The following is a 115,343-nucleotide window of genomic DNA, read 5'->3' as shown; positions in this document are numbered from 1 at the left end:
AGGCGTCGTTAGCGGTACTGGAGCGCCATACCGTGGCTAGCGCCCTGGAAGCGGTTAAAAACGCCGACAGCAGCGGATGGGATCCGCTCCCCGATCTCATTGCCCAGTATCAAAAAACGTCATAACGTTTTCCTGATGCGAAAAAAAACCGCCTTCACTGTGAAGGCGGTTTTTTATTATCAGCAACATCCCTACGCGGGCAGCACGTCCCTTTCCTCTTTTTTGCCGCGCGTGACGAACTTACGCAGCGTCACGTAGAACACCGGCGTCAGGAACAGACCAAACAGCGTCACCCCCAACATACCGGAGAATACCGTGATCCCGGTGACGCCGCGTACTTCCGCACCCGCGCCGTGGCCGAGGATCAGCGGAATGGTCCCGGCAATAAAGGCGATGGAGGTCATCACAATCGGGCGTAAACGCAGGCGGCACGCCTCCAGCGCGGCCTCCATGATGCCTTTGCCCTGAATTTCCAGCTCGCGGGCAAATTCCACGATAAGAATGGCGTTTTTACAGGCCAGCCCCATCAGCACCACCAGCCCTACCTGCACGAAGACGTTGTTATCGCCCCCGGTCAGCCAGACGCCAAACAGCGCGGAAAGCATCGTCATCGGCACGATGAGGATCACCGCCAGCGGCAGCGTCCAGCTTTCATACAGCGCCGCCAGGACAAGGAACGCCAGCAGCACCGCGACCGGGAAGACGATCAGCGCCGTGTTGCCCTGGGTGGCCTGCTGGAAGCTCAGATCCGTCCATTCAATGTTCATCCCGTTCGGCAGGATCTGCTTAGACATCGCGTCCAGCTGCGTCATCGCCTGTGCAGATGAGAGCACGCGCGGGTCGGCATCGCCAATCAGGTCCGCCGCCGGGTAGCCGTTGTAACGGATCACCGGATCGGGCCCGTAGGTGGTCGTGATGTTCACCATACTGCCAATCGGCACCATTTCGCCCTGGCTGTTGCGGGTACGCAGATTCGCAATATCTTCCACGCTGTCGCGGAACTGCCCGTCAGCCTGCGCCATCACGCGCCAGGTTCGTCCGAACTGGTTGAAGTCATTGACGTACGACGAGCCCAGATAGGTTTGCAGCGTCCCGAAAAGATCGGTCAGCGACACGCCCTGCGCTTTCGCCTTGTCGCGGTCAACCTGGACGTCCAGCTGCGGCACGTTAGCCTGGTAGGTTGAGATCGGGAAATGCATCCCCGGCGTCTGCATGATTGCACCGGACATGGTGTTCACCGCGTTTTGCAGCGCGCCATAGCCCAGACCACCGCGATCCTGAATGTACAGGGAATAGCCCGACCCCTGACCCAGCCCTAAAATCGGCGGCGGCAGAATAGAGAAGCCAAAGCCCTGCTGGATTTGCGCGATTTTCGCGTTAATTTCCGCGTTAATTTCCGCCGCGGAATGTTTACGCTGGTCGAACGGCTTCAGGCCGAAGAAGACCGTCCCGGTATTCGGCGTATTGGTGAACTGCAGCGCATTTAGCCCCGGAAACGCGACCGCATAATCCACGCCTTCGGTATTCATCCCGATTTCGCTCATTTTGCGGATCACCGCATCGGTGCGGGCCAGCGAGGAGCCTTCCGGCATTTTCACGCCGCCGATCAGGTAAAGCTTGTCCTGCGTCGGAATAAACCCGCCGGGTACCGCTTTAAACATGACGCCTGCGGCACAAAGCAGCAGCAGATAAACCACGAATACCGCGCCGCGTCGTCCCAGCGTTTTGCCCACCAGCCCCTGATAGCCGTTTGAGCTGCGGAGGAAAAAGCGGTTAAACGGACGGAAAATCCAGCCGAACAGACGGTCGATAAGCCGGGTCGGGAAATCTTTCGGCGCGCCGTGGGGCTTTAACAGCAGTGCCGCCAGCGCCGGAGAGAGCGTCAGCGAGTTAATCGCTGAAATCACCGTCGATATCGCGATCGTCACCGCAAACTGCTTGTAGAACTGGCCGGTAACGCCCGACAGAAACGCCATCGGCACAAACACCGCGCACAGCACCAGCGCAATCGCGATAATCGGCCCGGACACTTCACGCATCGCCTGGTGCGCGGCCGCAAGCGGCGCAAGCCCCTCTTCGATATTTCGCTCAACGTTTTCCACCACCACGATGGCGTCATCCACCACGATACCGATGGCGAGCACCAAGCCGAACAGGCTGAGGGTATTCAGCGAGAAGCCCAGCAGGTAGAGAATGCTGAAAGTACCCACCACCGACACCGGCACCGCGATCAGCGGAATGATCGACGCGCGCCAGGTTTGCAGGAACAGAATCACCACCAGCACGACCAGCACCACGGCTTCCAGCAGCGTTTGCACCACCGCACGGATCGAATCACGCACGAAGACCGTCGGATCGTAAGGTGCCGCCCACTTCATGTCCGCCGGGAAGCGCGTCGACAGTTCGTCCATTTTCGCGCGCACCGCGTTAGACAGATCGATGGCGTTCGCCCCCGGCGACTGGAAGATACCAATCCCGACCGCGTCTTTATTGTTCAGCTGGGAACGCAGGGCATAGCTCCCGGAGCCCATTTCAATCCGCGCCACGTCGCGCAGGCGGACGACCGTACCATCCTGCGTTGTTTTCAGGACAATATTGCCAAACTCTTCTTCGGTATGCAGGCGCCCCTGGGCGTTAATGGAGATCAGGAAGTCGCTCTCTTTCGGCAGCGGCTCGGCGCCAAGCTGACCGGCGGAGACCTGTACGTTTTGCTCCTGCATCGCCGTGACCACGTCCGAGGCGGTCAGCCCGCGCGCCGCCACTTTATTAGGGTCCAGCCAGACGCGCATCGCGTACTCACCGGAGCCGAAAATCTGGATCTGGCCGACGCCGGGCAGGCGCGCCAGCTCATCCTTCACCTTCAGCGTGGCGTAGTTGCGCATATACAGCGAATCGTACTTACCGTTTGGCGAAAACAGATGCACCACCAGCGTCAGCGTGGGCGACTGCTTCTGGGTGGTAATGCCCAGACGCCGCACGTCCTCCGGCAGACGCGCTTCGGCCTGCGCGACGCGGTTCTGCACCTGAACCTGCGCCTGATCCGGGTCAGTCCCCGGACGGAAGGTCACGGTGGTCACCAGCACGCCGTCCGAGCCCGCGACGGATTTCATGTACATCATGTTCTCAACGCCGTTGATCGCCTCTTCCAGCGGCGTCGCCACGGTCTCGGCAATCACTTTCGGGTTGGCGCCCGGGTACTCGGCGCGCACCTGCACGCTTGGCGGCACGACGTCAGGGTATTCGCTCACCGGCAGCAGCGGGATGGCGATTAACCCTGTGATAAAAATCAGAATCGATAGGACGGCAGCAAAGATCGGCCTGTCGATAAAAAAGCGGGAAAAGTCCATGGGTTGGATTCTCAGGTCAAGGGATCAGTTGAGGGCGGCGCTGGCGGTCATGGCAACGGTTTTGGCGTTTACCGGCATACCCGGCATAAACACTTTCTGTAAACCCTCGACGATGACTTTGTCGCCAGGGTTCAGCCCCTGCCGCACGATGCGTAAACCGTCTGCCAGACGACCCGGCGTAATGTCGCGACGTTGCGCTTTCCCCTCTTTATCCACGATATAGACGTATTTACGATCCTGATCGGTCAGCACCGCCTTGTCGTCGATAAGCGTAGCTTTGAACTCCGCGCTGCCCGGCAGGCGTACGCGGGCAAACAGTCCCGGCGTGAACTGACGCTGTGAGTTATCCAGCAGCGCGCGCATGCGGATGGTCCCGGTGCTCGGCGTGAGCTGGTTATCCAGGAAATCCACTTTGCCCTGATGGGGATAGCCCTCCTCGCCCGTCAGGCCAATCTCAACCGGCAGCGCCGTGTGATTGCTGGACGCCCCCTGCCCGCTGCGGGCCAGGTTTTGATAGTGAAGGTAGGTTGACTCGTCCACGTCAAAGTAGACGTACACCGTCTTCTGCGAGACCAGCGTGGTGAGGACGCTGGCGGTATCGCCCGCAGTCACCAGGTTGCCGCTGGTGATCAGCGCCCGGCTGGCGCGACCATCGATAGGCGCGGTCACTTTGGTGAAGTCCAGGTTGAGCTGGGCTGCGTCAACCGCCGCCTGCGCGGCGCGAATGTCGGCCTGCGCCTGAACGGCAGCCGAGCGACGCTGCTCCCACTCTTCACGGGAGACAACGTTGGTATTGACCAGCTTATCGGTACGGTTAGCCTCACTTTGCGCGAGGCTGGCCTGCGTTTTGGCCCTCGCCAGGTTCGCCTGCGCCTGTTCCAGCGCGGCGCGATAGGTACGGTCATCAATGGTGAACAGCACCTCGCCCTTCTTCACTTCCTGGCCGTCGGTGTAATTCACCTTATCAATGTAGCCGGACACGCGCGGGCGCAGCTGAACGCTCTCCACCGCTTCAATCCGGCCGTTAAAGCTATCCCACTGGCTAATCGATTTCACCACCACGTCAGCGGCACTCACGGCAGGCGCAGGTGGCGCGGCATTTTGCGCGACGCTGTTATCGCATCCGACGAGCAGCACGGAGAGCAACATGGCCCCCAGCGCGCTCAGATGAGAATTACCCCAGGTTTTTTGCAGGCTCATTATTTTTATTCCGATAATTGTCGCCACCGGGCAAGACGCAGCAGGAGGCACCGCGCCACTTCCTTTGTCCGGGGGCTGTCTTAAGGCCATTTGTGTCGTTCATCGCCACAAAACTGTAACAGTTGCGAATACACTATTCGCGGCGATTGTAGGAAGGCGCTTAACTAAGTGCAAGAATAATTGTTGCACTTTATGTGCTATTTGAGTGGATGTGAAAAGACCCGTTTCGGTCAGGGATTTAAATGCAACAATAAAACTTGCAATTACTGCAAAAACGCGCCACCTTTAAATGCAACAGACAAAGATACTTTTTCATCCGCTGCGTGGGGGTAACCAGATGAACACTGGCGCATTTATGCATGATTTACTCGACTGGATCGACAACAACCTGGATAGCCGTCTGGACATTGAGTCCGTCGCCAAGCGTTCCGGCTACTCAAAATGGCACCTCCAGCGCCTGTTCAAAGAGCATACGGGCTATCCCCTCGCAGGGTATATTCGCGCGCAAAAGCTGCAAAAATCGGTTGAGCGCTTAACCAGCAGCGATGAACCGATTCTGAACGTGGCGATAGCACTTGGCTTTGACTCCCAGCAGTCTTTCAACCGCAGCTTTAAGCGTCAGTATGGTCAGGCGCCTGGGGCATGGCGGCGGAGCATGGGTGGCCCGGAAACGCAGCAGCTACGCTAGCAATGAAATTGTCACGGATGACATCCTCCCTGCTTGCGTCCCAGGCAATACCCACCTCCCAGCTGATTGACTCCCCCGTTAGCGGAATAATCGCCAGCTCCGGCGGCGCGATATGCGTCACGCTGGTGGGCAAAATGGCCACGCCGATACCCGCAACCACCATCGCGACGATAGTTTGGATATCGTCAGTCAGCTGAGTCGAAGAGATGAAAAGACCGTTGTCATGCAGGAAGCGGTCAATCTGCGCGTTTAAACCCCGCCCTCGCTCATCATACAGCCGCAACAGAGGGCGTTTCGTGAGCCACTTTGCAGCAGACATTGCTGGCGACGCGGCGGGCGTAACCAGAACCAGCCGATCGGTAAATAACGGCAGGTATTCAAGCGCCACGGGGGGAGGAACCCTGACAAAACCGACCTGTAGCTCATCATTTTGCAATCGCTCATACTGCTGGAAGGAAGGCAGATCCGTCAATGACATCTCTACTTCCGGATAGTCTCGACGAAAGTCAGCGATACAGCGTGGCGCCAGATAAAAGCTTGAGAGTCCGAACCCGACGGCGATATGCCCCTCCACGCCTTTTGATACCCGCTCAGCATGCTGCATAAATTGCCGGGTCTGCCTGACCACTTTTTCAGCCTCTGGCAGCAAACGCCTGCCGCTGGCCGTCAGTATTGCGCCGTGACGACCTCGTGAAAAAAGCGACATCTTCACCAGGGATTCGAGGAGATTAATCTGTTTGGTCAATGCCGGCTGCGAGATAAACAGCGCCCGCGCCGCATCGGCATAATTTCCTTTTTCAGCCAGTATCAAAAAGGCCTTTAGCAACCGGGTGTTCATTTTTACATTCCAGATGGTTATCGAATTAGGAAATGATTTGATTATACAGTTATCGGCAATCGTTATGTAATTCAGTCTCGATGACAACCGGAGACGCAACATGAACGAACTGACATCCTTAAAGGCGGCAACCGTACAGTTTCAGCATCAGGCCAGTAACAAAAAATACAATCTCCTGATAATGGAGAAATTTATTGAACAGGCGGCGCTTGAGCAGGTGAACATTCTCACTTTCCCTGAAATGTGCATCACCGGTTACTGGCATGTCCCTAAGCTCAGTGCTGCGGAGGTGTCTGCGCTGGCAGAGCCGGTTGCCGACAGCCCTTCCCTGACGCTAATACGCTCCCTGGCGATAAAACATCAAATGCTGATTGGCGCCGGGCTTATTGAACGCGCCGACGATGGCCGCTTCTACAATGCGTATGTTGCCTGTATGCCGGATGGCTCAATGCATACGCATCGTAAACTCCATGCATTTGAACATCCGGCCATCAGCAGCGGGGACAGCTTTACCGTCTTTGATACGCCGTGGGGCGTGAAGGTCGGTATCCTGATTTGCTGGGACAATAATCTTGTCGAAAACGTGCGCGCGACGGCGCTGCTGGGTGCCGATATTCTTCTCGCACCGCATCAAACTGGCGGTACCGACTCCCGCAGCCCTCACGGGATGAAGCCTATTCCGCTGGCGCTTTGGGAAGAGCGGGAAGCGCGCAAGGAAGAAATTACCGCGGCATTCAAAGGGCCAGGCGGTCGGGAATGGCTAATGCGCTGGCTGCCTGCTCGCGCGCATGACAACGGGTTATTTCTTCTCTTCAGCAACGGTGTCGGTGCCGATGATGACGAAGTGCGCACAGGCAATGCGATGATCCTCGACCCCTATGGCAGGATCGTGAATGAGACCTGGGCGGCTGAAGATGCGATGGTGAGCGCTGAGCTGGATTTAAGCCTGCTTGCTATGAGCACCGGACGCCGCTGGATCCATGGTCGCCGCCCTGATTTATACCAGATACTGACGCAGCCGCAGGGCTATGAACGTGACGCGATCAGCGCACGCTTTTCGAATGAGCCCCCTGCCCGCTAAAATGTGAGCAATTTTTAGCTGCAACATTAATCCGGAACTGTTATACTGTATATAATTACAGTATGAGGTGCGCATAATGGCTGTTGAAACAAAATTTGTTGTCGTTAGAAAAGGTGAAGAGAAAATGACATTTGCCAGTAAGAAAGAGGCTGACGCTCACGACAAGCTGCTCGATATGGCAGACGCGTTCACCGACTGGCTGTTGCAAAGCGGAATGCAGATGGATGAAACGCAGGCTGAAAATCTTGGCCTGTATCTCGCCGAGCAGAAAGAGACCGTGCAGCATATTCTGCGCACCAGCAAGCTTCCCGAGCTCAACGCTCCAACTGCTGCGGATAAAACAGAATCCGATGCGGCTGACACGAAAAAAATCAGGGCTGTGAAAGCGGCCTGATCGTCAGAACATCATCACCGATCCGGAAGCCGTAAGCAGACATATGCTTGCGGCTTTTTTAGCCAGAACATGAAAAGCGTAAAGGAGATGACGTGCGGCAAGCAATGAAGGAAAAAATCATCAGGATCTGTGATTCAAAAATCGCCTCTAAGGGAAGCGATGTTGGGCTTTCGTTTTATGCTTTTTTTGCTAATAAAAACGACGATCCTGAACTGCTTATGGAAGTGGCACACTGGTGGATTATGGAGATGAAACTGGACCATTTTGAAAAGGCTGAAAAGATCAGGAACCTTGTTTCAGCCCTCTAACACGCTAAAGCGGGATGGCCGGTAGCATTGCGGGATTTCATCGCTCTGACCGTCGCATAACTCCTCTGAGAGCAGTCTGCCAATGGTCGCTGCGCACGTAACGGCTGGGTGCAATAGAGGCGACGTAAACCTGGTTTAGTCAGTTATTTAAAAGCACATTACACTCTGAAGACACGAATGTTCAGTACTCTTAACTCTAACGTTATCAGTAGTTTTATAGTGCTTCCAATTACCCGATGTACCCAAGTCGTTTTCTGCGATGACCACCGATGTGATGACAGACAAATGAGAAATATCGGCTCACAGTAAGTATTTTAGTCATCATACATAGACAAATATCACGTAGAGAAAATATCCTGGTAATATTTAACCGTTCATTTTTAATGAATATATCCCGCGAGGGGATGATTACCCTCTTTATCCTGCCAATAACTGGATTATCGAAGCTGGAACAATCCGCAATCTTATTGCTTAAATCGCTAACAGATCCTTGTGAACTGCGGATAAATCTTAAGTTTCATGTGGCTTAGGCGTCTTTAATCCTTTATCGTATAAAGCATCAAAACAATTTTTAAGGGTATGTATCATGTCGACTAAAAGTTGGCCTGGTAGCCCCATTCAGCAGGATCTGTCCTACACCGGGTTGCTCCATCAATAAACATAGCCTGAGTATTATATTCTCATTGGAGACGGAATTTTATGAGCCTAAAGATATCTGTCAGTGTCGCCCATAAGCTGGGATTCACCTCACATCAAAATGCAGTTCCTCTGTTACGCGAACTGGTACTACATAACGAATCTGATCAAATGTACCAGGACTTAACATTGCATTTGCAGACAACACCTGCAGTGCTGGAAGCAAAACAGTGGAAAATTGATCGCTTGCTTCCTCATTCCACACTCGATATCCGTGATCGCGATATTAAGCTTGATGCAAAATGGCTGGCTGAGTTGACTGAAAGCGTGGTGTGCGAAATTACATTGTGTTTACGTCAGGGAGAGGATGAACTTTTTACAGTTAATTATCCGCTTGAAGCCCTGGCAAAAAATGAATGGGGCGGCGATGCGATGGTTGAATTGTTGCCATCTTTCATTACGCCTAACGACCCTGCGATTGATCGTCTGCTCAAAGCCACATCAGATGTACTTCGTAGCGCAGGGAAAAGAGAAGCCCTGGATGGTTACGAAAGCAAATCCAGAACTCGGGTCTGGGAGATAGCCTCCGCCCTGTGGACTGCCATTTGTAACATGAATATCAGTTATGCGCTTCCCCCTGCCAGCTTCGAACACAACGGCCAGAAGATTCGAACACCCGGAACCATCGTTGAAGCAAGGATTGCCACGTGTTTGGATACCACACTCCTATTTGCATCCGCTCTAGAACAACTCGGCCTAAACCCACTGGTCTTGTTAACGGAAGGTCATGCTTTTGTCGGCCTGTGGTTACAACCGCAAGAGTTTGCGCAACTTGTTACCGAAGATGTCTCAGCCGTACGTAAACGAATCGATTTAAAAGAGATGGTCGTATTTGAAACGACACTGGCAACACAAGCGCACCCAGCATCATTTACTCAAGCTTCCGTAGAGGCTTTACAGCATCTGACAGAAAAAAAATTCTACGCCGCCATTGATGTACGCCGCGCACGAATGCAAAAAATTCGCCCATTAGCACTGGGAACATTAGGTGCGACTGGTCAGAGTGAGGATACGGAACAGATTATTTCTCATGGATTTGAAGATGCGCCGCAGCTACCTTCATTTGATATTGAGCTCGACATCGCAGATGAAAAAGGTGTAACAAGCCGACTGGTCCAATGGCAACGAAAATTGTTAGATTTAACAACCCGGAACCGCCTATTACATTTGCCGGAAAGCGCTAAAGGCATCCGATTATTATGTGCTAACCCCGGGATGCTTGAAGATAAACTTGCGGAAGGTAAGCGTCTGCGTATTGTTTCTTTGCCAAATCTCGAAACGGGCGGTCGAGACGCAGAATTATACCAGCAACAGACGCATGAGAACTTACGTGATGAGTATGCACAAAATGCGCTGGAACGTGGCGAAGTTGTCTCCTCTCTTGAAAAAGAACGCCTGGAATCTTCTCTAATTGATCTCTATCGCAAATCCAAAAGTGACCTCGAAGAAGGCGGTGCCAATACACTGTTCCTGGCGGTCGGTTTCCTTAAATGGAAAAAGGCTGCCGATGACCCTAAAAGTTATTTCGCTCCACTCATTCTTCTGCCCATTCAGTTGGATCGGAAAAGTGCGCTCTCTGGCGTGACGATGCGTTTGCTGGAAGAAGAACCTCGCTTCAATCTGACTCTACTCGAGCTACTGCGAAACGATTTCGCGCTAACAATCAACGGGCTAGATGGCGAGTTACCAACCGATGAAAGCGGTATAGATGTTGATGGTATATGGAATGTTATACGCCGCGCAGTCCGTGATATTCCAGGCTTTGAGGTCACTCGCGATGTCGTGATCGGTACCTTTTCATTCGCCAAATATCTAATGTGGAAGGATCTCGTCGACCGCACACCGCAACTGATGGAAAGCCCGCTGGTTAAATACCTGGTTGAGCGTGGGCAGGAAAATGCCACGTTGGAAAAGAGCGGTGAAATCATAGATGTCGATGAACTGGATAACGAAATAGGAACACAGGAGCTTTTTTTGCCATTACCTGCAGACTCCTCGCAAGTTGCAGCAGTAGTGGCGTCCGCAAAAGGTCGCGACTTTGTGCTTGACGGACCGCCCGGGACAGGCAAGTCGCAAACTATAGCCAATATGATTGCGCACAACCTTGCACTGGGCAGACGTGTGCTGTTTGTGGCTGAAAAAAAAGCCGCTCTGGATGTCGTTTACCGCAGGTTGGAGGCACAAGGATTAGGTGAGTTTTGCCTAGAGTTACACTCCAGTAAAACCTCGAAAATGGATTTTCTAAAGCAACTTGAACGCGCGTGGGATGTGAGAGACGTGCTGACCACCCAAGAATGGGATGAGGAAGCAAGCAAGTTGCAAACTCTTCGTGACAAACTTAATGACGTTGTTCGTTTGCTTCATAAACGTTGGTCTAATGGTTTAACGCTACATTATGCAATGGGTCGAGTCATAAAAGATGCCAGTGCAGCGACACCGCGATTTACATGGCCAGCTGATACGCTGCATACAGCAGAACAAATGGAATATTTCCGGCTGATAGCCAGACGCCTAGAGCTTAACCGTGCTGCTTTTCAACAACACGGTGAACATTTTGCCGCTATTGCACAAACAGACTGGACGAACGGATGGCAGTCATCACTTATTGTCAGCGCGAAAGCACTACCTGGAAAAATAGAAGACCTGGAGCATGCGGCTGATACGCTACTCGAGACAAGTGGAATTGAATTGGATAGCAAAGAGCCAGCAAAACTGGCACAACTGCTCGCTTTTTGTGAACTCCTGACCAAAGCCAGTGGAATCGATCTCAGTTTTATGTTCACTCCCGATGCGGCAACTCGCATTCAGGCAGGCCATACTGCAATCGCTCTGCTTCAGGAGATAACAAACATCAAAGAACAGTTGTCAGTTAACTATCCTGCAGATAGCTGGCAGCACATCAATGTGCCGCAAATCCGTCAAGCACTAACACAAGCGGGTAAAAAATTCTGGTTCTTTGCCAACAGCGCGCGCAAAAAAGTTATACAGGGAGTAATGCAGCAACATGCTCTCAGTTCAGCACCGGATTTGGCTGCCGATTTACCTGTTATTGATCTGCTACAGCCGTTGTCACAACGACTATCTGCGATAAGTAGCGAGACGGCAACCCTCCCGGGCTGGAACAGTCTGGAAACAGATTGCGAAAACTTAGCAACGACACTGACACTTGCAGAAGAGATCCGCAACAAACTCGGCACATTAGCGTCCTCACCACAACAACTTGCACGGATTCGCAATGCCGTTAAAACCCTAGTTATTGATGGCAATGATTTGCTGGGGGCGACCGGTATAGTTGCGAATTCTTGCCAGAGCCTCCGTACTGCACTTATCGGGTTTAGCGAAGCCAAAACAACCTTCTGTGGCCTGATAAAAACGCAAGAAGAAAATCCATCGATCCCCACATTGCGGAACTGTGCGCAAAACATAATACAGAATTCATCCGCACTGAAAGCATGGAGTGACTGGAGTCGCGTGCGAGAGGAAGCTATTTCACAGGGGATGATGCCCATGCTGGATGAGCTTGCTAGCCTTGATACCTCAGAAACAAGTGCCTTAGAGATTTTCGAAACAGCCTACTGTCGCTGGTTCGCCTCCTGGGTCATTGATGCGGAACCACTACTCCATAATTTTGTTCCTGCCGAACATATGAGTGATATTGAGGCCTATCGCCAGCATACCGATCGACTGGCAAAGCTAACAGTTCGTTATATTCGAGCTCGTCTGTGCGGCGTAATCCCCGCAAAAAATGAAATAGCCAAACAGGGAGGTTTTGCCTTACTGAAACATGAATTACAAAAATCTCGTCGTCATAAGCCTGTACGGCAAATGGCCGCAGAGATGGGTGATGCAATGTCTAAACTAGCACCTTGCATGCTTATGAGCCCTCTTTCCGTAGCTCAATTTTTGCCTTCCAGCCAAGCTTTGTTTGATCTAGTAATCTTTGATGAAGCATCACAGATTTCCCCTTGGGACGCCATTGGCGCAATGGCTCGTGGTAAACAAGTTGTCGTGGCTGGCGATCCACGTCAGATGCCGCCAACCAGTTTCTTCAATCGAGGGGCAAGTGATGTCGACGATGATGTGGAAGAGGATATGGAAAGCATTTTGGATGAATGCCTTGCCGCCGGGTTATACAATCATAGTCTGAGTTGGCACTACCGTAGTCGGCATGAAAGTTTGATCACCTTCTCTAACCATCGTTATTATGATGGCAACCTGATCACCTTCCCTGCGTCAGAAACACGACAGAGTGCTGTTCAGTGGTGCAAGGTCGCAGGCGTTTATTCGAAAGGTAAAGGTCGTCACAATCAAGCCGAAGCCGAAGCCATTGTCGCAGAGACCGTAAAACGTCTAACTGATAAAAAATTTGTTGCTTCAGGTAAGTCAATTGGCATTATTACCTTGAACACTGAACAACAAAAGCTGATCAATGACTTGCTGGATAGAGCCCGTCAGCAACATCCAGCAATCGAGCCCTTCTTTCAGCAAGAGCTTGATGAACCCGTGGTGGTTAAAAACCTTGAGACAGTTCAGGGCGATGAGCGTGATCTAATTATGCTCGGTATAGGGTTCGGCCCTACCGAACCCGGTGCCAATACGATGTCTATGAGTTTTGGTCCACTCAATCGTGAAGGAGGCTGGCGACGCCTGAATGTTGCCGTCACGCGTGCGCGCCAGGAGATGATGGTATTTACCTCATTTGACTCTTCGATGATCGATCTCAATCGAACCAGCGCACGTGCTGTCGCCGACCTTAAGCATTTCATAGAATTTGCTCAAAGGGGCCCGGTAGCATTGGCGCAGGCTGTTCGTGGATCGGTTGGCGGCTATGACTCACCTTTTGAAGAAGCTGTTGCTAATGGCCTGAGAAGGAAAGGCTGGCATGTTGTTCCGCAAATAGGCGTATCCCGTTTCCGTATTGACCTGGGGATCGTTCATCCGGATAAACCGGGTGATTACCTGGTCGGCGTTGAATGTGACGGTGCCACCTATCATAGTGCTGCAACAGCCCGCGATCGTGATAAAGTTCGCAGCGCTATTCTGCAAGGCTTGGGATGGAAATTATTACGCCTATGGTCAACGGAGTGGTGGATTGATAAAGAAGGTGCGCTTGAGCGACTTGATTCGGCCATTCGCAATCTGCTTGAGGATTCCAGAGCTACTGATGCAATGCGCGCAGATGAAGCAGAACAATCTGCTGATATTAACGTTGAAAGAACTGCGGTTGCAGAGTCGGATGATCTCCCCTTAACTACCTTCAAAATGCAAGGTGCCAACGATGGAGAGATCTCCGCTTCTGTAGAAGTGATAAAGCAACCGAGCAAAGAGCCTGAAGACGACGATAGCGCAGAGACCGCTGTGCCAGAGCTCAAATACGCCTCATCATCGACCCTGGAAATTACCCTGCTCGCTCAGGGCGCTAAATACATCGTTAATGACCTGCAAGAATGGAACAACAGAGTTGATGCCGAACGCTTCTACATCGGTGGATATGACGAAACGCTGAGAGGACTCATCGACTCAGTGGTGAAAGCTGAATCTCCACTGCTGGAAACGACTTTGGTACAGCGCATTGCACGCGTACACGGTTTCAATCGTGCTGGCAGACTAATTCGGGAAAGAGTGATGGAGTTGGTGGATCAGCACTATCATGTTGCGACAGATCATTTTGGTGAAAATTTTGTATGGCAGTCAACAACTCAGCAGGCAGACTGGAATACGTTCCGTTTGCCTGCGACAGAAAATGATATTCGCCAGATTGATGCCATCCCTGCTGAAGAGTTACGCGCATTGGTGTTGAGTATTAAAGGTGAGAACCAAATTGCAGAGATCTCCCGATCGTTGGGCATTAAGCGGCTAACAAGCCAGGCACGACAAAAACTGGAGTCATTACTGTAGGTCAGACAGGCTATTCCTGGGTTATCGACAGGAATAGCCTCTATTCTTTTTTTCAGTCCTTTGTTTTTCCCCACTAGCGCAAATTTAACCGCCTTGGTCTGGATGCGATGAATATTCGAAAAAAAATGGAACAAATAGCAGCATCCAATATCCGGTTCATTTCCGATGCTCGGAGATATGGATTTAACCAGCTTTGCCGTTGTCCCATTATCCAGGGATTCGTGACGCCGCTAGCAGCCCCTCACTGATTCATACCCGGCTACGCTAGTGGCCTTTAACAAGTTTTTAAAGAATCGCGAACTTCCGCTCCTCGCTCATAGCAGACCTAACGTTATCTGCCCCCTCAACTTTCCCATAACGCCCCGCCATAAAACCTGGTAGCTATACAAACACACCAGACTGTTATGTTAATACGCGTTACCCACTACAACGAGGAATCGAGCATGCCCCCACATCCGCTACGCCAGATCATTGAATCCTGTGACCATGCCATCACCACCAAAAACTATGACGCGCTGATGGAGTATTACGCCGAAGACGCGGCTCTGGTGGTCAAGCCAGGCATGACGGTTAAAGGCAAAGAGAACATCCGCAGCGCGTTTATTGCCATCTCTGATTATTTTCAGGATCAGCTGATCGTCGAACAAGGGGAGATGCAGGTGATCGAAGGTGGCGGTAATGCCCTCGTTATCATGGAAACCGTTCTGCGTTTTCCTGATGGCCAGGGTGGAATAACGGAAATGTCGCGCCGCGCGACCTATGTTTTTCGACAGGAAAGCGACGGTCGCTGGCTTTGTACCATCGACAACTCTTACGTACGTCGCTTCTGGATACCGGAAACCGATCGCGTTAATCACACTTTCAAAGGGGCGCTGCCGCCCCTCCACGCCTGCGCCCTTAATGTGTAGTGATGCGCGGCTCCTTCACAAACTCAGCCAGCAGCCACACCATATCGTGCAGCAGGCCTGTTAGTTCCTTCGCTATGTGAGCGTGCAGCATTCCCCCCATCACCGCCTGTGTCAGCGCCAGAACGTAGTCCACCTGAGTCAGGGTGTCCTGCCAGCAGTCCGGCACACAGGAGTTGATTTTCTCACCCATGATCAACTGTTCAATCAGGTATGGCGGAAGATCGGCATCGCAGAGCTCACGCAGCTTGCGCAGGGTCTGAAGGAGACGCTCGCACAGCGCAGTGCGGCTCGCGACATCATCGATTTCGACCAGCACGCTCACCAGCGCGGCGCAGTTGTCGGCGACGACAAACAGATCGGCATCAGCCGGAAGCGGCCGGGAGATAAGTTGCAGAATGACGTTTTCGTCAGATGGAAGATAAGTCAGGGTTGGGATAGTAGCCATACAAGGCATCCTTCTATATGCAATTCATTTAACCACCCAGTGAGTTCCTACGCTCGGGGGGTAGCGCTGACAGAGGTAGGAATACCGCCCATATAGAAAAACGGCCAGCCTTACGGCTGCTCCGCCAGCGCCACCGTTATTGTAACGAGATCGGCACTGCTGCGACATACGTAATGTCACTATATGGTTGACGGGTTCCTACGCCCGATTGCGGATGTGCCGCAACGCAGGCACTTTACGACCGCGACCCGTTGAGGAAAAGACATAACGCTGAATTTCATAAGGTTACTTTGCGGTTTGCGAGGCGCCTTCCAGAAACGTTTACCGGGGCCAGACAGAGCACGCCCCACCAAATTTTGCCCCAACCTTCCCCGTGCAACTGGTGTATTGTTTTTAGACAATTCATTCCTCTAAAGGACACCTGCGCAATGATCACCATCCTCGGCAAAACCACCTCCATCAACGTGCGTAAAGTACTCTGGACCTGCGAAGAAGCAGGCCTCGCGTATCAACAGGAAGATTACGGCAGTGGTTTTGCCTCAACGGAAACGGATGCCTTCCGTGCCCTGAACCCCAACGCCATGGTGCCGGTGCTGATCGATGATGATTTCGTGCTATGGGAGTCCAACGCCATCTGCCGCTATCTGGCGCGCAAGGCCGGACGTCACGACCTGCTGCCCGCAGAACCGCAGGCCTGCGCCAACGTTGAACGCTGGATGGACTGGCAGGCAACCGAATTCAATAATGCCTGGCGCTATGTTTTCCCGGCGCTGGGGCGTAAAAACCCCGACTTTAACGACCCTGAGCGCATTGCGGCGGGAATAAAAGAGTGGAACCACTGCATCACCATTCTGGAAAACCAGCTGCAGCGCACCGGCGCCTTTGCGGCATGCGAGACGTTTACCCTCGCGGACGTGGTGCTTGGGCTGTCGGTGAATCGCTGGAAGATGACGCCGTTTGATAAGCCAGACGTGCCCGCCATTGAGGCGTGGTTCGAGCGTCTTAACCAGCGCCCGGCGTTTTTGCGTCACGGCAATAACGGCATGGTGTAAAGTCTTCACGCCCCTGGCTTGAGCAAGGATATTTTATTTAATTACTTAACCCTGAAAGCCGTCAGAGGGAATAATAATTAAGCCATATCCTGGACAGCCCGTTGCACCGCTTTGCTAGCCTGACTATTCAGGCAAAGCTCAACCCGGAGGTATTCTTGCTGATTAGACTCAAGAAAGAACGAACGCATAAGGAGGATCGCCGGCTTGCTCTCTGGCTGGCGACCTCGGCAGGTTTGCTGAATGCCATCGCCCTCGGGGCATTCGGTTTTTTCCCCTCACACATGACCGGCAACACCTCACAGTTATCCAGCGAAGTCTCTTCCACTGACCTGAGCGATATCATTTTTTTCGGCTCGATTATTCTCTCCTTTGTCGCAGGCGCCATTCTTGCCCGCATGATTGTAATATGGGGCATTATCCATAACGTCAGGCTGGTTTTTTGCCAGATCCTGTTTGTCGAGGGGATATTGCTGACCGGCGTCTCCTTCTACGAGATGTATTTTCATGCCCTCACCAGCAACCGCGAGATTATTCTTTTCCTGTGCGGCCTGATGGGCATTCACAACTCCACCTCCACGCAGCTTTCCGGTGGACGGGTGAGATCGACGCACATTACCGGCACGCTAACGGACGCGGGGATATCCCTGGCCTCCGTACTGGTGGCGATGATGCGCAGGGATTACTCCAAAGATACGGCGGCGCAAAAAAGTCAGCTGAAAACCCACTTAACCACCCTGTTTTCGTTTATTACGGGCGGTATCGCGGGGCTGCTGCTTTTCCGATGGATTGGCTTTAACGCCATGCTAGCGCTTGGGCTGATGCTCGCCGTAGTCGCTATCGTTTCAATTATCACCGTCTCGACGCGGGTTAGACGGGTTCGCGCTACCGTCTGAGCGTTGCAGCTGCCCCAGCAGGCGCTGCATGTTGTCGTCGCAGGAGATCCCCTCCGGCCGGTTGGTGATACTCGCGACCAGCGTCAGCAATTCCCTGCGGTTTTCCTCAAGCTGCTTTTGCATCGCTTCTATTTCGGCAATACGCGTCTTCAGGGACTGGATCAGTCCCTCATGATCCCAGCGTTGTTGCGGCTGCGGCAGAAAGCGGCGTATTTGCTCGAGTGAGAACCCGGTACGTTGCGCGCTGTCGATGATGTTCAGCAGCGCTGCCGTCTCTTGAGAATACGACCGGTAGCCGTTCCCCTGCCTGACAGGGCGCGGCAGTAAACCTTCCGCCTCATAAAACCGAATACGCGACGGGGAAATACCCGTCATTTTCGACAGCTCGCCAATTTTCATTTCATCTGCTCTTACGCCTTGACCTTAAAGTTAACTTTAAGCTTAAACTTTTTATACGGTCAACCGGATCGTCATTTCATCAGGGAGCTCATATGCAAACTATTCTGGGTGCCAGCGGGCAAATCGCCCGTGAACTGACCCGCGAATTAAAACGCGCCTATACCGACGATATCAGGCTGGTCAGCCGCCATCCGCAGAAAGTCAACGCCAGCGATAGCACGGTTGCAGCCGATCTCCTGGATGCGCAGCAGACGCAAGTGGCGGTTAAAGGCAGCGACACGGTCTATTTTACCGCCGGTCTGCCGCCTGATTCCGCGCTGTGGGAGCGTCAGTTCCCAACCATGCTGGACAATGCCCTGGAGGCCACGCGAAAGGCTGGCGCAAGATTCGTCTATTTTGACAATACTTACATGTACCCCCAGAGCGACGTGCCACAAACTGAAGAGACGCGCTTTGCGCCCCGGGGACGGAAAGGCAACGTGCGTGCGCTGATGGCCAACCGGGTGCTTGCCGAAATGCAGCGGGGCGACATTCCCGTCCTCATCGGTCGGGCCCCGGAGTTTTACGGGCCTGAGAGAACGCAGAGCTTCACGAATACGCTCATTATCGACAGGCTGAAGCAGCACAAACGTCCGCGCGTTCCGGTACGTGACGATACGCTTCGCACCCTCATCTGGACGCCGGATGCCAGCCGCGCGCTCGCCCTGCTGGGCAATACGCCTGAGGCCTACGGGCAAACGTGGCATTTGCCCTGCTGCGACGAAAGGCTGACGTATCAACAGCTTGTTACTCTCGCCTGCGATATCTTCGGCCAGAAGGCGGACTACGCCGTGCTGGGCGAGCTGGCCTTCGCCGCGACGGCGCTGTTTTCGCAGGGCGCGCGCGAAATGCGGGAGCTGTTGCCCAGATACGACGTTGATAACCTGTTTGATTCGACGAAGTTTAAGCGGCATTTTCCCGACTTTCCCGTCACTTCATACCGGCACGGTCTTGAAAACATCTGGCGGGAATGGAGATCAAAAGCGCACAAAACAGCGTAAATGCACTGCCGCACCGACAGAGGTGCGGCCATTACTCGTGACAACGTCACTTTCACTTCTCGTCTTTAGGACTATTCTGCCTCTTCCTCAATCAGCCCTTACGCCATAAGGCTTAACCCGAGGTTGTCACTGTTTTCATAGGGTTACTGATTTTACCCCTTCGCTGGAACCCTTCCCAAACGCTTGCTATAGGTGAAATACCCCTGCCGAAACATGGCATAACAACAGGCAACCGGTGGTTGCTATAACGCATGCGCACAGGGAGACACACCGCAATGCACCCATTACTCAAACGTTCGCTGCTGTTTGTCGGCGCCATTATTGTGGTCCTCGCCCTCCTCGTCTGGGGTATCGGGATGGAGACGATAAAGGCGCGTCAGGTTGACCTGATCTATCTCGGACAACAGCATATGATTCTGGTTTTCTCGTCGATGTTTTTTGCCCTGCTGGTGGGTATTCCAGCCGGTATTCTGCTGAGCCGCCCGGCAGCGCGGGGTATCGCCGAATATGTGATGCAACTCTTCAACGTCGGCAACACGCTGCCGCCGCTGGCCGTTCTGGCGCTGGCGATGGTGGTGATTGGCATTGGCGATACGCCCGCCATCATCGCCCTGTTCCTCGCCTCGCTGCTGCCGATCGTGCGTAACACCTATGCCGGGCTGTGCTCGGTCCCGCCGTCGCTGCTGGAAGCAGCAAACGGCATCGGGATGACCAAATGGCAGCGTCTGCGTCAGGTCGAGCTGCCTGCCGCCTGGCCGGTCATGCTCTCGGGGATCCGCATCGCCACCGCTATTAACGTCGGTACCGCGCCGCTGGCGTTCCTGATTGGCGCCAGCAGCTACGGCGAGCTGATTTTCCCCGGCATTTATCTGAACGATTTCCCGACCCTGATCCTCGGCGCGGCGGCCACCGCCCTGTTCGCCCTGATCCTCGATACCCTGCTGGCGGTGCTGGGTCGCGTGATGAGTCCACATCTCGCTCGATAACAATAACAAGGAGCTTCTATGAGACTGTTTTCCGGCCTGACGGCGCTGTGTGCCGCGGCGCTGTTCACCAGCCAGGCGATGGCGGCCCCGCTGATTCTGGCGACCAAGAGCTTTACCGAGCAGCACATTCTCTCGGCGATGACCGTGCAGTACCTGCAAAAGAAAGGATTCCAGGTTCAGCCGCAAACCAATATCGCCACGGTGATTTCCCGTAACGCGATGATCAACAAGCAGATTGATATGACCTGGGAGTACACCGGCACGTCGCTGATCATCTTTAACCACATCAACAAGCGCATGTCGCCAGAGGAGTCCTGGGAGACGGTGAAACGCCTGGACGCGAAGCACGGTCTGGTCTGGCTCAAGCCCGCCGATATGAACAACACCTATGCTTTCGCCATGCAGCGCAAGCGCGCCGAGGCGGAACACATCAATACCATGTCGGAGATGGTGGCGAAGATTGAGCAGATCCGTAAAACCAACCCGGACAAGAACTGGCTGCTGGGCTTAGACCTGGAGTTTGCCGGGCGCAGCGACGGCATGAAGCCACTTCAGGCGGCCTATAAGATGGAGCTGGACCGCCCGCAGATCCGTCAGATGGACCCCGGCCTGGTCTATAACGCGGTGCGCGACGGCTTCGTTGACGCCGGGCTGATTTATACCACCGATGGTCGCGTGAAGGGCTTCGACCTCAAGGTGCTGGAGGACGACAAAGGCTTTTTCCCGAGCTATGCGGTCACCCCGGTGGTGCGTAAGGACACGCTGGAGGCTAACCCCGGTCTGGAAGAGGCGCTCAACACCCTCTCGGCCCAGCTCAACAACGACGTTATCACCGAGCTGAACAAAAAGGTGGATATCGACCATCAGTCACCGCAGCAGGTCGCCCGCGATTTCCTGCGTAGCAAACAGCTGCTGTAGGAGGCGCTATGGAGACGATTCACTACATTCTGGACAACTGGGATTACCTCTTAACCCTGACGCTGCAGCACCTGTGGCTGGTGGCGCTGGCCGTAGGCTTAGCCATCATCATCGGCGTACCGCTGGGCATTCTGATTGTCCGCCACAGGTGGCTGGCAACGCCGGTGCTGGGGATAGCCACCATCGTGCTGACCATTCCGTCTATCGCCCTGTTTGGCCTGATGATCCCGCTGTTTTCGCTGATCGGTCAGGGGATTGGTGCCCTGCCCGCGATCACGGCGGTGTTTCTCTACTCGCTGCTGCCGATTGTGCGTAACACCCATACGGCGCTCGACAGCCTGCCGCCGGGCCTGCGTGAAGCCGGGCGCGGCATCGGCATGACCTTCTGGCAGCGCCTGCGCTGGGTCGAAATCCCGATGGCGCTGCCGGTGATTTTCGGCGGCATCCGCACCGCCGTGGTGATGAACATCGCCGTGATGGCGATTGCCGCGGTGATCGGCGCGGGCGGCCTGGGCCTGCTGCTGCTCAACGGCATCGGCGGAAGCGATATTCGCATGTTGATTGCGGGCGCGCTGATGATTTGTCTTTTAGCGATTGTGCTCGACTGGCTGCTGCACCGTCTGCAGGTGGTTCTGACTCCAAAGGGGATTCGATAATGATAAAACTGGAAAACCTCACCAAACAATTTTCACAGAAGCACGGCCAGACCTTTAAGGCCGTGGACAACGTCAACCTCAACGTGCCCGAAGGGGAAATGTGCGTCCTGCTCGGCCCATCCGGCTGCGGGAAGACCACCACCCTGAAGATGATTAACCGCCTCATTACCCCAAGCAGCGGGACGATCCTGATCAACGGTGAAGACACCAGTGGGATGGACACCGTCACCCTGCGCCGCAACATTGGCTACGTGATCCAGCAGATTGGCCTGTTCCCGAACATGACCATCGAAGAGAACATTACCGTCGTGCCGCGCATGCTGGGCTGGGATAAAGCGCGATGTAAAACCCGCGCCGAAGAGCTGATGGATATGGTAGCGATGGATCCACATAAGTTCCTGAATCGCTACCCGCGCGAGATGTCCGGCGGCCAGCAGCAGCGCATCGGCGTGATCCGCGCCCTGGCGGCCGATCCTCCGGTACTGCTGATGGATGAACCTTTCGGCGCAGTGGACCCGATCAACCGCGAGGTGATCCAGAACCAGTTCCTGGAGATGCAGCGCAAGCTGAAAAAAACCGTCATGCTGGTGAGCCACGATATCGACGAAGCCCTGAAGCTCGGCGACCGTATCGCGGTATTCCGTCAGGGGAAAATCGTGCAGTGCGCCAGTCCGGATGAACTGCTGGCGAAACCGGCGAACGAGTTTGTCGGCTCGTTTGTAGGTCAGGACCGCACCCTGAAGCGCCTGCTGCTGGTCTCGGCGGGCGACGTCACCGACCAGCAGCCGACCATTACGGTGCGGGGCTCTACGCCGCTCCCTGAAGCCTTTGCGACCATGGATGATAATGATATTCGCGCGATTACCGTAGTTGACGAGCACGGCAAGCCGCTGGGCTTTGTGAAGCGTCGCGAAGCACGTAACGCCAGCGGGACCTGCGCCGACATCCTGCATCCGTTCCGCATGACCGGCAAAGCGGAAGACAACCTGCGCGTGGTGCTGTCACGCCTGTATGAGAGCAACACCAGCTGGATGCCGATCGTGGATGAGGACGGGCGCTACAACGGCGAGATTTCTCAGGACTATATTGCCGAGTACCTGAGTTCAGGGCGTACGCGCCGGGCGCTGAATATTCATAGCGACAGTTAACCTTTCAGGCCGGGCATTGCCCGGCTTTTTCGCACGCATACCTTTTGCTAACCCCGCGATTTGCCGCCACAATATTGTATCTTTCCCGTTGACTCGCGACCCATGCAACGTCTTCATACGTACCCCGACATCCGCGCGATGTTTCGCCGACTGCTGATTGCCACCGTCACCGGCGTGCTGGCCGCGCTGGCCGTGGCGGTGTTCCGCCACAGCATGTACCTGCTGGAGTGGCTGCTTCTCAGCAACGACAGCGGCAGCCTGGTGAATGCCGCCGCGTCGCTCTCCCCCTGGCGGCGCGCGCTGACGCCAGCGCTGGGTGGTCTGGCGGCCGGGCTGCTGCTCTGGGGATGGCAGCGTCTGACCGCGCAGCGGCCTCATGCCCCCACCGACTACATGGAAGCGCTGGAGACCGGTGACGGCCAGTTTGACTACGGCGCCAGCCTGGTTAAATCCCTCGCCTCACTGCTGGTCGTTGCCAGCGGAAGCGCCATCGGGCGTGAAGGGGCGATGATCCTGCTTGCCGCCCTCGCCGCCTCCCTTTTCGCCCGGCGCTTTACGCCCAAATCCGAGTGGAAATTATGGATAGCCTGCGGTGCCGCCGCCGGGATGGCCAGCGCTTACCATGCTCCCTTAGCCGGAAGCCTGTTCATTGCGGAGATTCTGTTTGGCACCCTGATGCTGGCCTCGCTCGGGCCCGTGGTTATCGCAGCGGTGGTGGCGCTTCTCACCACGCAGCTTCTGGCGCCGGGTACCGGCACGCTCTACGCGGTCCATCTGAGCGGTATCCTCACCGCTACCGATTATGCCCTGCTGGTCGCGATGGGGCTGGTGGCGGGTCTCTGTGGGCCGCTGCTGATGTGGCTGATGGCGTTCAGCCACGGTCTTTTCCTGCGCCTCAAGCTTTCGCCACCGTGGCAATTAGCGCTGGGCGGTGCGATCGTCGGGCTGCTGTCTCTTCTGACGCCGAAGGTGTGGGGGAATGGCTACAGCGTGGTTCAGGCTTTTCTGCTCGCGCCGCCGCTGCTGTCGGTGATTGCCGGGGTGTTTATCTGCAAACTGCTGGCGGTACTGGCGAGCAGCGGATCGGGCGCGCCGGGCGGGGTGTTTACGCCCACGCTGTTTGTCGGTATGGCAACGGGGATGCTGTTCGCGCAGCTGTTCGCGCTGTGGCTACCGGGTTCTGAAACGGCGATTCTGCTGGGGCTGGCAGGAATGGCAACCCTACTTGCCGCCACCACGCATGCGCCCATTATGTCGGCGCTGATGGTCTGTGAAATGACCGGGCAGTATTTTTTACTGCCCGGCCTGCTGGTCGCCTGCGTGCTGGCGTCCGTATTGTCGCGGACGTTACGCCACGACTCTGTCTACGGTCAACACGCCACCGAGGGCAGAGAGATCGATGTACTGCGCTAGCTCGCGCTGCTCGGCGCGTGGCAGATAAGGCAGCTCGCCCACCAGCGGTCCGGGCAGTTTGGTGCTCAGCACGTCGATGATCTCCGCGTAGTGCGCCAGGCCCGGGTTGATGCGGTTTGCTACCCAGCCAACCAGCGGCAGGCCGTCATTGGCAATCGCCTGCGCCGTCAGCAGCGCGTGGTTGATGCACCCTTCCTGGATACCCACCACCATCACCACCGGAAGCTGCTCCTGCACAACCCATTCAGACAGCGGGCGCAAATCATTCATCAGGCTGCGCCAGCCGCCCGTCCCTTCAACCACGACGTGATCCACCTTCTCGCTCAGGTTCGCCAGGCCGTCGGACAACAGGGGATAATTAATCAGGCCGCTGTGCGCTACGCTGCTCTCCTCTTCGCTTAACGCAATGGGATTGACCGCGTGATAGGGCAACTCCAGTGACGAGACGCTTTGCAGCACCAGGGCGTCTTTATTGCGCAATCCCTCTGGCGTCTCTTTACTCCCTTTTGCGACCGGTTTGTACCCTGCCACGCGTTTACCGCTTGCTGCCAGCGCCTGCAGCAATGCGCGGGATACGACGGTCTTGCCGACAGAGGTATCTGTACCAGTAACAAAGAAACGCTTAAGCATGACTCACTCCACCTCTTGGGTATGCTTCGAAAATATAAACCAGGTAAATAATTCAGTGGAGGAAGTCTACGGGATGCATGCGCTACCCGGCTTGAGATAGCGCAATTTTTCTTACATCTGCGGAAAAGAGTTAACCCTGTAACAGGCGGATCAACAGCGAGCCGTTATACATGGCATCTTTGACCAGCGCCGCGCCAGCCATCGTACCCTGGTTGGAAAACTGGGTGCTTTCTACCGCAATGTTCCGGCTGTAGGCAGGAAGCGACTGCTGCTGAATACAGGCCGTAATCGCCGGGAAGAGGATCTCCGCCGCCTGACTGAGCGGTGAGCCAATGAGGATTTTTTGCGGGTTGAAGAGGTTCACCATTATCGCCAGAATGCGGCCAACGTTATTCCCCACCCCGGTAATGATGTCCTTCGCCAGCAGATCCCCCTGGCGCGCGGCGGCGCAGAGTGAATCCACCGTTAAGGGTTGTCCGTGCAGCGAGGAGCTCATGGACTGGCTGAGCCTGACCTGCGCCAGCTCCAGCACGCTTTCCACGCTGGCAATGGTCTCCAGACAGCCGTGGTTGCCGCAGTAGCAGCGCTTACCGTACGGGTCGACCTGGGTGTGGCCAATTTCCACCAGGCTGCTGCTTCCGGCGTGGAGAAGACGTCCGTCGGTAATCACGCCCGCCCCGACGTTATGGTCGATGACCACCTGAATCACATCCCGCGCGCCGCGGGACGCGCCGAACAGCGCCTCCGCCATCGTCCAGGCGCTGATGTCATGCTGAATATAGACCGGCACGCCGGTATGGTTTTTCAGCACCTCGCCCAGCGGCATCTCTTTGACATCGTCGTAAAACGGCATGCGGTGAACAATACCATTTTCGGTATCAATAATGCCCGGCATGGTGATGGCAATCGCCGTTAAGCGTTCAAGCCGCTGCTGATGGCGAATAAAGAAGCGATCGATGTGCGAGACAATCGCGTCGAGGAGCGGTTCCTCCGCGTTGAGCGGCAGTTCAAGGCGGTCTTCCACCACCAGCTTGCTGCTCAGATCGCGCAGCGCAAGGAAGATCTCGCCGCGGCTGATGCGCAGCGACAGGTAGTGCCATGCTTCCGTCTCAACCACCAGCCCGACTGCCGGACGGCCACGGCTGCCCGGCTCCTGAATTTCCGTCTCCTGAACCAGGTGCGCTTCCAGCATCTCGCGGACAATCTTGGTGATACTGGCAGGTGCCAGTTGTGCCAGGCGCGAAAGATCGATACGCGAAACCGGACCAAGCTGATCGATCAGGCGATACACCGCGCCAGCGTTGGTCTGCTTAATCTGATCGATATGCCCTGGCTGACTATCAGCAACCACCTCGTACTCCCTTATTTTCGAGCTTCGAAATAAACTGTTTGCTATGGTGAAGCACTTGCATGGCTGCCGTCAAATATTTACTTAGCCATGTGATTTACCGCACATTTTTGCCCCCTTTTCCCGGAAAATGCCGCCCGGCAGAGGCGCTTATTAACTGCTGCTTGAAGCGCTGTGCGGCATGGCTCTGCTCGCGGTGTTTTGACCAGACCAGCCACATTTCGGAAACGGCATCCTCTTCGGCAATGGTCACCCAGCGCATTTCGCGCAACTGGACCCGTTTAAAGGAGGCCGGAAGAATAGACACGCCCAGCCCGGCGGCGACCAGACCGATAATGGTCATCGCTTCCCCGACTTCCTGGGTGATGACCGGGGCCAGATCGTAGCGGCGCATCAGCCCCAGGATATCGTCATACAGACCCGTTCCAACCTGCGGGTCAAAAAAGACAAACGGCTCTTTTGCCAGCTCTGCCAGCGAAACCGCCGGACGCGACGCCAGCGGGTGATCGTGTGGGATCATTGCCATCAGCGGCTCGCGCAGGATCACCTCCCACGCCAGCGTATCCGGCAGCTGGGTGTTACGCATCAGTCCCAGATCCAGGGAACCTTCATTCAGCGGCGCAATCTGCTCGCGGGTGTTGATTTCGCGCGTCTGAATATGAACATCCGGGAAATGGCGGCGGAATGACGACAGCGTTTCCGAGACGGCGCTGATAAACGGTGCCGACGAGGTAAACCCGATCCGCAGCTCTCCGGCTTCCCCGAGATAGAGCCGTTCTGCCCGGGCGGCGGCGTCCTCGACCATGCTCAGAATTTGTCGGCTGTCGTTCAGGAACTGCTTGCCCGCCGCCGTCAGGCTCACGCTGCGGTTGGTACGGGCCAGAAGGCGCGCCCCAACCTGCTGCTCCAGGATCTGAATCTGCTGGCTTAACGGGGGCTGAGAGATATTCAGCCGTGCCGCCGCGCGGCCAAAATGCAGCTCTTCGGCGACGGCGACAAAGTAGCGGAGGTGACGCAGCTCGATATTCATATTTTTAAAGTATCATTTGAGATTATTAATATATTAGACAGAATATTTACATTTTCCTACCCTGAAGAGGTGGTCATACCCGTCACCAGAAATCACGGGGATGTTTAAGCAAGGAAACTGTGTGAGTCGTACAACAACTATTGATATCGATCCGGCCAGAGATATCAATGATTTACCTGCAGCATCGCAGCCGGTCCAGTTCATTAAACGTGGTACCCCCCCATTTATGCGCGTCACGCTGGCGCTCTTTTCTGCCGGTCTGGCCACCTTCGCCCTGCTCTATTGCGTTCAGCCGATCCTGCCCGTCCTCTCGCATGAATTTGGCGTATCGCCTGCCAGCAGCAGCGTTTCACTCTCTATTTCTACCGGCATGCTGGCGATTGGCCTGCTCTTTACCGGGCCGCTGTCCGACGCCATTGGCCGTAAACAGGTGATGGTGACCGCGCTGATGCTGGCCTCGGTCTGCACGTTACTCTCGACCATGATGACCAGCTGGCACGGTATTCTGGTGATGCGCGCGCTGATTGGGCTATCGCTCAGCGGCGTGGCGGCGGTCGGGATGACCTATCTCAGCGAGGAGATTCACCCAAGCTTTGTTGCCTTCTCTATGGGGCTTTACATCAGCGGGAACTCGATTGGCGGAATGAGCGGACGCCTGCTGAGCGGGGTCTTTACGGACTTCTTTAGCTGGCGTATTGCGCTGGCGGTCATCGGGTGTTTTGCGCTGGCATCAGCCCTGATGTTCTGGAAAATTCTGCCGGAATCGCGCCATTTCCGCCCGACCTCTTTGCGCCCAAAAACGCTGTTTATCAACTTCCGCCTGCACTGGCGTGACAAAGGGCTGCCACGCCTGTTTCTGGTCGGCTTCCTGCTGATGGGCTCTTTCGTTACGCTGTTTAACTATATTGGCTATCGCCTGATGCTCTCTCCGTGGCACCTGAGCCAGGCGGTGGTCGGCCTGCTTTCCGTGGCGTACCTGACCGGCACCTGGAGCTCGCCGAAGGCCGGGGCGATGACCGCACGCTATGGCCGCGGCCCGGTCATGCTGTTCTTCACTGCGGTGATGCTGGTCGGCCTGCTGCTGACGCTCTTCTCCTCCCTGTGGCTGATTTTTGCCGGCATGCTGCTCTTCTCCGCGGGGTTCTTCGCCGCTCACTCGGTCGCCAGCAGCTGGATTGGTCCGCGCGCGCGTCGCGCCAAAGGTCAGGCATCGTCTCTTTATCTGTTTAGCTATTACCTGGGGTCCAGCATCGCCGGGACGCTCGGCGGCGTGTTCTGGCATAACTACGGCTGGAACGGCGTGGGCGGGTTTATCGCGCTGATGCTGTGCGCGGCGCTGCTGGTGGGAGCGAGTCTTCATAAACGTCTGAGATAGTAGGGGACTGATGCCCGGTAAGACGAGCGATCCCGAAAAACGGCACCAGCGTACTGGTGCCGTTTCACGTTCAGGAATCCCAGGCCTGCTCTATCTTACCGGCTTCAAACTGCGGAGGCGGTTTTCGGAAACGGCGCGTTAGCCATGTCAGGTAAAGGATCCCCAGTGCCGCCCAGATGAGGCCAAGCGTCAGGGACGTCGCTTCGAGGTTTATCCACAGCACGCCGACCGTAACGGCACCAATGAGCGGCAGCAGGAGATAGTGGAACCGATCTTTCCACGTTTTGTTCATCCCCTTACGCCGCCAGAAATGGTTGTACACCGAGAGATTAACAAACGTAAACGCCACCAGCGCGCCGAAGTTGATCAGCGCCGTCGCGGTCACGAGATCAAAGTACAGAGCCGACAGCGCCACTATCCCAACCATAATGACGTTCAGAGCCGGCGTACGCCATTTCGGATGCACGTAGCCAAACACGCGCTCCGGAAAGACGTTGTCACGCCCCATCACATACAGTAAGCGTGAGACGCTGGCGTGCGAGGCCAGGCCTGAAGCGAGCGTATTCACAAACGTGGTACACAGAAACACCGACTGGAAGAGCTTGCCGCCAACGTATAGCGCAATTTCCGGCAGCGCGGCGTCCGGATTCTTGAAGCGCGCGATCGACGGGAAAAAGAGCTGCATGAAAAATGAGGCAACAATGAATATCAGCCCGCCATACAGTGCGGTCAGGAAAATGGCTTTGGGAATAACCCGCGCTGCGTTTGGCGTCTCTTCCGACAGCGTGGTGACCGCGTCAAAGCCGAGGAAAGAGAAGCAGACGATAGTCGCGCCGGTAATAATCGGGATCAGGTGCGCGTTCTCGCTGATAAACGGCTGGAGCGACCAGACGGTGCCGACGCCCTCCCCCTTGTGCAGGCCATGCACCACGAGAATGACAAACACCACCATGATGGCGACCTGCACCAGCACAAACAGGGTGTTAAAGTTGGCGACCAGATTCACACTCTTCAGGTTCGCCAGCGTCAGGATCGTCACAAACCCCACCACCCAGACCCACGGCGGGACTTCAGGGAACAACGCGGAAAGGTAGATCTTCGCCAGCAGCACGTTAATCATCGGCAGGAAGAGATAGTCCAGCAGCGATGACCAGCCGACCATAAAGCCTAAGTGGGGGCCGATCGATTTCTGCGTGTAGGTGTACGCAGAGCCCGCTTCCGGGAACTGCCGTACCAGTTTGCCGTAGCTGATGGCGGTAAACATGACGCCAGCCAGCGCCAGGAGATACGAGGCGGGCACGTGGCCGTTGCTGATACCGGACACAATGCCGAAGGTATCAAACACGGTCATGGGGGTGAGATAAGCCAGCCCCATCATGACCACCTGCCAGAGCTTGAGGGAACTGCGTAGCCGGGTTCTTCCGGCCATGCGCGGCGAGTCAAGAGAGGTGTTAGTCGCCATAAACCGTCCCCCCCATGCTTACCGTGGTTTGCAATCGCGCTGTCCTTAACGCAAACCTGCTTAGCAAAGGGGGAAGTTGTAAAGAACACACGCGATCGTACCAGCGCACCGTCTCTGGCTCGCACTCACAGCAGGCGCCTGACTGGCCCCCTTCGCCCTGCGGATAGTTGAACATCTGCATCATTTCCTACCTCGTCACACAGTGTCGTTAAGAAAATCCCTGTGCCGCCTGCGCTCCATAACGCGACTCCCGGGAGATAGCTGGCGTGCCAGCAAACAGTTAGGCCAGGCTCCGCGCAGGCCGTTTGGTGATACGTATGAGATGAAACAAAGCGGCCCCTTACCGGGGCACGTTATCAGGCGTTTTTCAGCATCCACTCAATTTCAGTTTCGGTAATCAGGCGTTCAAACTGCAGTAATTCATCGTTTTTGCAGGCGTGATAGACGTGGCAGAAACGTTCGCCCAGCCGCTCGCGCAGGCTATCGTTTTGCATAAATTCCCACAGCGCATCGCTCTGACGAATCGGGAACGGCAGTCCGTCCTGCTCCAGACCATTGCCTTCCACTTCTTCCTGCAGGGGTAAATCGTTATCCAGCCCATGTAGAATGCCGGCAAAAATCGCCGCCATCACCAGATACGGATTCGCGTCGGCTCCCGCCACCCGGTACTCAACCCGATGGTTATGGCGATCGCCGCAGGGGATACGCAGGGCAACGGTGCGATTATTGTGTCCCCATGACGCCTGCGTCGGCACGTACATTCCCGGCTGGAAACGGCGGTAGGAGTTGACGTTCGGTGCCAGCAGCGCCATGGACGCCGGCATCAGATCGATCATCCCGGCCAGCGCGCGTTTCAGCAGCGCGGAATCCTCGCCGCTGGCGTCTGCGAGCACGTTTTCGCCTCGGTTGTTTTGCATGCTGATGTGGATATGCATCCCGCTGCCCGCATGCTCTTCATACGGCTTTGCCATAAACGTGGCGTGCATCTTATGTTTTTCCGCCATCTGCCTGACGAGACGTTTTAGCGCCAGCGCATCGTCGCAGGCATCGAGCACGTTTTCCGTATGGTGCAGGTTAATCTCAAACTGGCCCGGGGAGGCCTCGGCCACTGCCCCGTCGGCGGGGATCAGCTGCAGCTGCGCCAGCTCGTCAATATCGTTCAGCACGTCAGCAAAGTGGTTCAGGTTATCAACCGAGTAGACCTGACTCTGCGTGTTACGCACGTCGGTGCCCGGCGCACAGGGTGGCTGCAGATAGCCGTCGGCATCGCGTTTACGGTCAAGTAAATAGAACTCCAGCTCTACCGCTACCACGGGGAACAGACCGCGCTGGCGCAGCTGCTGCCAGAGTCGGTTGAGTACGTTCCGCGGCTCAACGTCAAAGGGAGCGCCATCTTCATCGACCATGGTGAGCTGCACCTGACCAATGTATTCCGGGTCGGCGGCGGACGGTGTCAGGGTGCCCGGTACCGGCACGCAGATGCAGTCCGGCTCGCCGAGCTCCTGCCCCAGTCCCGCCTCTTCCACGACGTTACCCAAAATGTCCATGGCGAAAACCGATGCCGGGAAATAGCAGCCTTTTTCAAGTTTGCTCAGTCCGGCAACCGGGATGCGTTTGCCGCGAAAACAGCCGTTCAGGTCGGTCAGGAGGACGTCAATAAACTGGGTGTCAGGATACTTTTCTAAATAGCGCTTCACTTCCTGCGTAAAGGCGCTGCCCCGCCTCTCATCCGTGTGCTGCACAAAGTTCTCAACTTCTACGATATTGGTTTCCATGATTTACCACCGTTTTTGGGTTTTGCGTTCGCTGCTCAGGACTGTCAAATATAATGTCCACCCTATCGAATCTGTATGCAAACAAATTGTTTGTCAAATGTTAAATTAAGTTTGCAAAAGGCAGATCCCGTTGCTAGATTGAGAAAATATTGAACGAAAAGGCCGTTTCAGAGGTGAGAATGGCCTAAATTTAGTCCACTTTGTGAGGGCGATCATGGAAAATATAATGAACAAGCCAGTTATTGGCGTGGTGATGTGCAGAAACAGGCTTAAGGGTCATGAGACCCAGACCCTGCAAGAAAAGTACCTGAATGCCGTTATTAACGCAGGGGGCTTACCTATTGCCTTACCGCATGCGCTGGCAGAGCCAGAGCTAATGAACGCTCTGCTGCCAACCCTGGACGGGATTTACCTGCCGGGCAGCCCAAGTAACGTGCAGCCGCACCTTTATGGTGAAAACGGCGATGAGCCTAACGCCGATCCCGGGCGAGATCTTCTGAGTATGGCGCTGATTGCCGCCGCGCTCGAAAGGCGCATCCCCATTTTCGCCATCTGCCGGGGGCTGCAGGAACTGGTTGTTGCGACGGGAGGAACGCTGTATCGCCGCCTGTTCGAGCAGAACGACCTGCTTGAACACCGGGAGGATGCTGAACTGCCGGTTGAGCTACAATACGCCCCTTCTCATGAAGTTCAGGTTCAGGAAGGAGGACTGCTGTCTCAAATAATACCAGGCTGTAACAAATTTTGGGTAAACTCGTTACACGGGCAAGGCGCACGAACGTTAGGACCACGGCTCCGCGTGGAGGCCCGCTCGACGGACGGACTGGTCGAAGCGGTTAGCGTTCATGACCACCCTTTTGCCCTCGGCGTGCAATGGCACCCCGAATGGAACAGCAGCGAGTACGCCCTGTCACGCATGTTGTTTGAAGGTTTTATCACCGCCTGTCAAAGCCACGTTGCCGAGAAGCAACGGCTTTGACCACTATCGTAAAGGAAATGCAACTATGAGCGATGACGGACTGGCGCCAGGGAAACGTCTGTCAGAGATCCGCCAGCAGCTGGGTCTCTCGCAGCGGCGTGCCGCCGAACTGTCTGGGTTAACACACAGTGCCATCAGCACCATTGAGCAGGATAAAGTCAGTCCTGCCATCAGTACGCTGCAAAAGTTACTGAAAGTCTATGGGCTGTCGCTCTCGGAATTCTTTTCGGAACCGGAAAAACCTGATGAACCGCAGGTGGTTATTAATCAGGAAGACCTTATCGAAATAGGCAGTCAGGGGGTTTCGATGAAGCTGGTTCATAACGGAAATCCGAACCGTACGCTGGCGATGATTTTTGAAACTTACCAGCCTGGAACCACGACCGGAGAGAGGATCAAACATCAGGGTGAGGAGATCGGTACGATACTGGAAGGTGAAATAGTGCTGACTATTAATGGCCAGCCTTATCACCTGGTTGCGGGGCAGAGCTATGCCATCAATACCGGCATACCGCACAGCTTCAGCAACACCTCGGCAGGCATCTGCCGCATTATCAGTGCCCACACCCCCACCACGTTCTAATTACCACTCGGTCCCGGCGTAAGCGCGCTTACGCCGGGAAATATAAAAACGATCGATGTCGGCATTCAACGGGTTAATTCCCGGGATGCCTCACGGCTTCGTATTGCCTGAAACGGCCATGCCTTTATTTATCTGATTGCGAAAGAAAGGAGTGAATATGCATTTTAAGCACCTGACTTACTGGCAGGATAAAGCAAAAAACAGCGCCATTGAGGCCCGGTTATTTATTAACGGTGCCTATTGTGACGCCGCCGATAATGCCACGTTTGAAACCGTCAATCCCGCTACCCAAAAGACGCTGGCGAACGTGGCCCGGGGCAAGCAGGCGGACGTGGACCGTGCGGTTCAGACCGCGCGTGAGGTATTTGAGCGCGGTGACTGGTCACAGGCGTCTCCGGCGCAGCGCAAGGCCGTGCTAAATAGGCTCGCCGATCTGATGGAACGCCATAGCGAAGAGCTGGCGTTACTGGAAACGCTGGACACCGGTAAACCCATCCGCCACAGCCTGCGCGACGATATTCCCGGCGCGGCTCGCGCTATTCGCTGGTACGCCGAAGCGGCGGATAAAGTCTACGGCGAAGTGGCGCCTACGGGTCCGGGCGAGCTGGCGATGATCGTGCGCGAGCCCATCGGGGTTGTTGCGGCCATCGTCCCCTGGAACTTCCCGCTGCTGCTGGCCTGCTGGAAGCTGGGCCCGGCGCTGATCGTGGGCAACAGCGTGGTACTGAAACCGTCGGAGAAATCGCCGCTCTCCGCCCTGCGGCTGGCCGGGCTGGCGAAAGAGGCGGGCCTGCCGGACGGCGTGCTGAATGTGATAAGCGGTTACGGCCATGAAGCGGGCCAGGCGCTGGCGCTGCATCCGGAGGTTGAGGTGCTGACGTTTACCGGCTCTACCCATACCGGCAAGCAGCTGTTGAAGGACGCGGGTGAAAGCAACATGAAGCGCGTCTGGCTGGAGGCAGGCGGCAAGAGCGCCAACATTATCTTTGCCGACTGTCCGGACCTGGACAAGGCCGTGAGCGCGACCGCCGCCGGGATTTTTTATAACCAGGGACAAGTCTGTATCGCCGGTACCCGCCTGCTGCTCGAAGACAGCATCGCCGATGCGTTCCTGGCAGAGCTGAAAGCGCAGGCCCGTCACTGGCAGCCGGGCGATCCGCTCGACCCCGACAGCACGATGGGCATGCTCATCGACGCTGCACACGCCGATACCGTCCACACGTTTATTCGCGAGGGAACCCGGAAAGGCTCGCTGCTGCTGGACGGGCGGGAACAATCATGGCCTTCCGCAGTCGGTCCAACCATTTTTGTCGACCTCGAGCCCGACTCCCCGCTGTGCCGGGAAGAGATTTTCGGGCCGGTGCTGGTCGTTACCCGATTTAAAACCGAAGAGGAAGCCTTAACGCTGGCCAACGACAGTGAATACGGGCTTGGCGCGGCGGTATGGACCCGCGATCTCTCCCGCGCGCACCGCATGAGCCGGCGCCTGAAAGCAGGCTCGGTCTTCGTCAATAACTATAACGACGGCGATATGACCGTCCCCTTTGGCGGCTATAAGCAGAGCGGCAACGGTCGCGATAAGTCCCTGCACGCGCTGGAAAAATTTACCGAACTGAAAACCATCTGGATTGCCCTGGAGCCTCAATCATGACCGAACATACCACCAGCTACTACGCGGCCAGCGCGAACGCTTACGAACCTTTCCCGACGCTTAACGAGTCGATCAGCTGTGACGTGTGCGTGGTGGGCGGCGGCTATACCGGCCTCTCCTCCGCGCTGCACCTCGCCGAGATGGGCTACGACGTGGTGCTCCTTGAAGGGGCGCGCATCGGCTTCGGCGCCAGCGGACGCAACGGCGGCCAGCTGGTTAACTCCTACAGCCGCGATATCGACGTGATCGAGAAAAACTACGGGCCCGATGCCGCCAGAATGCTCGGGAGCATGATGTTTGAAGGCGGGGAAATCATCCGGGAGCGTATCCAGCGCTATCAGATCCAGTGCGACTATCGTCCCGGCGGGCTGTTTGTGGCGCTAAACCACAAGCAGCTGGAGACGCTGGAGGAGCAAAAAGCCAACTGGGAACGCTACGGCAACACGCAGCTGGAGCTGCTGGACGCCAGCGCCATCCGCCGGGAGGTCGACAGCGAACGCTATACCGGCGCGCTGCTGGACCGCAGCGGTGGGCATATTCATCCGCTGAACCTGGCGATCGGCGAAGCGGACGCCATTCGCCTGAACGGTGGCCGGGTGTATGAGCAGTCCCCGGTGACCGCCATTCAGCACACCAGCCCGGCCGTGGTGAGCACGCAGCATGGCCAGGTGACGGCCCGCTACGTGATCGTCGCCGGGAATGCCTATCTGGGCAATAAGATCGAACCGGAACTGGCAAAACGCAGCATGCCCTGCGGCACCCAGGTGGTGACCACCGCCCCGCTGCCTGAAGAGGTCGTCCGCACGCTGATCCCCAATAACTACTGCGTGGAAGATTGTAACTACCTGCTGGATTACTACCGTCTCACCGCCGACAACCGCCTGCTGTACGGTGGTGGCGTCGTCTATGGCGCGCGCGATCCGGACGATGTCGAGCGCCTGGTGATGCCAAAGCTGCTCAAGACCTTCCCTCAGCTGGCAGGCGTCAAAATCGACTACCGCTGGACGGGCAACTTCCTGCTGACCCTGTCGCGTATGCCGCAGTTTGGTCGTCTGGATAAAAACATCTATTACATGCAGGGCTACAGCGGCCACGGCGTGACCTGCACCCACCTGGCCGGACGGCTGATCTCGGAACTGTTGCGCGGTGACGCTGAGCGCTTTGATGCGTTTGCCAACCTTCCGCACTACCCCTTCCCGGGCGGCCGCAGCCTGCGGATTCCATTCACGGCGATGGGCGCGGCGTACTACAGCCTGCGCGATCGTCTTGGCGTATGATCGTTTCGACAAAAGGGTATCTGACATGAGTAACCAGGAATTTCATCAGCGCAGACTTTCTGCCACCCCGCGCGGCGTAGGCGTAATGTGTGATTTCTTTGCCCGCTCGGCGGAGAATGCCACGCTTACCGACGTGGAAGGCAACGACTATATTGATTTCGCCGCCGGGATCGCGGTACTGAATACCGGCCATCGTCATCCTGAACTGGTGGCTGCCGTAGAAAAACAGCTTCACCAGTTCACCCACACGGCCTACCAGATTGTGCCGTATGAAAGCTACGTTTCATTGGCCGAAAAACTTAACGAGCTGGCCCCGGTGCAGAGCCCGGCCAAAACGGCGTTCTTCACAACGGGCGCGGAAGCGGTGGAAAATGCCATTAAAATCGCCCGGGCCCACACCGGCAGACCGGGTGTGATAGCCTTCGGGGGAGGCTTTCACGGCCGAACCTATATGACCATGGCGTTAACCGGCAAGGTCGCACCTTACAAGCTGGGATTTGGCCCCTTCCCGGGGTCGGTTTATCACGTGCCGTATCCCTCCGAGCTGCACGGCATCACGACGCAGGATGCCATCACGGCGATAGAACGCCTGTTCAAAGCAGATATTGAGGCGAAACAGGTGGCGGCGATTATTTTTGAACCCATCCAGGGTGAAGGCGGATTCAACGTCGCCCCGCCAGAACTGGTGGCCGCCATCCGCCGCATCTGTGATGAGCACGGGATTGTGATGATTGCCGACGAAGTGCAGAGCGGCTTCGCCCGTACGGGTAAGCTGTTTGCGATGGAACACTACGCGGACAAACCCGACCTGATGACGATGGCTAAAAGCCTGGCAGGCGGAATGCCGCTGTCCGGCGTGGTGGGTCGCGCCGACATCATGGACGCGCCGGCGCCCGGCGGCCTGGGGGGAACCTATGCCGGCAACCCGCTTGCGGTGGCCGCCGCGCACGCGGTGCTGAAGATTATCGACAACGAGTCGCTGTGCGCACGCGCCCGTCAGCTGGGCGATCGGCTGAAAGCCACGCTGGAGGAGATTCAGGGCACCTTCCCTGCACTCGTGGCGATAAGGGGAAGAGGATCGATGATCGCGGCGGAGTTTTTTGATCCCGAGAGCCGTGAACCTTCAGCCGCCATCGCGCAGGCGATCCAGCAAAAGGCGCTCGCTCAGGGCCTGCTGTTGTTGATCTGCGGCCAGTACGGCAACGTGATCCGCTTCCTTTATCCGCTGACCATTCCGGATGCCCAGTTCACCCAGGCACTGGCGATCCTGCAACAGATTATGCGCGATAAGGCCTGAGTGCCCACCGAAAACCGTCTCCCGGAATTCCGGCGACGGTTTCAACGGAGGAAATCGGCACAGATTTCCTCCGTGTGGGAAATGTTGGGGAATTGGGTCCGTTTCATTGTATGCTCCCTGAAACACATCCCTGGCATGAGGAAATAAGAATTGCAAAAAATATCAGCCTATCAGTCACTTGTGAAAATCTTCCAGCGTCTCTCCCGCTTCTCGCACCTCTCCTCCATCGCCAGCTGGGACATGTTCACCATGATGCCGCCAGGCGGCAGCGCCGCGCGCGGCGAGGCGCTGGCGGAGATGAGCGTCCTGCAGCACCAGATCCTGACCGATAAAAAAGTCGGTGACCTGTTAGCGGCAGCGGCAGGAGAAGATCTGAATGACGTCGAGCAGGCCAACCTGCGCGAAATGACGCGCCACTACCAGCAGGCGACCCTGCTGCCCGAATCGCTGGTGGAAGCCAAATCGCTGGCGGGCAATAAATGTGAACACGCCTGGCGTACCCAGCGTCCCGCCAACGACTGGCAGGGCTTTTCCGCCAACCTGAAAGAGGTGGTCAAACTCAGCCGCGAAGAGGCTCGCCTGCGGGCGGAAGCCAAAGGCTGTACGCCTTACGACGCGCTGCTGGATATTTTTGAACCCGACATGACCAGCGCTCGTCTGGACGTTCTGTTCGGCGATATGAAGTCCTGGCTACCGGACCTGCTGGCAAACGTGGTGGAAAAACAGGCTCAGCGCTCGTTCGTTCCCCCTCAGGGCCCCTTCCCGACGGCAACACAGCGTGAACTGGGCCTGGAAGCCATGAAGATGCTCGGCTTCGATTTTAACAGCGGTCGCCTCGACGTAAGCGCGCACCCGTTCTGCGGCGGCGTACCGGAGGACGTGCGCATCACCACGCGCTATGACGAGGATGAGCTGCTTAGCGCGCTGTTTGGCGTGATCCACGAAACCGGACACGCGCGCTACGAACAAAACCTGCCGCGCGCGTGGGCAGGACAGCCGATTGCGCTGGCCCGCTCAACCGCGATCCATGAATCACAGAGCCTGTTCTTTGAGATGCAGCTGGGACGCAGTGAAGCCTTCCTCAAGCATCTTCTCCCTGCGGTGCATGCCCGCTTTGGCAGCCAGGCGGCGTTCAGCGAAGAGAACTTTATCGCCTGGAACCAGCGCGTGAAGCCGGGCTATATCCGCGTCGATGCGGACGAAGTGAGCTACCCGGCGCACGTGGTGCTGCGCTATGAGATTGAGCGGTCGCTGATCAACGGCGAGATCGAAGTGGACGATATCCCTGCCCTGTGGGACGAGAAAATGCAGGCCTGGCTCGGGTTATCCACCAAAGACAACTACCGCAACGGCTGTATGCAGGATATTCACTGGACTGACGGCGGTTTTGGCTACTTCCCGTCGTATACGCTGGGGGCCATGTATGCCGCGCAGCTGTTCCATGCCGCGAAAACGGCGCTTCCGGGTCTGCAGGCCTCCATCGCTGAGGGCGATTTTTCTGCACTCTTTGAGTGGCTGCGTCAGAACATCTGGCAGCACGGCAGTCGCTTCAGCACGTCGCAGTTAATTACCCAGGCGACGGGCGAGGATCTGAACATCCGTTACTTCCGCGAACATCTGACCTCGCGCTATTTGTAATCTGTTTGGCCGGAGGTGAGGGACCTCCAGTAAATTTTTTAAGCAGAAGCGATAACCTTGTTTCAGAACGACTAAAGGCTTTCAGCGATGCCCTGGTCCGGCTGTAAATCGCTGAGGCGTTTGCCTTCCGGCCGGGGCGAGGCGCATGGATGCGCCGAGAGGGCGGGCTTTACAGGGATGTTACCTCCGCCCGTCCCCGATAAGCCGGAAGGAATACGCCGAGGGCACCGCGAAGCGGCGATTTACCGCCGGGAGCCAGGGTTGCCAGGGTGGTGGCGACTGAGCCACCCTGGCACGTTCACAGGCCATGTCGTTAAAGAGTAGCAAGGAATATAAAGTGAACGGAATGACCACCAGAGCCGTATGTTCCCCCTCACCCCAGCCCTCTCCCTCAAGGGAGAGGGGGTCGTCTGTGCAGGCATTATTTTATAGGGAACACCGGCAATGTACATATGGTTACACGCCGATACCAATCACTCACGGAAACCTCGAATTTACAGGGATATAGTTATTTCAACGGCCCCGCAGTGGGGTTAAATGAAAAACCAAATTCGAGGGTATGAGAATGAATAAAGTATTAGCTCTGGTTGTTGCCGCTGCTATGGGTCTGTCTTCTGCTGCATTTGCTGCTGACACTACCGCAACTGCTGCACCGGCTGCCGCACCTGCTGCAACCACCACCGCTGCCCCAGCAAAAGCGGTTCACCATAAGAAACATCACAAAGCTGCAGCGAAAAAAGAAGCCGCTGCACCTGCAACCGCAGCACCAACCGAGCAGAAAGCTCAGGCTGCCAAAAAGCACCACCACAAAAAAGCCGCTAAACCGGCTGTAGAGCAAAAAGCTCAGGCTGCTAAAAAGCATCACCACAAAAAAGCCGCTAAACCGGCTGTAGAGCAGAAAGCTCAGGCTGCTAAAAAGCATCACAAAAAAGCAGTAAAACACGAAGCTGCTAAACCAGCTGCACAGCCAGCTGCGTAAGAGTACAAGCTAAACCGTGCCCTTCGGGGCACGTTGGTAAACCGGCGCCGAACCGGAACAGGTTCCGCGCCGTTTTTTTTATCCGGAGGGCGTATGCTGCGACGCTATCGGTTTGAGCTGATTCTGATCCTGCTTATTTTATGCGCGCTCATCGCCAGCCATTTTTATCTTTCCTGATTGTAGCACGCTGATTTTGCTCCCACTTTAGCGCTGTCCCGTCTATAGTATTTTCATAGGGTTCACTTTTAATAATCATAATTACCCCCACCAGAGTGTGATATGCGTAAATCTGTTGTGTTGTTACTGGGAACGTTTGGTCTTTTTTCTGGATTTTCACATGCGGATGATGGCGGTGATGACACCATTAGCGCGAAAGAGCTAAAGACGCTTTTTTTCGGTCATGACGATCGCACGCGCGTCGCCGATCCCACTCAGGCTCCCTGGGATGCTATAGGTCAACTGGAAACCGCCAGCGGTAACTTATGTACTGCGACGTTGATCACCCCACAGCTTGCCCTGACGGCAGGCCATTGTCTGTTAACGCCGCCAAACGGCAAGCCGGATAAAGCGGTTGCCCTGCGGTTTGTGTCGCAAAAAGGGACCTGGCGCTATGAAATCCACGGCATTGAAGGTCGGGTTGATCCCTCTCTTGGCAAACGCTTGAAACCGGATGGTGACGGCTGGATCGTGCCGCCGGGGGCTGCCTCATGGGACTTTGGCCTGATCGTTTTACGCTACCCGCCTTCAGGCATTACGCCACTGCCGTTATTTGAGGGCGACAAAGCCGCACTCACCGCCGCGCTGAAAGCCACTGACCGGAAGGTGACGCAATCGGGCTATCCTGTCGATCATCTGGATACGCTTTATACGCATACCGACTGTATTGTGACGGGCTGGGCGCAAACCAGCGTGCTCTCCCATCAGTGCGATACGTTACCGGGCGATAGCGGCTCACCGCTGATGCTGAAAACAGATAACGGCTGGCAGCTGATCGGTGTGCAGAGCTCTGCCCCGGCGGCGAAAGATCGCTGGCGCGCCGATAACCGGGCCTTGTCCGTGACCGGTTTTCGCGACAAGCTGGAAGCGCTGGCGCAGCAGTAAATCAGCAGCGTCTGACCTTACGTAACGCTCTGATTGACTCAATCGGCATCGGCTGGCTGAACCAAAAACCCTGCAGTTGATCGCAGCCAGCCAGCCGCAGCAGTTTCATTTGCTTCTCGGTTTCCACCCCTTCTGCCACCACCGCCATGCCCAGCGCATTGGCAATCCGCACCGTGCCGCTCACCAGCGCGGCCGCCTGTTCATCGTGGTCCACCAGCCCGGCCAGGGATTTATCGATCTTGATGGTGTCGAAGTTAAAACGCCGCAAATAGCCAATGCTGGAATAGCCGGTACCAAAATCATCCAGCGCCACCGCGGTGCCCAGCGCTTTAAGATTGGCTATCGCCATGCGGGCACGCTCCGGGTTTTCCAGCACGTAGGACTCCGTGACCTCAAGCTGCAGTCGGTGGGCCGGGAAACGGGTGGTCTCCAGCACGCTGGCCACTTTTTCTTCAAAGGCGGGATCGCGAAATTGCGCGGGGGAGATATTTACGGAGAGCTTTAAGTCGCCGTGCGGCTGCAGATCCTGGCAGGCCCGCTGCAACACAAACTGGCCCAGCTTGTAAATCAGACCGCTGGTCTCCGCGATGGTGATAAAAATATCCGGCCCAAGCGGCCCGTCCGGACGACGCGGCCAGCGGACCAGCGCCTCGACGCTGCTCATTGTCTGGCTGTGGGCGTCAATAATCGGCTGATACCAGACCTCAAACTCATCGCGTGCCAGACCGTCACGAATCTGATTTTCAATCGCCAGCTTGCGTTCCCGGACGCTGTTCAACTCCGCATCATAGTGGGTAATACGCCCTTTCCCGCTCATTTTGGCGTGATACATGGCAATATCGGCGCGGCGAAACAGTTCTGAGCTGTTGCATTCAGTCAGGGTTCCGCTGGCGATACCGATACTGGCCCCGATATGGATGGTGCGTTCCCCCAGTTGAACCGGGGTGGTGAGAAAATCCAGCACCGAAACGGCAAAGGCGGTAGCCTGCACCTCTGCATCATCACCGCCGATGGTCATGGCAAATTCATCCCCGCCCATCCGCGCCAGCATCCCGCCCGGCGGCACGCGTTCACTCAGCGTTTTCGCAATCGCCACGATGAGATCGTCCCCCACGCTGTGACCATAGATATCATTCACATCCTTAAAACCATCGAGATCGATAAACACCACGCTTTTGACGTCGGTATCACCGCGTAAACGCACCCGATCCAGCGCCTCGATGAGCGCACGCCGGTTAGGCAAGTGGCTTAGCCAGTCCGTTCTGGCAACCAGACGCGCCTGGCTTTCCCCTCGCGCAAGCTTGTACAGCCCCACGCTGCTCACCAGAATAAAGAGCAGGATGAGGGCCGACGCCAGCACCACAATCTGCCTGATATCAGAAGATGCCGCCTGGGCGGCCTGCGCCCCCGGAAGCCGCGCCTGCCAGTTAAGATAGCCCAGCAGCTCCCCAGCCGAACTGCGCAGCGGCATACTCAGCTCGTTAATTTTTTCCGGCGTAAAGTGAAGGTTATCGATCTGAAAGGTTGCTCCCAGGTCGGATAAGATTCTGGCGTTCAGATGACGGGTGATCACCAGATAGCGGCGTGTTCCGTCGGTAACCTGTAATCTTCCGACCATCGGGCGAATCAATCCAATGCCCACAAAAGCGACGCCGCTGCGTGTTTTGCTGATCCCGGCATAGATATTTTTATCGCTTGATAAGTCGCGCGCGTGCTGAGCAATAAGGGCTTTCAGCCCCTTACCAAAAAAATCGAGATTCGTCTCCTGAAAGGGCTGACTTTTAAACGATCCCCAGATGACATTGAAATGCTCATCCAGCACGAAGGTCCCGTCATAGAGGTTATTGATTTTAAAGCCAGCACCCCAGGTGTTATACAACCAGTCCGTATCGAGCGTGGGACGGTAGGCCTCCCGCACCGCATCGTCCCAGACGGCGTTATCCAGCACCAGCGAGGAGACGCGATTAACCGAGGTCTGAATAGCCCCCTGCACGGAAAGCGCCGTACGGTGTTCATCAATTTCGTTGGTTTTGGTGCTGATAAGATGCAGGGAAAGATAGAGCAGTGCGACGATGGAGATGATTAAGCCGATCCCCGCCATGAAGACCATGGCAAACAACGTTCTCGCATTGGGAATATTGCGCCAGCTTAATGTGCGATACATCAGCCATCCTCTTCATGTTTTGCTTTTCTAAGCGTAATACAGGCAGCGAATTTCGCTGCCTGTAAATCATGGTTTGAGGTCTGTCAGGCGAGTTTTATCATGATCATGCCGGCAAGCAGCAAGATGAGCCCCATCCAGCCCTTGTTATTTAAACGCTGGCCGAAGAGCACCCAGCCTGCGGCCAGCGTGGCGGCGATACCAAAACCACCCCACAGCGCATAGGCCACCGAAAGATCGATCCCTTTTACCGCCTGGGACAGGGCGCTGAACGCCCCGAGAACCGCGGCAATCGACATCAGGCCGTAGAGTTTACGGCGAAAACCATCAGAGAATTTCAGCAGAACGTTCGCCAGGATTTCCAGCACAATGGCGAGCCCCAGCCAGGCCGCATGAACCCATTCAAACTGTTGCATGGTTCTGCTCCTTCTGCTGTTTGCCAGGTTTTCGGGTACCGGATTTAATCAGCACAATACCCGCGACCAGCGTCGTTAACCCGGCGACCTTCATTGGTGTTAATGTTTCGTCAAATATCAGCACGCTGAAAAGCGTAATCAACAAAATACCGATTCCTTCCCACAGTGCATACGCGACGCCCAGCGCAATTTTTTTCACCGCAAACGAGAGGAAAATATAAGAAAGCGAAATCATCACCAGCATCAAAATAAAACCGGTGTTGCCATCGCTGATGCTTGCCCACTTCATAGACAGCGTGCCGGTAATTTCAGCGATAATTGCCAGCGCTAATAGGATCCAGTAAAACATGTTTTTCTCCTGCTTGAGAATATAATCCATCGTGGCCCGCTGCGTGCAGCAAACCAAAAAATACGAATTGAAATCAGACAGCTAAGCGCTTAGCGCCAGCTCAGGCAGAAGAGATGACTATAGTGCGGTGCGCCAGTGTTGCTCACCAGAAAGCAGGCAGAAGGAGGTGGAGTATACAGCGGTATTGTTTGAAGAGTACGTCCTGAACATATTGTCCATAAAATTACAATTATCCGCGTTGTTGCTTCTCGTCTTTGCGGATGAAAATTGTCCTCGGTAGTTAAACACACCAAATTTGTACCATAAGCCAGGATTTTACTCAAAGTCTTTGCAATTCTTTACCCATCCCGTTTGATTTTGGTTAGTTTATTGCAATGCCGTTCACCTTTATTATAAATAAAAAGATTTTTCCGGAGTCACCATGGCTAAACCCATCATTACCCTGAACGGGTTAAAAATTGTCATCATGCTGGGCATGCTGGTGATCATATTGACAGGCGTTCGTTTTGCCGCCGACATTATTGTGCCTTTTATTCTGTCCCTGTTTGTTGCAGTGATCCTTAATCCACTGGTACAGCGCATGACGCGGCTACGCATTCCGCGCGTGCTGGCCATCACGCTGCTTATCAGCATCATTATTGTGGCGATGGTCTTGCTGGTGGCGTATCTGGGGACCTCGCTAAACGAACTGGCGCGAACGCTGCCAAAATACCGCTCTTCGCTGGCGATACCGCTGCTGCAGCTTGAACCCTGGCTGCAGCGCGCGGGTATCGAAGTCTCGGTTGAGGAACTCCTGAAATATATCGACCCCAATGCGGCCATGACGATCGTTACCAGCCTGCTGGCACAGCTTTCCAATGCCATGACATCCATTTTCCTGCTGTTTTTAACGGTGGTGTTCATGCTGCTGGAGGTACCGCAGCTGCCGGCAAAACTGCAGCAGATGATGGTCCGTCCGGTTGAAGGGATGGGGGCGATTCAACGCGCGCTGGACAGCGTCTCCCGCTATCTGGTGCTGAAAACCGCCATTAGTCTGGTCACGGGCGGTGTCGTCTGGGTGATGCTTCTGGCGCTGGACGTTCGCTTTGCGTTTGTCTGGGGGTTGCTGGCATTTGCGCTTAACTACATTCCCAACATCGGCTCCGTGCTGGCGGCGATCCCCCCTATCCTTCAGGTGCTGGTTTTCAGCGGGCTTTATGACGCGCTGATCCTGCTGGCCGGATACCTGGTCATCAATCTGGTGTTCGGTAATATTCTTGAGCCACGCATGATGGGGCGAGGGCTGGGACTTTCCACGCTGGTGGTCTTTTTGTCCCTGATATTCTGGGGCTGGCTGCTCGGGCCCGTTGGGATGCTGCTCTCCGTCCCGCTGACCATCATCGTCAAGATTGGCCTGGAACAGACGGCGGGCGGGCAAAGTATCGCCGTGCTGCTGAGCGATATGAGCCATCAGTAGCGTTCAGTCCGCCATCGACAGGAGGGGCTTGCGGGTCCTTCCACCTTCGCGATACGTACCGATCGCTCTCTGCCATTCCGCCAGTGGATACACCGTGACGTCGCTGTACCCACTGTTGGGCAAATTAAGCCAGATGCGGTCAAACTCGGCGCGCCACGCCTCAGCGCTGAGCGCATCCAGACCGTTTCGGATATGGAACCACGCCACGCGCGGCACGGGCCGTTGCTGTCTGAAGGTTTGCCCGGAGAGTAGGCCGTAGCAAACAAACATGCCCTGCTCGGGCATCACGCTGAGGATCGCTTCCGCAAGCGGCCCGCCGGTGGCATCGTAGACGATATCGCTGCGGGCGGCGACGGTGCCAATTCTGTTTGCGTCATGCTGCGCGACGGGAATGATGCCCATCGCCTCCAGCCGTTCAGCATGCACGGCAGAACGGTGAATGCCATACACCGCTTCCGCCCCCGCCTGACGCGCCCACTGCCCCAGCAGGATGGCGCAATCCGACCCGGCAGCCGTGAGCAGCACCCGCTTTCCACGAGGCGGGTAGCGGGTCAGCATCATCTGCGCCGCCAGCGGGTTGATGTAGGCCCGCGCGGCCAGGTGCGAGTCGACAACGTCCGGAATGGGTATCGCATACTCTGCCGGGCAATCAACATAGCGCTGCCAGGTGCCCTGACCGCGCAGCGGCAGGACGCGCTTACCCACCAGATGCTTAAACGAGGCGGGCGCCTCGGTGACAACGCCGACACCTTCATACCCCGCGACGGCAGGTAACGGGGTTCTGTGACGGTAGGCGCCGGTAATGGGAATGAGATCGGACGCGTTCACCGGAGAAAACAGCATTCGCACGCGGAGATGACCCGGTGTAAGCGCCCCCAGCGGCGCGGTTTCAGGTTGCAGAACGGTTTCTGGCTCGCCAAAACGGCGATACCAGAGGGCCAGGTTTTCCATTACGATCTCACGGCTGCTAGCGGAACTACTCGCGCCAGCCCATTGCCGGTGCGACATGTTTGAGAATAGACTCAATCACGTGCGCATTATAATCCACACCCAGTTGGTTCGGTACGGTCAGTAAAAGCGTGTCCGCCTCGGCAATCGCCTCGTCCTTTTTCAGCTGTTCAACCAGCTTGTCCGGCTCCGCGGCATAGCTGCGCCCGAAGATGGCGCGCGTTTTCTCATCAAGATACCCCACGCTATCGCTGTCGTTGCGGCTGGCACCGAAATACATCCGGTCGCGGTCGTCCATCAGCGCAAAAATACTGCGGCTGACCGACACCCGCGGCTCGCGCGTATGCCCTGCCTCTTTCCAGGCCTGACGGTAAGCCCGAATCTGTTTTGCCTGCTGAATATGGAACGGCTCACCGGTTTCATCGTCCTTCAGGGTTGAGCTTTGCAGGTTCATTCCCAGCGTTGCCGCCCATACGGCCGTCGCATTTGAACCGGCGCCCCACCAGATACGCTCGCGCAGCCCTTCAGAATACGGCTCCAGGCGCAGCAGCCCCGGCGGATTCGGGAACATTGGCTGCGGGTTCGGTTTGGCAAACCCTTCCCCGCGCAGCACCTCAAGCAGCACCTCGGTATGACGACGCGCCATATCCGACTCGTTTTCCCCTTCCTGCGGGACATAGCCGAAATGACGCCAGCCATCGATGACCTGCTCCGGCGAGCCACGGCTGATGCCAAGCTGCAGGCGACCGCCGGAAATCAGATCCGCCGCGCCCGCATCTTCGGCCATGTACATCGGATTTTCATAGCGCATATCGATCACGCCGGTACCGATTTCGATGGTCTTCGTTTTTGCGCCAATGGCGGCCAGCAGAGGGAACGGCGAGCTAAGCTGTCGGGCAAAGTGGTGCACGCGGAAATACGCGCCGTCTGCCCCCAGCTCTTCAGCCGCCACGGCTAAATCGATGGACTGCAGCAGCGTGTCTGCCGCCGAGCGCGTGCCGGACTGCGGTGAAGGCGTCCAGTGACCAAAGGATAAAAACCCGATCTTTTTCATAACCATGTGTCCTGATAATGCGTTGCGTTCTGTCCACTTTACGCATTACCCGGTAAGAATAAATGCCGTTTATTTAACGGAATGATTCAAATAAATTGACAGAATTGAGCGGGGCGTCATTACGCGCCATAATGGGATATAATATCCCCCACTTTTTTCATGGCAGGTAAAACCGGCAATGGCTCTAATCCCTAAAAACTACGCGCGGCTGGAAAGCGGTTATCGCGAAAAAGCATTAAAAATCTATCCATGGGTGTGTGGACGCTGCTCGCGCGAGTTTGTCTATTCCAATCTGCGTGAACTCACGGTTCACCATATCGATCACGACCATACCAATAACCCGGAAGATGGCAGCAACTGGGAGCTGTTGTGCCTGTTTTGCCACGATCACGAGCATTCGAAATACACCGAAGCGGATCAGTACGGCACCACCGTGGTCGCAGGGGAAGACGCGCAAAAAGACGTGGGCGTCGCCACGTTTAACCCGTTTGCCGATTTAAAAGCGATGATGGATAAGAAGAAGTAATCCTCTTCCCCTCGCTCACATCGTGCTCTGCGAATTTAAAATGTCCAGGTGATAGCGGCGGTTGCAGACCCCTCGTTGCGCCGCATCACGATCGGGCTGTTATTCGCACGATCGCTAAGCCAGGTATAGTCCGCGCTCAGGACCGTCCCCCAGTGAGCATCGAACTGATGGCTCCAGGTCAGGCTGGTATCGACGCCATAAAATCCACCCGGCGCTGAATAGCGGCGATATCCAGTGCGGCGACTCTGCTGCTCGCTGACCCCATACCACGTATTCAGATAACGGCTGTCGCCAAACAGGGCCGCAGACTGCAAGGCGACCGTGTCCTGGTTATTTTGTAAAGGGATTAGCGTCACGGAGGCCTGATAGCTTACCCCCTGGCTGTCCGTTAACGGCAGCGTCGCTTTGCCTTCCATACTCAGCCATGGCTCGGTCTGCCAGCCTACGGCAAGGCCGGTATTCAGGGTGGCATCAATGTCCCCCATCCCTTTCAGATTGTTTGCCCCCTCACGCCAGCCAGAATTTTTCTCAGCCCTTCCAAAGTCGTAGCCCAGCGTGTGTTCGAAATACCAACCGCTGTCATTTTGCAGGTCATATCCCACCCCTTTTTGCGCATCAATAAAGAAAGCGCCTTTACGACCCTGCAGCACCGGAACCACCTGCCACACCTGCTTGTCTGAGCCTGAGTAACGCGGGGCATACTGCCCTCCCAGCCCGACGGTTAAGGAATCGGACGCGGTGCCATCATCCGCCTGCACGCCAGACGTCACGACCATCAGAAGCGGGACGGACATATACAGGACTTTTTTTATCGCTATCATACTGCTCTCCATACAGACGCTGGCGTCTCCTGATTCAGGGGCGACCACACAATGTTGGCGCAGTATGATTTGGCTGAATCAATGAATCGTCGGGATAGTGTTAAGAAATGGTCAAGGTGAACGGATGTTGTCCAGAAGAGTGCTGATTATTGAAGATGACGCCGATGCGGCTGGCGTGCTCGAAGCCTATTTACGGCGTGAAAATTACGACGTGACCATTACCGGGGACGGTCTTTCCGGCCTGGATATGGCGCAGCGGTGGAAGCCCGACCTCATTCTGCTGGACGTAATGCTGCCGGGGCTTAACGGCACCGAGGTGCTGGCGGGCCTGCGTCGTAAAAGCGATGTGCCGGTGATTATGGTTACGGCCATGGGGGATACTCCCGATCGCATTGGCGCCCTGCGTTACGGTGCCGATGATTACGTTGTGAAGCCTTATCATCCGGGCGAAGTGGTGGCGCGGGTGCAGGCGGTGCTGCGGCGCAGCAGTAAAAAAGAGACAGACGAAGCGATCCTTCGCTGGCAAACGCTGGAGGTGGATGTCGCCGCCATTGTGGCGAGCGTGGATAACGGCGACGACGCCCCCGTGATGCTCGATCTTACGCCAACGGAATTCTCGCTTCTGGCAACGCTGCTGCGTTCTCCTGCGCACCCGTTCTCCCGCCAGTATTTACTGGAACACTGCTTGCCGGAAAGCGAGGCGCTGGAGCGCGTGGTGGACACCCATATTTATAACCTGCGTAAAAAACTCGAAGCGGCGGGTATTTCCGGCGTGCTGATCAACGTTCGCGGCGTGGGTTACAGGTTCAGACAGCCATGATAAAAAACCGACACGCCTCTCTGTGGCGCTGGATTTGCGCACGCATTTTAGCGCTGGCCATCGGCAGCGTGATCGTCATTGCCACCTGCATGTGGTTGCGCTATGCGGTACAAAACTACTGGATCATGGGCAAGATGCCGCCAGCGGTCCGGCAGGAGTTTCTTACGCTCAGCCAGAACCCGCAGGCCAATCCGGCCCGCTTCCACACGATTGTGGACACATGGTGGGGCCTGAGCTATTCCACGCCGTCTATCGCCTCAGCCGACTGGGTCACGGTAGCCCTGCTGGTGCTGGTAATGATCCCGTTTATTGTGGTAATGGGGCTAAAACACGCCCGCCCGCTGGCGCTACAGTTCAGCCGACTTCGCGATGCGGCAAAGGATGTCGCCGAAGGTCAGTTTGGCCGTCAGGCAGAGCTGATCAAAGATGCACCGGCAGAAATGGTCAGCTTTGCGACCGACTTTAACTCTATGACGGGACAACTTGCCCGCTATGAGAAAGAGCTCCGCGCCTCGCACGTCGCGATGGCGCATGAGCTGCGCTCGCCCCTGACGGCCGCCATCGGGCGTCTGCAGGGCATGTTAGACGGCGTGTTTGATGCCAGCCCGGCGCAGCTGGGCATGGTGATGAAACAGCTCCAGCACCTCAACCGCCTCACCGATGAACTCCACCTTCTCTCTTTGGCAGACGCGGGTAACCTTGTGCTGGAGGACCAGCCGTTCTGTCTGGATGAGCTGATTCAGGAGCGGGCTGCCTGGATCATGCCCCAGGCGGATGCGCATCATTTCAGGATAACGCTGCGTAACCCGCACACCAGCCCCTTCCGGGGCGATGCGTTCCGTATGGGGCAGGTCGTTACCATCCTCATGGAAAATGCGCTACGTTACGGACGCGAAGGCGGTCACCTTGAGGTGGCACTGCATTACGCCAGCGGGCATTACATCCTCGAATTCACCGATGACGGGCCGGGCGTGTCGCCCCAGTTCTTACCGGAAATGTTTAAACGCTTTAGCCGCGAGGAGCAGTCCCGCGCGCGGCATTCCGGCGGCAGCGGCCTTGGTTTGTCCATTGCCCGGGCGATTTGCCAGGCGCATGGGGGTGAGATTAGCGCGTCATTACCGGAAACCGGCGGCCTCGCGGTGCGCATTTTGTTGCCCTGGCATCCCTCCGATAATGAAAATCGCCACTCTTGATAAAGCCTTGACAGAACATCGAATCTTTCTCGACGTAGCGCGCATTTAATAACGCCATTCCCTTTATGGAGCGGCGTTATGTCAGACGAATTTTTTCTCTCCCTCCGCCACTGCCTGCATCATTTGTACGGCGTGGCGCGCACCCTTTCCTGGCTGCATTTTCTTCCCCTGGCCCTGCTTGCGCTGGCGATTTTTCCGCTGACCGGCTGCGGTGATAAACACGAAAATAAGCCCAACCCTGTGCGAACGGTACGCTACGTCGTCGTTGGCACCACTCAAACCCTTCCCGCGCTGGAAAGAACCGGTGAGATCCATGCCCACGATGAAACGACCCTGAGCTTTCGTACCGGGGGCCGGATGCTGACGCGTAGCGTCGATATTGGTGACAGGGTCACCGCCGGACAGCTGCTGGCCACGCTTGACAATACGACCGGGCAAAACCAGCTCGACGGCGCTGAGGCCGATTATGAAGGCGCCAAAGCCTCAGCGCAGGTCGCCGCGCTTAACGTCAGTCGCATGCAAAAGCTCATGCCAACGGGTGCGATAGCCCGCACGCAGCTCGACAGCGCCCGTGCGGACTGGCTTGTCGCCCGCGCGCGCTTAAAAAGCAGCGAGGCCGCGTGGCGAAATGCCCGCGAAAGCCTCGGCTGGACGCGCCTGAACGCGCCACAAGCGGGCGTCATTACGGCCGTGAACGCCTCTGCGGGACAGGTTGTCAGCGACGGTCAGTCCGTGCTGACGCTGGCAACCGGGGAAGTCCGCGACGTGGTGTTTGATATTGCCGCGCCCGATACGATCCCGCCTCTGGATAAGGCGGTTTTGCAGGTTTCCCTGCTCAGCGCACCGTCGGTACAGGCGTCTGCCCTACTGCGGGATATCACCCCGCAGGCCGATCCTCAGACCCGCACCTGGCGCGCCAGGGCCACCCTGCAAAACCCGCCGGCGGCCATGGCGCTGGGTGCCAGCGTTACCGTCACGTTGCCATCGTCAGCCCCGCACGGGTACACCCTTCCCGCGTCCGCGCTGACCCGAGCCGGCGACAAACCGGCGGTTTTTGTGATTACCCCGCAGTCGCGGGCGCAACTACGCGTGGTGGTGCCCGCCAGCTATACGGCCACCTCTGTCATGATTGCCTCCGGCCTTGAGCCCGGCGACAGGGTGATTACAGCGGGCGTGAGCACATTACGATCCGGCGAGCCGGTGATTGCCGAAGAGGTTCAGCCATGAACACAGGATCGGAAACCAAATTTAACCTCTCCGCCTGGGCGTTGAAGAACCAGCAGACGGTCAGCTTTTTCATGCTGCTGGTGATTGCGATGGGCGTGTTCTGCTATGAAAAGCTGCCGCGTAACGAAGATCCGGCATTCACCATTAAAACGGCCGTCGTCTCCGCGCAGTGGCCGGGAGCATCCGTGGCGAATACCACCCGACTGCTGACCGATACGCTTGAAAAAAAGCTGCAGGAAACGCCCTGGCTGGACTATCTCGAAAGTGAAACCCGGGCCGGACGCACCGTTATCCACGTCAACCTCCGTGACGATACGCCCCCGCAAAGCGTGCCCGATATCTGGTATCAGGTTCGCAAAAAAATGCAGGACATCGCGCCGTCCCTGCCCGAAGGGGTGCAGGGTCCTGCCGTGGATGACGAGTTTGACGACACGTTCGGCACAATTTACGCCTTTATTCCCGATGGTTTCACCCTGCGGGAGGTGCGGGTTCGCGCAGAGACAATACGGCGCGAGCTGATGTCCCTGCCGGATATGGGTAAAACCACCCTGCTGGGCGAACAGCAGGAGCAGTGGGTTCTCGCCTTTTCTCCGGCGCGCCTGGCCGGTATGGGGCTGGATATTCAGGCGGTCGCCGACGCCCTCCGGGCGCAAAACGCCGTTGTCCCGGCAGGAACGATGCGTACCGGGCAGGAGAACATGGCGATAAAGGTCAGCGGTGCGCTCACGACCGAAGAGAGTTTACGCGCCGTCACGCTGCACGTTAACAATCGCTATATCCCGCTAACCGACATTGCCACCGTCACCCGGGAAATCGCCGAGCCACCGGCCCCGGCCTACCGGGTGAACGGCAAACCGGCTATCGGGCTGGCGGTCTCGATGGCGCCAACGGGCAATATGCTGCGTTTCGGTGCTGCGCTGAACGCAAAAATGGCGACCCTCAGCGCCGGGCTGCCGCACGGTATCGAGATGGTGAAAGTCGCCGATCAGTCAGCGGTGGTGAGTGATGCGGTAAGCGGGTTTATCCGGGTGCTTATCGAAGCCGTTGTTATCGTGCTGGCGGTCTCATTTGTCTCGCTGGGTTTACGGGCCGGACTGGTGGTGGCGACGGCCATCCCGCTGGTGCTCGCCATGACGTTTGCCGGCATGATGCTCGCAGGCATCGGCCTTCAGCGTATCTCGCTCGGGGCGCTGATCATTGCCCTGGGCCTGCTGGTGGATGACGCCATGATCGCCGTCGAAACGATGGTCTCCCGGCTGGAAGCCGGGGATTCCCGTCGGCATGCGGCCACCCATGCATTCAAAACGACGGCCTTCCCGATGCTCACCGGTACCCTGGTGATGATTGCTGGCTTTATTCCCGTTGGTTTTGCGGCCTCCAGCGCCGGTGAATACTGCTTTTCCCTGTTTGCGGTGGTGCTCATCGCCCTGCTCTGTTCCTGGGCTGTCGCGATCCTGTTTTCGCCGTTGACGGGTACGTGGCTGCTGCCGGAAAAAGTCAGACATCACGCGGCGGGACCGGGAAGGATCGCGCGCGGGTACGGACGGCTTTTACGCCTGGCGCTCCGCCACCGGCTCTCCACCGTGCTGATTGCGCTTGCCGCGCTGGGGTTGTCAGCGTACGGCACGACGTTTATGCAGGGCGAGTTTTTCCCCGCCTCGGACCGGCCTGAGCTGCTGGTCAGCCTGACGCTTCCGGCCAACGCGTCGCAGGCGGAAACGTTAAGAGAGGTGGAAAAGCTGGAAAAGGCGTTGGTCGGCAACGGCAACATCGATCGCTACTCGACCTACGTCGGGTCGGGCGCCATCCGTTTTTACCTGCCGATGGACGTGCTGCTGGAAAATGAGAATATCGCCCAGATGGTTGTGGTGGCTAAAGACCTTGAGGCGCGGGATCGTCTGCATGCGCAGCTGAACAGGCTCCTGGCGACACAATTTAGCGACATCATCACGCGCGTGTCGCCCCTTGAGCTGGGGCCCCCCGTCGGCTGGCCTATCAAATACCGGGTGAGCGGGCCTGATTATCTGCAGGTCCGGGCGTTTGCGAATCGTCTCACGGACGCGATTGGGCAGTCCCCGTTCTCACGCGACGTTAACCAGACGGCCGGAGAGCCGGAGAGGGTCATCACCCTTAAGGTGAATCAGACGGCGGCCAGGGCGGCGGGAATATCGTCAGAAAATCTCGCCCGCACGCTGAATACCGTCTGGTCCGGCAGCGTTGTCACGTCCATCAGAGATAATGACCGCCTTGTCGACGTGGTGCTCAGGGCCGAGGACAGCGCGCGCCAGAGCACCGCCACCCTCTCCTCACTCACGATTCAGGGGAATGACGGTAAAAAAATTCCGCTCAGCGCCGTCGCGACGCCGGTCTGGGGCGTGGACGATCCGGTTATCTGGCGTCGCCAGCGCGTGCCCTTTATCACGGTGCAAACGGATCTTGCCCCGGGGCTGAAGGCTGAAGCGGTATCCGCGGCGCTGCGTCCGGCGGTCGATAAACTGCGCGCGAACCTGCCGGCAGGTTACAGCATTGAAGAAGGCGGCGCGGTTGCCGAATCGGATAAGGGGAACAGCTCCGTCTTTACCGTTCTTCCGGTAACGCTGGTCATCATGCTGTTGCTGCTGATGCTTCAGCTGCGGCGATATTCCCGGATGCTGCTGGCCCTCCTGATGGCCCCGTTTGGTTTACCGGGGATCGTGCTGGCTATGCTGCCCGGCGGAACGCCGATGGGGTTTGTCGCGCTGCTGGGCGTTATCGCCCTGGCGGGGATGATCGTGCGGAACGCGGTGATATTGATTAGCGAGGTTGACAGCAATCTTGCTCAGGGGATGACAAACGATGCCGCGATTATGGCGGCTGCGGAACACCGGGCCAGACCCATCTGTCTGACCGCCTGTGCCGCCATTCTGGGCATGATCCCCATTTCTCACCAGGTCTTCTGGGGTCCAATGGCCTATGCCATCATCGGCGGGCTGCTGGTTGCGACGCTGGTGACGCTGACCGTGTTACCCGCGTCGTTTAGCCTGCTGTTACAGTGGGGCGCTCAGCGCAAAGCCACAGAAGATGAACTGCGCTGAGGCTCCACCGTTTCCCGGCTGATTACGCGGCGGTCAACGCAAAACGGTCTTTCAGGACATGGCGGATTTCATCCTCCGCCAGCTGCCGCGCTTCAGTGCCGTTCGCCGTGATGGTTTTCAGCATATCGCCCAGTAAAATCTGACGTCCTTCCGGGCTGTGCTGCACCACCACCCGCTTCTGCACAAAGATCGCATCCGGGTGCGTGGAGTTAAGGTAGTTGGCCGGGACGAAATCAATCCATTCCTGAGGCGTGAGATCAAAGCCGTATTGCCTGGCCCACTCTCCCTCCACCTTCGCCTCAAGCAGATATTCGCCCTCCGCACTGCGGCTTAGCCGAAACGTGTCGAAATCCTGCGTGATATCCACATCAAGCGTGTCCAGCGCCATCGGCGCACGAATGCCGTAGCTGCCGAACCCGAGGTCGCAAAGCCACTGTCGGCTCTCCACCTCGGCAATCAACGCCATATGGGTTTTCGGCCGCCGCGCGGGGTAGAACATCGGACGCGCCGCCACGAAACGGTAAGGAATACCGAGTGCCTCCAGCGCCATGGCGAAAAGCCCGTTCACCTCATAGCAGTAGCCGCCGCGCCCTTTCTTTAACACCTTATCGGCAATGTCGTCTGGTGCCAGCGAGACAATTTTACCCGCCTGCACGTCCAGATTTTCAAAGGGAACGGAAAAGAGCTGATGACGCATCAGCGCATGCAGGGTGGACGTGTCGGCCGCCGCCGGTCCGGTGTAGTTTATGCGTTTGAAATACGAGGAAATGTCGAAATTATCGCTGTGCATAATGCCTCCTTGTCCTGAACATGCCGGACACTATAGATGGCGCGCATCATTGGCTGTATAGTCAGTTTTATCGAAAATTAGCCTGAACAGATACCCATGTCTGCCCCGTCCCAGTCGTCCCCACACTATCGCCGAATTGCCGAGATGCTGCGCCTCACGCTGACGTCTGGCGCGCTGCGCACCGGTGACAGGATGATCTCCGCGCGTAAACTGGCCGAGCGCGAGCACGTTAGCCTTCCGACGGCGCTGGAGGCCCTTCGCTGCCTCGAGGCTGAAGGGCTGATCGTTGCGCGCCCGCGTTCAGGTTACTACATCCGCCAGACCAGCCTGTCACCGCGCGTGGAGCCCGCGCGCTCCTCACCCGGTCCGGTCCCCGTCACCCTATCCGCCGTGGCCCGGTCGCTGTTCAGCAGTGCAGAAGCCCGGCTGATCCCGCTGGGCGCCGCCCTGCCCGATCCCGCGTGGCTGCCAGGAGACGCGCTGCAGCGGGCGTTGCACTCCGCGGGCCGTCGTCTGGACGCGCATGGACAGAGCTACAGCCTGCCCCCGGGAAGAGCAGACCTACGAAGTAAGATTGCCGCGCGCTCTGCGCAATGGGGAGCCCGGTTCAGCGCGGACGATCTCATTATCACCTCGGGCGCGACGCAGGCGCTGCGCCTGGCACTTCGGGCCGTGTGTCAGCCAGGTGATGTGGTGGCAATTGAGCAGCCCGCCTACTTTGGCACGCTCCTGCTGCTGGAGGATTTAGGCCTGAAGGCCTTAGCGATCCCCACCGACCCTGTGGAAGGCCTGCTGCTGGAACCGCTGGCTGACGCCATTCGCTGCCATCGCCCCGCTGCCGTCCTGGCCTCACCCACCGTGCAAAACCCGTTGGGTGCCAGCATGCCCGTCGCACGCAAGCAGGAACTGGTTGCCCTGCTTGAAGAGGCAGAAATTCCGTTGATTGAGGACGATGTTTACGGAGATCTGGTCGGTGAGGGGCAACGTCCTCCGGCCTGCAAGGCGTTCGACCAGAGCGGGAATGTGATTTACTGCAGCTCCCTGTCTAAAACGCTTGCGCCGGGGTGGCGAATCGGCTGGATTGCCGCCGGACGCTATTACACGCAGGTCTTGCAGGCCCGCATGGCCGGAGACTGGGCAGGTGCACCGCTGCTGGAAGCCGCGACGAGCGAGATGCTGGCAAGCGGCGACTACGACCGTCACCTGCGGCGGCTAAAGCGGCGGATCGCAGAGGGAATAGCCGCCGTCGTGGCGCAGGTCGGGGCGAGCTTTCCGCCTGGTACCCGCGTAAACGTGCCCGCAGCCGGCTTTTTGTTGTGGGTAGAACTGCCTCAGCAGATCAACGCCCTGGAGGTGCATCGTCGCGCGCTGGCGCTGGGTATTGGCGTCAGCCCCGGCCCCCTGTTTTCTCCTGGCGCAGAACTCACGCACTTTCTGCGGCTAAACTGCGCAAACGAACCGACGCCCCGCCTGCTCAATGACGTAGGGCAGATTGGGGCCCTATGCCATGAACTGGCCGTTTTCACACCAGACTCTCCAGCCACTCGGTAAATACCCGCACTTTGCGGGAGAGGTGACGGTGTGGGTAGAGCAGTGACAGCTTGCGGTCCGGCGAGCGATAGGCTGGCAGGACCTCAACCAGCAGGCCGCGGTCAATGTAAGGCTGGAGAAAGAGATTCATCCCCTGCATTAACCCCAGCCCGGCCAGGCCTGCCGCGATGTAGGCCTCGGAGTTATCCACCACAAGCTTACCGGGTAAAGTCATCTCCGCGACGCCTTCTGGCGTGGTAAACGTCCACGGATGAATATGTCTGCTGCTGGTATTAATCCAGTTGATGGCCTGATGTTTGCGTAAATCATCCGGCGTTTCTGGCGTACCGTGTTTTGCCAGCCAGGCCGGGCTGGCGCAGGTCGTGATTTTGATGTTCCCGATTTTACGCGCGATATAATCGCCGTCGTCCAGCTCTCCCACCCGCAGCACGCAGTCCAGACCATCCCGCAGCATATCCCGACGGCGGTCAGAGCTGCTCAGAATGATGTCGATCTCAGGATGCTGACGATAAAAATCAGGCAGATTGGGTATCACCCGCAGCGTGGCAAAAGAGACCGGCATATCCACACGCAGCTGACCGTGTATTGCCCGGTCCGTACCAAACGACTCCAGTAATTCGTCCGCCTGCGCCAGCAGGGGTTTACTCTGGCGATAGAACGCCTCCCCATCCGGCGTCAGGCTAATCCGACGCGTTGTGCGCTGCAGGAGCCGCGTGCCGCTGTGTTGCTCCAGAAGCTGTAACGCTTTGGTGACTGCAGGGCGATGGACCTGCAGATTCTCCGCCGCCTGGGTAAGACTACCTGACTCGACAATTTCAATAAAAATTCGAATAGATTCAAAGAGATTTATTTGCATAAAGGATTTCAAACCGCGAACGGGATATTGTTATTGATTTTATAACAGTGATGAATCTTTTGGGCTATTTTTCCTAACAATATTGCACCCTACACTCTCCTCCATTCAAACGTAAGGGAGAGTCTGCTATGAAAAATAACCGTATCTGTCAGATCCTGGGTATCGAAAAGCCTGTTATTCAGGGGCCGTTATCCTGGCTTACCGATGCCCGTTTAGTTGCCGCGGTCAGCAATGCCGGCGGGCTCGGCGTGCTGGGACCCAATGCAGGCTTAACCGCCGACACCGCGGTCTCCACGCCGGAAGCGACAGCCGAAAAAATGCGCGAAGAAATTCGTAAAACCAAACGGCTGACCGAAAAACCGTTTGGCGTGAACCTGATCCCCACCGCCGTTAATGACGTCTGGACTGGACCAATTCTTAAGGTGGTAAAAGAGGAAGGCGTCAGGGCCGTGGTATATACAGGCTATGGGGAAGGCAGCATTATTCCCTCGCTGTTCAGTGAGTTAAAAGAGGCAGGGATCGCTATTATCTACCGCGACATCAATCCCACGCCGGAAAACACCCGTCTCGCAGAAGATCTGGGGGCAGACATTATCGTCGCCACCGGTTTTGATGAAGGCGGAACGTTACCCGCAACGGCGCTTGGCACCTTTTCCATCGTGCCGCTGATTGCCGATGCCGTGAAGCACATCCCGGTGATGGCCGCGGGCGGTATTACCGATAATCGCACCGCCAGAGCGGCGCATGCGTTAGGTGCGGAAGGCGTGTTTGCCGGATCGGTCTTTATCAGTACCGAAGAAAGCCGCGTGCCGCAGGGGGTCAAAGAGAAAATTGTTGCCGCCAACGGCCTGGACTTACTCCTTTTTCGCACCGTGCCCCATTACTACCGCGCGCTTCCCGGCAAGCTGGCGGAAAAACTGGCATCGATGGATAAAGCAGGCGCAAGCAACGACGCGCTGGGCAAGGCGATGGGAGGATTACGGGGCCTGCGTCTGGGCATGCTGGAAAATAACACCGATGAAGGCTATATCGCGCTCGGCACGGGGATTGGGAACATCCGCAGCGTGAAAAGCGTGGCCGAGATCGTCAATCTGTTAGCGGTTGAGTAAGCCCTCGGCGTCCTGACGGTTATCAGGACGCCATCTGTTCTCAGGGAATAATCCGCGCGGCTCTCAGCTGCGCAAACAGGCGGAAAAACATCTCATCGGTCGCCTGCATTTGCGTAAAGCCCGCCCTGCGCAGCTTGCTCCCGTCACCGAACATGTCGTAATCCCAGCTAAAGACAAAATCGGCAAACCGCCCGTCGCTTAGCTGCAAAATATCCGCTTCCACCAGCCGCTCTTCGGCAAGCTCGCGCCATACGCCGCGATAGTCGTTAAACAGCTGATGAAATGACAACCTCACCGGCGGCGCAGAGTCCAGTTCAAACCAGCGTACGATGCGCGGCCACAGCTCGCTCCAGCGCCAGATATCGCCATTGTTTACGTTGAAGGCCTGATTCTGTGCCGCAGGTGACGTGGCGGCCCACAGCGTTGTCTCGGCCAGCAGCCCGGCGTCGGTATGGTCAACAATGCTGTGCCAGGTCTGTTCTGAACCGGGAAAACGCAGCGGTAAACCCAGCGCCTTACACAGGGAGGCGTACAGAGCGATGCTCAGCGCAAGGTTCATGGCATTGCCCGGCACCGCACTCCCCACCACGCCCGGCCTGATGGCATTCCAGTGCCAGCCTTTCCCCCGCTGAAACTGGCTGAGCCACGTGAGCTGCGCGGCGTTAAATTCGGCACCCGCTACGCCGGGATCGCTTTCCCGCGCCGGGGTTTTAAACGGCCCCAGATGCGCACCGTAGACTTTGTAGCCCTGCATCAGGCTTACCGTCTGCAGCGGTGCCGCTGTTTCGAGGGTGCTGACCAGGTTACGCAGCATGGTGACGTTCGGCTCAACCATGTCTGCCCAGTTCGCCGCGTTCGCCCAGGCGCTGTAAAAGATGTGGGTGACTCCGTTCAGGGCGTGCAGCGCCCGTGCAGTGTCCTGCGCATCCAGTAAATCGACGTTCACCACGGGGATGCCGTCAGGATGAGACGCGGCATGGCGGCTAAGGCCGATCACCTCCCACTGATGGTGCAGGAGCGTATTGACCAGCTGTCTGCCGACAATGCCGCTGGCGCCCGCGACCAGGGCGACGTTGTGTTGCTGCATCTTATTCATGATGTTTCTCCGGAAAGGGTGACAGACGCAGTGTGATATATTATTTTTTCTGGAGATATCCCATGAAACTGATGGCACTTATAAGCAGAATCATTAAATGAATAACAAGCTCAATGCCATTTCTACCTTTCTGCGCGTCGCTGAAGCGGGCTCGTTTTCAGCGGCCGCCCGTCAGACCGGTATTAAGCAGTCCGCCGTCAGTCAACAGATCGCGGCGCTTGAGGAATCACTGGGTGTGGTACTGCTGCACCGTACGACGCGTAAGATGAAGCTGACCGAACAGGGTGAACGTTACCGGCGTGATATGCAGCTTGTGCTGGACGCCATGGGGGAAGCGGAGAGGCGTTTACATCCTGTCGATCATAGCGTTCAGGGGCGCGTCCATGTCCAGTTACCGAGCGGCCTGGGGCAGATTTTTTTGCCGCATCTGCTGGCGCTGCAGCGTCTGCATCCCGAGCTGCAGCTGATGCTTTCCCTGGATGACCGCCTTGCCGATCTGGTGACGGAGGGCGTGGATGTCGCGATACGGCTGAGCAGTGAGCCCCCGCAGGCGCATGCGGCGCGCGTGCTGGGGCGTATTGAAACCAGGCTGTTTGCCGCCCCCGGCTTTCAGGCGGTACGCGCCGTCAGCGAGCTGGCGACGCTGCCACACGTGCGGTTCAGCGGCATTCCGCTGGGTGCTCCCCTGCGCCTGATGTCTGACGAGGAGACGGTCGAGGTCAACGTGAATACTGTTTTCCGTGCCAACACCAGCGACGCGCTGCTGCAGGCGCTTGAGTCCGGCATTGGTATCGGCGGCATGCAGCAGCCGCTCGTGACACGCGCGCTGCAAACCGGCACGCTGGTACCGGTGCTGACCGACTGGCGGTTACCCGATCGCTTCCTCTATGCCGTCTATCCTGACGCCCGCTTTATTCCGCAGCGCGTCAGAAAGGTCGTCAGCGTGATTGAGCATTTACTGCCTGAAATAATAAAGAAAAACTGATTGTTTCCGCCGTAAATGACGTGCATTTTTTAATCGCAAAGAATAGAGTGTTTTTACCGTATTCCCTCTTTCTGGAGCACGTATGCCGGATTACCGTTTTTTCCAAAAAGGCCCGAACCTCATTGCGATTGAGAGCGCAAACACCGATGCGGCCGCTCAGCTCATCGCTCAGGGGTTTGAAAAACAGTTTGAGGAGATCGGCGCTGCGGATGAAAAAGAGGCACTTACCCGCCTTGCGGATATCCGTAAAAATAATGAGATCGATCGCCATAACTTCCTGTCCGGAGCGGGCGAAATGCCGCTGATCGGCGTGCTGGCGGCTGCGGCAACCTGGTTGATGCAAAAGAAATAACGCAACCATCCTCTACCTCGCCACCGGCAAATCGGCGTACCGCGTCGTATAGGCCGGTGACAACATCTCACGCTTCATCGCCCACGGTTTCTCAATCCCCTGCCCGGCGAACCATATCTTCCCTTTGCCGGAGTGATTTACGCTGTCGATCATCTCCATCAGCGCCGCGCTGTTGGCGCGCAGACGATTATCGTCAAACAAATTAAGCTGGGCGACGCCGCTGCTGAAAAAGTCCGCCAGCATGACCCCGGCCTTCATATAGCGATACCCGTCGAGCCATATCCGCCCCAGCCCCTCCGTGGCGGCGCGGATGATATCGCGCGAGTCATTGGTGGGCGTCATCAGGGTGACAGAAGCCTGATTGCCGTAATAAATTTCGTTGTCAGCGTGCGGGCTGGTGCGCACAAACACGCTGATAAAACGACAGTATTGATGCTCGCCGCGCAGTTTCTCTGCGGCGCGCTCCGCGTAGGCGCAAATCGCCTGATGCATCTCTTCGTATTGGGTAATGCGGTGTCCAAACGAACGGCTACAGATGATTTGCTGCTTCGTGGGGGTGTACTCTTCCAGGTCAAGGCAGGGCTCGCCGCGAAGCTCGCGCGCAGTGCGTTCCAGTACCACGTTGAAATGTTTGCGAATGACCCACGAGGAGGCCTCCGCCAGCTCCAGCGCCGTGGTAATCCCCATTGCGTTCAGTTTTTTCGTGATGCGCCGCCCTACCCCCCACACCTCCTCTACCGGCACCTTTGCCAGCAGTTTACGCTGCCGCTCCCGGCCTGAGAGATCGACCACGCCGCCGGTGCCAGCCCATCGCTTCGCCGCATAGTTGGCCAGCTTCGCCAGCGTTTTTGTCGGGGCAATACCGACGCCAACGGTTAAGCCCGTATTTTTATAGACCTGCGTGCGCATCTGGTGTCCGAACGCTTCCAGTGCAAGGCAGTTACCGATCCCTGAAACGTTCACGAACGCCTCGTCGATCGAGTAAATTTCTATGGCCGGAGCGAGATCCGTCAGCGTCTGCATCACCCGACTGCTGAGATCGGCATACAACGCATAGTTCGAACTAAAGACGTAAACCCGCGACGGATAGCCCTTCTCTTTGAATTTAAAATAGGGCTCCCCCATTTTTATGCCGAACTGCTTTGCCTCCGGCGACAGTGAAATAATGCAGCCGTCGTTATTGGACACCACCACGATGGGCTTCCCCTGCAGATCGGGGCGAAATACCTTCTCGCAGGAGGCATAGAAGCTATTCACATCAACCAGCGCGAACATGTTTATGCGTTTTAAGCGTGTGGGTGACGACGCCGAAGATCTGCAGCTCCTCTTCGGACTGAAAGGTAATCGGCTGATAGCGGGCATTATGCGGCAGAAGTCTCAGAACCGGGCGGGTCTGTAGCTCTTTCACCGTAAACTCACCGGCGACCGACGCCACGACGATGTCCCCATGTTCGGCATTTAACGAACGATCGACCACCAGCAGATCGCCGTCACCGATCCCCGCGCCAATCATGGAGTCTCCACTCACCTTGATAAAATAGGTCGCACTGGGGTGTCTCACTGCCAGCCGGTTAAGATCGAGACGATCTTCCACATAGTCCTGCGCCGGACTGGGGAAGCCACAGGCTACACGCTCTGCAAACAACGGTAATTCAATAGATTGGTTTGGATGATAAGAAAAGAGAGTGTCCATAATGCCTTTCTCGCCAGGTACTGTATATAAATACAGTATTACGGATTATGGCCAGGGATCAAGGTCATTTCCGGAGGCGAACCCAAACGCGTTGAAGTGTCAGAAGATTTAAAACGCGCAAAGCCCGGAAGCGCCCTTCCGGCTTTGCGCCTGTGACGATCAGTCCATCAGCGTATTCAATGTTTCCAGTGCGTCAGGCGGCAGCTGCAGTTCCCCCGCCGCGAGGTTTTGCCGCAGATGCGCCACGGAAGAGGTGCCCGGGATCAGCAGGATATTTGGGGAACGCTGCAGCAGCCATGCCAGCGCAACCTGCATTGGCGTTGCGCCCAGCGAGTCGGCGACAGCCTGCAGCCCGGAAGATTGCAGTGGCGTAAAGCCGCCCAGCGGGAAGAACGGTACATACGCAATCCCCTGCTGCGCCAGCAGATCCACCAGCGCGTCGTCACCCCGGTTCACAATGTTGTACATGTTCTGCACGCACACCACCGGCACCAGCTTCCGGGCTTCCGCGACCTGGGTGGCCGTGACGTTGCTCAGGCCAATATGACGCACCAGCCCCTGCTGCTGTAATTCGGCCAGGGTGGAAAGCGGTTCAGCAATCGATCCTTCCGCCGGCCCGTGTGCGCTAAACATGATCCGCAGATTCACCACGTCCAGCACGTCCAGCTGCAGATTACGCAGGTTGTCATGCACCGCCTGCGTCAGTTCCTGCGCGGAAAAGGCCGGCAGCCAGGCGCCTTTGTCATCGCGACGGGCGCCGATCTTGGTGACAAGCGTCAGATCGTCCCGGTACGGGTGAAGCGCCTCGCGGATCAGCTGGTTAGTGACATGAGGGCCGTAAAAATCACTGGTATCAATGTGGTTCACCCCCGCCGCCACCGCTTCGCGCAGCACGTCCAGCGCGGCCTGCTTATCCTTCGGCGGCCCAAAGACGCCAGGCCCGGCCAGCTGCATCGCACCGTAGCCCAGCCGTTTCACCGTCCGCGTCCCGAGCGCGTACGTCCCGCTTTTATCAATGCTGCTCATGTTGACCTTCCTCATAAAAATGATCCGGATTTACAACAGGTTCCCTCAGGGAGCCCTTAGTTAAGCGCGAGTTAAATTAAAGTTTAAATTCTATACGACGATAGTATTGGTGTACCTCTGCATCCTTTCTAACGGACGACCGCTATGCTGAAAAATCTGCACGTGATTACCGGTATTATCTTTGCCCTCACCATATTCTGTCTGCTGCAAGTTGTCACGGGAGGGTTGTTCTACTCTGCCGTCAGTAACGATCGCCATAACTTCCAGAATTCCGGCGTGCTCAATGCCCAGCAGGAAAGCCTGAGCGACAGCGTGAACACGCTGGTGAAAACGCGCGTCACCGTCACCCGCGTGGCGATCCGCTATCTGAAAAACCAGCGTGACCCGGCTTCCCTGGCGGCGATCAATAAGCTGCTTGGCACCGCAGGCGACTCGCTGGCAAAAGCCGAAGCCTATAACAAAGAGTGGCAGAAACTGCCGCAGGTTAAGGGCCAGGAGGCGGCATTGACCGACGAGATGCAGAAATCCTGGAACCAGATGCACGAAGTGATGCGCTTATCGATTGAGTATCTGCGTGCCGACAACTATCAGGCCTATGGGGATCTGGACGCGCAGCAGGCGCAGGACGACATGGAAGCGGTCTATAACCGCTGGCGCGCCGAAAACAACACCCTGCTGAAGGCCGCAACCGAAGAGAACCAGAGCAGCTTCACGCAGATGCAGTGGACCCTGGCGGCAATTCTGCTGGCCGTTATCGCGGTACTGGTGGTCATCTGGCAGGGTTTACAGCACCTGCTGTTAAAACCACTCCACTCCATTATGAACCATATTCGCGCCATTGCAGGGGGCGACCTGACGCAGGATATCGCTATCTCGGGCCGCAATGAGATGGGTCAACTGGCCGCGGGCCTGCATGAGATGCAGCAGTCGCTGGTAACCACCGTCAGCGCCGTGCGCGGAAGCACCGATTCCATCTACACCGGCGCAGGCGAAATTGCCGCAGGAAGCAACGATCTGTCCGCCCGCACCGAGCAGCAGGCCGCCTCGCTCGAAGAGACCGCCGCCAGCATGGAAGAGCTGACCGCGACGGTTAAACAGAACTCCGATAACGCCCGTCAGGCCACGCTGCTGGCGAAAAACGCCTCTGAAACGGCCGCGCGCGGCGGTCACGTCGTGGATAACGTGGTTCGCACCATGAACGAAATCGCCGACAGTTCGCAGCAAATTGCGCATATTACCAGCGTGATTGACAGCATTGCGTTCCAGACCAACATTCTGGCGCTTAACGCTGCGGTGGAAGCGGCACGCGCCGGGGAACAGGGGCGTGGCTTTGCGGTTGTCGCGGGCGAGGTCCGTACGCTGGCGAGCCGCAGCGCGCAGGCAGCGAAAGAGATCAAAGGACTTATCGAGAACTCCGTCAGCCGCGTGAATACCGGCTCTGAGCAGGTGAGCGAGGCGGGCACCACCATGAAGGAAATTGTCGCTGCCGTCACCCGCGTGACCGATATCATGGGTGAGATTTCCTCTGCCTCTGACGAGCAGAGCCGCGGTATTGAGCAGGTGAGCCTGGCCGTTTCGCAGATGGACAGCGTGACGCAGCAAAACGCCGCGCTGGTGCAGGAGTCCGCCACGGCGGCTGCGGCACTGGAAGATCAGTCCGAGCAGCTGCGCCAGGCGGTAGCGGCGTTTCGTCTGAACGGCAAAGAAAAAGCGGTCGCTCCACGCCCGGCCAATCTGAAAACGCCACAGCTGCTGCGCCCGGCAACGACAACCCCCTCCACCGACAGCAACTGGGAAACGTTCTGAGTCTCAGGCGGGCGAGAATATCGCCCGCTAGCGGCTGCGCTTGGCGTGCCGCTCCCAGTTTTCCTGTTTTGCTTCATCGGATTTTCGCAGCGAGACATAGCATGCCCCGCTGCCGCCGTGATGCGGCAGCGCCACGCAGAAGGCCTGCACTTCCTCGAACTCGGTCAACCAGCGCGCCAGGTAGCTGCGCACCACATTCGGATGCGAGTTCTGCTCCCGCCCTTTCCCGTGAATAATAATCAGGTTACGTAACCCGTCACGTCTGGCCTGGCAGATAAAAGAAAACAGCATCTGACGGCAGCGTTCGGCAGGCTGACGCAGGAGGTTTAAGCTGGCCTGGCGGGCATATTTACCCGAGCGCAGCTTATCGATAACGCCCTGCTGCACCCCTTCGCGCTGGAACGCCAGCGGTTCTTCCAGGGGAAGAAGGTCAAGAAAATCGAGCGTCAGGAAGTTATCCAGCTGTTCATTATCCACCTCCTCGCGCACCCGGGTATTGCGGCTGGGCTGCCAGTGAATATCCGGGCCACGCTTCAGCGGCTGGACATCTTCCATGGCGTCAAGAAAAAAGGATTTGTCGTCAGGGTTCATGGATATCCTCCGGCTACAGCTGAGGACGGTACTATACCTGCGCCCGAGACAGGCCTCAATCACCGTTACAGGCCGTCGTGCGCAACAAATATTAACCTGATGAATATATATAGTATTTATAAAATAAACTTAAATATGACTTAACTAAAATTTCAGCAAAGATGAAATAAGTGATTTGTGTTAAATTTTCGTAAAATCAAACACTCAATATCCTTTCATTTTGCGGGAAAGGTGTTATACCTAAATATACCTGCTTCATGGATATAATACTCAGGATTGGCGAAAGGACGCACTGCTGTGTGTACTGGAGGGTCTGTCAGATGTCGGACAGACCCTGTTTTTTATGGTCGGCTTTTCACGCCACGACTATTTTCCTCGCTTCCCTTCTGAACTGTGTAATTAATGATTCGGCAAGGGGCGTCTGACGTGAATCACGGCGCTGAATTAAATAATATGCTGCTTTTGGAAGCGACTCGACAACCGGCAGCATGACCAGGCGGTGCGCCAGCAGGGGGTCACACCCTAGCTCCTGCGGCAATATGCTTAGAAAATCACTTTGCGCAACCAGGCTAATACAGGAGGAAAAGGTTTCACAGACCACACCAATTCGCGGTATTTGCGAGCGATCGCTAAATACCTCTTCTAATTGCTTGTAATAGCTTCCCCGCGGCGTCGGCATTGTCCAGTTATAATGCAGAAGTTCATTAATCGACGTTGCTCCCGTCGCCGGATGCCCTTCCCGACAAAATACCGCAAACGGTTTTTCGAAGAGTTTTTCAAACGTAAATTCCTGGTCGTAAGGCCCCTGATAATAGGTATTGATGGTGAAATCCAGTTCGCCCTGGCGTAATTCATTGATCATCGATACCAGCTGCCCTTCCATAATCCGCACCTTGACCTGCGGATGCTGCGCGTGAAAGCGGGTAATGACGGCGGGCATCAGGCTGCGTGAAACGCTGGCCCCCATCCCGATGTTGATCTGCCCGGCCAGCTCCCCCTGCCGCTGACGAATGTCATCCTGCGCCGCGCGCAGCTCTTCCAGGATCAACCTGGCGCGCTGGTAAAAACCCTCACCGCATTCGGTCAACGCGACGCCCTTACTCCTGCGCACGAAAAGCTGCGCCGCCATGCCCTCCTCCAGCTCTTTGATGGATTTGGTCAGCGCCGGCTGGGAAAGATTCAGCGTTCTGCTGGCACCGCGAATGCTGCCCTGACGCGCGACTTCAACAAACGCCCGGATTTGATGAAATTTAATCTGGAATGTCATAGCCCGACCGATAACCGTTGTTTATCAGAGTAAAGAAACTGTCATCTACTTTAATGGAAAGGGATGTGCGAGGGTAATTCCTGAACGGTTAAAACTGTGAAAAATCGGTTAGTGATAAGTAAAAACTATCACATCGTGAAGCAGTTCACATATTTTAATGATGACAGGAACAGATATGGACACACTGGCACAGTACATCCAGACGTTAACCCCGCAGCTGAGCGCGTGGCGTCGTGATTTTCACCATTTCGCGGAATCCGGCTGGGTAGAGTTTCGTACCGCCGCGAAAGTCGCGGAAATCCTGGACTCGCTGGGTTACGAACTGGCGATGGGTCGCGACGTGGTCGATGCCGAAAGCCGGATGGGGCTGCCCGATACCGCTACCCTGGCGCATGAGTTTGCCCGCGCGCGGGCGCAGGGCGCGCCTGAGAAATGGCTGGCGCCGTTTGAAGGCGGCTTTACCGGCATTGTGGCGACCCTCAATACCGGCCGCCCTGGCCCAACCCTGGCGTTTCGCGTCGACATGGACGCCCTTGATTTAAGCGAAGCGCTCGACGACAGCCATCGTCCGTTCCGCGACGGGTTTGCCTCCTGCAACGCGGGAATGATGCACGCCTGCGCGCACGACGGCCACACCACCATTGGTCTGGGGCTGGCGCAGGTGCTTAAGCAGAATGAAGCCCGGCTGAACGGCACCATCAAGCTGATCTTCCAGCCCGCCGAAGAAGGTACGCGCGGCGCGCGCGCCATGGTTGCCGCCGGGGCGCTGGACGACGTGGACTATTTCACGGCTATCCATATTGGTACTGGCGTGCCTGCCGGAACGGTGATCTGCGGCAGCGATAACTTTATGGCCACCACCAAGTTCGACGTGAGCTTCACCGGCGTGGCCGCACACGCGGGCGGTAAGCCGGAGGACGGTCGTAACGCCCTGCTCGCCGCCGCGCAGGCCGCCCTCGCCCTGCACAGCATCGCCCCGCACAGCGAAGGTGCCTCCCGGGTAAACGTCGGCGTGATGCAGGCGGGCAGCGGACGCAACGTGGTGCCCGCGAATGCGCTGATTAAGGTTGAAACCCGCGGTGAAAGCGAAGCGATTAATCAGTATGTCTTTGAACGCGCGCAGGCGGTGATTACCGGCGCGGCGGCGCTCTACGGCGTGAGCGCCGAGGTGCGCCTGATGGGGGCAGCCACCTCCAGCGCACCGACGCCGGCCTGGGTGGATTATCTGCGCGAGCAGGCGAGTCAGGTTTCCGGGGTTGTTCACGCCATCAATAAGGTGAAGGCGCCAGCAGGCTCCGAAGACGCCACGCTGATGATGGCCCGCGTGCAGCAGAACGGCGGTATGGCGTCCTATATGGTGTTTGGCACGGAGTTGAGCGCCGGACATCACAACGAAAAATTCGACTTCGATGAGCAGGTCATGCCTGTCGCCATCGAAACGCTGGCGCGAACTGCGCTCAATTTCCCGTGGACGCGAGGTGTGTAATGCAGGAGAACTACGCTTTTATTGCCGATGCGATCGACACGCGATGTCGGACGTTAACCGATATTGCCGACGCGATTTGGGATCGTCCCGAGACCCGCTTTGAAGAGTTCTGGTCCGCCGAACGGCTGGCCAGCGAGCTGGAAGCAGAAGGCTTCACGCTGATCCGCGAGGCAGGCGGCATCCCCAACGCGTTTATCGCCAGCTTCGGCAGCGGGAAACCGGTTATCGCCCTGCTGGGCGAGTACGACGCGCTGGCCGGGTTAAGCCAGCAGGCACACTGCGCGACCGCGCAGACTGCCACGCCGGGAGCCAACGGCCATGGCTGCGGGCATAACCTCTTAGGCACCGCGGCGCTTGCGGGCGCAGTGGCGGTGAAAAGCTGGCTGGAGCAGCACGGCGGCAGCGGAACGGTGCGTTTTTACGGCTGTCCCGGCGAAGAAGGCGGCTCCGGGAAAACCTTTATGGTGCGCGAAGGGCTGTTTGATGACGTCGATGCCGCCGTCACCTGGCACCCGGAAGCCTTTGCCGGGATGTTTAACGTCAGCACGCTGGCGAATATTCAGGCCGCCTGGCGTTTTCACGGCGTGGCGGCACATGCGGCCAACTCCCCTCATCTGGGACGCAGCGCGCTGGACGCCGTGACGCTGATGACCACCGGCACCAACTTCCTTAACGAACACATTATCGAGAAAGCACGCGTCCATTACGCCATTACCGATACCGGCGGGATTTCGCCCAACGTGGTGCAGGCGCAGGCCGAGGTGCTATACCTGATCCGCGCCCCGGAGATGGCGGATGCGCAGCAGATCTACGAGCGCATCGAGAAAATCGCCCAGGGCGCGGCGCTGATGACCGAAACCACCGTCGAATGCCGCTTTGATAAAGCCTGCTCCAGCTATCTGCCGAACCGCACGCTTGAGGCGGCGATGTATCGCGCCCTGCAGCACTACGGCACGCCGGAGTGGACCGACGAGGAGCGCGAGTTTGCCCGCAAGATCCGCGCCACGCTGACGCCGAACGATCTGCAAAACAGCCTGAAAAATATTGCCGCCACGGGTGGCGAAGCGGGTAAAGCCTTTGCCCGTCGTCATCAGGCGACGCTGCTGGTGGATGAAGTCGCGCCCTACGCTATTACCGACAACGTGCTGGCGGGCTCAACGGACGTGGGCGACGTCAGCTGGAAAATGCCGGTCGCCCAGTGCTTCAGCCCCTGCTTTACCGTCGGCACGCCGCTGCACACCTGGCAGCTGGTGTCCCAGGGGCGTACTTCCATTGCTCACAAAGGCATGCTGCTGGCCGGAAAAGTGATGGGTGCGACCGCGCTCAATCTGCTGCTGGACGCAGCGCTGCTGAACAAATGCCGTGAAGAGTTCGAACAACAATTACAAGAAAAACCGTACGCGTGTCCGATCCCACAGGGCGTGACACCGTCACCTTTAAAATAAAAAAACACAACAACACAACACTCCCGAGGAACGCCCATGAGTATGTCATCCATACCTTCGCATTCCCCATCCGGTAAGCTCTATGGCTGGGTTGAAAGGATCGGCAATAAAGTGCCGCACCCTTTCCTGCTGTTTATCTATCTGATCGTGATTTTGATGGTCGCCACCGCCGTGCTCTCCGCCTTTGACGTGAGCGTGCGCAGCCCGGCTGACGGCAGCCTGGTGGCGGTGAAAAACCTGCTCAGCGTTGACGGACTGCACTGGTTTTTACCTAACGTCATCAAAAACTTCAGCGGTTTCGCCCCGCTGGGCGCCATTCTGGCGCTTGTGCTGGGTGCCGGGCTGGCAGAACGCGTTGGCCTGCTGCCCGCATTAATGGTGAAGATGGCTTCCCACGTCAGCGCGCGGTACGCGAGCTACATGGTGCTGTTTATCGCCTTCTTCAGCCATATCTCCTCCGACGCCGCGCTGGTGATCATGCCGCCGATGGGAGCGCTGATTTTCCTCGCCGTCGGTCGTCATCCCGTGGCGGGCCTGCTGTCGGCGATTGCGGGGGTGGGCTGCGGATTCACCGCTAACCTGCTTATCGTCACCACCGACGTGTTGCTCTCGGGCATCAGCACGGAGGCGGCAAAGACCATTGATGCGGCTATGCACGTCAGCGTGATCGACAACTGGTACTTTATGGCAAGCTCGGTCATTGTCCTGACGATTGTCGGCGGGCTGATTACCGATAAGATCGTCGAGCCGCGCCTGGGCAAATGGGAAGGCCGTAGCGATGAAAAGCTGGAGACCCTGAGCAAAGAGCAGCGCTTCGGCCTGCGCGTGGCTGGCGTGGTCTCGCTGGCCTTTATCGCGCTGGTGGCGCTGATGGTGGTCCCGGAAAACGGCATATTGCGCGATCCGGTTAAACATACGGTCCTGCCGTCACCGTTTATTCAGGGCATTGTGCCGCTGATTATCCTCTTCTTCTTTGTCGTTTCGCTCGCCTACGGTATCGCTACCGGCAAAATCCGCCGTCAGGGCGATTTGCCGCAGCTGATGATCGAGCCGATGAAGGAGATGGCGGGCTTTATCGTGATGGTGTTCCCGCTGGCGCAGTTTGTGGCGATGTTTAACTGGAGCAACATGGGCAAGTTTATGGCCGTGGGCCTGACCGACGCGCTGGAGGCTGCCGGATTAAGCGGCGTACCGGCGTTTGTCGGCCTGGCGCTGCTGTCATCCCTGCTGTGCATGTTTATCGCCAGCGGCTCCGCCATCTGGTCGATTCTGGCCCCGATCTTCGTACCGATGTTTATGATGCTGGGGTTCCACCCGGCTTTCGCGCAGATCCTGTTCCGCATCGCGGACTCTTCGGTTATTCCGCTGGCGCCGGTTTCGCCGTTTGTTCCGTTGTTTTTAGGCTTCCTGCAGCGCTATAAACCCGAGGCCAAACTGGGTACCTACTATTCGCTGGTTTTACCCTACCCGCTTATCTTTTTAGGGGTATGGCTGGTGATGCTGGTGGCATGGTATCTTGTCGGCCTGCCGATTGGACCGGGGATTTACCCGAGGCTGAACTAAAGGAATGAGGATGCTGAGATTACTCGAAGACAAGATTGCGACGCCGCTCGGCCCGCTGTGGGTGATCGCGGACGAGCAGTTCTGCCTGCGCGCCGTCGAATGGGAAGAGCACAGCGACCGCATGGAAGAACTGCTTGCGATTCACTACCGCTCACAGGGATATGAACGTATCCGCGCCACCAATCCGGGCGGGCTGAGCGACAAGCTTGCAGCGTACTTCGAAGGCGATCTCAGCATCATCGATACTCTGCCGACCGCCACGGCAGGCACTCCTTTTCAGCGCGAAGTGTGGCAGGCGCTACGTTCGATTCCATGCGGGCAGGTCATGCATTACGGCCAGCTTGCGGAGCAGCTAGGCCGCGCAGGGGCCGCACGCGCAGTAGGCGCCGCGAACGGCTCTAATCCGGTCAGCATCGTGGTGCCCTGCCATCGCGTTATTGGCCGCAACGGTACCCTGACCGGCTATGCCGGTGGCGTGCAGCGAAAAGAGTGGTTACTGCGTCACGAAGGGTATCTTTTGCTCTAGTTCCCAGGCTTTTTGTGCTTAATTTTCTACCGGTTAGGCTAAAAATCCATAATCAAGCTGTGGAATTTCAAGAAGATGGCGACGCATTGTCGTCTCTTGTCCTTATTGAGGGTTTGTCAGGCTTACGTACTTACCAAAAAGATGTTAAAATTGACCAATATCAATTAAGGCTTGAGCAAACCTATGATCCCGGAAAAGCGAATTATACGACGCATTCAGTCTGGCGGTTGTGCTATCCATTGCCAGGATTGCAGCATCAGCCAGCTCTGTATCCCGTTTACCCTGAATGAGCATGAACTCGATCAGCTTGATAATATCATCGAGCGCAAAAAGCCTATTCAGAAAGGGCAGACGCTGTTTAAAGCGGGAGACGAACTGAAATCGCTCTATGCTATCCGTTCTGGCACCATCAAGAGCTACACCATCACCGAGCAGGGTGATGAGCAGATCACCGGCTTCCATCTGGCGGGCGACCTGGTGGGCTTTGATGCCATCGGCACGGGCCATCACCCGAGCTTTGCTCAGGCACTCGAAACCTCGATGGTTTGCGAAATCCCGTTTGAAACCCTGGACGATCTCTCCGGTAAGATGCCTAACCTGCGTCAGCAGATGATGCGTCTGATGAGCGGTGAGATCAAAGGCGATCAGGACATGATCCTGCTGCTTTCCAAAAAGAATGCAGAAGAGCGCCTGGCCGCGTTTATCTACAACCTCTCCCGCCGCTTCGCCGAGCGTGGCTTCTCGCCGCGTGAATTCCGTCTGACGATGACGCGTGGCGATATCGGTAACTACCTGGGTCTGACCGTGGAAACCATCAGCCGTCTGCTGGGTCGTTTCCAGAAGAGCGGGATGCTGGCCGTTAAAGGTAAATACATCACTATCGAAAACGGTGAAGCGCTGGCCGTTCTTGCCGGGCACGCCCGCAACGTGGCATAACTTTCCACCTGTTGATGACCAGACTGATAAATTCTTGTGATTTATTGGTCTGGTATAATCACTTTCGTTTCAAGATATTTTCACCGTAGTACGTCCCCACACAGCGCCCGAAAGGTTCTCGTTGAGGTTATGAATTGAGAGAAAGTTTGTTTTTCGTTTCAGTCGTGATCGCCTCAGTGACCTTTATCTTCATCTGGATCATGCTTGTCGGCCCAATGAAGGGGGAGGAAAAAACCTACGTTCAGGACTCCACGACCTTTGCGATAGCGGTGATGGTGCTGCTGTTTATTGCGTTTATCGCGGTGACGACCACAGTGCTTTTCCTCTGATAAATTTTCATGAATTATTGATCTGGCAAAACCTCCCCTCTGTTTCATTCAGGATATATAGGTTACTCTTTTAATTACAGACTGTGGTGACAGTAGTAAGGAGACCTGTATGGCCAAGTATCAAAACATGCTGGTAGCTATCGATCCGAATCAGGACGATCAGCCGGCATTACGACGTGCTGTGTATTTACATCAACGGATTGGTGGCAAAATCAAAGCGTTTTTGCCGATCTATGACTTCTCGTATGAGATGACCACCCTTCTGTCGCCTGACGAGCGCACCGCTATGCGTCAGGGCGTCATCAGCCAGCGTACCGCGTGGATCCGTGAACAGGCGAAGTATTACCTGGAAGCGGGTGTGCCCATTGATATTAAAGTGGTCTGGCATAACCGACCTTTCGAAGCCATCATCCAGGAGATTGTCGCCGGTGGGCACGACCTGCTGCTGAAGATGGCGCACCAGCACGACAAGCTGGAATCCGTGATCTTCACCCCGACCGACTGGCACTTGCTGCGTAAATGCCCTTGCCCGGTCTGGATGGTGAAAGACCAGCCGTGGCCTGAAGGCGGAAAAGCCGTTGTGGCGGTAAACCTCGCGAGCGAAGAGGATTACCACAATTCGCTGAACGAGAAGCTGGTGAAGGAGACCCTCCAGCTTGCCGATCAGGTGAATCATACCGAAGTGCATCTGGTGGGCGCCTATCCGGTCACCCCGATTAACATTGCCATTGAGCTGCCTGAATTTGACCCGAGCGTGTACAACGACGCGATCCGCGGTCAGCACCTGCTGGCCATGAAAGCGCTGCGCCAGAAATTCAGCATTGATGAGAAAATGACCCACGTGGAAAAAGGACTGCCTGAAGAGGTGATCCCGGACCTGGCGGAACACCTGCAGGCGGGGATTGTGGTGCTGGGCACCATTGGCCGGACCGGTATTTCTGCCGCCTTCCTCGGCAATACCGCCGAACAGGTAATCGACCATCTGCGCTGCGACCTGCTGGTCATTAAGCCGGATGAGTACCAGACGCCGGTTGAGCTGGACGATCCGGAAGACGATTAACCAGCAAGATGAAAAAAAACCGTCGGGGAACCGGCGGTTTTTTTTTGCCGGGTGGCGGCTTCGCCTTACCCGGCCTACGGGTTTGGTAGGCCCGGTAAGCTTGCACCACCGGGCTTTACCCTGTCAGAGTGATTTCAGAATCGCATCCACGCTGGCTTTGGCATCGCCAAACAGCATGTGGGTGTTCTCTTTGAAGAACAGCGGGTTCTGAACCCCGGCATAGCCGGTATTCATGGAGCGTTTAAACACAATCACGTTCTGCGCCTTCCACACTTCCAGAACCGGCATACCGGCGATTGGGCTACCAGGATCGTCCTGTGCAGCAGGGTTAACGGTATCGTTGGCGCCAATGACCAGCACGGTGTCGGTGTCGGCGAAATCATCGTTGATCTCGTCCATTTCCAGCACGATGTCGTAAGGCACTTTCGCTTCCGCCAGCAGCACGTTCATATGGCCAGGCAAACGCCCTGCCACCGGGTGAATACCAAAGCGAACCTTAATACCCCGCGCGCGCAGCTTCTCGGTGATTTCCGCAACCGGATACTGCGCCTGCGCCACCGCCATGCCGTAGCCCGGAGTGATGATCACGGAATGCGAGTTTTTCAGCATGTCTGCAGTATCTTCCGCAGAAATTTCACGGTGTTCCCCCACTTCTTCATCCGCACTGGAAGAAGACCCATCGGTCCCGAAACCACCGGCGATAACGCTGATGAACGAACGGTTCATCGCCTTACACATGATGTAAGACAGGATCGCACCGGAAGAACCCACCAGCGCACCGGTGACGATCAGCAGGTCGTTGCTCAGCATAAAGCCTGCCGCCGCTGCCGCCCAACCGGAGTAGGAGTTCAGCATCGAGACAACCACCGGCATATCCGCACCGCCGATGGACGCCACCAGGTGCCAGCCGAACGCCAGCGCGATGATGGTCATCACCAGCAACGCCAGCACCTGCAGACCGACGCTTTCGGTACGCACGAAGACCACCAGCAGTACAAACGACACGACCAGCGCCGCCAGGTTCAGCTTATGACGGTTTGGCAGCATCAGCGGTTTAGAGGAGATCTTCCCGCGCAGTTTGCCGAACGCGACAATAGAACCGGTGAAGGTCACCGCACCGATGAAGATACCGAGGAACACTTCCGTCAGGTGGATGTTCACCAGAATCGGTTCCAGGCCCGGTTCGTGATACAGGTAGCTGTTGAAGCCCACCAGCACCGCCGCCAGACCCACGAAGCTGTGCAGAATAGCGACCAGCTCCGGCATCTCGGTCATTTCAACGCGTTTCGCGAGGCGAATACCAATCGCGCCGCCGATGATCATCGCTACCAGGATCCACGCCACGTTGCCGGTATCCGGCCCGAAGATGGTGGCAATCAGCGCAATCGCCATCCCGGCGATACCAAAGTTATTCCCCTGCTGAGACGTTTCGTGTTTGGAAAGCCCCGCCAGACTGAAAATAAACAGGATTGCAGCAACAATGTATGCGGCTGTCACTAATCCTCCAGACATATGCTACCCCTTAGCCTTTACGAAACATTTTCAGCATGCGCTGAGTCACGGTGAAACCACCGAAAATATTGATACTGGCGATCAGCACCGCGATAAAGCTCAGGAAGCTGATCCAGCCGCCGTGACCAATCTGCAGTAACGCCCCCACTACGATGATCCCGGAGATGGCGTTGGTTACCGACATCAGCGGCGTGTGCAGCGCATGGGAGACGTTCCACACCACGTAGTAGCCTACGACGCAGGAGAGCGCGAAGACGGTAAAGTGGCCGAGGAACTCTTTCGGCGCGACGTCAGCCAGCCAGCCGAACAGAATAATCACCAGCGCCATGATCGCGTATTTACGCCACGGAGAAGCCGGTTTGGCGGGCTCTTTAGGCGCGGGCGCCGCTTTCGCTGCCGCCTGAGGCTGAGCAGAAACCTGAATAGGCGGCGCAGGCCAGGTAATTTCACCTTCACGGACCACGGTGACGCCGCGCACCACCACATCGTCAAAATCGACGGTGATGTTGCCGTCTTTCTCTTTGCAAAGCAGCTTCAGCAGGTTGACGAGGTTCGTGCCGTACAGCTGAGAAGACTGCGTTGGCAGACGGCCCGGCAGATCGGTATAGCCGATCACCTTCACGCCGTTCGCGGTCGTGGTCACCTGATTCGGTACGGTATATTCACAGTTACCGCCGTTTTGGGCGGCCAGGTCGACAATCACGCTGCCCGATTTCATGGAGTCAACCATCTCACGGGTAATCAGCTTCGGTGCCGGTTTACCGGGGATAAGCGCGGTGGTGACAATAATGTCGACATCTTTCGCCTGGGCAGCGAAGAGTTCCATTTCGGCTTTGATAAAGGCTTCGGACATCACCTTCGCGTAACCGTCGCCGCTGCCTGCCTCTTCCTTAAAGTCCAGCTCAAGGAATTCGGCCCCCATACTCTGAACCTGTTCCTTTACTTCAGGACGGGTGTCAAAGGCGCGTACGATAGCGCCCAGGCTGTTTGCCGCACCGATGGCGGCAAGGCCCGCTACGCCCGCACCAATCACCATCACTTTCGCCGGAGGGACTTTACCCGCGGCGGTGATTTGACCTGTAAAGAAGCGACCAAATTCGTGGGCCGCTTCAACAATGGCGCGGTAGCCGGCAATGTTTGCCATGGAGCTTAAGGCATCCAGCGACTGCGCGCGCGAAATGCGCGGCACGGAGTCCATCGCCATCACGGTCACGCCACGGGCCGCCAGCTTCTCCATCAGCTCCGGGTTTTGCGCAGGCCAGATGAAGCTCACCAGGGTCGTCCCCGGATTCAGCAGCGCAATTTCACTCTCTTCCGGTGCGTTGACCTTCAGAATTACCGGCGACTGCCAGACGTCAGCACCGTCGACCACTTCTGCGCCAGCCTGGATAAAGGCCTCGTCATCGAAACTCGCCAGTTTGCCTGCGCCGCTTTCGACCGCGACCGTAAAACCCAGTTTAAGCAGTTGCTCCACCGTTTTCGGTGTTGCCGCTACGCGGGTTTCATTGGCTAACCGTTCTTTTGGTACCCCAATACGCATAGTTTTCCCTTCCATCGGTTTTTGATGATGGTTTATCGATAAATGCCCGCGGTTTGTATCAATTTTCGCCATCGCGCGAGCGATGAGATATGATTAACCCCGGAAAATAAAACAGTAACAAACTGTCTATAACCTACTGAAAATAGCGCCCGTGATCTACCGCCAGAAAACACTATTTCTTACTTTATCTGTGAAAAATAAGCGATCGGCGTCACTGACAGTGATATTTACCTTAAATTCATCGCCAGAACCGATAAATCGCGCAAACGAAGCGGTAAAAACATGATATAGCGCCATAAGAGAACAACTTGTTAACATTAAATTAACTTGTAAAAGTCATATGCTTTATCAGTTTTACTTGTCAAACGCGTGTTTTTTCAACATATCACTAAATGTTATCGAATAAGGTGATTCAGTAAGCACGGGCAGTGAAAAATGGCGCAGACAGCGACGGGTTTTAAATGCAATAATCGGGACCGTCTCAAATTAACAACAATACCAGTACATGGTTTGCGCAAGGCGAAGGATCATTTTTATGAAGCTTAAGAACACACTCCTGGCGTCCGCACTTCTTTCCGCGACCGCCCTGTCTGCGAATGCTGCAACAGAGTTAACGCCGGAGCAAGCGGCAGCGTTAAAACCTTTTGACCATACGGTCATTGTGGGTCGTTATAATTCTATTGGCGACGCCGTCGCCGCGGCATCAAAAGCTGCTGATAAAAACGGGGCTGCCTCGTTTTATGTCGTTGACCAGTCCGATTACGGCAACAGCGGTAACCAGCGCGTGACCATTGCGCTGTTCAAAGACAATGCGCCAAAAGCTGACGCACCGAAAAACCGCGTGATCAACGGTGTTGTTGAACTGCCGAAAGATCAGGCGATTGAGCTGGAACCTTACGACACCGTCACCGTTCAGGGCTTCTATCGCAGCCAGCCTGAAGTGAACGATGCCATCACCAAAGCCGCGAAAGAGAAAGGGGCCTACTCGTTCTTCATCGTGCGTCAGGTCGATGCTAACCAGGGTGGCAACCAGCGTATTACCGCGTTCATCTATAAAAAAGATGCGAAAAAACGTGTTCTGCAGAGCCCGGATGCCATCCCGGCGAATTCAGAAGCAGGTCGCGCGGCAATAGCAAAAGGCGGCGAAGAAGCGAAGAAAGTTGAAATTCCAGGCGTAGCAACGACGGCTGCCCCAAGCGCTGAAGTGGGCCGTTTCTTCGAAACGCAGTCCACGAAAGGTGGCCGCTATTCCGTTACGCTGCCGGACGGTACCAAAATTGAAGAGCTGAACAACGCCACTGCAGCGCAGATGGTGCCGTTCGACAGCATCAAGTTTACCGGCAACTACGGCAACATGACGGAAGTTTCTTACCAGGTCGCGAAGCGTGCGGCTAAGAAAGGGGCGAAGTACTACCACATCACCCGCCAGTGGCAGGAACGTGGTAATAACGTGACCATCAGCGCCGATCTGTACAAGTAACAAAATCGTTTAAGAAAGGCGGCGCAATGCCGCCTTTTTTGTTACTTTTTTTGAATTTCTGCCACACGTCATTGCATGCTTTCGTTACACTCCGTAAAATCCCGCGCCTTAGTGTGATCCACCATTTTTATGCGCCTGAGCGAAATAATTATTCTGGATTTTGACCTTTCATAACAGGAAGCCAATGGAAAAGAAACTTGGCCTGAGTGCTCTGACTGCACTCGTTTTAAGCTCAATGCTGGGTGCAGGCGTATTCAGTTTGCCGCAAAATATGGCGGCCGTCGCGAGCCCTTCCGCGCTCATCATTGGCTGGGGCATTACCGGTGTCGGAATACTGCTGCTGGCCTTCGCCATGCTGCTCCTCACCCGCATTCGCCCGGACCTGGACGGCGGCATTTTCACCTATGCACGTGAAGGTTTCGGCGAGCTGATTGGCTTCTGTTCCGCATGGGGATACTGGCTGTGTGCCGTTATCGCCAACGTCTCCTATCTGGTGATCGTCTTCTCGGCGCTCAGTTTCTTTACCGATACGCCAGAGCTGCGTCTCTTTGGCGACGGGAATACCTGGCAGTCTATTGTGGGCGCCTCGGTGCTGCTGTGGTTCGTCCACTGGCTGGTATTACGCGGCGTACAAACGGCCGCCAGCATCAATCTGGTGGCGACGCTGGCGAAACTGGTTCCGCTCGGCCTGTTTATTGTTCTGGCCTTTATTGCGTTCCGTATGGACGTATTCAAGCTCGATTTCAGCGGCGTTGCGCTGGGCGTTCCCGTCTGGGAGCAGGTGAAAAACACGATGCTGATTACCCTGTGGGTGTTCATCGGTGTGGAAGGTGCGGTCGTGGTTTCTGCCCGTGCACGGAATAAACGCGATGTGGGCCGCGCCACGCTGCTGGCCGTACTGGCCGCGCTCGGGGTCTATCTGCTGGTGACGTTGCTGTCGCTGGGCGTGGTGGCGCGTCCTGAGCTGGCGGAAATGCGTAACCCGTCAATGGCAGGCCTGATGGTGAAAATGCTCGGTCCCTGGGGCGATGTGGTGATTGCCGCAGGACTGATCGTCTCCGTCTGCGGCGCTTACCTGAGCTGGACCATCATGGCGGCTGAAGTGCCGTTCCTGGCCGCGACGCACAAGGCGTTTCCACGCCTGTTCGCCCGTCAAAACAAAAACAGCGCGCCGTCGGCGTCACTCTGGCTGACCAACATCAGCGTTCAGGTCTGCCTGGTGCTGATCTGGCTCACAGGTTCAGACTATAACACGCTGCTGACCATCGCCTCGGAGATGATTCTGGTACCCTATTTCTTAGTGGGTGCGTATCTGTTAAAAATTGCCACACGCCCGGCGCATTATGTCGTGGGTGTCGGAGCCTGTATTTACGGCCTGTGGTTGTTGTATGCTTCCGGACCTATGCATCTGCTGCTGTCGGTAGTGCTGTACGCACCGGGTCTGCTGGTGTTTATCTACGCCCGCCGCACGCATCAGCTGGAGCATGCGCTGAAACGCCGTGAGATGGCATTAATTGGACTGCTACTGGTTGCTGCCCTGCCGGCAACCTGGATGTTAATGGGATAGCATCGCCTTTCCCATTGTTGAACTGTAAAGGAGAATACGATGGGAAATGCACCGCTTCGCCCAATACTGATTACCGGTGGAGGCCGCCGTATCGGCCTCGCTCTTGCCCATCACTTTCTCAACCTTCGCCATCCTGTCATTGTCAGCTACCGTACGGAATACCCGTCGATTGAAGGGTTACGCAAAGCCGGAGCGGTCTGCATTCAGGCTGATTTTTCAACCGATGAAGGCATTCTGGCTTTCGCGGAAGAGGTGAAGTCCACCACGACGGGGCTGCGCGCCGTGATCCATAACGCCAGCGCATGGCGTGCCGAAAAACCCGGTACGTCACTCAGCGAAACGCTCTCCGCCATGTTGCAGATCCACGTTAATACCCCTTATCTGCTCAACCACGCCCTGCAGGATCTGCTGCGCGGCCATGGGCATGCTGCGGGCGACATCATTCACTTCACTGATTATGTGGTGGAGCGCGGAAGCGACAAGCACATCGCCTACGCGGCCAGCAAAGCCGCGCTGGATAATATGACGCGCTCGTTTGCCCGCAAGCTTGCGCCCGAGGTGAAGGTGAACGCCATCGCCCCGGCGATGATTTTGTTTAACGAAAACGATGATGCGGAGTATCGCCAGCAGGCGCTGAATAAGTCGCTTATGAAAATCGCTCCTGGCGAGAAAGAGGTCATCGACCTCGTGGATTACCTGCTCACCAGCTGCTATGTCACCGGCAGAACCTTTGCCGTGGACGGCGGCCGCCCGCTGCGCTAGTGAAAACGAATAACAACCAGAATTACGGAACCGGCGTTAATTTTGAAAGATTAATGGAAGGTTAAGGTTCCGCGGTGTATGTTGGCTTTTTTCACGAAAACAGACGCTGTATGAATAAGATTGTTTATGTTGAAGACGAACCCGAAGTCGGGCAGTTGATCGCCGCCTATCTGGGTAAACATGATATGGACGTCATTGTTGAACCTCGCGGCGATCGTGCCGAAGAGGTGGTCGTCCGTGAAAACCCCGATCTGGTGCTGCTGGATATCATGTTGCCAGGCAAAGACGGCATGACGCTCTGCCGTGACCTGCGCGCCAGGTGGGAGGGCCCTATCGTCCTGCTCACCTCGCTGGACAGCGATATGAACCATATCTTGTCGCTGGAGATGGGTGCCAATGACTACATTCTGAAAACCACACCGCCTGCCGTCCTGCTTGCACGTCTGCGCCTCCATTTGCGCCAGCACGCCAGCATCGAACGCGAAGCGCCCGCGGCGTCTCTGACGCCGCACAAAGCGATGCGCTTCGGTACGCTGTCTATTGACCCCATTAACCGCCAGGTGCTGCTCTCTGGCGAGCTTATCGCCCTCTCCACCGCAGATTTTGACCTGCTGTGGGAGCTGGCAACGCACGCCGGGCAAATCATGGACCGCGACGCGCTGCTGAAAAATCTGCGTGGCGTGAGCTATGACGGAATGGACCGCAGCGTTGACGTGGCGATTTCGCGTCTGCGCAAAAAGCTGCAGGATAACGCTACAGAGCCCTACCGCATTAAAACCGTGCGTAATAAGGGTTACCTGTTTGCCCCCCACGCCTGGGAAACCTGATTCCGTTATCCGGTTAGCATAACATGCGCGAAATGAAGGCATTACACAGTGATGTCCTCTCTATCGCGCCTTTATTTATCCGTTTGCGCAACAATTAACTTGCTAAGCACGCGAACTATCCCATAATTAAACCTTCTACTGTCCTTTCTTCAGCTGGCACTGACCCGGCTACAACGCTTTCTCACCGTGAAGCTCTCACGAAACCCCTCCCATAAAATCTTGATATGAGGATTTAAGCCCATGAAATATGTATAGCTACAGTCAGGTTGAAGCCATCAAAACCAATCTTGAATGGATTGTTAATCAGGCAGCGCTTAGCCATGCCTCTCCCTCACGCGCCGATCGGAAAGCGCTCTTTGATCTCCTTGAACTCATCCAGTTTTACGAAATACTTCTGGATTTAATTAATGAATTTGGAACTGTCGTGATTGATACGCACATTGCGGAAGGCCTGGCCGTAACGGAAACACTCATCGCCAAGGTAAAAAGAAGTGCGCACGCGATGTAATGCGCTTCACAGACATGAAAATATCGGCGGGTTTCATGTATATTCTGCACAAAGCGTTTCTTCGGTGAGATCCAATGAAAAAGCTGTTTGTGCAGTTTTATCTTTTGCTGTTTGTCTGCTTCCTGGTCATGACCATGCTGGTCGGGCTGGTCTATAAATTCACCGCCGAACGTGCAGGCAGGCAGTCGCTGGACGACCTGATGAAAAGCTCGCTCTATCTGATGCGCAGCGAGCTAAGAGAGATCCCGCCGCACGACTGGGCGAAAACCCTGAAAGAGCTGGATCTGAATCTCTCGTTCGATTTACGCATCGAGCCCTTAAAAAATTTTGAGCTGGACCCACCCGCCATGCAGCGTCTGCGCGACGGGGACATCGTCGCGCTGGATGAGAAATACACCTTTATCCAGCGTATCCCGCGCAGCCATTACGTGCTGGCCGTCGGCCCGGTTCCCTATCTCTATTATCTGCACCAGATGCGCCTGCTGGACATGGCGCTGATGGCCTTTATCGCCATCTCGCTCGCGTTTCCGGTCTTTATCTGGATGCGCCCGCACTGGCAGGACATGCTGAAGCTGGAATCCGCTGCGCAGCGTTTTGGCGAGGGGCATTTTACCGAGCGCATTCACTTCGACAGCGGTTCCAGCTTTGAACGTCTGGGCGTGGCCTTTAACCAGATGGCCGATAACATCAATGCCCTGATCGCCAGTAAGAAGCAGCTGATCGACGGAATTGCGCACGAGCTGCGCACGCCGCTGGTGCGCCTGCGCTATCGTCTGGAGATGAGCGAAAATCTGACGGAAGCGGAGTCTCAGGCGCTTAACCGCGACATTGGCCAGCTTGAGGCGCTGATTGAGGAACTGCTGACCTACGCGCGCCTCGATCGCCCGCAAAACGAGCTGAACCTCAGTACGCCGGATCTGCCCGCATGGCTGCAAACCCATATTGACGATGTCCAAAGCGTGAACCCGCAGCGTACGCTGTTGACGCGCGTCACGCCGGGTGACTACGGCGCACTCGATATGCGCCTGATGGAACGCGTGCTGGATAACCTGATGAACAACGCCATGCGCTACAGCGAAAGTACGCTACAGATTGGGCTGGATTTGCAGGGCAGTCAGGCAAGCCTGACGGTGGAGGATGACGGGCCGGGGATAGCCCCGGAAGCGCGAGAAACCGTGTTTGAACCGTTTGTCCGCCTCGACCCCAGCCGCGATCGCGCCACTGGCGGATGTGGCCTGGGGCTGGCGATTGTCTACTCTATCGCGCAGGCAATGGGCGGCACGGTGCATTGCGAGGAGAGCGAGCTTGGCGGCGCGCGCTTCTGCTTTAGCTGGCCGGTATATCATAACATCGCCCTTCCCGTTCCTGTCTGACCTAAACCGCACGCTGGCCTGACCCGGCGTGCTGTGCTATATGATAAGTATGTTGTAACTAATGAGAGTGTTTATGGCGACTTACGATCTTCTCGAACGGCTGAACAGCACGTTTCGGGAAATAGAACACGAGCTACTGACCCTGACCGAACGTTTGCAGACCTGCCGTCTGCTGGCCGCACGCGTCTTTACCCTGCCCGAGGTAGCTAAAGGGGCAGAACACGACCCGCTGGACACCATCGAGGTTGAACAGCACATCGGCAGCGCCGCTCTTGAGCTGGCGCTGAAACACTATCGTCGCCTGTTTATCCAGCAGCAGTCTGAAAACCGCAGCAGTAAGGCGGCCGTGCGTCTGCCCGGCGTGATCTGCCTGCAAACCGATGCGACAACGCGCGACGCGCTGGAAGGCCAGATTACCCATATCAACACCCTGAAAGCGGCATTTGAAAAGATCGTTACCGAAGAGTCCGGCCTCGCCACTGCCGCCCGGTTTGAATGGGTGCACCGTCAGCTTCCTGGGTTAATTACCCTGAATGCCTATCGCACGCTGACGGTACTGCGTCACCCCGCCACGCTGCGCTTCGGCTGGGCGAATAAGCACATCATTAAAAACTTCACCCGGGATGAAATTCTGGCGCAGCTGGAAAAAAGCCTGAAGACGCCGCGCACCGTCGCGCCGTGGTCGCGTGAGCAGTGGATTGAGCGCCTGGAACAGGAGTACCACAGCATCGCCTCGCTACCGGCGGATACGCGCCTCAAAATTAAGCGCCCGGTGAAGGTGCAGCCTATCGCCCGCGTCTGGTATTCCGGTCAGCAAAAACAGGTGCAGTATGCCTGTCCGACGCCGCTGATTGCGCTCTTTGATGCCGACCAGGGGGCCATCGTGCCGGATATTGGTGAGCTTTTGAATTACGATGCGGACAATGTCCAGCACCGTTACAGACCTCAGGCGCAGCCGCTGCAGCTGATTATTCCGCGGCTGCACCTGTATGTGGCGGGTTGATTATTTCAGGCTACCGACCATCGCTTCCGGGCGAACCCAGGCGTCGAACTCCGCCTCCGTCAGATAGCCCAGCGCCAGGGCGGAGGCTTTCAGCGTCAGTCCCTCTTTATGCGCTTTTTTAGCGATCTCGGCGGCCTTGTCGTAGCCGATATGGGTATTCAGCGCCGTCACCAGCATCAGGGATTCATTAAGCAACTGGCTGATACGCTCGCGATTCGGCTCAATCCCTACCGCACAGTGCTCGTTAAAGCTCTCCATCCCGTCCGCCAGCAGACGAATCGATTGCAGAACGTTGTGGATCACCATCGGGCGATAGACGTTCAGCTCGAAGTTGCCGGACGCGCCGCCCAGGTTGACGGCCACGTCGTTGCCCAGTACCTGACAGCAGAGCATAGTCATGGCTTCACACTGGGTCGGGTTGACTTTACCCGGCATGATGGAGCTGCCCGGCTCATTTTCCGGAATGCTGATTTCACCAATGCCGCAGCGCGGCCCCGAGGCCAGCCAGCGCACGTCGTTGGCGATTTTCATTAATGATGCCGCCAGCCCTTTCAGCGCGCCGTGGGTGTGGACCAGCGCGTCGCAGGTCGCCAGCGCTTCGAACTTGTTGGGCGCCGTGACGAACGGCTGCCCGGTGATGTTTGCCAGCTCTTTCGCCACGCGCACCGCGTATTCTGGATGGGTGTTTAACCCGGTCCCGACCGCCGTCCCGCCGAGCGCCAGCTCCGCCAGGTGCGGCAGGCTGTACTCAATATGCTTCAGGTTATGTTCCAGCATCGCCACCCAGCCGGAAATCTCCTGGCCGAGCGTCAGCGGCGTGGCGTCCTGCAGGTGCGTACGGCCAATTTTAACGATCTCGCGGAAGGCCTGCGCTTTCTCATTGAGCGTGGATTTCAGAACGTTGAGCTGCGGAATAAGCTGCTCGCGGATAGCAATCACCGCCGCCACGTGCATCGCCGTCGGGAAGACGTCGTTGGAACTCTGGCTTTTGTTGACGTCATCGTTTGGATGAACCTTACGCTCCATGCCGCGCACGCCGCCCAGCAGTTCGCTTGCCCGGTTCGCCAGCACTTCGTTCATGTTCATGTTGCTTTGGGTGCCGGAACCGGTCTGCCAGATGGCGAGGGGGAATTCGTCGGGATGCTTGCCCGCCAGCACTTCGTCGGCGGCGTTGATGATGGCGGTCGCTTTGTCTGCCGTCAGCAGGCCTAAATCCTGGTTCACTTTCGCAGCTGCACGTTTGGTGAGCGCCAGCGCCTGAATCAGCGAGACGGGCATTTTTTCAGTCGAGATACGGAAATGCTCCAGCGAACGCTGGGTTTGCGCGCCCCATAGCTTGTCGGCCGGGACGTCGATGGCGCCCATCGAATCTTTCTCATGGCGTACCGTGGTCATTACTTTCTCCTTGATAACAAAAGAGGGATTGCTCACATGCTTAAGGAATAAGTATTGATGACTTCTGAGAAACGTTATGGCGCTTTGTGCGCTCTTTTTGGTGTCGGGTGGCGGCTGCGCCTTACCCGACCTACGAGAATGCAGGCCGGGTAAGCGTCAGCGCCACCCGGCAATTTATAGAATTACTTCACACACGCCGAACACTGGGACGACTGGATCTGCTTGAAGAAGTCGTTGCCTTTGTCATCCACGAGGATAAACGCCGGGAAATCTTCCACTTCAATTTTCCAGATCGCTTCCATACCCAGTTCCGGGTATTCCACGCACTCCAGGCTCTTGATGCTGCCCTGTGCCAGCACCGCTGCCGGGCCGCCGATACTGCCGAGGTAGAAGCCGCCGTGCTTGTGGCAGGCGTCCGTCACCTGCTGGCTGCGGTTACCTTTCGCCAGCATGATCATGCTGCCGCCGTTGGCCTGCAGCTGGTCAACGTACGAGTCCATACGTCCTGCCGTGGTTGGGCCTAACGAGCCAGAGGCGTAGCCTTCAGGCGTTTTCGCCGGGCCAGCGTAGTAGATTGGGTGATCTTTAATGTACTGCGGCAGCCCTTCGCCATTGTCCAGACGCTCTTTCAGCTTCGCGTGCGCGATGTCGCGCCCCACGATAATCGTGCCGTTCAGGGAGAGACGGGTCGAGACCGGATACTGCGAAAGCTGCGCCAGAATCTCTTTCATCGGACGGTTCAGGTCAACGCGAACCGCTTCACCCTCACCTGCTTTACGCAGCTCTTCCGGAATGTATTTGCCCGGGTTGTTTTCCAGTTTTTCGATCCACACGCCTTCGCGGTTGATCTTGGCCTTGATGTTGCGATCCGCAGAACAGGAGACGCCCATCCCGACCGGACAGGAGGCACCGTGACGCGGCAGACGGATCACGCGCACGTCGTGGGCAAAGTATTTTCCTCCAAACTGCGCGCCGAGACCCAGGTTACGCGCCTCTTCCAGCAGTTCCTGCTCAAGCTGTACGTCGCGGAACGCCTGGCCGTGCTCGTTACCTTCGGTAGGCAGGCCGTCATAGTATTTGGTTGAGGCCAGCTTGACGGTTTTCAGCGTGCTTTCAGCCGAGGTACCGCCAATCACAAATGCGATATGGTACGGCGGGCACGCCGCGGTGCCGAGGGTGCGCATCTTCTCAACCAGGTAGTTCTTCAGCTTGCCCGGGGTGAGCAGCGCTTTGGTTTCCTGGTAGAGATAGGTTTTGTTGGCTGAACCGCCGCCTTTGGCGATACAGAGGAATTTGTACTCATCACCGTCGACGCTGTAGAGGTCAATCTGTGCTGGCAGGTTGGTGCCGGTGTTGACCTCTTTGTACATGTCCAACGCGGCGTTTTGCGAATAGCGCAGGTTGTCTTCGGTGTAGGTGTTATAAACGCCGTGCGCCAGCGCCGCTTCGTCACCGCCGCCGGTCCAGACGCGCTGGCCTTTTTTACCGACGATGATCGCCGTGCCGGTGTCCTGACAGGTTGGCAGAATGCCTTTCGCCGCGATATCGGAGTTACGAAGGAACTGCAGGGCAACGTATTTATCGTTTTCGCTGGCCTGCGGGTCGCTCAGGATATCGGCCACCTGCTGCTGGTGCGCAGGACGGAGCATAAACGAGGCGTCGTGGAAAGCGTGCTGCGCCAGCAGCGTCAGCGCCTGCGGATCGACTTTGAGGATCTCTTGTCCTTCAAACTCAGAAACGGAGACATGATCGCGGGTTAACAGGTAATACTCGGTCTGATCCTTACTGAGGGGGAAAGGATCCTGATAATGGAAGGGTTTATTCGACATTGGTCTCTCACTTACTGCTTCGGTCTGTTTATTCAGGGCAGATGTTCCGCTGCCCGGCTTAAAAGCGAGTCAGCTTATCCTACACAATTTTTTAACAAAAACTGAGACTAGTACGACTTTTTACATCCACAGGTTACTTCCATGAGGTTTATTGCTTTAATACCCGGAGTTAATTCCACAATTGAATCAGGGCTTGATAATGCAAAAACTCATTAACTCAGTGCAAAACTACGCCTGGGGAAGTAAAACTGCGTTAACGGATCTCTACGGTATCGCGAACCCGAACAACCTGCCGATGGCAGAACTGTGGATGGGCGCGCACCCGAAGAGCAGCTCAAAAATTGAAGACGCCAGCGGCCAGGTACGCAGCCTGCGCGACGTGATTGATGCCGATAAAGCCGCGCTGCTGGGTGACAAGGTCGCTCGCCGCTTCGGCGAACTGCCGTTCCTGTTTAAGGTGCTGTGCGCCGACCAGCCGCTCTCCATTCAGGTTCACCCGAACAAGAAAGCCTCCGAAATCGGCTTTGCGAAAGAGAACGCGGCGGGTATCCCGTTAGACGCCGCCGAGCGTAACTACAAAGATCCTAACCACAAGCCGGAACTGGTGTTCGCGCTGACGCCGTTCCTGGCGATGAACGCCTTCCGCGAGTTTTCGGAGATCATTTCTCTGCTGCAACCGGTCGCGGGTGCCAACAAGGCTATCGCCCACTTCCTCGAAAACCCGAGCGCCGACGCGCTGAGCCAGCTGTTTGCCAGCCTGCTGAATATGCAGGGTGAAGAGAAATCCCACGCGCTGGCGGTGCTGAAAGCCGCCCTGGACAGCCAGCAAGGTGAACCGTGGGAGACTATCCGCCTGATTTCCGAATTCTACCCGGACGACAGCGGCCTGTTCTCCCCTCTGCTGCTGAACGTGGTGAAGCTGAACCCCGGCGAGGCAATGTTCCTGTTCGCGGAAACCCCACACGCCTACCTGCAGGGCGTGGCGCTGGAGGTGATGGCCAACTCCGATAACGTGCTGCGCGCGGGCCTGACGCCGAAATACATCGACATTCCTGAGCTGGTTGCCAACGTGAAGTTCGTGGCGAAACCTGCCGCGGAGCTGCTGACTCAGCCGGTGAAAAACGGCGCAGAGCTGGACTTCCCGATCCCGGTTGAGGATTTTGCCTTCTCCCTGCACGACCTGAGCAGCGCCGAAACGTCGGTGGCTCAGGAGAGCGCGGCGATTCTGTTCTGCGTTGAAGGCGAAGCGACGCTGCGCAAAGGCGAACAGCGTCTGGTGCTTAAGCCCGGTGAGTCAGCATTCGTTGCAGCCAATGAGTCCCCGGTCAGCGTGAGCGGCACCGGTCGCCTGGCGCGCGTTTTCAATAAGCTTTAAGCACTTACTGAATTTTTTAACAACTCTTGCTAAGCTAGTTGCAGGCTTAATATCTCCAGGCGGTTTTTACCGCCTGGTTTCATTTTAGGGATAGTCGCAATGAAAAAATCGGTCGTAGCGGTTGGAGTGATTGTAGCGTTAGGCGTGGTCTGGACGGGTGCCTCCTGGTTTACCGGGAAACAGCTGGAAGGCCGTCTGGCTGAGATGGTGGCGCAGGCTAACGGAGAGATTAAGCGCAGCGCGCCGGAAGCAGGTCTGGAACTGAGCTACCAGAACTATCACCGCGGTGTGTTTACCAGCCGTATGCAGCTGGTGGTGAAGCCGGTTGCCGGTGCTGAAAACGGCTGGCTGAAACCGGGCCAGAGCGTGGTGCTGGACGAAGTGGTGAGCCACGGTCCATTCCCGCTGGCGCAGCTGAAGTCCTTTAACCTGATCCCGTCGATGGCGTCCGTTCATACCGTGCTGGTGAATAACGACGTCACCAAACCGCTGTTTGACCTGGCGAAGAATGAATCGCCTTTCGACATTAATACCCGAATTAGCTATGCCGGTGACACCAGTTCCGATATTGCGCTGAAAGCGCTGAACTACGAGAAAGAGAATGAAAAAGTCGCCTTCAGCGGCGGCCACTTCAAACTCGATGCTGACCGCGACGGAAACGTGTTCTCCCTGACGGGTGAAGCGGAGAGCGGCCTGGTCAATGCCATGAACGAATATAACCAAAAAGTTCAGCTCACCTTCAGCAATCTGAAAGCCGACGGCAACAGCCGAATGACCGATTTCCAGGAGCGTATCGGCGATCAAAAACTGTCTCTCGATAAAGTCGCCATTGCGGTTGAAGGGAAAGAGATGGCCGTGCTGGAAGGCATGGACGTCAACGGCAAATCCGACGTTTCCAAAGACGGTAAGAGCATCAATACCCAGCTGGATTACACGCTGAAGAGCCTGAAAGTACAGAATCAGGATCTGGGCACCGGCAAACTGTCGCTGAAGATCGGCAATATCGACGGCCAGGCGTGGCACGAGTTTAGCCAGAAATACAGTAAAGAGAGCCAGGCGCTGCTGACCGGTACCGCGCTGCAGCAGAACCCGGAAGTGTACCAGCAGCAGGCGATGGCGGTGCTGTTCAACAACCTGCCAATCCTGCTGAAAGGCGAGCCGGTAATAACCGTTGCGCCGCTGAGCTGGAAAAACAGCAAAGGCGAAACCAGCTTTAACCTGTCGCTGTTCCTGAAAGATCCGGCCACCGCAACGGGTGAACCGCAGACGCTGGCGCAGGAAGTGGATCGCAGCGTGAAGTCGCTCGACAGCAAGCTGACCATCCCGATGGATATGGCGACCGAGTTTATGACCCAGATTGCGAAACTGGAAGGCTACGGCGATGAAGATGCCGGCAAGCTGGCGAACCAGCAGGTGAAAGGTCTGGCGGCCATGGGCCAGATGTTCCGCATCACGAAGGTGGACAACAACACGATTTCCACCAGTCTGCAGTATGCCAACGGCCAGGTCACGCTCAACGGCGACAAAATGCCGCTGGAAGACTTCGTTGGCATGTTCGGTATGCCTGCTCTGGGGATGCCGGAACCGGCTGAACCGGCAGCGCCAGCCGAACCGGCGGCACCGCAGCAGTAAACGTCAAAACCCCTCGCATGAGGGGTTTTTTATTGCCCCCTAACTTTTCCATCCAGCCAGGAAATCCAGCAGAAGCGCATTCACTTTCTCTGGCTGCTCCTCCTGCGGCAGATGGCCGCACTCATCAATACCATACGCCCGCAGGTTTTCCGCCATTTCGGCCCAGACGCTTTTCATATCGAAAAGCTTGCCGACCGCATGAAAATCATTACCCCACAGCGACATTACCGGGCAGGTGATTTTCACCTCAGCGTCTGCCATATCCTGCGCCACATCCTCTGCGTTGGCGCGATAGTCAGCCATCGCGCCGCGCACGGCACCCGGCGCCTGATACGCCCGAACATAGGTGTCAAACGCCTCGCCGCTAATGGTAGACGGATCGTAGGTCCAGTCCGAGAAAAAGTGGTGCAGCCATACGTTTTCTCGACCTGCAATCAGGGCTTCCGGCAGGTCTGGTACAAGATGGAACAGGAAGAACCAGTATGCACGCGCAATCGACGCATTCAGATCGCGCGCCACAATACGGGTTGGTACGTTATCCATCACCACCAGACGATCGATTAACTCGGGATAATCTTTAGCAAAGCGGGTAGCAACCCGAGCTCCACGATCGTGCCCCACCAGCGCCACTTTCTCCAGACCCAGCACTCGCATTAGTTCCCGGACGTCCCGCGCCATGTTTCGTTTATCATAACCGGAGGCCGGTTTATCCGTTTCCCCATACCCGCGTAAATCTGGCGCAATCACACGATAGTGTCGGGACAAAACGGGTATCTGGTAGCGCCAGGCATAGTTTGTTTCTGGAAAACCATGCAGAAGAATAACCGGTGCGCCTTCACCCTCTTCTACGACGAACTGTCGGATACCGTTCGCCGTTACGGTGTAACTTCTCATGTTCGTAACCGCACTTTATTTCAGCAGAGGCACGTTGGCCGCACGTTGATAAGGACCGTAATTTACAGGATTCCAGCTATAGCCCTGCTGCCAGGAGGTGATATGCCCAATACCAGGGAAAGGCAGATGCGCTGCGGCCATCCACTCTCCGTCTTTCGCCAGCGCGTTAAACTCCTGCGCCCGGGATGAGATGGCTTTTTTCGGATCGACATCAAAGCGAATAGACACTTCAGGGTGCGGGAACTGGACGGCAGGAGCATGGATAAGATCCCCAATGAAGTTAATAGCCGTACCCTGAGACGCGAAGCGATAAACGGTACTGCCAGGCGTATGGCCAATGGCATATGTCGTCTGGACCTCCGGGATGGGTGAAGTTGGCGGGACGAAGGTTTTTAGGTGCCCGGTGGCTTTATACGCGGACAGCGCATTCCTGGCGATAGCGAAATACGCCTTCGCATTAGCCGGCGCGCTCGCTTCTTTTGCGGGGTCAAGCCAGTAGTCGGCCTCCCCCTGCGGTACGTAGACGGTGGCATTCGGGAACAGCGCCTTACCGTCTGCATCGCTCAGGCCACACACATGATCAAGATGCAGGTGGGTCAGGAAAACCGTATCGACCTGTTCGGGGCGATACCCTGATGCTTTCATATTAACGATTAGCTGACCGGCCGTTTCTGACATGCAGTGGCCACCCCCGCTGTCAATCATGACCAGGTGTTTACCGGTATTAACCAGAAACGCGTTGAAAGAAGTCGGCATGCGTTCGGCATCGATTTTGTGTTGCGCCAACAGGTTGCGAACCTTGTCGGGTGAAAGCCCTTGCAATAGCGTTGGTGAAAGATCGTTATAGCCGTCGAAAAGCGCCGTCACCTCGTATTCCCCTACCGCCAGACGATAATAGCCCGGGACCTGCTGTTTCACCTGCGCGGGAGCATCTGCCCACGATGTGCCAGCAAAGAGCAGGCCGCTGAACGCAAGAACCGTTTTCAACTTTTTCATCTTCACTCCAAATTCATGTTTATCAGGATGTGAAGAGACTATGGCAGCGTAACGACAAATAATGTAGATATGTAATTTGATAAGGCAGCATAACGAAAAACGATATAATGAGACTCGAAGATATTGAAGTGTTTGTCGAAGCCGTCAAAGCGGGTAGCCTCGCCGGTGCCGCGCGTCGGCTCTCAATGAGCGCAATGACAGCATCGCGCGCGCTAACTCATCTCGAAGCGGAACTGGGGGTTCGGCTGGTACACCGCACCACGCGTTCTCTCTCTCCCACCAGCGATGGGGACGTTTTTTTGCCGCATGCACAGGCATTGCTGGAAGATAAAAACAATGCGCTTGCCGATCTGTTTCCCGAGGGGACGCATCTTACCGGACGCCTGCGCATTACCGCCTCAGCGGGGTTTGGACGAAAGATCGTTGCTCCCATGCTGACCCGGTTCATGCAGCAACATCCTTCCCTGCAGGTCGATTTACTCGCCACCGACGAACAGGTTGATATTGTCGGAAAAGGCATAGACGTAGCGCTACGCATTGCGCCTCTGCGCGATAACAGGCTGGTTGCTCATCGCCTGTGTCACAACCCTCGCGATCTTTGCGCCAGCGCGACGTATCTTGCCGCAAAAGGCTATCCAAAATCGTTTAACGATCTGGCGGCACATAGCTGTCTGACCACGTCAGATACCGTCCACTGGTCATTCGAACAGGGCGAACAGCGCTACAAGCAAAAGGTGTCTGGCCGATTCTCCGCGAACTCTATTGAGGCAATTTACGAAGCCTGCCTGGGAGGGATGGGCATCGCCAATTTATCTCGCTGGTACGTAGAACCGGCGTTCAGAGAGGGTAAACTCGTGCGGGTCGTCCTGGAGGATGCCCAGCCGGAATCGCTGGCAGTGTGGGCAGTTTACCCGACCTCCCGCCTGATCCCGGCAAAAGTACGAAAATTTGTGGAAGCACTTGAGGCCGAACTGTTGCTCAACCCGCTTACGCAGTACACCTGATATTACTTCACCGTCACCAGCCGCGCCGCCACAATCTGGTGCCCGGCCTGCACATCCGCATTGTCGATGCGCTGCATGATCCTGTCCGCCAGGGTGTAACCCATCTCCCGCGCTGGGGTGGTTGCCCAGACGATCGGCAGGTCATCGAGGGCGTTTTCCCCGACGTCGGCGAACGCCCCCAGCGCCACCTGGTGCCCGAAGAAGGTTTCCACCCCGCCCTCGCCGCTCTGACGCCCGGCGCGGATCAGGCCAAACCAGGCGCCCATGGCGATCACATCGTTGTAGCAAATCACGGCGCTGATGGTCGGGCTGCTTCGCAGCAGCGCGCCTATCGCTTCCGCCGCCATCTTCTGGCTGGATTCACACTCCACGACCCACTCGCTGTGGAACGGTAGGCCGTATTTAATCAGCGTCGCGCAGTAGCCGCCTACCCGCTCGGCGCGGGTCAGGGACGAGCTTTTACCGCCCAGCCAGGCAATGCGCTGATGCCCGCGACGAATAAGATGCTCGGTCAGCATTTGCGCGGCCTGCATGTTATCCGGGCGTAGCGTATCGGCTTCGTCGAGGTAGCTGGCGCGCGATGCAAACACCAGCGGCACGCCTTTTTCGGCGGCGCGCTCGCACAGTTCGCTGCCCACTCCCGATGCCCCGGCGACGATCACCCCGTCCACACCCTGATTCAGCAGCATATCGAGCCGGGAAAGCAGCTGATCGGCCTCGCGACCGCCGTGAAGCAGAAAGACCATCCGCCCCTGCGCTTCAAGCGCTTCGGTTAATCCAGCCGTCAGCTCCGCATAGAAAGGCGACGTCAGGTCACGGACAATCAGGCCAATCACCCCGCTTTGCCCGCCGCGCAACGCCGACGCCTGGCGGTTACGCACAAAGCCCAGCTGTTCAACCGCCTCGTTCACCCGCTGACCGGTGGCAGGAGAGATGCGCCCCTTCCCACTTAGCACCAGAGAAACGGTGCTGACGGAAACACCCGCCGCAAGCGCGACATCGTTGATGGTGATTTTTTTCGCTACAGCCATGTGTCGGCGTGACTCCCTGAAATGAGATCGGTAAAACGTTTTATCAATACGTTATCTTTATACTACCAGTCAAAGCCTGAGAATGTGATTTAGCGCGCACTAAACTTTGATAAAACGTTTTATCTTCTCGCAGCATTGAAGCAGACAAACTGATTTTAACAATAAAGGAGTCGTTTTATGACGGCGAAAGCAGCACAAAAAATATCGCTGTGGGAATTTTTCCAGCAACTGGGTAAAACCTTTATGCTGCCCGTGGCACTCCTCTCGTTCTGCGGGATCATGCTCGGGATCGGCAGCTCGCTCAGCAGTAAAGACGTCATCACGCTGATCCCGTTCCTCGGTACTCCCGTGCTGCAGGCCATCTTTATCTGGATGAGTAAAGTCGGCTCCTTTGCGTTTAGCTTCCTGCCCGTCATGTTCTGTATCGCTATCCCGCTGGGCCTGGCGCGCGAAAATAAAGGCGTCGCGGCGTTTGCCGGTTTTGTGGGTTACGCGGTGATGAACCTCGCGGTTAACTTCTGGCTGACCGCGAAAGGCATTCTGCCGACCACCGACGCTGCCGTGCTGAAAGCTAACAACATTCAGAGCGTGATTGGTATCCAGTCTATTGATACCGGGATCCTCGGGGCGGTGATCGCCGGGGTGATTATCTGGATGCTGCACGAGCGCTTCCACAATATCCGCCTGCCGGATGCCCTGGCCTTCTTCGGCGGCACCCGCTTCGTGCCGATTATCACCCTGGTGGTGATGGGCCTGTTTGGTCTGATCATTCCGCTGATCTGGCCGGTCTTCGCGATGGGCATCAACGGCATTGGCCGCATCATCAACGGCGCGGGAGATTTCGGTCCGATGATCTTCGGCACCGGCGAGCGTCTGCTCCTGCCGTTTGGCCTGCAGCACATCCTGGTGGCCCTGATTCGCTTCACCGAAGCGGGCGGGACGATGGAGGTGTGCGGTCACGACGTGAGCGGTGCGCTGACCATCTTCCAGGCGCAGCTGAGCTGCCCGACCACCCACGGCTTCTCCGAAAGCGCCACCCGCTTCCTGTCTCAGGGTAAAATGCCTGCCTTCCTCGGCGGCCTGCCGGGTGCCGCACTGGCGATGTACCACTGCGCACGTCCGGAAAACCGTCATAAAATTAAAGGCCTGCTGATTTCCGGCGTGATCGCCTGCGTCGTAGGCGGTACCACCGAGCCAATCGAGTTCCTGTTTCTGTTCGTTGCGCCGGTGCTGTATCTGATTCACGCTGTGCTGACCGGTCTGGGCTTTACCGTGATGGCGGTGCTGGGCGTCACTATCGGCAACACCGACGGCAACGTCATCGACTTCGTGGTGTTCGGGATCCTGCACGGTCTCTCCACCAAGTGGTATCTGGTCCCGGTCGTGGCGGCAATCTGGTTCGTGGTGTACTACGGGATCTTCCGCTTCGCCATCACCCGCTTTAACCTGAAAACGCCAGGCCGCGATACCGATACGGCCACCAGCGTGGAACAGGCGGTTGCCGGTACCGTGGGCAAATCCGGCTATAACACCCCGGCCATTCTGGCGGCGCTGGGCGGTGCGGATAACATCACCTCGCTGGATAACTGCATTACCCGCCTGCGTCTGTCTGTGGCGGATATGTCAAAAGTGGATACCAACGCCCTGAAAGCCAACCGGGCTATCGGCGTGGTACAGTTAAATCAGCACAATTTGCAGGTGGTTATCGGCCCGCAGGTACAGTCGGTGAAGGATGAGCTGGCCACCCTGATGCGAACAGTAGAAGCCTGATGCCTCAGCCCCCTCTCATGAGGGGGTTTTACTTTAAGGATTAACGTCATGTTTGATTTCTCTACCGTCGTGGATCGACACGGCACCTGGTGTACGCAGTGGGACTACGTCGCCGACCGCTTTGGCGCGGCCGACCTGCTGCCCTTCACCATCTCGGATATGGATTTCGCCACCGCCCCCTGCATAACCGACGCGCTGCAACAGCGCATTCATCACGGCGTGTTTGGCTATAGCCGCTGGAAGAACGACGAGTTTCTCGCCGCCGTCGCGCACTGGTTCCAGCAGCGCTTTAACAGCCGGATTGATACTGAAAGCGTGGTTTATGGTCCCTCCGTCATCTACATGGTTTCTGAACTGATACGCCTCTGGTCAAACCCCGGCGACGGCGTGGTGGTACACACCCCGGCATACGATGCGTTTTACAAAGCCATTGAAGGCAATGCGCGTCATGTGGTGCCCGTAGAGATGGAAAAGCATGCCACAGGCTGGCAGGGAAACATGGCTGCGCTGGAAGCGGCCCTCGCGAAACCTGAAAACAAAATTTTGCTGCTGTGCAGCCCGCAAAACCCGACCGGCAAGGTCTGGACGCGGGATGAGCTGACGCAGATGGCGGAACTATGCGCACGCTATGACGTGGCGGTTATCAGCGATGAAATCCATATGGACATGGTGTGGGGAGAGCGTCGTCACACGCCGTGGAACGCGGTGGCGCGCGGCAAATGGGCGCTTCTCACCTCCGGCTCGAAAAGCTTTAATATTCCGGCGCTGACGGGCGCTTACGGTCTGATTGGCGATGAAGAGAGCCGTAACGGTTACCTCAGCGCGCTAAAATGCCGGGACGGACTCTCTTCCCCTTCCGTGCTGGCGCTGACGGCGCATATCGCCGCCTATCAGCAGGGGGAGCCGTGGCTGGATGCCCTACGGGGTTATCTGGAAGAGAATTTGTTGTATATCGCGCAGGAAGTAAACCGCGCTTTTCCGAAACTGAACTGGCAGCCGCCCGAAGCGACCTATCTGGCCTGGCTCGATCTGCGCCCGCTGAACATTGACGATCGGGCGCTGCAAAAAGTACTGATCGAGCAGCAAAAAGTCGCCATCATGCCGGGATATACCTACGGTAAAGAAGGAAATGGCTTTGTTCGCCTGAATGCGGGCTGCCCGCGCAGCAAGCTGGAACAAGGCGTGCAACGCCTCATAGCCGGGATTAACACGCTCCTGTAATCAATTTGCGCAACGGAATATTACCTTGCGCAAATAGCTTTTTACCCCGTTTTGTTTTTATAATATGGCGCACTTTAACCAGAAAAGAGTGCGACCATGATTGATACACGCCTGCCTTTAACTGATATTCATCGTCACCTTGACGGTAACATTCGTGCCCAAACCATCCTCGATCTTGGCCGCCAGTTCAATTTAACGCTTCCTGCTCAGACCCTTGAGTCCTTGATCCCTCACGTACAGGTGACCTCTAATGAACCGGACCTGGTCAGCTTCCTGAGCAAACTCGACTGGGGCGTGAAGATGCTGGCGTCGCTGGATGCCTGCCGCCGCGTGGCGTTTGAGAACATCGAAGATGCAGCCCGCAACGGCCTGCACTACGTCGAACTACGCTTCTCGCCGGGCTATATGGCGATGACCCACAACCTGCCCGTTGCAGGCGTGGTGGAAGCCGTCATTGAAGGTGTGCGCGAAGGGTGTAAAACATTCGACGTTCAGGCCCGCCTGATCGGCATTATGAGCCGTACGTTCGGTGAAGCCGCCTGCCTGCAGGAGCTGGAAGCGCTGCTGACCCATCGCGATGCCATCACCGCCATCGACCTCGCCGGCGACGAGCTGGGCTTCCCGGGCAGCCTGTTCCTCTCCCACTTCAACCGCGCGCGCGATGCCGGTTGGCACATTACCGTGCATGCGGGTGAAGCGGCAGGCCCGGAAAGCATCTGGCAGGCCATCCGCGAGCTGGGCGCCGAGCGTATCGGTCACGGCGTGAAGGCGGTAGAAGATCGCGCCCTGATGGATTTCCTGGCGGAGCAGCGTATCGGGATTGAGTCGTGCCTGACGTCTAACATTCAGACCAGCACCGTGGCGACGCTGGCGCATCATCCGCTAAAAACGTTCCTCGAGCACGGCGTGCTGGCCTCGCTGAACACTGATGACCCGGCGGTTCAGGGCGTGGATATTATCCACGAGTACAACATCGCCGCACCGCAGGCGGGTCTGAGCCGCGAGCAGATCCGTCAGGCACAGATTAACGGGCTGGAAATTGCCTTCCTGACGCCTGCTGAGAAACAGGCGCTGAAAGATAAAGTGGCTCGCGGTTAACACCGTTGCCGGGTGGCGCTGACGCTTACCCGGCCTACAAAATATTAAAAAACTATGCCAGGCAGAGCGTCGCGCGATGTTTGGCAGATTCGATGCCCAACTCAATCAGCTCCATAATCTGAATCGCCTGGCTGGCAGGAACCGGATTCTCTCCCGTGCCGTTCAGCGCATCGCGGATAGCGGCATAATACGCCGGATAGTTACCCGGTATCGTCAGCAAGGTCTCCTCGACCAGCTCCTCGCCTTCGCCCCGCGTTACCACGCCGTCGCGCATATCATAGCCCCAGTCTTCCTGCGGCAGACGTTCACCGTTTTTAAGCCTGTCTTCCTGCGGATCGAGACCAAACTTCACGTAGCTCCCGCGCGTACCGTGAATGATATAGCGGGCCGATTCTGCGGCCGCGACCATCGTGCCGTGCAGCACAATCCGCCGCTGCGGGTAACTGAGCACCGCGTGGAAGTAATCGGTTGTCTGCGCGCCGGGCCTGAGCTGGGCCAGATCGACCGTCATGCTCACCGGCAGACCAAAAAGATTGACGGCCTGATCCAGCAGATGCGGAGCTAAATCGTACCAGATGCCGCTGCCCGGACCGGCCTGTTCGCGCCAGCGGTTTCTCACCTGCGGACGAAAGCGGTCAAAGTGCGATTCAAAAAAGAGGATCTCCCCTAGCGTGCCTTCACTGAGAAGCCTTTTTACCGTCAGAAAGTCGCTGTCCCAGCGGCGGTTATGGAACACCGACAGCAGCCTGCCCAGACTCCTTGCCAGCGCATCCAGCTCGCGTGCCTGTGACAGCGTCACGGTGAAGGGCTTATCGACCACTACGTGCTTACCGGCTTCCAGCGCGGCCTTTGCCAGCGGAAAGTGGGTGTCGTTCGGCGTGGGGATGACGATTAAATCAATATTCGGATCGTTGAAAAGGTGTTTAGGTTCAGAGACAACCGGCACGGAAGGCCAGTCGACATGGACTTTAGCGGCATCGCTGCTGGATACCGCCGCCAGCACCATCCCCGGCGTCCCGGCTATCAGAGGCGCATGAAACGTTTTGCTCGCGTACCCGTAGCCGATAAGCCCGACGCGGATATTATCACTCATAGTGCCATCCTCTTTTATGACGTTCTTATTTCACACCGGCTAACCTGGCATGAGCACAGATTAATAATGTGCCCTATGACTTAAAATAGCAGGTTGTACGGGTTGTTTTTGTTACATAGTATTAACCTACTGATTTTGTTTAAGGAAACCGTTCCCAAAGCGCTTGCCGTCAGGGAGACGTCACTGTAACATTTGCGCCCTGTCTTTATGGATAAAGTACAATTACGCATTATGACGTCAATTATTAATCGAATCATTGAATTAGCGGGATGGATTGTCCTTGGAGTTTCGGTCATTTTGCTGGGCGTCGCCAGCCATATCGATAACTACCAGCCGCCGGAGCCTGTCACCATCGCCCAACCTAAGTAACCGGTTACTGCAATAAAGAGTGACATAATATGTCAGTTTCGTATTGCCAGCCCTGGTGAACACGGTTAACCTTCTCTTCCAGGCATCGTCTGATGCCTGAATTTCAGCAAAGAAAACTCCTAATTTCGTCGCGTTACCTGAGTGGGCTGTTTACGTCTTAATTAATCCGTTTATTATTCGACCGAATTACCTTAACTGGTATTACTCACTTTTATATGGAAACTTATTAATATGACAGTTCAGGACTATTTATTAAAATTTCGCAAGATCAATTCGCTTGAGAGCCTGGAAAAACTGTTTGACCATCTGAACTACACCCTGTCGGATAATCAGGATATCATTAATATGTATCGCGCCGCAGACCATCGCCGCGCGGAGCTGGTTTCCGGTGGTCGTTTGTTCAACGTCGGTGAAGTGCCTAAGTCTGTATGGCGTTACGTTTTATAAGAAAGTAGCCATCCGCGCGAAATGTTATATACTCTCCGCCCTGCAAACTGGCTGTACAACATTTCGCGCAGATTATGGGAGAGTTCATGACCGCAACGCCTGGAGAACGCATTGGAGGCTGGTTAATCGCCCCACTGGCATGGCTGCTGGTTGCCTTATTAAGCGCATCGCTTGCGCTGCTGCTGTATACCACCGCACTGATTACCCCTCACGCCATCCAGACCCTGATGTCGCAAAGCGTGCTGAATATTGCTTTGTGGTTTGTGTCGTTCGTTTTCGCAATTGGAATGTGGTACTACACGCTGTGGCTGACCATCGCCTTCTTTAAGCGCCGCAAGAGTGTGCCTAAGCACTACATTATCTGGCTGCTGATTTCGGTCCTGCTGGCGGTGAAAGCGTTTGCCTTTTCGCCCGTATCAGACGCGCTGGCCGTTCGTCAGCTGCTATTCCCGTTGCTGGCTGCGGCGCTGCTGGTGCCCTATTTCAAACGTTCGACGCGGGTGAAAAACACCTTCGTGAACCCGTAATAACCCTACAGATAACCTGTTGTCGCCTGCGTCGGTTTGTCCGATAATAGGCGGCTTTTTTATTTCAGGCTAAATAATGACCGATTACTTACTGCTCTTTGTCGGCACCGTGCTGGTTAACAACTTCGTTCTGGTGAAGTTCCTTGGCCTGTGTCCGTTTATGGGCGTTTCCAAAAAGCTGGAAACAGCAATGGGTATGGGGCTGGCGACGACCTTCGTGATGACGCTGGCGTCCATCTGCGCGTGGTGGATCGATACCTGGATCCTCATCCCGCTGGGATTAACCTATCTTCGTACGCTGGCCTTTATTCTGGTTATCGCGGTGGTGGTGCAATTTACCGAAATGGTGGTGCGCAAAACCAGCCCGGCGCTTTATCGCCTGCTGGGTATCTTCCTGCCGCTGATCACCACCAACTGTGCGGTTCTCGGCGTAGCGCTGCTGAACATCAACCTTGGCCATAACTTTATGCAGTCGGCGCTGTATGGTTTCTCTGCGGCAGTCGGTTTCTCTCTGGTGATGGTGCTGTTCGCCTCCATTCGCGAGCGCCTGGCAGCAGCGGATATCCCTGCGCCCTTCCGCGGTAACGCGATTGCGCTGGTGACCGCAGGTTTAATGTCTCTGGCCTTTATGGGCTTTAGTGGTCTGGTGAAGTTGTAATGAATGCTATCTGGATTGCCATCGCCTCTATCAGCGTTCTGGGGTTGGTGTTTGGCCTTATCCTGGGCTACGCCTCCCGCCGTTTCGCGGTAGAGGACGATCCCGTTGTAGAAAAAATTGATGAGCTTCTGCCACAAAGCCAGTGCGGGCAGTGCGGCTACCCCGGCTGCCGCCCTTATGCCGAAGCGGTAGGGGTTCAGGGTGAAAAAATTAACCGCTGTGCGCCCGGTGGCGAAGCGGTGATGTTGAAAATTGCGGCCCTGCTTAACGTTGACCCGCAGCCTGTTGATGGCGATGCGGACGTACAGGAGCCGGTCCGCGCGCTGGCCGTGATCGACGAAGCCAACTGTATCGGCTGCACCAAATGTATTCAGGCCTGCCCGGTTGACGCCATTGTGGGCGCAACCCGCGCCATGCACACCGTCGTGGCGGACCTCTGCACCGGCTGTAACCTCTGCGTGGCCCCCTGCCCGACGCAATGTATCGAGCTGCGCCCGGTTGAAACGACTACCGAAAGCTGGAAGTGGGATCTTCAAGCCATTCCGGTTCGCAATATTCCTGTGGAACAACATGCTTAAGTTATTTTCTGCTTTCAGAAAAGAGAAGATTTGGGACTTTGACGGCGGTATTCATCCACCGGAAATGAAAACCCAGTCTAACGGCACGCCGCTGCGTCAAATTCCGCTGGCGACCCGTTTCGTTATGCCGCTCAAGCAGCACATCGGCGCGGAGGGTGAGCTGTGCGTGAAAGAAGGCGATACGGTGCTTCGCGGTCAGCCGCTGACCTTTGGTCGCGGACGTATGCTGCCGGTGCATGCCCCCACCTCCGGTAAGGTGGTTGCTATCGCCCCTCATACGGTGGCGCATCCGTCCGCGCTCTCAGAGCTGAGCGTGATGATTGAAGCCGACGGCGAAGACCGCTGGATTGACCGTGACGGCTGGAGCGATTACCGCGCCCACAGCCGCGAAGCGCTTATCGAGCGCATTCATCAGTTCGGCGTTGCTGGTCTGGGTGGTGCAGGCTTCCCGACCGGTGTTAAACTCCGCGGCGGTGGCGATAACATTCAGACGTTGATTATTAACGCCGCCGAGTGCGAGCCGTATATCACCGCCGACGATCGTCTGATGCAGGACTGCGCCGCCCAGGTGGTGGAAGGCATCCGCATCCTCGCGCACATTCTGCAACCGCGGGAAGTGCTGATCGGTATCGAAGACAATAAACCGCAGGCTATTTCAATGCTGCGCGCCGTGCTGGCGGGCAGTCACGATATTAGCCTGCGCGTTATCCCGACCAAGTACCCTTCCGGCGGCGCAAAACAGCTGACGCAAATTCTCACCGGCAAGCAGGTCCCGCATGGCGGACGCTCTTCGGATATCGGCGTGCTGATGCAAAACGTCGGCACCGCGTATGCCGTGAAGCGCGCGGTGATTGACGGCGAACCGTTAACCGAGCGCGTGGTGACGCTGACCGGGGAATCAATTTCTCGTCCGGGCAACGTCTGGGCGCGTCTGGGTACGCCGGTGCGTCATCTGCTGGAACAGGCTGAGTTTTGCCCGGGCAGCGACCAGATGGTGATCATGGGCGGCCCGCTGATGGGCTTTACCCTGCCATGGCTGGACGTTCCGGTAGTGAAAATCACCAACTGCCTGCTCGCGCCTTCGCCGACCGAAATGGGCGAGGAGCAGGAAGAGAAAGGCTGCATCCGCTGCAGCGCCTGTGCCGACGCCTGCCCGGCGGATCTGCTGCCGCAGCAGCTCTACTGGTACAGCAAAGGCCAGCTGCACGACAAGGCGAAAGCCCATAACCTGGCCGACTGCATTGAATGCGGTGCCTGCGCCTGGGTATGCCCTAGCAATATTCCTCTGGTGCAGTATTTCCGCCAGGAGAAGGCTGAAATTTATGCCATCTCCATGGAAGAAAAACGCGCGGCAGAAGCCAAAGCGCGCTTCGAAGCGCGCCAGGCGCGACTGGAACGCGAAAAAATCGCCCGTCAGGAGCGCCATAAGCAGGCCGCCGTTCAGCCTGCCGAGAAAGATCAGGATGCGATTAACGCCGCACTGGCGCGCGTTCGCGAGAAAAAAGCCACTGCAGCGCAGCCTGTGGTGATCCCGGCCGGCGAGAAGCCGGACAACAGCGAAGCGATTGCCGCGCGTGAAGCACGTAAGGCCGCAGCGCGCGCCCGTCAGGCTGAAAAAGCGCAAACGGTCCAGGCAGAGGCGGAGATCGACCCGCGTAAAGCCGCCGTTGAAGCGGCAATAGCCCGCGCTAAAGCCCGCAAAGCCGGTGAGCAGAATGTGGTGGTCGAGCAGGAAGCCGTCGACCCTCGCAAAGCGGCCGTCGAAGCGGCGATTGCCCGTGCTAAAGCGCGCAAAGCAGCGCAGCAGACACAAACCGCAGAACCCGAAGCGCCGGTCGACCCGCGTAAAGCCGCCGTCGAAGCGGCGATTGCCCGCGCTAAAGCACGTAAAGCGGCGCAGCAGGATGAGCAACCGCAGGCCGCCAACGATGACCCGCGCAAGGCCGCCGTCGCCGCCGCCATTGCGCGCGTTCAGGCGAAGAAAGCCGCACAGCAAGCAGTTAACGAGGATTAAATGGTTTTCAGAATCGCAAGCTCCCCTTACACCCACAATCAGCGCCAGACATCGCGCATCATGATGCTGGTCTGCCTGGCGGCGCTGCCGGGCATTGCCGTTCAGTGCTGGTTTTTCGGCTGGGGAACCCTGTTCCAGATAATCCTGGGCTGTGCCAGCGCCTTAGCGGCGGAAGCGCTTGTGCTTAAGCTGCGCAAGGCGGCTGTCTCCCGCATTCTTGCCGATAACTCCGCGCTGTTGACCGGCCTGCTGCTGGCCATCAGTATCCCACCGTTCGCCCCATGGTGGATGGTGGTCCTGGGTACCGTGTTTGCGGTGATCATTGCCAAACAGCTGTACGGCGGGCTCGGCCATAACCCGTTCAACCCGGCGATGATTGGCTACGTGGTGCTGCTGATCTCCTTCCCGGTACAGATGACCAGCTGGCTGCCTCCGCATGAGATTGCGGCCACGGTTCCGGGCTTTATGGATGCCCTGCACGTGATCTTTACCGGCCATACGGCGCTCGGTGCGGATATGAACGCGCTGCGCATGGGCGTGGACGGTATCAGCCAGGCGACGCCGCTCGATACCTTTAAAACATCCCTGCATGCCGGGCACAGCGTTGAGCAGATCATGAAGTCCGCGATCTACAGCGGCATGCTGGCGGGTGCAGGCTGGCAGTGGGTCAACCTGGCGTATCTGCTGGGCGGCCTGTTCCTGCTGCAGCAGAAAGCCATTCGCTGGCATATTCCGGTCAGCTTCCTCGTGACGCTGGCGGTTTGCGCCACGCTGGGTTGGGTCTTCTCCCCTGAATCACTGGCCAGCCCGCAGATGCATTTGCTCTCCGGTGCGACCATGCTGGGTGCCTTCTTTATCCTGACGGATCCGGTGACGGCGTCCACGACTAACCGTGGACGTCTGATCTTCGGCGCGCTGGCGGGCCTGCTGGTATGGCTCATCCGCAGCTTTGGCGGCTACCCGGACGGCGTGGCCTTTGCCGTCCTGCTTGCCAACATAACCGTTCCGCTCATCGACTATTACACGCGTCCACGCGTGTACGGTCATCGCTAAGGGTTTCGCCATGTTAAAAACGATGCAAAAACACGGCGTCACGCTGGCTGTCTTCGCCGCGGTCCTGACGGGGCTGACGGCACTGGTTAATGCGCTGACCAAAACGACCATCGAAGAACAGGCCTCGAAGCAGCAAAAGGCGCTGTTCGATCAGGTGATCCCGTCCGATTTCTACGATAATGACCTGCAAAAAAGCTGCTTTGTGGTAGACGCGCCGCAGCTTGGGAAAGGCCCACACCGCCTCTTTATCGCCCGCAAAGGGGATAAACCGGTCGGCGCAGTGATGGAAGCGACGGCGCCTGACGGCTATTCCGGCGCCATTCAGCTGCTTGTGGGCAGCGATTTCTCCGGCACCATACTGGGCACCCGCGTGACGGAACACCATGAAACGCCGGGTCTTGGCGATAAAATTGAAACCCGTCTGAGCGACTGGATTTTGCACTTTGCCGGTAAAGTGATCCATGGCGAAGGTGACACCGCGTTTGCAGTGAAGAAAGATGGCGGCGAATTCGACCAGTTCACCGGGGCGACCATCACCCCACGTGCGGTGGTGAATGCCGTCAAACGAGCCGGGCTGTATGCTGAAACGCTGCCCGCGCAAATCAACAATCTTCCGGCCTGTGAGGAGTAATCATGAGCCAGGTTAAAGAGGTTATTGTCCAGGGGTTGTGGAAGAACAACTCCGCGCTGGTACAGCTTCTGGGCATGTGCCCACTGCTGGCGGTAACGTCCACCGCCACCAACGCGCTCGGTCTGGGTCTGGCAACCACGCTGGTATTGACCCTGACCAACCTCTCCATCTCTGCCCTGCGCCGCTGGACGCCGTCGGAAATTCGTATTCCGATTTACGTCATGATCATTGCGTCGGTGGTCAGTATCGTTCAGATGCTGATTAACGCCTATGCGTTTGGCCTGTACCAGTCGCTCGGGATCTTTATTCCCCTTATCGTCACTAACTGTATCGTTGTCGGGCGCGCGGAAGCCTTCGCGGTGAAAAACAGCCCCGCCATGTCGGCGCTGGATGGGTTTTCCATTGGCATGGGTGCCACATGCGCCATGTTCGTGCTGGGCTCGCTGCGCGAGATCCTCGGTAACGGTACGCTGTTTGACGGCGCAGATGCGCTGCTCGGCGGCTGGGCCAAAGCGCTGCGCGTTGAAGTGTTCCACACCGATACGCCATTCCTGCTGGCCATGCTGCCGCCCGGCGCGTTTATTGGCCTTGGCATGATGCTGGCGATAAAATACCTGATTGATGAAAAACGTAAGCGCCGCGCGGCTGAGCGCAGCGTTCTGGAAGGGACACCCGAGAAGGCTTCATGAATAAAGAAAAGCGCATTGCGATCCTGACCCGTCTGCGGGACGAGAACCCGCACCCGACGACGGAGCTGAATTTTACCTCCCCGTTTGAGCTGCTGATCGCAGTGTTGCTTTCTGCGCAGGCGACCGATGTGAGCGTCAATAAAGCCACTGCCCTGCTCTATCCGGTCGCCAATACGCCGAAAGCCATGCTGGAGCTGGGCGTGGAAGGCGTGAAGTCGTATATCAAAACCATCGGCCTGTTTAACAGCAAAGCCGAGAACGTCATCAAGACCTGCCGGATCCTGCTGGAACAGCACGGAGGCGAAGTGCCGGAGGACCGCGCTGCGCTGGAAGCCTTACCGGGCGTGGGGCGTAAGACCGCAAACGTGGTGCTTAACACTGCGTTTGGCTGGCCCACTATCGCCGTGGATACGCATATATTTCGCGTGTCTAACCGGACCAACTTCGCGCCGGGGAAAAACGTCGAGCAGGTCGAAGAGAAACTGCTGAAAGTGGTTCCGGCAGAATTTAAGGTGGATTGCCATCACTGGCTGATTCTGCACGGCCGATATACCTGTATTGCCCGCAAGCCTCGCTGCGGCTCCTGCATTATCGAAGATCTCTGCGAATACAAAGAAAAAGTGTATCCCTGATCGCCCCAATCCCATATTAAAGGAAGGGCTATCGAATGCTCTTCTTTTGGCCGTTACTTGTCCGTCTTTCGCTTACTCTGACCTGTCACTTGTTCGGTTGTTTAACGCTCAAACAGGTTAATACTTTTTTCATGGCCAAAAATTTCTATACATCTGTGATCGCGATCACCCTGATAACTTCATGTTGAATTTTTGTTGTCAAAATCGGCCTAAACCCTTTGTCTGACAAGATACTCACCTCCCATCACCGAAGATAAGACCAGCTATTTTTCAGAATATGGGCTATATCACTGCGTAAAGCGACAAATAGCAGAACATATCGCCAAAAGCCGATCCGGACGGGTCATTACCAGTCGAAAAAACTACCTTTACTCATCGTATGAAATTTAACGCTGAATAACATTTGCATGAACCGACGATTATACCACTCCAGATATATGTAACAGATTATTACAAACGTATTGCCAGACGGGGCAGGATAGTGAACATTACCCGCCGTTTCTCCTCCCAATATAACTATAAGGCGTATGGACTACGGCCATCACGCTATGAACACCCCCATTAATATGGGATGTAAAAAAAGAGGTATATGTGTCTACTGCAAACAATAAACCAACAGATGAAAGCGTGAGTCTTAACGCTTTTAAACAACCTAAAGCGTTCTATCTCATCTTCTCTATCGAGTTATGGGAGCGTTTTGGTTATTACGGCCTGCAAGGGATCATGGCGGTTTACCTGGTAAAACAGCTGGGTATGTCCGAAGCCGATTCCATCACGCTGTTCTCTTCCTTCAGTGCTCTGGTGTACGGTCTGGTCGCGATTGGCGGCTGGCTGGGCGATAAAGTCCTCGGGACTAAACGCGTCATTATGCTGGGCGCCATTGTCCTGGCGATCGGCTATGGTCTGGTTGCATGGTCAGGGCATGATGCCGCTGTCGTGTATATGGGTATGGCGACGATTGCCGTCGGTAATGGTCTGTTCAAAGCGAACCCGTCCTCTCTGCTTTCGACCTGCTACAACAAAGACGATCCGCGCCTGGACGGTGCATTTACCATGTACTACATGTCCATCAACATCGGTTCGTTCTTCTCTATGCTGGCAACTCCATGGCTAGCGGCGAAATTCGGCTGGAGCGTGGCATTTGCACTGAGCTTCGTGGGTATGTTGATCACCGTGGTGAACTTCCTGTTCTGCCGCAGCTGGGTTAAAGACTACGGTTCAAAACCTGACTTCGAGCCTGTGCATATGGGCAAACTGCTGGCCACCATCGTGGGCGTTGTTGTCCTCGCGGCCATCGCCACCTGGCTGCTGCACAACCAGGGTATCGCACGTGCCGTTCTGGGCGTGGTTGCGCTGGGTATCGTGGTCATCTTTGCAAAAGAAGCATTCGCCATGCAGGGTGCGGCCCGTCGCAAGATGATTGTGGCGTTCATTCTGATGCTGGAAGCGATTATCTTCTTCGTGCTGTACAGCCAGATGCCAACTTCACTGAACTTCTTCGCCATCCGTAACGTAGAGCACTCCATTCTGGGTATCGCGTTTGAACCTGAGCAGTTCCAGGCACTGAACCCGTTCTGGATCATGATTGGTTCCCCAATTCTGGCCGCTATCTATAACAAGATGGGTGACCGTCTGCCGATGCCGCACAAGTTTGCGCTGGGTATGGTGCTGTGTTCTGGTGCCTTCCTGGTACTGCCACTGGGTACCAAATTTGCGTCCGACGCAGGTATCGTTTCCGTTAACTGGCTGATCCTGAGCTACGCGCTGCAGTCTATCGGCGAGCTGATGATCTCCGGCCTGGGACTGGCCATGGTTGCGCAGCTGGTTCCTCAGCGTTTGATGGGCTTCATCATGGGTAGCTGGTTCCTGACCACTGCCGGTGCGGCAATCATCGCGGGTAAGATTGCTAACCTGATGGCTGTTCCGGAAAATGTAACCGATCCACTGCTTTCCCTGAACGTCTACGGTACCGTGTTCATGCAGATTGGTATCGCGACTGCGGTAATTGCCGCTCTGATGCTGCTGACCGCGCCGAAACTGAACCGTATGACTCAGGACGACGACAAGACCGCTAAAGCGACAAACACCGCTACCGCGTGATTTCCGTGAGAAACGACTGACCAGAAGCCGCTAATGCATTAGCGGCTTTTTTTTTATCCGTTTGCGCACTAACATAGCTGAAACCTCAGCAAAAAGGAGTTACCGATGAAACTGTTCTACAAACCGGGTGCGTGCTCTCTTGCTTCCCATATCACCCTGCGCGAGAGCGGCAAAGATTTCACGCTGGATGGCGTTGACCTGATGAAAAAACGTCTGGAAAACGGCGATGATTTTCTTGCCATCAACCCGAAAGGACAAGTTCCGGCGCTCTTGCTGGATGACGGTACTCTGCTGACCGAAGGCGTGGCGATTATGCAGTTCCTGGCCGATAGCGTACCCGATCGCCATCTGCTGGCACCGGTCAGTACCATTTCGCGTTATAAGACGCTGGAATGGCTGAACTACATTGCCACCGAGCTGCACAAAGGCTTTACCCCCCTGTTCCGCCCGGATACGCCGGAAGAGTTCAAACCGACCCTGCGCGCCCTTCTTGAGAAAAAGTTGCAGTACGTTAACGCGTCGCTGAAAGACGATCAGTGGATTGCAGGTTCGCGCTTCACGATTGCCGACGCATACCTGTTCACCGTGCTGCGCTGGGCGCGCGCGGTTAAGCTTAACCTGGAAGGGTTAGACCATATTGCAGCGTATATGAAACGCGTGGCAGAGCGTCCTGCGGTGGCTGCGGCGCTGAAAGCGGAAGGGTTGAATTAACCGAGCAGACTGTGTTGCCGGGTGGCGCTGACGCTTACCCGGCCTACGAATTCCGTAGGCCCGTGCAAGCGCAGCGCCGCCGGGCGGTGTTTAAAGCTGGGTAGCGCTGAAATAGTGCTCCGGCTTCGCGATACGATCCTGTGCCGCGACCACCTGCAGTTCATATTCCTGCATCTCTTTCGTCGCAATCATGATTTCGTACACCGCCGCAGTAACATGCTCGAGCGCGTCGCGCATTGTCGCCCCTTGCAGTAATTTCACCAGCAGCAGACCGCTGGTGACATCTCCGACCCCAACCGGCTGGCGCTGGCCAAAATCCACCAGCGGACGGCTGATATGCCAGGCGTCATCTTTCGTTACCAGCAGCATCTCAAAACGGTCCTGGCTCAGCCCTGCGCGCGCAAGGTGTTTTACCAGCACAACGTCAGGCCCCAGCGCGATAAGCTCGCGGGACGCGCTTACGGCCTCTTCTACGCTGTTAACCGGACGCTCGCAGAGAATTTCGAGTTCGACCAGGTTTGGCGCAATGATATCGCTGGCGGGCAGCGCGTGACGGACGTGAAACTCTGCAACACCCGGCGCCACGATACAGCCTTTCTCCGGATGCCCCATGACGGGGTCGCAGAAGTATTTTGCCGACGGGTTGGCGGCTTTCACCTGGCGCACGATACCGAGGATATGCTCCCCCTGCTCCGCTGAGCCGAGGTAACCGCTCAGCACGGCGTCACAGCGTTTGAGCTGGTCGATATCGGCAATACCCTGCACAACCTCAGTGAGGTGCGAAGGCGGCATCACGCAGCCGGTCCATTTGCCGTATTGCGTGTGGTTAGAGAACTGCACGGTATTAAGGGGCCAGACGTTGACGCCGAGGCGACGCATCGGGAATTCCGCGGCGCTATTGCCAGCGTGTCCAAAAACAACGTGGGACTGAATGGCGAGGATGTTCTTCATTTTTTTCTTACCAAACCCTGAAAAAACAAAAGGGGCGTGGTTTCCCACGCCCCCTGGAGACTGTTAATTACTTCCAGCAGACAAGGCAGTAGTTCTTCTTGCCGCGACGCAGCAGCGTGTAGCGACCATACAGACGATCGCCGTCAACGAAGGTGTATTCCGGGTCGGCCTGCTTCTCACCGTTGATGGTGATAGCGTTAGACGCGATGGTTTTACGCGCCTGACCGCGGGAAGGCTGGAGCTCGGAGTCCACCAGCGCCTGCATCAGGTCAGCCCCTTTTTCCATCTCAACCATCGGCACACCGTCCTGCGCCAGCTGTTCGAAGTCCGCTTCGCTCAGATCGCTCAGGGTACCGTTGAACAGGCTTGCGGTAATGCGTTTTGCCGCGGCCAGACCTTCTTCACCGTGAACCAGTTTGGTCACTTCGTCCGCCAGCACGTACTGAGCGCGCGGTGCTTTACCGCTGTTCTTGTCTTCTTCTTCCAGCGCGTTGATCTCTTCAATGTCCATAAAGGTGAAGAACTTCAGGAAGCGGTAAACATCGGCATCCGCCGTGTTGATCCAGAACTGGTAGAACTTGTACGGGCTGGTTTTCTTCGGATCGAGCCACACCGCGCCGCCTTCGGTTTTACCGAATTTGGTGCCGTCTGCTTTGGTGATCAGCGGAACGGTCAGACCAAAGACCTGATTCTGGTGCAGGCGACGGGTCAGGTCGATACCGGAGGTGATGTTACCCCACTGATCGGAACCGCCAATCTGCAGGGAAACGCCGTGCAGTTTGTTCAGGCAGGCAAAGTCATACCCCTGCAGCAGGTTGTAGGAGAACTCGGTAAAGGAGATACCCTGGTCGTCGCGGTTCAGACGCTGCTTCACGGCCTCTTTGTTAATCATCTGGTTAACAGAGAAGTGCTTGCCGATATCACGCAGGAAGGTCAGCACGTTCATGCTGCCAAACCAGTCGTAGTTGTTCGCGGCAATGGCGGCATTATCACCACAGTTGAAGTCGAGGAACGGTGCAACCTGTTTGCGGATCTTATCTACCCACTCCTGCACGGTATCTTCGGTATTCAGTTTACGCTCAGCGGCTTTAAAGCTTGGGTCACCAATCAGACCGGTCGCGCCACCCACCAGGGCAACAGGCTTATGGCCCGCCATCTGGAAGCGTTTCAGGCATAACAATGGAACAAGATGCCCCAAATGCAAGCTGTCAGCGGTGGGATCGAAGCCGCAATAGAGCGCGATCGGGCCTTGCGCCAGTCGCTCTGCTAACGCTTCCTCGTCCGTCACCTGGGCCACGAGGCCCCGCTCTTGCAATTGTTTAATCAAGTTACTGCTTGCCATCAAATTCTCCATGTATAAACGACTGCACCTTTGCCGGTACACGACTTTTCGCCTGATGCGAAAGGACCATAGAATAAAGCGCAAGCGCGGTGTGCGCTAGCGCTTAAATCAACAAATTTCGGGGATTACGGTGCCAGTCTGTCGATTTTCCAGCCGCCATTCTCGCGCTGGTATAAAAAGCGGTCGTGCAGGCGGTGTTCGCCCCCCTGCCAGAACTCCATCTGCTCAATCGGGATACGGAAACCGCCCCAGAAACTTGGCAGGGGAATTTCACCCTGCTGGAACTTCTGTTTCAGCTCCAGGAATTTACTTTCCAGCACGCCGCGGGCGGAAATTCGGCTGGACTGTTTTGATACCCAGGCGCCAATCTGGCTGTCACGCGGGCGACTGTGGAAATACTTCACCACTTCCAGCGTCGAGAGACGTTCCGCTTTGCCGGTGACCATCACCTGACGCTCCAGCATATGCCACGGGAACAGCAGGCTGATGCGCGGATTATTTTCTAAATGGTGCGCTTTGCGACTGCCAAGGTTGGTATAGAACACCAGTCCTTTCTCGTCATAATGCTTGAGCAATACGATGCGCTGATACGGTTGACCGTTTTCATCTACCGTCGCGACAACCATGGCCGTTGGATCGGCGAGTTTCGCTTCGCAGGCCTGTTTCAGCCAGCGTTCAAAAAGCACGAGGGGTTCAGCGGGAAGATCCTGGCGACGCAGGCCGCCTTTGGTGTATTCACGGCGCAGATGCGCAATTTGCTGCAGTTCATCGTTATCTGACATGGCG

The 115,343-nt window shown here is 56.5% G+C and carries 101 protein-coding genes and 1 pseudogene (1 of these 102 running past the window's edge); 67 read left to right on the top strand and 35 right to left on the bottom strand.

What is annotated here, in order from left to right:
- Positions 1–125, top strand: the end of a protein-coding gene (locus tag GXP72_RS10345) for an Rrf2 family transcriptional regulator (RefSeq protein ID WP_008502426.1). 355 nt of this gene lie to the left of the window's left edge; the window shows 125 of its 480 coding nt (coding positions 356–480); the start codon falls outside the window, past its left edge; the stop codon is at positions 123–125.
- Positions 126–191: 66 nt separating this feature from the next.
- Here GXP72_RS10345 and oqxB read toward each other — a convergent pair whose 3' ends face one another.
- Both oqxB and GXP72_RS10335 read right to left on the bottom strand, forming a co-directional pair.
- Positions 192–3,347 carry a multidrug efflux RND transporter permease subunit OqxB gene (oqxB, locus tag GXP72_RS10340; RefSeq protein ID WP_021241210.1) on the bottom strand — a complete coding sequence of 1,052 codons (3,156 nt, stop codon included), beginning with the start codon at positions 3,345–3,347 and terminating at the stop codon, positions 192–194.
- Between the two features lie 24 nt (positions 3,348–3,371).
- On the bottom strand, positions 3,372–4,547 hold the full coding sequence (locus tag GXP72_RS10335) for an efflux RND transporter periplasmic adaptor subunit (RefSeq protein WP_208763819.1): 1,176 nt from the start codon (positions 4,545–4,547) through the stop codon (positions 3,372–3,374).
- A gap of 337 nt (positions 4,548–4,884) precedes the next feature.
- Between GXP72_RS10335 and GXP72_RS10330 the strand changes: the two genes are divergently transcribed.
- On the top strand, positions 4,885–5,235 hold the full coding sequence (locus tag GXP72_RS10330) for a helix-turn-helix domain-containing protein (protein WP_208763818.1): 351 nt from the start codon (positions 4,885–4,887) through the stop codon (positions 5,233–5,235).
- Here the strand turns inward: GXP72_RS10330 and GXP72_RS10325 are convergent.
- Complete coding sequence (locus GXP72_RS10325; RefSeq protein ID WP_244319946.1) at positions 5,159–6,073, bottom strand: LysR family transcriptional regulator; 915 nt, start codon at positions 6,071–6,073, stop codon at positions 5,159–5,161. The genes GXP72_RS10330 and GXP72_RS10325 overlap by 77 nt on opposite strands.
- A gap of 100 nt (positions 6,074–6,173) precedes the next feature.
- Here GXP72_RS10325 and GXP72_RS10320 point away from each other — a divergent pair, with 100 nt between their 5' ends.
- The 5 genes and pseudogenes from GXP72_RS10320 to GXP72_RS10300 form a co-directional block, all read left to right on the top strand.
- The gene (locus GXP72_RS10320) at positions 6,174–7,154 is read left to right on the top strand and encodes a nitrilase family protein (RefSeq protein ID WP_208763817.1); all 981 of its coding nucleotides are present in this window, start codon (positions 6,174–6,176) and stop codon (positions 7,152–7,154) included.
- 76 nt (positions 7,155–7,230) lie between these two features.
- Positions 7,231–7,548, top strand: a complete 318-nt coding sequence (locus tag GXP72_RS10315) for a YebG family protein (RefSeq protein ID WP_208763816.1) — start codon at positions 7,231–7,233, stop codon at positions 7,546–7,548.
- 92 nt (positions 7,549–7,640) lie between these two features.
- Positions 7,641–7,856, top strand: coding sequence for a DUF6500 family protein (locus GXP72_RS10310; RefSeq protein ID WP_090417165.1), 216 nt, complete (start codon positions 7,641–7,643; stop codon positions 7,854–7,856).
- Between the two features lie 699 nt (positions 7,857–8,555).
- Positions 8,556–14,450, top strand: coding sequence for a DUF3320 domain-containing protein (locus GXP72_RS10305; RefSeq protein WP_208763815.1), 5,895 nt, complete (start codon positions 8,556–8,558; stop codon positions 14,448–14,450).
- Positions 14,451–14,893: 443 nt separating this feature from the next.
- A pseudogene (locus GXP72_RS10300) lies at positions 14,894–15,265 on the top strand (SgcJ/EcaC family oxidoreductase); the annotation flags it as partial.
- Between the two features lie 82 nt (positions 15,266–15,347).
- Here the strand turns inward: GXP72_RS10300 and GXP72_RS10295 are convergent.
- Positions 15,348–15,803, bottom strand: coding sequence for a hypothetical protein (locus GXP72_RS10295; RefSeq protein WP_024909121.1), 456 nt, complete (start codon positions 15,801–15,803; stop codon positions 15,348–15,350).
- Between the two features lie 428 nt (positions 15,804–16,231).
- On the opposite strand from GXP72_RS10295, the gene GXP72_RS10290 reads away from it, so the two are divergent.
- Both GXP72_RS10290 and GXP72_RS10285 read left to right on the top strand, forming a co-directional pair.
- Positions 16,232–16,855 (top strand): glutathione S-transferase family protein, encoded by a 624-nt coding sequence (locus GXP72_RS10290; RefSeq protein WP_208763813.1) that lies wholly within the window; start codon positions 16,232–16,234, stop codon positions 16,853–16,855.
- A 155-nt stretch (positions 16,856–17,010) separates the two neighbouring features.
- Positions 17,011–17,748 carry a YoaK family protein gene (locus GXP72_RS10285; RefSeq protein WP_208763812.1) on the top strand — a complete coding sequence of 246 codons (738 nt, stop codon included), beginning with the start codon at positions 17,011–17,013 and terminating at the stop codon, positions 17,746–17,748.
- Here the strand turns inward: GXP72_RS10285 and GXP72_RS10280 are convergent.
- Positions 17,698–18,147: a MerR family transcriptional regulator gene (locus GXP72_RS10280; RefSeq protein ID WP_024909124.1), complete on the bottom strand. Its 450-nt coding sequence runs from the start codon at positions 18,145–18,147 to the stop codon at positions 17,698–17,700. The genes GXP72_RS10285 and GXP72_RS10280 overlap by 51 nt on opposite strands.
- A 92-nt stretch (positions 18,148–18,239) precedes the next feature.
- Between GXP72_RS10280 and GXP72_RS10275 the strand changes: the two genes are divergently transcribed.
- From GXP72_RS10275 to clcB, 6 genes are all read left to right on the top strand, one after another.
- On the top strand, positions 18,240–19,187 hold the full coding sequence (locus GXP72_RS10275; RefSeq protein WP_208763811.1) for an NAD-dependent epimerase/dehydratase family protein: 948 nt from the start codon (positions 18,240–18,242) through the stop codon (positions 19,185–19,187).
- Positions 19,188–19,462: 275 nt separating this feature from the next.
- Positions 19,463–20,173 carry an osmoprotectant ABC transporter permease OsmY gene (gene osmY, locus GXP72_RS10270; RefSeq protein WP_208763810.1) on the top strand — a complete coding sequence of 237 codons (711 nt, stop codon included), beginning with the start codon at positions 19,463–19,465 and terminating at the stop codon, positions 20,171–20,173.
- 18 nt (positions 20,174–20,191) lie between these two features.
- The gene (gene osmX / locus GXP72_RS10265) at positions 20,192–21,091 is read left to right on the top strand and encodes an osmoprotectant ABC transporter substrate-binding protein OsmX (protein WP_208763809.1); all 900 of its coding nucleotides are present in this window, start codon (positions 20,192–20,194) and stop codon (positions 21,089–21,091) included.
- 8 nt (positions 21,092–21,099) lie between these two features.
- On the top strand, positions 21,100–21,747 hold the full coding sequence (osmW, locus tag GXP72_RS10260; protein WP_208763808.1) for an osmoprotectant ABC transporter permease OsmW: 648 nt from the start codon (positions 21,100–21,102) through the stop codon (positions 21,745–21,747).
- A complete protein-coding gene (gene osmV / locus GXP72_RS10255) occupies positions 21,747–22,895 on the top strand; it encodes an osmoprotectant ABC transporter ATP-binding protein OsmV (RefSeq protein ID WP_024909128.1) in 1,149 nt (382 codons plus the stop codon). Before osmW ends, osmV begins: the two co-directional genes overlap by 1 nt.
- 102 nt (positions 22,896–22,997) lie before the next feature.
- Positions 22,998–24,308, top strand: coding sequence for a voltage-gated ClC-type chloride channel ClcB (clcB, locus tag GXP72_RS10250; protein WP_090417192.1), 1,311 nt, complete (start codon positions 22,998–23,000; stop codon positions 24,306–24,308).
- Here clcB and bioD read toward each other — a convergent pair.
- The 3 genes from bioD to GXP72_RS10235 all read right to left on the bottom strand — a co-directional run bounded on the left by bioD (position 24,243) and on the right by GXP72_RS10235 (position 27,316).
- A complete protein-coding gene (gene bioD, locus GXP72_RS10245; RefSeq protein WP_024909130.1) occupies positions 24,243–24,938 on the bottom strand; it encodes a dethiobiotin synthase in 696 nt (231 codons plus the stop codon). The genes clcB and bioD overlap by 66 nt on opposite strands.
- Before the next feature lie 130 nt (positions 24,939–25,068).
- Complete coding sequence (mlc, locus tag GXP72_RS10240) at positions 25,069–26,289, bottom strand: sugar metabolism global transcriptional regulator Mlc (protein ID WP_024909131.1); 1,221 nt, start codon at positions 26,287–26,289, stop codon at positions 25,069–25,071.
- A gap of 94 nt (positions 26,290–26,383) precedes the next feature.
- Positions 26,384–27,316 (bottom strand): LysR family transcriptional regulator, encoded by a 933-nt coding sequence (locus tag GXP72_RS10235; RefSeq protein WP_048989573.1) that lies wholly within the window; start codon positions 27,314–27,316, stop codon positions 26,384–26,386.
- Positions 27,317–27,437: 121 nt separating this feature from the next.
- Between GXP72_RS10235 and GXP72_RS10230 the strand changes: the two genes are divergently transcribed.
- Positions 27,438–28,691: an MFS transporter gene (locus GXP72_RS10230; protein WP_090417194.1), complete on the top strand. Its 1,254-nt coding sequence runs from the start codon at positions 27,438–27,440 to the stop codon at positions 28,689–28,691.
- Positions 28,692–28,761: 70 nt separating this feature from the next.
- On the opposite strand, the gene GXP72_RS10225 is transcribed toward GXP72_RS10230, so the two are convergent.
- Positions 28,762–30,153 carry an APC family permease gene (locus GXP72_RS10225; RefSeq protein ID WP_208763807.1) on the bottom strand — a complete coding sequence of 464 codons (1,392 nt, stop codon included), beginning with the start codon at positions 30,151–30,153 and terminating at the stop codon, positions 28,762–28,764.
- A 356-nt stretch (positions 30,154–30,509) separates the two neighbouring features.
- Positions 30,510–31,928, bottom strand: coding sequence for a glutamine synthetase family protein (locus GXP72_RS10220; RefSeq protein ID WP_047075214.1), 1,419 nt, complete (start codon positions 31,926–31,928; stop codon positions 30,510–30,512).
- A gap of 214 nt (positions 31,929–32,142) precedes the next feature.
- Here GXP72_RS10220 and puuD point away from each other — a divergent pair, with 214 nt between their 5' ends.
- From puuD to GXP72_RS10180, 8 genes are all read left to right on the top strand, one after another.
- Entirely contained in the window at positions 32,143–32,907 is a 765-nt protein-coding gene (gene puuD / locus GXP72_RS10215) for a gamma-glutamyl-gamma-aminobutyrate hydrolase (RefSeq protein WP_032651105.1), read from the top strand.
- 25 nt (positions 32,908–32,932) lie between these two features.
- Complete coding sequence (gene puuR / locus GXP72_RS10210) at positions 32,933–33,490, top strand: HTH-type transcriptional regulator PuuR (RefSeq protein WP_013096835.1); 558 nt, start codon at positions 32,933–32,935, stop codon at positions 33,488–33,490.
- A gap of 157 nt (positions 33,491–33,647) precedes the next feature.
- Positions 33,648–35,141: an aldehyde dehydrogenase PuuC gene (gene puuC / locus GXP72_RS10205; RefSeq protein ID WP_090417198.1), complete on the top strand. Its 1,494-nt coding sequence runs from the start codon at positions 33,648–33,650 to the stop codon at positions 35,139–35,141.
- Positions 35,138–36,418 (top strand): FAD-binding oxidoreductase, encoded by a 1,281-nt coding sequence (locus GXP72_RS10200; protein WP_061715372.1) that lies wholly within the window; start codon positions 35,138–35,140, stop codon positions 36,416–36,418. The genes puuC and GXP72_RS10200 overlap by 4 nt, the downstream gene beginning before the upstream one ends.
- Before the next feature lie 25 nt (positions 36,419–36,443).
- A complete protein-coding gene (gene puuE, locus GXP72_RS10195; protein WP_090417200.1) occupies positions 36,444–37,715 on the top strand; it encodes a 4-aminobutyrate transaminase in 1,272 nt (423 codons plus the stop codon).
- Positions 37,716–37,865: 150 nt separating this feature from the next.
- Positions 37,866–39,353, top strand: a complete 1,488-nt coding sequence (locus tag GXP72_RS10190; RefSeq protein WP_061715374.1) for a carboxypeptidase M32 — start codon at positions 37,866–37,868, stop codon at positions 39,351–39,353.
- A 565-nt stretch (positions 39,354–39,918) separates the two neighbouring features.
- Complete coding sequence (gene asr, locus GXP72_RS10185; RefSeq protein WP_032651095.1) at positions 39,919–40,332, top strand: acid resistance repetitive basic protein Asr; 414 nt, start codon at positions 39,919–39,921, stop codon at positions 40,330–40,332.
- A gap of 279 nt (positions 40,333–40,611) precedes the next feature.
- On the top strand, positions 40,612–41,433 hold the full coding sequence (locus GXP72_RS10180) for a serine protease (RefSeq protein ID WP_090417202.1): 822 nt from the start codon (positions 40,612–40,614) through the stop codon (positions 41,431–41,433).
- Between the two features lies 1 nt (position 41,434).
- Here the strand turns inward: GXP72_RS10180 and GXP72_RS10175 are convergent, their stop codons facing one another.
- From GXP72_RS10175 to mdtJ, 3 genes are all read right to left on the bottom strand, one after another.
- The gene (locus GXP72_RS10175; protein WP_090417204.1) at positions 41,435–43,597 is read right to left on the bottom strand and encodes a bifunctional diguanylate cyclase/phosphodiesterase; all 2,163 of its coding nucleotides are present in this window, start codon (positions 43,595–43,597) and stop codon (positions 41,435–41,437) included.
- An 83-nt stretch (positions 43,598–43,680) separates the two neighbouring features.
- Positions 43,681–44,010, bottom strand: coding sequence for a multidrug/spermidine efflux SMR transporter subunit MdtI (mdtI, locus tag GXP72_RS10170; protein ID WP_024909144.1), 330 nt, complete (start codon positions 44,008–44,010; stop codon positions 43,681–43,683).
- Positions 43,997–44,359 carry a multidrug/spermidine efflux SMR transporter subunit MdtJ gene (gene mdtJ, locus GXP72_RS10165; protein WP_024909145.1) on the bottom strand — a complete coding sequence of 121 codons (363 nt, stop codon included), beginning with the start codon at positions 44,357–44,359 and terminating at the stop codon, positions 43,997–43,999. Before mdtJ ends, mdtI begins: the two co-directional genes overlap by 14 nt.
- A gap of 421 nt (positions 44,360–44,780) precedes the next feature.
- Here mdtJ and GXP72_RS10160 point away from each other — a divergent pair, with 421 nt between their 5' ends.
- Positions 44,781–45,815, top strand: a complete 1,035-nt coding sequence (locus GXP72_RS10160; RefSeq protein ID WP_024909146.1) for an AI-2E family transporter — start codon at positions 44,781–44,783, stop codon at positions 45,813–45,815.
- Positions 45,816–45,818: 3 nt separating this feature from the next.
- On the opposite strand, the gene GXP72_RS10155 is transcribed toward GXP72_RS10160, so the two are convergent.
- Complete coding sequence (locus tag GXP72_RS10155; RefSeq protein ID WP_090417206.1) at positions 45,819–46,766, bottom strand: zinc-dependent alcohol dehydrogenase family protein; 948 nt, start codon at positions 46,764–46,766, stop codon at positions 45,819–45,821.
- Positions 46,767–46,791: 25 nt separating this feature from the next.
- Positions 46,792–47,817, bottom strand: a complete 1,026-nt coding sequence (locus tag GXP72_RS10150; RefSeq protein WP_048991174.1) for an LLM class flavin-dependent oxidoreductase — start codon at positions 47,815–47,817, stop codon at positions 46,792–46,794.
- Between the two features lie 178 nt (positions 47,818–47,995).
- On the opposite strand from GXP72_RS10150, the gene yajD reads away from it, so the two are divergent.
- Positions 47,996–48,343, top strand: coding sequence for an HNH nuclease YajD (yajD, locus tag GXP72_RS10145; RefSeq protein ID WP_003857471.1), 348 nt, complete (start codon positions 47,996–47,998; stop codon positions 48,341–48,343).
- A gap of 35 nt (positions 48,344–48,378) precedes the next feature.
- Here yajD and GXP72_RS10140 read toward each other — a convergent pair whose 3' ends face one another.
- Entirely contained in the window at positions 48,379–49,164 is a 786-nt protein-coding gene (locus GXP72_RS10140) for a MipA/OmpV family protein (protein WP_061715379.1), read from the bottom strand.
- A gap of 124 nt (positions 49,165–49,288) precedes the next feature.
- Here GXP72_RS10140 and GXP72_RS10135 point away from each other — a divergent pair, with 124 nt between their 5' ends.
- The 4 genes from GXP72_RS10135 (at position 49,289) to GXP72_RS10120 (ending at position 55,478) form a co-directional block, all read left to right on the top strand.
- Entirely contained in the window at positions 49,289–49,984 is a 696-nt protein-coding gene (locus tag GXP72_RS10135; protein ID WP_048991176.1) for a response regulator, read from the top strand.
- Complete coding sequence (locus GXP72_RS10130) at positions 49,981–51,177, top strand: ATP-binding protein (protein WP_061715380.1); 1,197 nt, start codon at positions 49,981–49,983, stop codon at positions 51,175–51,177. The genes GXP72_RS10135 and GXP72_RS10130 overlap by 4 nt, the downstream gene beginning before the upstream one ends.
- 78 nt (positions 51,178–51,255) lie before the next feature.
- Positions 51,256–52,404 (top strand): efflux RND transporter periplasmic adaptor subunit, encoded by a 1,149-nt coding sequence (locus GXP72_RS10125; RefSeq protein WP_048991178.1) that lies wholly within the window; start codon positions 51,256–51,258, stop codon positions 52,402–52,404.
- Positions 52,401–55,478, top strand: coding sequence for an efflux RND transporter permease subunit (locus GXP72_RS10120; protein ID WP_208763806.1), 3,078 nt, complete (start codon positions 52,401–52,403; stop codon positions 55,476–55,478). The genes GXP72_RS10125 and GXP72_RS10120 overlap by 4 nt, the downstream gene beginning before the upstream one ends.
- A 22-nt stretch (positions 55,479–55,500) precedes the next feature.
- On the opposite strand, the gene GXP72_RS10115 is transcribed toward GXP72_RS10120, so the two are convergent.
- Positions 55,501–56,268, bottom strand: a complete 768-nt coding sequence (locus tag GXP72_RS10115) for an arylamine N-acetyltransferase (protein WP_048991182.1) — start codon at positions 56,266–56,268, stop codon at positions 55,501–55,503.
- A 96-nt stretch (positions 56,269–56,364) separates the two neighbouring features.
- Between GXP72_RS10115 and GXP72_RS10110 the strand changes: the two genes are divergently transcribed.
- Positions 56,365–57,819 carry a PLP-dependent aminotransferase family protein gene (locus GXP72_RS10110; protein WP_208763805.1) on the top strand — a complete coding sequence of 485 codons (1,455 nt, stop codon included), beginning with the start codon at positions 56,365–56,367 and terminating at the stop codon, positions 57,817–57,819.
- On the opposite strand, the gene GXP72_RS10105 is transcribed toward GXP72_RS10110, so the two are convergent.
- Complete coding sequence (locus GXP72_RS10105; protein ID WP_048991185.1) at positions 57,791–58,675, bottom strand: LysR family transcriptional regulator; 885 nt, start codon at positions 58,673–58,675, stop codon at positions 57,791–57,793. The genes GXP72_RS10110 and GXP72_RS10105 overlap by 29 nt on opposite strands.
- Before the next feature lie 128 nt (positions 58,676–58,803).
- On the opposite strand from GXP72_RS10105, the gene GXP72_RS10100 reads away from it, so the two are divergent.
- The gene (locus GXP72_RS10100) at positions 58,804–59,784 is read left to right on the top strand and encodes a nitronate monooxygenase (RefSeq protein WP_048991186.1); all 981 of its coding nucleotides are present in this window, start codon (positions 58,804–58,806) and stop codon (positions 59,782–59,784) included.
- Between the two features lie 40 nt (positions 59,785–59,824).
- On the opposite strand, the gene GXP72_RS10095 is transcribed toward GXP72_RS10100, so the two are convergent.
- A complete protein-coding gene (locus GXP72_RS10095) occupies positions 59,825–60,880 on the bottom strand; it encodes an SDR family oxidoreductase (protein ID WP_090417213.1) in 1,056 nt (351 codons plus the stop codon).
- Between the two features lie 97 nt (positions 60,881–60,977).
- On the opposite strand from GXP72_RS10095, the gene GXP72_RS10090 reads away from it, so the two are divergent.
- Together GXP72_RS10090 and GXP72_RS10085 are read left to right on the top strand one after the other, a co-directional pair.
- Positions 60,978–61,865 carry a LysR family transcriptional regulator gene (locus tag GXP72_RS10090; protein WP_208763804.1) on the top strand — a complete coding sequence of 296 codons (888 nt, stop codon included), beginning with the start codon at positions 60,978–60,980 and terminating at the stop codon, positions 61,863–61,865.
- An 82-nt stretch (positions 61,866–61,947) separates the two neighbouring features.
- Positions 61,948–62,217 carry a hypothetical protein gene (locus tag GXP72_RS10085; RefSeq protein WP_032651072.1) on the top strand — a complete coding sequence of 90 codons (270 nt, stop codon included), beginning with the start codon at positions 61,948–61,950 and terminating at the stop codon, positions 62,215–62,217.
- 12 nt (positions 62,218–62,229) lie between these two features.
- Here the strand turns inward: GXP72_RS10085 and umuC are convergent, their stop codons facing one another.
- From umuC to GXP72_RS10070, 3 genes are all read right to left on the bottom strand, one after another.
- Positions 62,230–63,492, bottom strand: a complete 1,263-nt coding sequence (gene umuC / locus GXP72_RS10080) for a translesion error-prone DNA polymerase V subunit UmuC (protein ID WP_048991191.1) — start codon at positions 63,490–63,492, stop codon at positions 62,230–62,232.
- Complete coding sequence (gene umuD / locus GXP72_RS10075) at positions 63,476–63,910, bottom strand: translesion error-prone DNA polymerase V autoproteolytic subunit (RefSeq protein ID WP_024909162.1); 435 nt, start codon at positions 63,908–63,910, stop codon at positions 63,476–63,478. The genes umuC and umuD overlap by 17 nt, the downstream gene beginning before the upstream one ends.
- A 159-nt stretch (positions 63,911–64,069) precedes the next feature.
- Positions 64,070–64,936 (bottom strand): aldo/keto reductase family oxidoreductase, encoded by an 867-nt coding sequence (locus GXP72_RS10070; protein ID WP_048991192.1) that lies wholly within the window; start codon positions 64,934–64,936, stop codon positions 64,070–64,072.
- 144 nt (positions 64,937–65,080) lie between these two features.
- Between GXP72_RS10070 and GXP72_RS10065 the strand changes: the two genes are divergently transcribed.
- Complete coding sequence (locus tag GXP72_RS10065; RefSeq protein ID WP_090417214.1) at positions 65,081–66,742, top strand: methyl-accepting chemotaxis protein; 1,662 nt, start codon at positions 65,081–65,083, stop codon at positions 66,740–66,742.
- Between the two features lie 27 nt (positions 66,743–66,769).
- Here GXP72_RS10065 and smrA read toward each other — a convergent pair whose 3' ends face one another.
- Both smrA and GXP72_RS10055 read right to left on the bottom strand, forming a co-directional pair.
- Complete coding sequence (smrA, locus tag GXP72_RS10060; RefSeq protein WP_048991196.1) at positions 66,770–67,333, bottom strand: DNA endonuclease SmrA; 564 nt, start codon at positions 67,331–67,333, stop codon at positions 66,770–66,772.
- 355 nt (positions 67,334–67,688) lie between these two features.
- Complete coding sequence (locus GXP72_RS10055) at positions 67,689–68,600, bottom strand: LysR family transcriptional regulator (RefSeq protein WP_048991198.1); 912 nt, start codon at positions 68,598–68,600, stop codon at positions 67,689–67,691.
- 175 nt (positions 68,601–68,775) lie between these two features.
- On the opposite strand from GXP72_RS10055, the gene GXP72_RS10050 reads away from it, so the two are divergent.
- The 7 genes from GXP72_RS10050 to uspE all read left to right on the top strand — a co-directional run bounded on the left by GXP72_RS10050 (position 68,776) and on the right by uspE (position 75,945).
- A complete protein-coding gene (locus tag GXP72_RS10050) occupies positions 68,776–70,086 on the top strand; it encodes a M20 family metallo-hydrolase (protein WP_048991201.1) in 1,311 nt (436 codons plus the stop codon).
- Positions 70,086–71,531 (top strand): M20 family metallopeptidase, encoded by a 1,446-nt coding sequence (locus GXP72_RS10045; RefSeq protein WP_061715394.1) that lies wholly within the window; start codon positions 70,086–70,088, stop codon positions 71,529–71,531. The genes GXP72_RS10050 and GXP72_RS10045 overlap by 1 nt, the downstream gene beginning before the upstream one ends.
- 36 nt (positions 71,532–71,567) lie before the next feature.
- Positions 71,568–73,094 carry a p-aminobenzoyl-glutamate transporter gene (gene abgT, locus GXP72_RS10040; protein ID WP_048991204.1) on the top strand — a complete coding sequence of 509 codons (1,527 nt, stop codon included), beginning with the start codon at positions 71,568–71,570 and terminating at the stop codon, positions 73,092–73,094.
- A gap of 10 nt (positions 73,095–73,104) precedes the next feature.
- Complete coding sequence (gene ogt, locus GXP72_RS10035; protein WP_048991206.1) at positions 73,105–73,620, top strand: methylated-DNA--[protein]-cysteine S-methyltransferase; 516 nt, start codon at positions 73,105–73,107, stop codon at positions 73,618–73,620.
- Between the two features lie 183 nt (positions 73,621–73,803).
- Positions 73,804–74,556 (top strand): fumarate/nitrate reduction transcriptional regulator Fnr, encoded by a 753-nt coding sequence (fnr, locus tag GXP72_RS10030; protein ID WP_006174991.1) that lies wholly within the window; start codon positions 73,804–73,806, stop codon positions 74,554–74,556.
- Between the two features lie 146 nt (positions 74,557–74,702).
- Positions 74,703–74,885, top strand: a complete 183-nt coding sequence (locus GXP72_RS10025) for a hypothetical protein (RefSeq protein ID WP_014883604.1) — start codon at positions 74,703–74,705, stop codon at positions 74,883–74,885.
- A 109-nt stretch (positions 74,886–74,994) separates the two neighbouring features.
- Positions 74,995–75,945 carry a universal stress protein UspE gene (gene uspE / locus GXP72_RS10020; RefSeq protein ID WP_024909171.1) on the top strand — a complete coding sequence of 317 codons (951 nt, stop codon included), beginning with the start codon at positions 74,995–74,997 and terminating at the stop codon, positions 75,943–75,945.
- Positions 75,946–76,068: 123 nt separating this feature from the next.
- Here uspE and pntB read toward each other — a convergent pair whose 3' ends face one another.
- Positions 76,069–77,457 carry a Re/Si-specific NAD(P)(+) transhydrogenase subunit beta gene (gene pntB, locus GXP72_RS10015; RefSeq protein WP_024909329.1) on the bottom strand — a complete coding sequence of 463 codons (1,389 nt, stop codon included), beginning with the start codon at positions 77,455–77,457 and terminating at the stop codon, positions 76,069–76,071.
- A gap of 10 nt (positions 77,458–77,467) precedes the next feature.
- A complete protein-coding gene (gene pntA, locus GXP72_RS10010) occupies positions 77,468–78,997 on the bottom strand; it encodes a Re/Si-specific NAD(P)(+) transhydrogenase subunit alpha (protein ID WP_024909330.1) in 1,530 nt (509 codons plus the stop codon).
- 535 nt (positions 78,998–79,532) lie between these two features.
- Here pntA and ydgH point away from each other — a divergent pair.
- The 7 genes from ydgH to tus all read left to right on the top strand — a co-directional run bounded on the left by ydgH (position 79,533) and on the right by tus (position 86,517).
- Positions 79,533–80,477 (top strand): DUF1471 family protein YdgH, encoded by a 945-nt coding sequence (gene ydgH / locus GXP72_RS10005; RefSeq protein ID WP_024909331.1) that lies wholly within the window; start codon positions 79,533–79,535, stop codon positions 80,475–80,477.
- 184 nt (positions 80,478–80,661) lie between these two features.
- On the top strand, positions 80,662–82,044 hold the full coding sequence (locus GXP72_RS10000) for an amino acid permease (protein WP_090417216.1): 1,383 nt from the start codon (positions 80,662–80,664) through the stop codon (positions 82,042–82,044).
- A 39-nt stretch (positions 82,045–82,083) separates the two neighbouring features.
- The gene (gene folM / locus GXP72_RS09995) at positions 82,084–82,806 is read left to right on the top strand and encodes a dihydromonapterin reductase (RefSeq protein WP_061715397.1); all 723 of its coding nucleotides are present in this window, start codon (positions 82,084–82,086) and stop codon (positions 82,804–82,806) included.
- Between the two features lie 110 nt (positions 82,807–82,916).
- Positions 82,917–83,633: a two-component system response regulator RstA gene (gene rstA, locus GXP72_RS09990; RefSeq protein ID WP_024909333.1), complete on the top strand. Its 717-nt coding sequence runs from the start codon at positions 82,917–82,919 to the stop codon at positions 83,631–83,633.
- Between the two features lie 247 nt (positions 83,634–83,880).
- On the top strand, positions 83,881–84,141 hold the full coding sequence (locus GXP72_RS09985; protein WP_090417218.1) for a hypothetical protein: 261 nt from the start codon (positions 83,881–83,883) through the stop codon (positions 84,139–84,141).
- Positions 84,142–84,215: 74 nt separating this feature from the next.
- Positions 84,216–85,514, top strand: coding sequence for a two-component system sensor histidine kinase RstB (rstB, locus tag GXP72_RS09980; RefSeq protein WP_024909335.1), 1,299 nt, complete (start codon positions 84,216–84,218; stop codon positions 85,512–85,514).
- Positions 85,515–85,587: 73 nt separating this feature from the next.
- Complete coding sequence (tus, locus tag GXP72_RS09975; protein ID WP_090417220.1) at positions 85,588–86,517, top strand: DNA replication terminus site-binding protein; 930 nt, start codon at positions 85,588–85,590, stop codon at positions 86,515–86,517.
- Here the strand turns inward: tus and fumC are convergent, their stop codons facing one another.
- Together fumC and fumA are read right to left on the bottom strand one after the other, a co-directional pair.
- Positions 86,518–87,912 carry a class II fumarate hydratase gene (fumC, locus tag GXP72_RS09970; protein WP_090417221.1) on the bottom strand — a complete coding sequence of 465 codons (1,395 nt, stop codon included), beginning with the start codon at positions 87,910–87,912 and terminating at the stop codon, positions 86,518–86,520.
- 182 nt (positions 87,913–88,094) lie between these two features.
- Positions 88,095–89,741: a class I fumarate hydratase FumA gene (gene fumA / locus GXP72_RS09965; RefSeq protein WP_061715401.1), complete on the bottom strand. Its 1,647-nt coding sequence runs from the start codon at positions 89,739–89,741 to the stop codon at positions 88,095–88,097.
- A gap of 199 nt (positions 89,742–89,940) precedes the next feature.
- On the opposite strand from fumA, the gene manA reads away from it, so the two are divergent.
- Both manA and GXP72_RS09955 read left to right on the top strand, forming a co-directional pair.
- On the top strand, positions 89,941–91,116 hold the full coding sequence (manA, locus tag GXP72_RS09960) for a mannose-6-phosphate isomerase (RefSeq protein WP_090417223.1): 1,176 nt from the start codon (positions 89,941–89,943) through the stop codon (positions 91,114–91,116).
- Between the two features lie 99 nt (positions 91,117–91,215).
- Positions 91,216–92,748: a YdgA family protein gene (locus GXP72_RS09955; RefSeq protein ID WP_208763803.1), complete on the top strand. Its 1,533-nt coding sequence runs from the start codon at positions 91,216–91,218 to the stop codon at positions 92,746–92,748.
- Positions 92,749–92,787: 39 nt separating this feature from the next.
- On the opposite strand, the gene GXP72_RS09950 is transcribed toward GXP72_RS09955, so the two are convergent.
- Positions 92,788–93,642, bottom strand: coding sequence for an alpha/beta hydrolase (locus tag GXP72_RS09950; protein ID WP_090417227.1), 855 nt, complete (start codon positions 93,640–93,642; stop codon positions 92,788–92,790).
- A 15-nt stretch (positions 93,643–93,657) separates the two neighbouring features.
- On the bottom strand, positions 93,658–94,638 hold the full coding sequence (locus GXP72_RS09945; RefSeq protein ID WP_090417229.1) for an MBL fold metallo-hydrolase: 981 nt from the start codon (positions 94,636–94,638) through the stop codon (positions 93,658–93,660).
- A 107-nt stretch (positions 94,639–94,745) separates the two neighbouring features.
- Here GXP72_RS09945 and GXP72_RS09940 point away from each other — a divergent pair, with 107 nt between their 5' ends.
- Positions 94,746–95,642: a LysR family transcriptional regulator gene (locus GXP72_RS09940; RefSeq protein ID WP_061715404.1), complete on the top strand. Its 897-nt coding sequence runs from the start codon at positions 94,746–94,748 to the stop codon at positions 95,640–95,642.
- 2 nt (positions 95,643–95,644) lie between these two features.
- Here GXP72_RS09940 and GXP72_RS09935 read toward each other — a convergent pair whose 3' ends face one another.
- Positions 95,645–96,673 (bottom strand): Mal regulon transcriptional regulator MalI, encoded by a 1,029-nt coding sequence (locus GXP72_RS09935; protein ID WP_032651046.1) that lies wholly within the window; start codon positions 96,671–96,673, stop codon positions 95,645–95,647.
- A 177-nt stretch (positions 96,674–96,850) separates the two neighbouring features.
- Here GXP72_RS09935 and malX point away from each other — a divergent pair, with 177 nt between their 5' ends.
- The 3 genes from malX (at position 96,851) to add (ending at position 100,762) form a co-directional block, all read left to right on the top strand.
- On the top strand, positions 96,851–98,443 hold the full coding sequence (gene malX, locus GXP72_RS09930; protein WP_063621468.1) for a maltose/glucose-specific PTS transporter subunit IIBC: 1,593 nt from the start codon (positions 96,851–96,853) through the stop codon (positions 98,441–98,443).
- A 48-nt stretch (positions 98,444–98,491) separates the two neighbouring features.
- On the top strand, positions 98,492–99,664 hold the full coding sequence (locus GXP72_RS09925) for a MalY/PatB family protein (protein WP_090417231.1): 1,173 nt from the start codon (positions 98,492–98,494) through the stop codon (positions 99,662–99,664).
- Positions 99,665–99,760: 96 nt separating this feature from the next.
- Positions 99,761–100,762, top strand: coding sequence for an adenosine deaminase (gene add, locus GXP72_RS09920; protein ID WP_061715407.1), 1,002 nt, complete (start codon positions 99,761–99,763; stop codon positions 100,760–100,762).
- Between the two features lie 52 nt (positions 100,763–100,814).
- On the opposite strand, the gene GXP72_RS09915 is transcribed toward add, so the two are convergent.
- Complete coding sequence (locus GXP72_RS09915) at positions 100,815–101,855, bottom strand: oxidoreductase (RefSeq protein WP_090417233.1); 1,041 nt, start codon at positions 101,853–101,855, stop codon at positions 100,815–100,817.
- A 243-nt stretch (positions 101,856–102,098) separates the two neighbouring features.
- Between GXP72_RS09915 and blr the strand changes: the two genes are divergently transcribed.
- From blr to gstA, 12 genes are all read left to right on the top strand, one after another.
- The gene (blr, locus tag GXP72_RS09910; protein WP_169814161.1) at positions 102,099–102,224 is read left to right on the top strand and encodes a division septum protein Blr; all 126 of its coding nucleotides are present in this window, start codon (positions 102,099–102,101) and stop codon (positions 102,222–102,224) included.
- A 231-nt stretch (positions 102,225–102,455) separates the two neighbouring features.
- Positions 102,456–102,671 carry a transcription modulator YdgT gene (gene ydgT, locus GXP72_RS09905; protein WP_013096896.1) on the top strand — a complete coding sequence of 72 codons (216 nt, stop codon included), beginning with the start codon at positions 102,456–102,458 and terminating at the stop codon, positions 102,669–102,671.
- Positions 102,672–102,757: 86 nt separating this feature from the next.
- Entirely contained in the window at positions 102,758–103,198 is a 441-nt protein-coding gene (locus GXP72_RS09900) for a DUF2569 domain-containing protein (RefSeq protein ID WP_024909347.1), read from the top strand.
- A 76-nt stretch (positions 103,199–103,274) separates the two neighbouring features.
- Entirely contained in the window at positions 103,275–103,856 is a 582-nt protein-coding gene (rsxA, locus tag GXP72_RS09895; protein ID WP_008500564.1) for an electron transport complex subunit RsxA, read from the top strand.
- Positions 103,856–104,434, top strand: coding sequence for an electron transport complex subunit RsxB (rsxB, locus tag GXP72_RS09890; RefSeq protein WP_032651039.1), 579 nt, complete (start codon positions 103,856–103,858; stop codon positions 104,432–104,434). Before rsxA ends, rsxB begins: the two co-directional genes overlap by 1 nt.
- A complete protein-coding gene (gene rsxC, locus GXP72_RS09885; RefSeq protein ID WP_208763802.1) occupies positions 104,427–106,448 on the top strand; it encodes an electron transport complex subunit RsxC in 2,022 nt (673 codons plus the stop codon). Before rsxB ends, rsxC begins: the two co-directional genes overlap by 8 nt.
- Complete coding sequence (gene rsxD, locus GXP72_RS09880; protein ID WP_032651036.1) at positions 106,449–107,501, top strand: electron transport complex subunit RsxD; 1,053 nt, start codon at positions 106,449–106,451, stop codon at positions 107,499–107,501.
- A gap of 10 nt (positions 107,502–107,511) precedes the next feature.
- On the top strand, positions 107,512–108,132 hold the full coding sequence (rsxG, locus tag GXP72_RS09875; RefSeq protein ID WP_032651034.1) for an electron transport complex subunit RsxG: 621 nt from the start codon (positions 107,512–107,514) through the stop codon (positions 108,130–108,132).
- A 2-nt stretch (positions 108,133–108,134) separates the two neighbouring features.
- A complete protein-coding gene (locus GXP72_RS09870; protein ID WP_023617347.1) occupies positions 108,135–108,821 on the top strand; it encodes an electron transport complex subunit E in 687 nt (228 codons plus the stop codon).
- A complete protein-coding gene (gene nth, locus GXP72_RS09865; RefSeq protein ID WP_008500570.1) occupies positions 108,818–109,453 on the top strand; it encodes an endonuclease III in 636 nt (211 codons plus the stop codon). Before GXP72_RS09870 ends, nth begins: the two co-directional genes overlap by 4 nt.
- A gap of 591 nt (positions 109,454–110,044) precedes the next feature.
- On the top strand, positions 110,045–111,553 hold the full coding sequence (gene dtpA, locus GXP72_RS09860) for a dipeptide/tripeptide permease DtpA (RefSeq protein ID WP_024909352.1): 1,509 nt from the start codon (positions 110,045–110,047) through the stop codon (positions 111,551–111,553).
- Positions 111,554–111,658: 105 nt separating this feature from the next.
- Positions 111,659–112,264, top strand: a complete 606-nt coding sequence (gstA, locus tag GXP72_RS09855; RefSeq protein WP_061715411.1) for a glutathione transferase GstA — start codon at positions 111,659–111,661, stop codon at positions 112,262–112,264.
- 90 nt (positions 112,265–112,354) lie between these two features.
- On the opposite strand, the gene pdxY is transcribed toward gstA, so the two are convergent.
- The 3 genes from pdxY to pdxH form a co-directional block, all read right to left on the bottom strand.
- Positions 112,355–113,215: a pyridoxal kinase PdxY gene (gene pdxY, locus GXP72_RS09850; RefSeq protein ID WP_024909354.1), complete on the bottom strand. Its 861-nt coding sequence runs from the start codon at positions 113,213–113,215 to the stop codon at positions 112,355–112,357.
- Positions 113,216–113,282: 67 nt separating this feature from the next.
- Entirely contained in the window at positions 113,283–114,557 is a 1,275-nt protein-coding gene (gene tyrS, locus GXP72_RS09845; protein ID WP_023335449.1) for a tyrosine--tRNA ligase, read from the bottom strand.
- 125 nt (positions 114,558–114,682) lie between these two features.
- On the bottom strand, positions 114,683–115,339 hold the full coding sequence (pdxH, locus tag GXP72_RS09840) for a pyridoxamine 5'-phosphate oxidase (protein ID WP_024909355.1): 657 nt from the start codon (positions 115,337–115,339) through the stop codon (positions 114,683–114,685).
- Positions 115,340–115,343: the final 4 nt, after the last annotated feature.

Source organism: Enterobacter sp. SES19, from assembly GCF_011765665.1.
Lineage (GTDB): Bacteria > Pseudomonadota > Gammaproteobacteria > Enterobacterales > Enterobacteriaceae > Enterobacter > Enterobacter pseudoroggenkampii.
This window is presented reverse-complemented; position numbering and strand designations above follow the sequence as displayed.

Bases quoted from the DNA above. Each gene is read 5' to 3' on its own strand.
- oqxB (WP_021241210.1), bottom strand. From the start codon at position 3,347: ATGGACTTTTCCCGCTTTTTTATCGACAGGCCGATCTTTGCTGCCGTC.
- GXP72_RS10335 (WP_208763819.1), bottom strand. From the start codon at position 4,547: ATGAGCCTGCAAAAAACCTGGGGTAATTCTCATCTGAGCGCGCTGGGG.
- GXP72_RS10330 (WP_208763818.1), top strand. From the start codon at position 4,885: ATGAACACTGGCGCATTTATGCATGATTTACTCGACTGGATCGACAAC.
- GXP72_RS10325 (WP_244319946.1), bottom strand. From the start codon at position 6,073: ATGAACACCCGGTTGCTAAAGGCCTTTTTGATACTGGCTGAAAAAGGA.
- GXP72_RS10320 (WP_208763817.1), top strand. From the start codon at position 6,174: ATGAACGAACTGACATCCTTAAAGGCGGCAACCGTACAGTTTCAGCAT.
- GXP72_RS10315 (WP_208763816.1), top strand. From the start codon at position 7,231: ATGGCTGTTGAAACAAAATTTGTTGTCGTTAGAAAAGGTGAAGAGAAA.
- GXP72_RS10305 (WP_208763815.1), top strand. From the start codon at position 8,556: ATGAGCCTAAAGATATCTGTCAGTGTCGCCCATAAGCTGGGATTCACC.
- GXP72_RS10295 (WP_024909121.1), bottom strand. From the start codon at position 15,803: ATGGCTACTATCCCAACCCTGACTTATCTTCCATCTGACGAAAACGTC.
- GXP72_RS10290 (WP_208763813.1), top strand. From the start codon at position 16,232: ATGATCACCATCCTCGGCAAAACCACCTCCATCAACGTGCGTAAAGTA.
- GXP72_RS10280 (WP_024909124.1), bottom strand. From the start codon at position 18,147: ATGAAAATTGGCGAGCTGTCGAAAATGACGGGTATTTCCCCGTCGCGT.
- GXP72_RS10275 (WP_208763811.1), top strand. From the start codon at position 18,240: ATGCAAACTATTCTGGGTGCCAGCGGGCAAATCGCCCGTGAACTGACC.
- osmY (WP_208763810.1), top strand. From the start codon at position 19,463: ATGCACCCATTACTCAAACGTTCGCTGCTGTTTGTCGGCGCCATTATT.
- osmX (WP_208763809.1), top strand. From the start codon at position 20,192: ATGAGACTGTTTTCCGGCCTGACGGCGCTGTGTGCCGCGGCGCTGTTC.
- osmW (WP_208763808.1), top strand. From the start codon at position 21,100: ATGGAGACGATTCACTACATTCTGGACAACTGGGATTACCTCTTAACC.
- osmV (WP_024909128.1), top strand. From the start codon at position 21,747: ATGATAAAACTGGAAAACCTCACCAAACAATTTTCACAGAAGCACGGC.
- clcB (WP_090417192.1), top strand. From the start codon at position 22,998: ATGCAACGTCTTCATACGTACCCCGACATCCGCGCGATGTTTCGCCGA.
- bioD (WP_024909130.1), bottom strand. From the start codon at position 24,938: ATGCTTAAGCGTTTCTTTGTTACTGGTACAGATACCTCTGTCGGCAAG.
- GXP72_RS10235 (WP_048989573.1), bottom strand. From the start codon at position 27,316: ATGAATATCGAGCTGCGTCACCTCCGCTACTTTGTCGCCGTCGCCGAA.
- GXP72_RS10225 (WP_208763807.1), bottom strand. From the start codon at position 30,153: ATGGCGACTAACACCTCTCTTGACTCGCCGCGCATGGCCGGAAGAACC.
- GXP72_RS10220 (WP_047075214.1), bottom strand. From the start codon at position 31,928: ATGGAAACCAATATCGTAGAAGTTGAGAACTTTGTGCAGCACACGGAT.
- puuD (WP_032651105.1), top strand. From the start codon at position 32,143: ATGGAAAATATAATGAACAAGCCAGTTATTGGCGTGGTGATGTGCAGA.
- puuR (WP_013096835.1), top strand. From the start codon at position 32,933: ATGAGCGATGACGGACTGGCGCCAGGGAAACGTCTGTCAGAGATCCGC.
- puuC (WP_090417198.1), top strand. From the start codon at position 33,648: ATGCATTTTAAGCACCTGACTTACTGGCAGGATAAAGCAAAAAACAGC.
- GXP72_RS10200 (WP_061715372.1), top strand. From the start codon at position 35,138: ATGACCGAACATACCACCAGCTACTACGCGGCCAGCGCGAACGCTTAC.
- puuE (WP_090417200.1), top strand. From the start codon at position 36,444: ATGAGTAACCAGGAATTTCATCAGCGCAGACTTTCTGCCACCCCGCGC.
- asr (WP_032651095.1), top strand. From the start codon at position 39,919: ATGAATAAAGTATTAGCTCTGGTTGTTGCCGCTGCTATGGGTCTGTCT.
- GXP72_RS10180 (WP_090417202.1), top strand. From the start codon at position 40,612: ATGCGTAAATCTGTTGTGTTGTTACTGGGAACGTTTGGTCTTTTTTCT.
- GXP72_RS10175 (WP_090417204.1), bottom strand. From the start codon at position 43,597: ATGTATCGCACATTAAGCTGGCGCAATATTCCCAATGCGAGAACGTTG.
- mdtI (WP_024909144.1), bottom strand. From the start codon at position 44,010: ATGCAACAGTTTGAATGGGTTCATGCGGCCTGGCTGGGGCTCGCCATT.
- mdtJ (WP_024909145.1), bottom strand. From the start codon at position 44,359: ATGTTTTACTGGATCCTATTAGCGCTGGCAATTATCGCTGAAATTACC.
- GXP72_RS10160 (WP_024909146.1), top strand. From the start codon at position 44,781: ATGGCTAAACCCATCATTACCCTGAACGGGTTAAAAATTGTCATCATG.
- GXP72_RS10155 (WP_090417206.1), bottom strand. From the start codon at position 46,766: ATGGAAAACCTGGCCCTCTGGTATCGCCGTTTTGGCGAGCCAGAAACC.
- GXP72_RS10150 (WP_048991174.1), bottom strand. From the start codon at position 47,817: ATGAAAAAGATCGGGTTTTTATCCTTTGGTCACTGGACGCCTTCACCG.
- yajD (WP_003857471.1), top strand. From the start codon at position 47,996: ATGGCTCTAATCCCTAAAAACTACGCGCGGCTGGAAAGCGGTTATCGC.
- GXP72_RS10140 (WP_061715379.1), bottom strand. From the start codon at position 49,164: ATGATAGCGATAAAAAAAGTCCTGTATATGTCCGTCCCGCTTCTGATG.
- GXP72_RS10135 (WP_048991176.1), top strand. From the start codon at position 49,289: ATGTTGTCCAGAAGAGTGCTGATTATTGAAGATGACGCCGATGCGGCT.
- GXP72_RS10130 (WP_061715380.1), top strand. From the start codon at position 49,981: ATGATAAAAAACCGACACGCCTCTCTGTGGCGCTGGATTTGCGCACGC.
- GXP72_RS10125 (WP_048991178.1), top strand. From the start codon at position 51,256: ATGTCAGACGAATTTTTTCTCTCCCTCCGCCACTGCCTGCATCATTTG.
- GXP72_RS10120 (WP_208763806.1), top strand. From the start codon at position 52,401: ATGAACACAGGATCGGAAACCAAATTTAACCTCTCCGCCTGGGCGTTG.
- GXP72_RS10115 (WP_048991182.1), bottom strand. From the start codon at position 56,268: ATGCACAGCGATAATTTCGACATTTCCTCGTATTTCAAACGCATAAAC.
- GXP72_RS10110 (WP_208763805.1), top strand. From the start codon at position 56,365: ATGTCTGCCCCGTCCCAGTCGTCCCCACACTATCGCCGAATTGCCGAG.
- GXP72_RS10105 (WP_048991185.1), bottom strand. From the start codon at position 58,675: ATGCAAATAAATCTCTTTGAATCTATTCGAATTTTTATTGAAATTGTC.
- GXP72_RS10100 (WP_048991186.1), top strand. From the start codon at position 58,804: ATGAAAAATAACCGTATCTGTCAGATCCTGGGTATCGAAAAGCCTGTT.
- GXP72_RS10095 (WP_090417213.1), bottom strand. From the start codon at position 60,880: ATGAATAAGATGCAGCAACACAACGTCGCCCTGGTCGCGGGCGCCAGC.
- GXP72_RS10090 (WP_208763804.1), top strand. From the start codon at position 60,978: ATGAATAACAAGCTCAATGCCATTTCTACCTTTCTGCGCGTCGCTGAA.
- GXP72_RS10085 (WP_032651072.1), top strand. From the start codon at position 61,948: ATGCCGGATTACCGTTTTTTCCAAAAAGGCCCGAACCTCATTGCGATT.
- umuC (WP_048991191.1), bottom strand. From the start codon at position 63,492: ATGTTCGCGCTGGTTGATGTGAATAGCTTCTATGCCTCCTGCGAGAAG.
- umuD (WP_024909162.1), bottom strand. From the start codon at position 63,910: ATGGACACTCTCTTTTCTTATCATCCAAACCAATCTATTGAATTACCG.
- GXP72_RS10070 (WP_048991192.1), bottom strand. From the start codon at position 64,936: ATGAGCAGCATTGATAAAAGCGGGACGTACGCGCTCGGGACGCGGACG.
- GXP72_RS10065 (WP_090417214.1), top strand. From the start codon at position 65,081: ATGCTGAAAAATCTGCACGTGATTACCGGTATTATCTTTGCCCTCACC.
- smrA (WP_048991196.1), bottom strand. From the start codon at position 67,333: ATGAACCCTGACGACAAATCCTTTTTTCTTGACGCCATGGAAGATGTC.
- GXP72_RS10055 (WP_048991198.1), bottom strand. From the start codon at position 68,600: ATGACATTCCAGATTAAATTTCATCAAATCCGGGCGTTTGTTGAAGTC.
- GXP72_RS10050 (WP_048991201.1), top strand. From the start codon at position 68,776: ATGGACACACTGGCACAGTACATCCAGACGTTAACCCCGCAGCTGAGC.
- GXP72_RS10045 (WP_061715394.1), top strand. From the start codon at position 70,086: ATGCAGGAGAACTACGCTTTTATTGCCGATGCGATCGACACGCGATGT.
- abgT (WP_048991204.1), top strand. From the start codon at position 71,568: ATGAGTATGTCATCCATACCTTCGCATTCCCCATCCGGTAAGCTCTAT.
- ogt (WP_048991206.1), top strand. From the start codon at position 73,105: ATGCTGAGATTACTCGAAGACAAGATTGCGACGCCGCTCGGCCCGCTG.
- fnr (WP_006174991.1), top strand. From the start codon at position 73,804: ATGATCCCGGAAAAGCGAATTATACGACGCATTCAGTCTGGCGGTTGT.
- uspE (WP_024909171.1), top strand. From the start codon at position 74,995: ATGGCCAAGTATCAAAACATGCTGGTAGCTATCGATCCGAATCAGGAC.
- pntB (WP_024909329.1), bottom strand. From the start codon at position 77,457: ATGTCTGGAGGATTAGTGACAGCCGCATACATTGTTGCTGCAATCCTG.
- pntA (WP_024909330.1), bottom strand. From the start codon at position 78,997: ATGCGTATTGGGGTACCAAAAGAACGGTTAGCCAATGAAACCCGCGTA.
- ydgH (WP_024909331.1), top strand. From the start codon at position 79,533: ATGAAGCTTAAGAACACACTCCTGGCGTCCGCACTTCTTTCCGCGACC.
- GXP72_RS10000 (WP_090417216.1), top strand. From the start codon at position 80,662: ATGGAAAAGAAACTTGGCCTGAGTGCTCTGACTGCACTCGTTTTAAGC.
- folM (WP_061715397.1), top strand. From the start codon at position 82,084: ATGGGAAATGCACCGCTTCGCCCAATACTGATTACCGGTGGAGGCCGC.
- rstA (WP_024909333.1), top strand. From the start codon at position 82,917: ATGAATAAGATTGTTTATGTTGAAGACGAACCCGAAGTCGGGCAGTTG.
- GXP72_RS09985 (WP_090417218.1), top strand. From the start codon at position 83,881: ATGTATAGCTACAGTCAGGTTGAAGCCATCAAAACCAATCTTGAATGG.
- rstB (WP_024909335.1), top strand. From the start codon at position 84,216: ATGAAAAAGCTGTTTGTGCAGTTTTATCTTTTGCTGTTTGTCTGCTTC.
- tus (WP_090417220.1), top strand. From the start codon at position 85,588: ATGGCGACTTACGATCTTCTCGAACGGCTGAACAGCACGTTTCGGGAA.
- fumC (WP_090417221.1), bottom strand. From the start codon at position 87,912: ATGACCACGGTACGCCATGAGAAAGATTCGATGGGCGCCATCGACGTC.
- fumA (WP_061715401.1), bottom strand. From the start codon at position 89,741: ATGTCGAATAAACCCTTCCATTATCAGGATCCTTTCCCCCTCAGTAAG.
- manA (WP_090417223.1), top strand. From the start codon at position 89,941: ATGCAAAAACTCATTAACTCAGTGCAAAACTACGCCTGGGGAAGTAAA.
- GXP72_RS09955 (WP_208763803.1), top strand. From the start codon at position 91,216: ATGAAAAAATCGGTCGTAGCGGTTGGAGTGATTGTAGCGTTAGGCGTG.
- GXP72_RS09950 (WP_090417227.1), bottom strand. From the start codon at position 93,642: ATGAGAAGTTACACCGTAACGGCGAACGGTATCCGACAGTTCGTCGTA.
- GXP72_RS09945 (WP_090417229.1), bottom strand. From the start codon at position 94,638: ATGAAAAAGTTGAAAACGGTTCTTGCGTTCAGCGGCCTGCTCTTTGCT.
- GXP72_RS09940 (WP_061715404.1), top strand. From the start codon at position 94,746: ATGAGACTCGAAGATATTGAAGTGTTTGTCGAAGCCGTCAAAGCGGGT.
- GXP72_RS09935 (WP_032651046.1), bottom strand. From the start codon at position 96,673: ATGGCTGTAGCGAAAAAAATCACCATCAACGATGTCGCGCTTGCGGCG.
- malX (WP_063621468.1), top strand. From the start codon at position 96,851: ATGACGGCGAAAGCAGCACAAAAAATATCGCTGTGGGAATTTTTCCAG.
- GXP72_RS09925 (WP_090417231.1), top strand. From the start codon at position 98,492: ATGTTTGATTTCTCTACCGTCGTGGATCGACACGGCACCTGGTGTACG.
- add (WP_061715407.1), top strand. From the start codon at position 99,761: ATGATTGATACACGCCTGCCTTTAACTGATATTCATCGTCACCTTGAC.
- GXP72_RS09915 (WP_090417233.1), bottom strand. From the start codon at position 101,855: ATGAGTGATAATATCCGCGTCGGGCTTATCGGCTACGGGTACGCGAGC.
- ydgT (WP_013096896.1), top strand. From the start codon at position 102,456: ATGACAGTTCAGGACTATTTATTAAAATTTCGCAAGATCAATTCGCTT.
- GXP72_RS09900 (WP_024909347.1), top strand. From the start codon at position 102,758: ATGACCGCAACGCCTGGAGAACGCATTGGAGGCTGGTTAATCGCCCCA.
- rsxA (WP_008500564.1), top strand. From the start codon at position 103,275: ATGACCGATTACTTACTGCTCTTTGTCGGCACCGTGCTGGTTAACAAC.
- rsxB (WP_032651039.1), top strand. From the start codon at position 103,856: ATGAATGCTATCTGGATTGCCATCGCCTCTATCAGCGTTCTGGGGTTG.
- rsxC (WP_208763802.1), top strand. From the start codon at position 104,427: ATGCTTAAGTTATTTTCTGCTTTCAGAAAAGAGAAGATTTGGGACTTT.
- rsxD (WP_032651036.1), top strand. From the start codon at position 106,449: ATGGTTTTCAGAATCGCAAGCTCCCCTTACACCCACAATCAGCGCCAG.
- rsxG (WP_032651034.1), top strand. From the start codon at position 107,512: ATGTTAAAAACGATGCAAAAACACGGCGTCACGCTGGCTGTCTTCGCC.
- GXP72_RS09870 (WP_023617347.1), top strand. From the start codon at position 108,135: ATGAGCCAGGTTAAAGAGGTTATTGTCCAGGGGTTGTGGAAGAACAAC.
- nth (WP_008500570.1), top strand. From the start codon at position 108,818: ATGAATAAAGAAAAGCGCATTGCGATCCTGACCCGTCTGCGGGACGAG.
- gstA (WP_061715411.1), top strand. From the start codon at position 111,659: ATGAAACTGTTCTACAAACCGGGTGCGTGCTCTCTTGCTTCCCATATC.
- pdxY (WP_024909354.1), bottom strand. From the start codon at position 113,215: ATGAAGAACATCCTCGCCATTCAGTCCCACGTTGTTTTTGGACACGCT.
- tyrS (WP_023335449.1), bottom strand. From the start codon at position 114,557: ATGGCAAGCAGTAACTTGATTAAACAATTGCAAGAGCGGGGCCTCGTG.
- pdxH (WP_024909355.1), bottom strand. From the start codon at position 115,339: ATGTCAGATAACGATGAACTGCAGCAAATTGCGCATCTGCGCCGTGAA.